The sequence below is a fragment of the Flavobacterium endophyticum genome (genome assembly GCF_003634455.1).
Lineage (GTDB): Bacteria > Bacteroidota > Bacteroidia > Flavobacteriales > Flavobacteriaceae > Flavobacterium > Flavobacterium endophyticum.
Genome location: NZ_RBLC01000001.1, coordinates 1,535,955 through 1,651,297 on the forward strand (window position 1 = coordinate 1,535,955; position 115,343 = coordinate 1,651,297).

Sequence of the window (115,343 nt, forward strand, 5' to 3'; positions counted from 1 at the left end):
TGAAGCTTATATTTTAGAAGCTTTAGAATGGCTTGGAATTGCTCCGGATGAAACAGTCGGAAAGAATGAAAAATTTGGTCCTTACCGCCAAAGCGAAAGAAAACATTTGTATAAAGAATATGCCGACCAATTGGTAAAATCGGGTTGGGCTTATTATGCTTTTGATAGTTCTGAAGATCTAGATCAATTGCGTAAAAATGAAGAAGAACAAGGAAAGACTTTTATATACAACCACGGAAATCGTGAACTGCTAGACAATTCGTTGACTAATTCTGCTGAAAAAACAGCGCAACGAATTGCAGATGGTGAAGAATATGTAATCCGTTTTAAAACTCCGGTAAATGAAATCTTGCACTTGAATGATATGATTCGCGGTGAAGTGAAATTTGATACCAATCTTTTAGACGATAAAGTGCTATTCAAGGGCGACGGAATGCCAACCTACCATTTAGCAAACATAGTAGATGATCATTTGATGGAAACATCACACGTAATTCGTGGGGAAGAATGGTTGCCTTCAATGCCGTTGCACGTTTTGTTATACAGAGCATTCAATTGGGAAGCTCCAGAATTTGCACATTTGCCATTGATATTAAAACCTGTCGGAAATGGAAAATTATCAAAAAGAGATGGCGACAAGCTTGGATTTCCTGTATTTCCTTTGGAGTGGAAAGATCCGAGCTCAGGCGAAATATCTTCAGGATATAGAGAAAAAGGATTCTTGCCAGAAGCTGTTATCAACTTTTTAGCATTATTAGGCTGGAGTTCTGGAACCGACCAAGAATTGTTTACACTTGACGAATTAGTAACTCTTTTCGACTTAGGACGCGTTCATAAAGCCGGAGCCAAATTCGATCCCGAGAAAAACAAATGGTTCAACCACCAGTATTTCCAAAGAGCGGACAATAAAGTCTTGGCACACCAGCTTTCCCATATATTGGTCGAAAAAGGAATTAACAAACCGATTGAGTTTGTAACGGAAGTGGTTCGTTTGGTAAAAGAACGTGCGACATTTGCTTCAGAACTTTGGGAGTTGTCAGAATTTTTCTTCGAAGCACCAACATCTTATGATGAAAAAGCGTCCAAAAACTGGAAACCAGAAACAGCGGAATTAATGGAAAAATTGATTGTTGTTTTAGAAAATACTTTAGACTTTTCAACAGAAAATGTCGAAAACACAGTTAAAGCCTGGATGACTGAAAATGAAATCGGAATGGGCAAAATCATGCAACCGCTTCGATTGAGTTTAGTGGGTTCTTTAAAAGGCCCTCACCTATTCGACATCATTAGTTTGATTGGAAAAGAAGAAACAATAAGACGAATCCAAAAAGCGATAGCAAGCTTGAAATAATAAATTAATTAAGCCTTTCAGAAATGAGAGGCTTTTTTTGTACCTTAACCCAATTAACTTTTAAACACTGTATTATGGACTTAAACATTCCTTTGTATGTATTTTTATTCTTCGCCTTATTTATCTTCTTCTCATCGTTTTTTACGGTAAAACAACAGACAGCAGCAATCATCGAACGTTTTGGAAAATACCAAAGCATTCGTCATTCTGGTTTGCAGTTAAAAATTCCAGTAGTAGATAAAATTGCAGGCAAGATCAATTTGAAAATCCAGCAACTTGACGTTATCATCGAAACAAAAACGAAAGAAAACGTATTTGTGAAAATGAAAGTCTCGGTACAGTTTAAAGTAATCCAAGATAAGGTATACGAAGCATTTTACAAGCTTGAATACCCACACGACCAGATTACATCTTATGTATTCGACGTAGTGCGTGCAGAAGTCCCTAAATTGAAATTAGACGATGTTTTCGAAAGAAAAGACGATATTGCCATCGCTGTAAAACGTGAATTGAACGAAGCCATGACGACGTATGGTTACGATATCATTAATACATTGATTACCGATATTGACCCTGATATCCAAGTAAAAAATGCAATGAACCGTATCAATGCGGCCGACAGAGAAAAATCTGCAGCAGAATACGAAGCAGAAGCAGGAAGAATCAGAATCGTGGCAAAAGCAAAAGCCGAAGCCGAAAGCAAAAGATTGCAAGGACAGGGTATCGCTGATCAGAGACGCGAAATTGCTCGTGGATTGGTAGAAAGTGTCGATGTTTTGAACAAAGTAGGAATCAACTCCCAAGAAGCTTCTGCTTTGATTGTTGTTACGCAGCATTATGATACGCTACAGGCAATTGGTGCTGATACTAATTCAAACTTGATCTTATTGCCTAATTCTCCTCAAGCGGGAAGCGATATGTTGAATAATATGGTTGCCTCATTTACTGCTTCAAATCAAGTTGGAGAAGCTATGAAACGTGGTGCTAGAAAAAGCAATGAAGTAAAAAGAAGTTCTATTTCTCCTCAAGACCATTCGCATAGGGACGAGCATAATACTCCAGATGACACAATTACTCCTGCAGAATAAATTAGAAATTAATACATAAAAAAAGAGGCCGTTTGGGCCTCTTTTTTATTATAAACGAAAAATCTTTTTCGTCAGATATGCTATCCCGACATTTTTAAGCGGCCCGGATAAACTTCCAATTATATTCAAGGCTATACCGGGTACAGTTCCTAAAATGTTTTTAGCCGTAAAACTATCTTTGGTCTCATGAAAACTTTTGTTCATTTTTTCATAAGCCAAATCTTTTTCTACTTTCAAAATCTGTAATTCCCTATTTATTTCCTCGTAAGAAGAATAATTTTTTACTTGCATAAGGCTTTCCATTTAGTATTTTTTGAAAAATAATTTCGAAAATGTTCTTAGAATTGGGCCTTCCACAATCTTATCTTGTGTGTAATATACCAACAAAGCAAGAACGAAATAGATGGCGCCAACAATTAAGAATCCATACGCAAAATTATCAAGACTATATCCAATCGCTAGTGCTAACGCAATTGAAAAAAATAGGGTTACAATCACCAACATAATGCTCAACATGAATAATTTGAGCATTAACGTGGTAGATTTCATTGCAAGTTTAAAACCCCAAAGTTTATAGTAAGCAATATTAGCATCTAAAAATTCTTTGGCGCGGTCTTGCAGGTCGTCGGTGTTTTCTTTTATTTTTTCAAATGCCATAGAGCAATTTTTTTATTTTTTGTTGGCTGCGGCAGCTTGTGCTTTTAAATCAGATAGTTTTTTTTCTAAAGCAGCAATTACATCTTCTTTGGTGTCTTGAGCGTTTGCAACTAATTCATCAAATCCAGATTCCAAATCAACTTTGGCTTTTGAAAATTTGCTTTTTACCTGATCAGACAATTGGTTGAATTTATTTTGCAATTCGTCTTTTTGGTTGTCAAATCCGTCTTTGATTTTTTTTCTTGTTTTTTCACCTTTGTCTGGCGCAAATAAAATTCCTACTGCTGCACCAATTGCAGCTCCTGCTAATATTCCGATAACTGTGTTTGATCTTGACATAACTTTTTTGATTTTTTAGGTTAATAATTTAAAGTTACATTTAATTTTAACATTTTGATGTTAATAACCAGTTAAAGTATCCTCAAGTTTTCTAAAACTTAAATAACTCGATTATAATAAAGTTTCTTAGTCGTGGTCATATATTTTCCTTCTCTTTTAAAAATAATGGCTTATATTTAATTTATGAAGGTTAATTTTGATTATTAAAAACTATATAATTTAAAATTTCAATAGAATATTACAATAATAGAAAAAGCTCCCAAATTTGGGAGCTTTTCATTTATAAAACTTATTATTTTAGAATTTCTAATTTTCAGAAAGCAAATTTAAAACCTGCTCATTTTTTTCTGAATTTTTCAACTCTAAAAGCTGAGAAGAAAATTCACTGAAATTGATTGTATCTTTTTTTAAATTTTTAATCACTTCCAATCTTACAAAAGGCGATTCGCTTTTTAAAGACATTGAATATAATTTATGCAAGATCTCTAATTCGATATCTGAAGTTTTCAGGTTGGAATATTTCAAAAGGAAATTAGAAAACAATAAAGAGCTTTTATTATTGTTGATGTTCTTCTTCAACGTATTTTGCAATAAACTGAAATTTGAAACATTTTTTAGCTCCTCTCCTATCGCTTTTTCAACTGAATTTCGCTCTTCATCTGTCGCAACTTTGAAATATTTGTTGATTTCTTTCAGCGAATTATTGATAATATTTTCTTCTTTTTTGCCCTTTTCTTCCCAAGTATCTTTTAAGGCAACTGTTCTATTGAAAACTAATTTTTCTGATGTAGAATCCTTATCTACAGTAAAATAGCCCAATCTTTGAAACTGAAATTTGTCTTCATTTTTAGCATCTTTCAAGCTTGGTTCCAAATAACCGGTAATTACTTGAAGCGAATTCGGATTCACAAATTCTAAGAAGTCTTTTCCTTTATGAGTATCTGGAGATTCGTCGGTAAAAAGTCGGTCATACAAACGTACTTCAGCTTCAATCGCATGTGCAATTGAAACCCAGTGCAAAGTTCCGGAAACTTTTCTTTGGCTCGCTTCTGTCCCACTGCCGCTTAAACTATCCGTATCATAAGTCACGTGAATTTCGGTAATGTTTCCAGCAGCATCTTTTACAACGCTTTCACCTTTAATGATATAGGCGTTTTTCAAACGGACTTCTTTTCCTAAAGTCAGACGGAAAAACTTACCGGTTGCTTCTTCTAAAAAGTCTTCTCTTTCTATATACAATTCTCTTGAAAAAGGGACTTTTCTGAATCCTGCGCTTTCATCTTCTTGGTTGTTTTCTGCGTCAAGCCACTCTTCTTTTCCTTCAGGATAATTCGTAATAACCAATTTTACAGGATCTAAAACGGCCATAACGCGAGGCGCTGTTTTATTCAAATCTTCACGTATGCAGAATTCTAAAACGGAAACATCAATCAAGTTATCACGTTTTGCAATACCAATTGTGTTGGCAAAATTGCGGATAGAAGCTGGCGTATACCCTCTTCTTCTTAATCCCGAAACGGTTGACATACGCGGGTCATCCCATCCGTTAACATGCTTGTCTTCTACTAATTTTAAAAGTTTTCTTTTGCTTACAACGGTATGCGAAAGGTTTCTTCTGGCAAATTCTCTTTGTTTCGGACGAACCTTTTTATCATCATAGATTTGGTCTAAAAACCAATCGTATAATTCTCTATGAGGCAAGAATTCTAGCGTACAGAAGGAGTGTGAAATCTCTTCAAGATAATCGCTTTCTCCATGAGCCCAGTCGTACATTGGATAGATTTTCCAATCGTTGCCTGTTCTATGGTGATGCTTGTGCAAAATACGGTACATGATCGGGTCACGCATCAACATATTTGTTGATTTCATGTCGATTTTTGCTCTCAAAATATGTGATCCTTCCGGAAATTCGCCGTTTTTCATTCTTTCGAATAGATCAAGGTTTTCTTCCACAGAACGATTTCTGTATGGACTATCAACTCCGGGAGTCGTAGGCGTCCCTTTTTGGATGGCCATTTCTTCAGAGGTCTGGCTATCTACATAGGCTTTTCCTTTTTTGATAAATTCAACTGCCCAATCGTATAATTGCTGGAAATAATCAGAAGCATAACATTCGTGCGCCCATTGATATCCTAGCCACTGTACGTCTCTTTTGATTGCATCTACAAATTCCTGCTCTTCTTTGGCAGGATTCGTATCGTCAAAACGAAGGTTTACAGGTGCTTGATAATCAATACCCAATCCAAAATTCAGAGCAATCGAACTTGCATGGCCGATATGCAGATAACCATTTGGTTCAGGCGGGAAACGAAAACGTAATTTCTGTTGAGACAAGCCATTTTTAATGTCTTCTTCAATGATTTGCTCAATAAAATTCAGTGCTTTTTCTTCTGATGCCATATTTATAAATTAAGAGCGCAAAGTTATTCATTTTGGCTCGAAAAAGCCTAATTTTTATTCTTTAATGCCTAATTTTGGTGTACGAAATTATCAAAAAAATAAATCCTTTCAGATTAAGGCTAACCTTCTGAAATCAAAAATCATAACTATATCATGGGAATCATCAAGCTCAAAAACATCAGAACTTATTCTTTTCACGGTTGCTTAGTAGAAGAAAGCAAAATTGGATCCGATTATTCCGTGGATTTGGAAATCAAAGCCGATATGCGAAAACCGATGGAAACTGATGAATTGGAAGACACTGTTGATTATGTGCATCTCAATAAAATAGTAATGGAAGAAATGGCTGTCCGTTCTAAGCTTTTAGAGCATGTAGCGCATAGAATCGTACAGCGTATTTTTAGAGAAATTGCTTCAGTTTCAAGAATAATCGTTTCGGTTTCAAAAATAAATCCCCCAATCGGTGGCGACGTTGAAGCCGTTACCATCCAGATTGAGGAATATAGAAGCTAATTTATTTTTTAACCTTGTATTTCTTTTCCTTGTAAAGATCTGAAGCCGCTGTAACATGAGCTAGGGCATCTTTTGCCAGTTCTTCGTCTAATTTCATTGGAGTCAGAACGGAATCATTTTCAATTTTAAATTGTAAAGGTTTTTTGTTCGGCTGCATGATAACGACTTGGTCTTCTACACGGAACGCATTGATATCGTGGAACTGCATGATTGCTCTTCCTTTTGTTTCAGGCTTGATATCATGGATGTTTCTTCCTGGCATTGGCGTCTGAACTTTCATTCCAATCATACTCAATAATGTTGGCGGAATATCAATCTGACTGCTTAATTTGGCATATTTTTCTCCTTTTGGAACTTGAGGACCAATAATCAAAGCCGGAATCCTAAACTTTTTAATCGGAACCAGATGTTTTCCGTAGGTTCTGGTATTGTGATCGGCAATTACAATAAAGACTGTATTCTTGAAATAGTCTTCTTTTTTAGCTAGTTCAAAGAATTTTCCGATTGAAAAATCAGCATATTTCATTGCATTGTTTACTGTATTTTTCTTTTTGTCGAATAGCTTGATTCTTCCATCAGGAAATTCAAAAGGCTCATGGTTCGACGTTGAAAACATCAATGAAAAGAAAGGCTTGTTTTTTTGAGATTTGAAATAATCATTTGCCTTTGTGGCTAGATCTTCGTCAGAATAGCCCCAAGTTCCTTTGAAGGCATATTTCTTTCCATCGTTGTCAAAATCCTGCTCATCAACGATATTTTCAAATCCATTACCGTTGAAAAAAGAAGCCATATTATCAAAATTAGCACTTCCTCCGTAGATAAAACTTGTGTCGTATCCTTTGTCTTTCAGTAATTCTGCAAGTGTAAAAAAGCCAGATTGAGAATTGCTTAATTTCACTACACTTTCAGAAGGAGAAGGCAAAAAGCCAGTAACTACAGCTTCGATACCACGAACGCTTCGAGTTCCGGTGCAATACAAATTTGTAAACAATAAGCCTTCATTTGCTAATTTGTCAAAATTAGGAGTTAATGGTTTTCCTCCAAGGCTTCCTACGTATTCAGCACCAAGGCTTTCTTGCAAAAAGATAACGAGATTGTATGGTTTTTCGCGTAAAGAATCCGGATTTTGGTTGTGTAGTAAAGGCAAAGCAGCATCTGTAAAATCTTGCGAGGAAGCAGTCATGTACTTTTTTACTCTATCATAGGCTTCATTCGCCTCCATCTTTCCATACATTTTGGCCGCATTGTCTTCATTTTTTAGGGAGTAAGCGGCAAAGGCAACCGTATAAAAAGAATTTAGTCCTACACAATTGGTCAGCTGATCGGTTGAAAAAACAGCGTTACTTGCGTTTATAGGACGTTTTGAAGTCAAACTGGAACGAGCCCCGAAAAACAATAAAAAAGCCACTAGAGGAAACAAAATCAGCTTGGTTTTATAATCTTGCGCTGAAGGATAGAATAATTTTTTTCCTTTCTTGTATCCAAAATAAACAGCAACACCTAAAAAAATTGTCGTGAATATCAAAGAAGGCAGGTAACTTTTCAATAAAGTACCCATCACTTCTTTTGGATAAATTAAATAATCTAGGAAAAGCCTGTTCGGTCTGGTATCGTATTGTGCCACAAAATCAGGCGTAGACAACTCCATCAAAAGGAATAGGAAAAGAAAAAACAGAAAATAAATATTCAGGAATTTTTTAATCTTTTGCAGGAATTTATCAGGCAGCAGACATATCAAAACTGCAGGAAGAAAAGAAATATAACATAAGATAATCAAGTCAAATCTTAATCCAATTGGAAAAATGTGCCAATAATTTTCAGTTTCATCTATCCTATCCCTATACAGGAAAAAAAGCACTATTCTACTTAATGTCATAATAATCAGACCAATAATCATAAAATTAAATATTGGTTTAAGGAAATTGAGCTTTTTTACCATTGTTTATACGATTTTGATTTTTGTCAAAATTAAAATTAATATTAAGAAATGATTAAAATTAAAAATTAATATTTACTAAAGATTTTCTTGCGTTACTGCAAATAATATGTAAATTTGCCATCCAATCAATTATGGCGTCGTGGCCGAGTGGCTAGGCTGGGCTCTGCAAAAGCTCCTACAGCGGTTCGAATCCGCTCGATGCCTCTTCAAAAGAGATACTTTTCAGTATCTCTTTTTTTATGTCCTTTTTGAAATAAAAAAACCAGCGGGGAGCTGGCTTTATTTTCTTTTTTCTATTTTTTCTAAGGCTGATTTTACAAGCTTTTGGTCGCTTGGAAACCATCCCTGGAGCATAATTGAAAATCCGAAGATTATTAAAAGTATGCTTGTTATTTTTTTTATCTTCAGAATATTAGACGAAGTCATCTTGCTTTTAAGTCTTTTGGCCAGAAACATTTTTGCGATATCAACCATCAAATAAGTTCCGATTACCGATGCAAAGAAAACAATCAATCTGGATGTTTTTAAATCGAGCTGAGGTCCAAAGGTAATGATAATCAATAGCCAGAATCCGAGAACTCCGACGTTTATAAAATTAAGCAGGAATCCTTTTATGAATAGGCTTCCGTAGTTTTTTTTAATGAGCTCTACTTCGGCATCGTCAGAAATATTTTTGCTGGCTTTATTAAGCTGGAGATACGAAATTATTCCATACGTAAGCATGATCAATCCTCCAAAAATAAAGAGTGCAGGTTCGTCTTTTAAGCTGTTTATAAGTCGGTAGCTACTGAAATAAGCAATGCAGATAAAAAGGATATCCGCTATAATTACTCCAAAATCAAAAACCAACGCAGCACGAATACCTTTGACAGCAGCGGTTTCAAGTAATATAAAAAAAACAGGCCCGATCATAAAGCATAGGAATAAACCTAAAGGAATGCCTGTTAAAATGTCTTGAATCATTAAAAAAGGATTGTAATTTTTGAAAGTTTGTCTATCAATATTCAATCAGCAATTTATGCAAATTAAAAATAGTAACACAAAGATAATTCAAAAATTACAATCCTTAACAGACTTATCGTTTGGATTCCGTAATGTTTCCTCCAGCAAAAGTCTTTTTGTTTATTTTTTTAGCACTTCCGTAAATGGTTATGTCTCCCCCTGCCCTAGTTTTTGCATCGACAAGTTCTGAAGCTTTTACATCGGCTTCACCTCCTGCATTTATGGCTACAGTTGTTTGTGATGTTTCTAAATCTTTAGCATCAACAATTCCGCCAGAGTTAATAACAATGTCTTGATTATTAGCACTTCCTTTTAATTTTACTATACCTCCAGAAGTGGCCTTAACTGCTAATTTTTGAGCATCAAGATTGATTTTTATTTCAGCGCCTTCTTTCGCATTTACGCTAAAATCAATCGCTTTGAAGGTAGCTTCGCTTGATACGTAAGAACCTTCGCTGGCTTCGATAGTTTCAATTTCATTTTTAAAATAAAGAATCGCTGTAATGTCTTCGCCTTTCAAAAGTTTTTTAAGCTTCATCCTGATTTTCAGGTCTCCATTTTTATTGACAATTTCTACATCGTCTCTTCGGTCTCCAGTAATTTCAATCTTGTTTTCATTTGCAGGAACCAATTGGACCGATATTCTATCAAAAACGCGAACTGCGTCAAAATCTCCTAGATTTTTGGTAAGTTTTTCTTGTGCAAAATTGATTTGCGTCAGCATTAAAAATGCTACTAAAAGTATCTTTTTCATTGTGTTAGTATTTATTGGTTGCTATTTTTATTCATTCTTTCTCAGGAAAGTAAAATCCAGCTGTTTTTTAACCAAGTCAGCGCTTTTTACTTTCACAAAAACTTCGTCTCCCAGCTGCAGGATATTCTTTGAAATTTCCCCAACTAATGCATATTGTTTTTCATCGAAAGTGTAATAATCATCACGAATTTCACGGATCCTACACATACCTTCACATTTGTTAGAAACAATTTCTACATAAATTCCCCATTCAGTTACACCAGAAATTACGCCTAAAAACTCTTCATCTTGATGGTCTTGCATATACTTGACCTGCATGTATTTGATGCTATCACGCTCTGCATTCGTTGCTAAAACTTCCATGTTGGAAGAATGCTGGCATTTTTCTTCGTAAGATTCTTCGTCTACTGATTTTCCTCCATCGAGATAATGCTGTAACAAACGATGTGCCATTACATCCGGATAACGTCTGATTGGCGAAGTAAAGTGTGAATAGTAATCAAATGCTAGTCCGTAATGCCCAATATTTTCAGTCGAATACTTTGCCTTGCTCATCGTCCTGATCGTCAAGGTATCAACCATATTTTGCTCTTTTTTTCCGTTCACATCTTCAAGCAATTTATTAAGCGACTGCGAAATATCTTTTTTAGACTTAAAATTGATCGAATATCCAAATTTTGAAATTACAGTCTGTAAACTAATTAGTTTATTTTCATCTGGTTCGTCGTGGATTCTATACACAAATGTTTTCTTTGGTCTTTGTTTTCCTATGAATTCGGCCACTTTTCTATTCGCCAAAAGCATGAATTCTTCAATCAAATGATTAGCATCTTTTGAAACTTTAAAATAAACTCCAACGGGTTCTGCAGCTTCGTTTAAGTTAAATTTCACTTCAACTTTATCAAACGAAATAGCGCCATCACGCATTCTTCTTTTACGAAGTGTTTTGGCCAGCTCGTCTAATTTTAAAGTCGCATTCTGAATTGCTTCAGGAACTTCGTATTCATTTCCAGTTAAAGAAATCTCTGCAGGAATTATATTTCCTTTTGTTTCAATAATATGCTGTGCTTCTTCATAAGCAAATCGCTGGTCGGAATAAATTACGGTTCTTCCAAACCATTGGTTGACAACCTGGGCGTTTTCTGTCAGTTCGAAAATAGCCGAAAAGGTATATTTTTCTTCATGAGGTCGTAACGAACAGGCAAAATTGGACAATACTTCTGGAAGCATTGGCACTACTCTATCTACTAAATACACTGAAGTAGCTCTTTGATACGCTTCATTATCTAAAATGGTTCCTTCTTCAAGATAGTAGGAAACATCGGCAATATGGACACCGATTTCATAATTTCCATTTTCTAATATTTGGAAAGACAAGGCATCATCAAAATCTTTAGCATCTTTCGGGTCGATCGTAAAAGTCAGCACATCGCGCATATCACGACGCTTGGCAATTTCGCTTTCTTGAATCGACGTATCTATTTTTTGAGCATAGGTTTCCACTTCTATCGGAAAGTCGTAAGGAAGTCCGTATTCTGCCAAAATCGCATGGATTTCGGTATTGTGCTCCCCTGGTTTTCCAAGGACTTTGATTACAGCTCCAAACGGACTGTCTGCTTTTTTAGGCCAATCTTCAATATGAACTAACACAACATCGCCGTTTTCTGCATCACCAATTTTCTCTTTTGGGATAAAAATATCAGTATACATTTTCGGATTAGCTGTCGATACAAAAGCAAAATTCTTTTGTATGTCAATGACGCCAACAAAATCGGTCTTTTTTCTTTCGATTATCTCGATAACTTCGCCTTCTGGCTTTTTGCCTCGCCTTCTGTTATACACATAAATCTTTACTTTATCTCCATCCAACGCTTTATTTAGGTTGTTGGTCGGTATAAAAATATCGTCTTCAAATTCTTCTGATACAAAATAAGCAGTCTTTCTGCTTGTCATATCAATCACTCCTTCATAATAATCTTGGCTTGTCGCAACGACTAAATATTTACCTGGCTCAATTTCAACAATCTTCTTTTGAGAAGCCAGAAGTTTTAAATCTCTGATAATTTCGTTTCTGCTTTTTGTATCATCTAATTCAAGCTTGGCTCCTATCTGCTTATAATTGAATGCCTTATTGGCATCTTGTGATAAAATCTTTAAAATTCTTGCTGTAAAGTCTTTGTCCTTTTTTACAGGCTTTCGTAGTTTCTTACTCATAATTCTTTTCTAATAATGCTGAAAATTACGAAATTGTTGACAGTTTCCTCTTAAATGTTAATTTTTTTAAACAAAATATAACTTTTGAAATAAAAGATGAAGAATATATTTCTTCCTATCTTTATGAAAACCAAATTCAAATGGAAAATTTTATCACGATCGCAGTCTTCAATTATCCTCACGAAATCACAATCTTAAAACACAGGCTCGATTTAGAGGAAATCCAATATTTTTTCGAGAATGAGACCATGATGAACATCGTTCCAATGTATTCGCAGGCTTTAGGCGGAATCAAACTCAGAGTACATCCCGAAGATGCAGAAGAAGCAAAAGAAATTCTGGATGAATTCAACCGAAATCAAAATTTGAAAATCGTCTAACTTTTCGAAGTTGTCAACATTTATTAAAAACAACAAAAAGAAAAAGGAAATTTAAATTAATTTTTTGGTGGTTATTATAGCGTGTTAATAGCTGCAATAAATTAATTTTTTAAGGCAACGATTTTAAGTTATAGTTTGTTATACCGACTTATCAACACAGCTAAATAGTTTTAAGTATTTCATTCTAAAGGTTTTTTAAGACTTTGTTAACAACAGTTGATAATCGTTTTTGAGATGAAAATGTAAATAACTTTACTTGTTAATTACTGTTAACAAAATAACTTTTGATGCTGATAACTTCTCCAAAAATTCACCAAACTAAATTTGCATTTTCAAATGTAATTTTGGATTACTGTTTTTAATCGAACAAACAAGAAATACTTCTAAAATTCTATCCGAAGTTATGAACAATCCATGTTAATTTATAATTAACTAAAAGTCAGTACATTGTAAATTACTGTTAACATTGCAATAATTTAACATTTACATTACAATTTAGGTAATGATTATCAGCTTTTTATAAAATGCGAAAAACCTAAACATTTGATAATCAAAAGATGCAACTTCATGACTATTTAGTTTGGTAAATGGAAACCGTTGCGGTAAATTTGCAGGACACAACTAATAAAGATATATATATGAAAATTTCAATAGGGAATGACCACGCTGGACCAGAATACAAAAAGGCAATTGTCGAAATGCTGAAAGCAAAAGGACATGAAGTAACAAATTATGGTACAGACAGCAGCGACAGCGTCGATTATCCAGATTTTGGACATCCGGTTGCTCTTGATGTTGAAAACGGCAAAGCTGATTTCGGAATCGTAATCTGCGGCAGCGGCAATGGAATCAACATGACGGTTAACAAGCACCAAGGAATACGCAGCGCACTATGCTGGACAAAAGAAATAGCTACTTTAGCGAGACAACATAATAATGCCAATATTATCAGCATACCAGCACGTTTTACGGCTATTCATCAAGTAGTTGAAATGGTGGAAGCTTTTTTAAGTACAGATTTTGAAGGCGGAAGACACCAAAATCGCGTTGATAAAATCGCTTGTCAATAAGCATAATTAAACTAAAATATATTTAAGGCATCTTTAAAACGTTACTAGTTTTTGAGATGCTTTTTTTTAAATTGGCAGCTGCAAAAAAATACTATCAAAATTATATTATGACCAACCTAGAATTCATCTCCAAGCAAGTTACCGCACCAACGAAAAACATTGAAAATACGCTACAGCTTTTAAACGAAGATTGTACGATTCCGTTTATTTCAAGATATAGAAAAGATAAGACAGGTAATTTGGATGAGGTTGTAATCGAGCAAATTGCCAAGCTGAGCAAAGAATTTGAAACGATCGTAAAAAGAAAAGAAGCCATTCTAAAATCGATTCAAGAGCAAGATTCATTGACACCAGAATTAGAAAAGAAAATCCAGTTGAGCTACGATTTAAACGACCTAGAGGATTTATACCTGCCGTATAAGAAAAAGAAAAAAACAAAAGCCGATGTTGCTCGTGAAAAAGGATTAGAGCCCTTGGCAAAAATTATCATGGCTCAAAATAATGACGATATCGATTTTGTAGCTTCAAAATACCTGAACGATAAAGTTCCGAACGAAGACGAAGCACTTCAAGGCGCCAGAGACATCATTGCCGAATGGATTAATGAAAACATATACATCCGAAAAAACCTCCGCCGACTTTACCAGAGAAAATCTTCAATTACGACGAAAGCCGTCAAGCTAAAGATTGAAGATACGCCAGAAGGCGAGCAGCTACGACAAAAAGCCAAAAAATTTGAGCAGTATTTTGACTGGTCGGAAAACCTCTTGAAAGCTCCTTCTCATAGGTTATTGGCAATGCTCCGTGCAGAAAACGAAGGATTGATCAAGCTGAAGATTGAGATAGAAAACGATGAAGCCATCGAAATTATGGAAGAAGCAGTCATAAAAAATAAAAAAGAAACAGCCGTCCATCTAAAAAAAGCAATTGAAGATAGTTATAAAAGATTGCTGGCGCCGGCTATTTCAAATGAAGCGCTTCAAGAAGCAAAAACAAAAGCAGATGCCACAGCCATCCAAGTTTTTGCTGGAAATCTAGGACAATTGCTTTTAGCGCCGCCATTAGGCGAAAAAAGAATTCTTGCCATTGATCCAGGTTTCAGAAGCGGTTGCAAGATTGTGTGCTTGGATGAAAAAGGTGATTTACTATATAACGAAACCATTTTTCCGCATGCGCCGCAAAATGAAACGGCAATTGCGATGAAAAAAATCCGCTCCATGGTAAATGCCTATAAGATCGATGCTATTTCAATTGGCAATGGAACGGCTTCCCGTGAAACGGAATTTTTTATCAAAAAGATAGCTTTCGATAAGCCGATCCAAGTATTTGTAGTGAGCGAAGCAGGAGCTTCTGTTTATTCCGCTTCAAAAATTGCAAGGGACGAATTTCCAAGTTATGACGTGACCGTGCGTGGTGCTGTTTCGATTGGACGAAGATTGTCCGACCCGTTGGCGGAACTGGTAAAAATTGAGCCAAAATCAATAGGAGTAGGACAATACCAGCATGATGTAGATCAGTCCAAATTAAAAGATGAATTGGATACAGTCGTAATGCGATGCGTGAATTCTGTCGGAATCAATATCAATACGGCCAGCAAATCATTGTTGAGCTATGTTTCTGGAATAGGAGAGAAGATGGCAGAAAATATTGTCGCTTACCGTTCAGAAAATGGTGCTTTCGAAGAAAGAAAACAGCTGAAAAAAGTACCGAGATTAGGCGAAAAAGCTTATCAACAGGCGGCGGCATTTATTAGAATTTCTAATGGAAAAAATCCGCTGGATAATTCAGCGGTGCATCCAGAAGCCTACGGAATAGTTGAAAAGATGGCAAAAGACTTGAAGATTTCCTTAAACGACCTGATTGCAAACAAAGAAAAAATTACTCAGATTCCTGTAGAAAAATACGTGACAGAAGATATCGGACTGCTTGGCCTGAAAGATATTGTCAAGGAATTAGAAAAACCTGGGCTAGATCCACGAAAGGCAGCCAAAGTTTTTGAATTCGATCCCAATGTTAAAACAATTGCCAATCTAAGAACCGGAATGGTACTTCCCGGCATTGTAAATAACATCACGAATTTTGGATGTTTTGTTGATATCGGAATCAAAGAAAGCGGTCTTGTCCATATATCGCAACTAAAAGAAGGCTTTGTCTCGGATGTAAACGAAGTCGTGAAGATGCACCAACAAGTACAAGTGAAAGTAGTTGAAATTGACGAAAACAGGAAGAGAATCCAGCTTACGATGATATTATAAAAATCTGAATATTTTATTTAGCTGAAAACGAATTCCAAGTACAAGATTAACAATTGTATATAAGATGATTTGCTATGTATTTGAAATCATTTTATATTTAATTAAAACGTTTTTGAATTCAAGTAAAATTAGAAACATTTCGAGCAAAAATAACAAGACATTTCAGGAAAATATTTCTTTATAAAAAGTCAATTTTTATTATATTTGAAACAGTAATTACCCCTAGACATAGAAATGTAACTTATATTTTATGCCAAATGATAAAACTAAATTTACAACCAATTTTTAAGATCAAGGGAATTACGAAACCAGTCAAATATCTTGTTGATCAAGGGCACTCCGGCAGCTATGCCAATGGAGTCGTGAATGATAAGCTCGTATCGATTCCTTTTTGGAAATTAGAAATGCTCTGCATCGATTTCAACTGTACGCCAAACGATTTGTTTGATTTTATACCAGACAAAGACCAGCAGCTTCCAGAGAATCATGCACTTTTTACAATTTCTAAAAGCGAAGCCATAGGAGAAATCCATAAATTATTAAATGACCTGCCAGTTTCAAAGATTCAGGAACTGTATGGGATTTTAAAGAGCGGAAAAGAATAAAAAAAGCTTCAAGAGATTTAGTTTCTTGAAGCTTTTTCTAATTTTCTTACCTTGATCTTAGCTAAACATCGGCTTGTACTTATTCCAATTATCACCAATCATCCAGATATTGATAAGGAAAAGTACTCCAGCTATTGCTATTCCTGGCCCTTCAGTCGTGAACACAAAATTGTGAAGTAAAATCCCAACAGTTATGGGAAGGATAACAATCGCTCCCAAAGCTCTTGTTTTTGGAAAGATAAAAAGCAAGCCACCTGCTAATTCAATAACAGCGACTAAAGGGATGAGCCACGAAAGCGTTCCCATAGCTTCATAAATTTTCATGTCTTCTGGTTTCATTTCCGGCATAGGCATATAATGGAAAAATTTATCGAGGCCAGCATTAACAAACATCAGCCCGAAAAGAACGCAAAGAATGGTTTTGATTATTTTCATATTCAATTACGATTTAAGTTATTTGTTAGTGCTAAGTTAAAAAATTAAGTGTTTGTATTGTAATATAATAAAAAAGAAGTAGAAAAATAGAAAGAGTAGTTTTCAACAATTCTGCTTATAACTTTCAATTTATGGCAAAATAAAAGCCTCAAGGATTTTAAAATCCTTGAGGCTTCAATGAACCGCTTGTTTTAAAAAGCAGTCTTAAATTTTTGTATCTTCTTCTTTTTTAGACGCGGCAGGCTGATCATCCTTAGCAGCATTCTTGAATTCTTTTATACCCGAACCCAATCCTTTCATCAATTCTGGAATTTTTTTACCTCCAAAAAGTAATAAGATAATCGCAACGATTACAAGTATTTCCGTTAAACCTAATTTTCCCATGATTAAAAAAATTACCGCTTTTTCAAGCATTATAAATATTCTGCAAATGTAAAAAGAAAAATCGTATCACTTCTTTATATAACAAATAATTATACGTTAAAATCATTTTTTCAGTTTACTATAACTACTTACGATAAAAGAAACATATCGGTTTTAAAAAGGCTGCAATTGATTTAACAGCTTAGTAATTGCAGAAAAGCGTTGGCAAGACTTCCAAATTATTATATTTGTAAAATACAAAAATGAAATGTCAGAAAAAAGGCTAAAAAGACAGATTTTAAAGAAAAAGCTTTTGACAAAAAACCGGTTGGTTATTTTGAATGAAGAAACTTTTGAAGAAATTTTCTCTCTCAAGCTCAATCTTATGAATGTCTTTGTTGTGCTGACAAGCGGTGCCATTTTCCTGATTGCGATTACAACTTACATTATCGCTTTTACCCCATTACGAGAATACATTCCAGGCTATGCTTCTACCAAATTAAAACGTGAAGCCACCGAATTGGCATTAAAATCAGATTCTTTGGAAAAAGCCATCAAGATGAATAATGCCTATATCGAATCGATCAAGAAAGTATTGGCTGGTGATGTGGAAGTCGCAAAATTAAGCAAGGATTCGATCATGGCGGCAGAACAGGCTGATATTTCGGAAATAGATTTCAAGCCATCGAAAGAAGATGCTGCTTTGAGGGAAAAAGTCGCCCAAGAAGACAAATACAACCTTTTCGACAAAGCACAGGCGAAAGTAAATTTGGTGCTTTTTCCACCAGTCACCGGACATATTACAGATAAATATGACCCAAAAACAAAACATTTTGCGGTTGATATCGCGTTGCCGAAAAACACGCCTATAAAATCAGTCGCGAATGGAACCGTTATTTTTGCCGATTGGACGCCATCTACGGGCTATGTGATCATCATCAGGCATGGTGAAGGAATAATGTCAGTGTATAAACATGCAGCATCGCTAACCAAAACGCAAGGAGATATAGTAAGGACGGGGGAAGTAATAGCTATGGCTGGTTCAACGGGCCAAGAATCAACCGGAGTCCATTTGCATTTCGAACTGTGGAAAGACGGTTTTGCGATCGATCCGACCAACTTTATAGAATTCGAATAGCTAGGAAGGGACTAAAATCTCCATTCCAAGCTGTTTTTTATGTAATCAGAAACCTTTAAAAATGTCAATAAAAGCTTTTTTTGCTAAACAATTTGCCAAAAAAATTTACGAGAAGACCCAGAAATGGGCCAATAATCCCATTGAAACGCAAGAACATGTTTTTAAAGATTTGATTCGGCAAGCCAAAGACACGCAATTCGGAAAAGATCATAATTTTAATAACATAAAATCATTTTCTGATTTTGCAAAAAACGTCCCGATTCGTGATTATGAAGGCTTAAAATCCTACGTTGAAAAAATAAAAAAAGGTGAGCCCGATGTTTTATGGAAAGGCAAGCCTATTTATTTTGCTAAAACTTCGGGAACGACTTCTGGCGCGAAATACATTCCGCTGACTAAAGAATCGATGCCTTTCCACATTCAAGCAGCGCGAAATGCGATTCTTCATTACATTCATGAAACCGGAAATTCTTCCTTTGTTTCCGGAAAGATGATTTTTCTGCAGGGAAGTCCAATTTTAGAAGAAAAAAACGGTATCAAGCTAGGGCGACTATCTGGAATTGTTGCCCATTTTGTTCCCAAATACCTTCAAAAAAATAGAATGCCGAGCTGGGAAACCAACTGTATTGAAGATTGGGAGACCAAAGTCGATGCAATCGTTGAAGAAACATTCAGCAAAGACATGACCATTATTTCTGGAATTCCGTCCTGGGTTCAAATGTATTTCGAAAAGCTGAAGCAGAAAGGAGGGAAGCCGGTCGGAGAAATCTTCAAGAATTTCAACCTGTTTATTTACGGAGGCGTAAATTTTGAGCCCTATCGGGCAAAATTTGAAAATCTTATCGGAAGAAAAGTCGACAGTATTGAGTTATTTCCGGCATCGGAAGGATTTTTCGCCTATCAAGATTCCCAAACACAAAAAGGAATGTTGCTGCTTTTGAATGCAGGAATCTTCTATGAATTTATAAAAGCAGATGAATTTTTCACGGAAAATCCGAAACGATATACGATTGGAGAAGTAGAGCTCGGTATCAACTATGTACTGATTATCTCGACCAATGCGGGCCTTTGGGGCTATAATATTGGCGATACGGTGCAGTTTACTTCCTTAAAACCCTATCGTGTAATCGTTTCAGGAAGAATCAAGCATTATATTTCTGCCTTTGGAGAACATGTCATCGGAAAAGAAGTAGAAGAAGCATTAAAAGAAGCAATGGAAGGCACCGAAATCCGTGTAAACGAATTTACGGTAGCACCGCAAATTACCCCAAAAGAAGGACTACCTTACCACGAATGGCTGATTGAATTTGAAAACGAACCCGAAAATCTAGAAGCTTTTTCGCTTAAGATAGATGATGCCATGAGAAAACAGAATGTCTATTATGATGATCTGATTGTGGGGAATGTACTGAGAAAGCTGATCATTACGAAAGTTTCCAAAAATGGTTTTCAGGATTATATGAAATCGATAGGAAAATTAGGTGGCCAGAATAAAATACCAAGATTGAGCAATGATCGAGATATTGCAGATAAATTAAGATAATTCAAATGAAGAAATTAGCAATATGCTTTTTGTTTTTTGCAGTAAATGTTGTTGCCCAGACTAAGGGAATCGTAAAAGATAGCCTGACTGGAAATCCAATTGCTTATGTAAGTATCTGGGTCGAGAACGAAAATATCGGCACCACTTCAGAAGAAAACGGAGAATTTACTATTGCTACGACAGATAAGAACAAGAACTTGATTTTTTCAGCTTTGGGCTATCGGAAAAAAATCTGCAAAGTTTCTGAATCGCAATCCGTAAGCCTATCGCCAGCTGCGTATGAATTGGATGAAATCGTAATCAATAACAGAAAAGAAAAAAGACAGCTCGAAATCGGAAAGACCAAGAATGCCATTGCCGAAGCTTTCGACAACGGACCTAGGATGGACGCGAAATATTTTCCCTATTCTCCAGACTATAAAAAAACACGTTGGATTAAAAAAGCAATCATTTTGACGGATAGCAGAATAGACGACGCAACTATAAAGCTTCATTTGTATGCAGTTGACGAAAATGGTTTTCCTGGCGAAGAATTATTGTCCAAAGATTATATAGTTACAATAAAAAAAGGCGTTACTAAGAGTGAAATTGACGTAACTGATTTTAATCTGGAAATGCCAAAGACAGGAGTTTTTGTGGTTTTTGAGAAATTACTAATCAAGAAAAATAAAGTAGAAAAGACTATAACCGATTTTAATACAAATATTACTAAAATCCAAACGACTTATTCCCCATTAGTTCTTTATAATGCAGTAGAAAGAGACTTTTTGTTTAGTTTTTCTGGCGGAAGATGGCTTAAGAAAACAAAAGAAGAGCTGAATCCATTTTCAGCTTCTAAAACGGTTTATGAGCCATCGGTAACTTTAATTCTTACTAATTAATGAAATCAATTATCTTCTTTTTACTTTTTATCAGTGTTCCTGTTTTGTCGCAAGTTAAGGGTATAGTAAAAGATGAATCTGGAAATCCAATTTCGTATGCGAGTATTTCAGTTGAAAATCAAAATATCGGAACAACTTCGGAAGAGAACGGAACTTTTTCCATCAAAGCAAAGGAAGATGAAAATCTGATTTTTTCAGCTTTGGGTTTTGAAGATAAAATTTTAAAATCCAATGAAGTACAGGAAGTCATATTAGTAAAAAAACTTTTCGAACTTGAGGAAATTTTGATTGAAAACAGTAAAAAAAATAAGAAAACAACTATCGGAAAATACTCCGGTCAAAAGCTAGAGTATACACTTGGAAATACAGGAAGAGATAATACTCATATTTCGGCTAAGTTTATTAGATATAGCGAAGAAATAAGACAGCATCCTTTTATCAGTACTATTGAATTCACTACATTTTCACATGTTAATAATGCTATTTTAAGAGTAAGGATTTTTAATGTGGACCATAAAGGTATTCCCACAAACGATGTAGTAAATGAGGATATTTTGGTTTATGTAAAAAAAGGAAATAAAAACAATACGGTTAATTTATCAGAATACCAGATAAAAATACCAGAAGAAGGTATCGTGATTGGTTTTGAATATTTAAAGTTGGAACAAAATAAATATTTTAATAATGTCGTTGGTCAAACAGAAGAACAGAGGCAAAAAAATTTCAGTTATGAACCAGGAATTAAATGTTTTTTAGGAAAAAATAAAGTAATTTTCTTGAATAAGGACGGAAGCATTCGAAATGAAAGTGACTTAAAAACGAATTTAGAAATAGGATTAAAAATTTCACTAACCAATTAATGAAAGTAATATTATTTTTCTTTTTACTCAGTTTTTGTAGCTTTTCGCAGACTAAAGGTGTCGTGAAAGACGAGGCCGGAAATCCAATTCCCTTTGTAAGTATTCTAGTAGAAAATGAAACCATAGGTGTTTCTTCAGAAGAAGACGGAAGTTTTTCTATTGCTGTCGATGCATCTAAAAATTTAGTTTTTTCAGCAGTAGGATATGAAACCAAAACAGTAAAAGTTACAGAAGCAAAAAATGTACAGTTGCCAAAAAAAGTATTTGAACTAGGAGAAGTTGTCATCAGTCCGGCAAAAAAACAAAAGACTGTCAAAATAGGCGATGATTATGGCAGAGGTGAAATACGTTACTATAGTCAACAAACAACAGCAAAACATTTTGCCTATACAGAGGAAGCAAAAAACCATCCTTTTTTAAAGGAAATCACGATATATACAAAGAGTAAAATTGATAACGCTAAAATCAATCTGCGGGTATTAATAGCAAATCAGGATGGCTCTCCAGGAGAAGATATTTTGGAAGAAAATTATATAATTCTGGTTAAAAATGGCGGTAAGAATACAACAGTAGATATGCAAGAGTTCCATATTGAAATCCCTGCCGAGGGAATATTTGTAGCGATAGAAGCTTTAAAAATTAATGAAAATAAATTTTATAAAAAAGGACCAAAATACAAAGACATAACAGGCAACATAAAAAGGATGGACACCTTTACATATGAGCCTTTTTTTGGATATTTACCTTCCAAAGAAAATACCTGCTGGTATTTTTCCGGAAATTGGATGCAAGGTGGTTTGCATAAAATGAAAAATCCCAAAAGCTATGAAAATCTGCTGATGAAGAAGTACCATGACCACTATTTAGAACTAGCAATGAGCATTACGCTTACCAACTAAAAAATAAAAAACCTACATTTGCAGGTTAGTAAATAAAAAGAAATGAAAGAAACAAAAAATATATCACGATCAAGAGCCCAAGAATCATCGGCGGCAATTGAAAAACTATACATCACTATGCGCCATTTGTTTAATAGAGGATTCTATAAGCCTATGGGTGTGTCTGGTGATACATTAAGAGAAGCATTATTGCAGTTAAGACCAGAAATCTATGGTACAATTGCAGAAGAAAAAGTAGAATTAAGCGGTTTATTATATGTTATCGAAAGGCTTCCTGTCGGAATAGAAGAATGCCGTTTTATTAATCTGACTTCAGATGAAGGCTATTCAAAATCGCATTTTACAGCAATAGTTCCTCCAAAAAGAAAGAGAAACTGCTATAGAATCGATAGCGAACAAATGAATGTTGAAATCACACGAGGACGTTCGGATATTTACGATATCCTGACGCATCTTACGTTTATTTTTATTGAATCGCATAAGATCAAAAATAGAGTCTTGCTGGATGAAAACACAAAAGAATTCACCCGCGATTGGGAAAAATTAGAACAAATCGTTGTCCAAAATAAAAAGCTTACGCTGATTGAAAAAGAAATTGCAATTTCGCATGCATCGATTATTTTGGGACGTTCTTTTGAAGAAATTCTTGATATCTATGAAGCTTTCGGAACAGCTGAAAAACCAGACCGTTTCCTACATGTAATCTATTGGCTTGGAAAATTGGCCATTGAAGAGGTAATCTTCAATAACAAAAGAACGATTACTTTTAGCCCGATCCTGAGAGAACGATTAGGACACCATATCCATGGAGAAATTTGGGCTAATAACATCAAGGAAGTATTAAAGCAGAATGAATTGCTGGACCGTCCGATTCATATCATCAGCGCTAACATGCACAGTGTTATGAATTCGATTTTTGCTACGCATACGCTGAAAACAAAATTCAAAGACAAGTCCGACTTTTTTATCTTTGAAGAACTGAGCAAACCAGGTGCCAACGATGTAAGAAGCAAAGTAGAAGAATTTGCGTTTAAATATGGAATGATTTCTTTACCAGACACATCCGGAACCAACATCGACGTCCAGATTTTTGACACGGCCAAGATTGACTGGTCTAAATCGGCCTTTCCAGCAGCAAAAATAGGAGCACATCCACCAGTAATTATCGTAATGGACTATGCCTTCGGAGAGCAAGCGTATGAAACCATAGATGAGCTTTTAAAGCCTTATAAAGACGGCAAGAATAAATATTTCCTAAATGTGGAATCGGTTTCTATAATGGGTAAAGCCGGTATTCTTGAAGGAGGAAAAGGCGATATTATGATTCCATCAGCACATATAAATGAAGGAACAGGCGATAACTATCCTTTTGAAAACCAATTAACAGCTGAAATGTTTGAAGGAAACGGAATTCCAGTGTATGCAGGACCTATGGTTTCTGTTTTAGGAACATCTCTCCAAAATAAAGACCTATTGAAATTCTTCCACGAATCGACATGGGGTGTTATCGGTCTTGAAATGGAAGGTGCCTACTACCAAAAAGCCATTCAGTCGGCTTCGAAAATCAGAAAAAGCATCAACCCTGACGTAAAAGTGAGATATGCCTATTATGCTTCGGATAATCCTTTAGAAACTGGAAGTACCCTAGCTTCTGGAGGTTTAGGAACAACAGGAGTGAAGCCAACTTATCTTATTACGATTAAAATATTAGAACAAATCTTTAACATAAAAACTAACTAACTTATGAGTTCAAACTCGCAAAACAACCCAGATAATCAAGAAATTGATTTGTCGCAAGTTTCTAGAAAATTAGGTCAAGCTTATGAGAATTTTTTGAGTTGGATATTTAGAGGATTTCTTTTTGTAAAGAGAAATATTATAACTTTTGTTGTTCTTTTTATTATCGGGGCTGGTTTGGGCTTTTATTTGGACCGCACAACTACAGTATATAATCATGAGATTATAATTGCTCCTAATTTTGGAAGTACAGAGTATGCTTATTCTAAAGTAAATCTTATCAATTCTAAGATAAAAGAAAACGATGTCAGATTTTTGAAATCTATAGGAATAACCGAGCCAAAGCTTATTTCAGAAATAGAAATAGAGCCGATTACAGATATCTATAATTTTGTTAATGGGAGAGAACAAAACTTTGAGATGATCAAACTGATGGCCGAAGATGGCGATATCAATAAGATTATTGCCGACGAGACCACGAGTATAAATTATACGAATCATAGATTGAAAATAACAACGACTAAGACCATTAATGAGAAACAAATAATTGATCCGATACTAAAGTATCTTAATGAAAGTAATTATTTTACGGATTTGCAGAAATCGGTACAAGAAAGTACTCGTCTAAAAATTAAAGCAAACGAGAGAACAATTGCTCAGATAGACAGTTTGCTTTCGAACTTTTCATCGATGTCAAAGGGAAATGGTAAAAGTGACAAACTCGTTTACTACAATGAGAACACTCAATTGAATGATATTTTACAAACCAAAAACGAACTGATTCTTGATCTTGCCAATAGAAAAATAGAATTAATCAATATTTCGGATATAATAAAAGATAACAGTATCGTTCTAAATGTGAAGAATAATAAGTCATTAAATGGTAAAATGAAGTTTGTAATACCATTTATTTTCATATCCATTTTCCTTGGGTTAGGAATACTTAGAGCATTTTACAGAAATCAAATGTTAAAATTAAAAGACAGGTAATATACCTGTCTTTTTTATTTATGAGTTTTATTTAAAGCTAAATATTTGGAGTAATTGATATAAGTCATCAGAATTAAACTAAAATAAAATAGTCCATAATGTCTGTAGAAATAATCTTCGGTTAGACAGACAAAGAAAACATTGATTACAGCAATCGATAATAAAAATCTATTGATACGTATCACTTTTTTTGCTACTGTAAAGCAATAAAAAAGGAATAATAAAAATCCGAATATTCCTGTGGATAGGAGTATGTAAGAAAAGTAATTATGCGTTAGATAATTATGATTTTCATAAAAAGAAGAATTATAATTGGATTTAAAGCATTCCGATAATGCCTCTTCAAGATTATCAAAACCTACTCCAAAAAGATAATTTTCTTTTGCAATTTCAACACTACATTTTGTAATAGACACTCTCACGTTTGTCGAATCATAGGCTAGACCCGTAGGAGGGTTATTATAGCTGTTATACATCTCTTTAAATCTGTTTTTGACACCAGGTGTCAATAAGGCTAAAGAAACGCCCAAAATCAAAAAAATGCTTAAGGCTGCTATCTTTTGTTTGAAAGTATACGGTGAGAAAAACAAAAGCATTGCGATGAGCATTATTCCAAGAAAGATAATGTTGATTTTTGAAAGCAGTAGTAGCGTAATGACGATAAAAACAAATACATAGATAAGTTCAGAATATTTTTTTTCATCCAGAACTTTTTTAAATGAAAAGGCTGTACAGAATAAAACTATTGAAGTGTAATAAGTAGGATGGATTTTAAAAAAAGGGATTTCGTAGTATACGAAATCCCTAAACTTTGGGACTCCATATTTGAAAACAAAAAAATCTTTAAAGTCATATTTAACCAAAAACGCAATAACAAAACCAAAAGCAATTATAAAACAGGAATTTTTTAGTATGGTAAAATAAAAATTTATTTTTTCTTTAGTAAAATACTCTTTCGGAAGCAAGGAAAAAATAATTGGGAATAATAGAAAAAATAAAGAATGATTTACATGTTTAAAACCTTCGGAAGATGCCCCTCGGATTAAAACAAATAACAAAATAACAAAGAATGGAATTGTATAGACAAGACTTTTTAAATCAAAATTTTTGTAAGATTTTTTATAAAAAGTGAATGCCAGTGTATTTACTGATAATAAAATAAAAAAGAAGGAAGAAATATTTTCTCGGAAGAGAGGAAATGTAAAAAGTAGGGGAATTAAAAACAAGAATAATTTTTCTGAAATATTTTTTAGCATAGTATAAATGAATTAAACTTTTATTAGTGCAGAACCTCCTGTATAACAGCTAATAGATAGTCTTATTTAATGATTCAAAAGTATAGTTTATTTATAAAAAATTAAGCGGCTAAAATTTTTTTATTTTATTTTAACATATTAAATTTTCTACTACATTTGCATAATTAAAATTAAAAAAAAATGAAAAAAATAGTTCTTGTAGCTTTGGCTAGTTTATCGCTTTTTTCTTGCGGAAAAGAAAAAAAGAGCGAAGAGGTTAAACAGCCTGAAAAAGTAAACAAATTTGTTGTAAAAATGAATGCAGTCTATCAAGAAGATGATAGCTTGTCTATTGTTTATAAAGTGGATACCTACTTTCAGTATGAAAAAGCTGTAAGCTTAAAAGTAAAAGGTTCTCCAGAGTTGCAAAACTTATCTGTAGATTTACCAGTTGGTGTAGCAGCAGAAAACCTTCAAATAACAATGAGTACGAATAAGAATCAAAAAAAATTAACGGTCAACAATATCCAGATTCTTAATGATAACAAAGAAGTTTTCAACGTAACAAACCAAGTTATCACGGATTATTTTGATTTTAATCCAGGTATCGTATTAGAAGCAGATAGAAGTTTTACCCTTAAATTTGGTGGAGAATATCCTCCAGGATTAACTGGAAACCAAAATCTTGAAGGAGAATTTTTAAAATAATACAAGAAACAAACAAAAAAGGGATGCTGTAATAGCGTCCTTTTTTGTTTTATAAAGAATTATAAAGCTCTTCCCACATTTTTCCTTTATTTTCCCAGCTATAATTTTGTATTACGAAATCCCGTAGAGAATTTCCTCTTTCTATGCGTTCTGAAGTTGACCATTTGGCCGCTTCATTCATGGCAGAAATTAAGTTTTCCGTTTTCGGTTGTATCATTATTCCTCCATTGTTGTTCCATTCTGGACTTATACCGGTGTTGTAGGAGGTTATTACAGGAGTTTTGCAGATAGCAGCTTCTAAATTTACCATTCCGATTGCTTCGGAATAAGAAGGGGCAATGAAAGCTCTTGCATTAGCAAATAATTTGAATTTTTCATCGCCAAATATGCTTCCTACAAATTCTATTCTATTTTCTATGCCTAAACTCTTAATTTGTTTTTTTAGCAAATCGGAGTAAGCATTTTGGGTTCCAACAATTTTCAGTTTAATTTTTTTATTCTCTATTTTACTCATGGATTCAATAAGAATATCCAATCCTTTACCCGGATGCAAGCGGCTCAAGAACAAAAAAAAGTCTTCTGAAGGGTCGTACTCGTTTGTTATATTGATTTTTGAATAATGTATGAAATTTGGTATCTCAACAATGTTTTTATGCCCGGTTAATTTGAAAATATTGGCCTTTTCCGAAGGAGTTATAGCATGAATGACGTTAGAATTCTTAAGCATCTTATTTAGAAAAAGCTCTAAATATATTTTCTTTTTGATTTGCTTTTGCTTGAGATACCATGGTTCAATCATCCCGTGAAGTGTCATTATATAAGGAATATTACTTTTAAGGGCTATTTTGCTGCTTGTATACTGCGTATGCATCCATGCGCCATGTAAATGCAAAAGACGCGCTTCATTTATGTTGCTGTTGAGGTGTTTTTTTAGTTCACTAGAATAATTCCAGACCGATATGTCCTTTGGCTTAAATTCTGAAAAAGCATCTTGTTCTTCTTTATGATTAGTAATTAGTACGGATGACAGATTATTACTAGTTTCATTAATGTAATTGTGAAGATTTACAACAGCAGTTCGTAGTCCACCACTTTCGAAAGAGACATCTTCAACTATATTAAATATTTTACTCACCTTTTTAACTATTAGTAACTACATCAAATTTCAAATTATGAAAGTCAATTACAGTTTGCTTATATCCCACAATACCATTGATTTGTCTGCATAACGGCCATTACTTTCTGTGCAATTTTCATTAATTATCAATAAAGGATCGGGAAAATTAAAAGGAGGTTGCATCAGATTCAATCTTCTCCAATCACCTGTTATGATATCTAAATTCGTATTGTGATTTGGATAGGTAGTTGTGAAAAGATATTTTGATCCCGACTTTTTCACACTTTCAATTGATTTAAAAATATGTTCATATGAAAGATGGACGAGACAATCTCTAATAATTATTAAATCCTTTTTTGGCAATTCATTATTGATGAGATCCAACACCATGAAATTTACATTTTCATAGTCTTTGAACTTTTCAATGTTAGATTCTACTAATTCGTTAACAATATCGGCGCCCGTATAATTTACGGTTGATAAGTTGACGTGCTGCATCCAATTAAAATCACCACAAGGAATATCTAATATGGAAGAAATATTTAAATTAACAATCAAGGAGTCCAGTTCTTTGATTAAAGTTTCAACTTGTTTAAGTTCTGAACCTTCGCCAGAAATGCTTTCAGAACTTTTCCATCGGTTGGTTTTGTATATTTCTGTAAAAACATCTTCTGCACTTCTATTTTTAAATTTGGAGACTTTTAAATCCCGGTACCATTTTAATATCCAAACAGGGACAATCTTCTCTATAGTTTCTTTCATATATTTTTATTGAATACCTTTTCAAATTTAGTTATTTGCCAAAGATAAGAGGTGAATATTTAAAATTTTAATTTATAAGATTATTTTTTGACTTCCCATAATCTTTTAACTCAAAATAAAGCAGCCATATAAAAAAGTACATTTCTGGCGGAAAATAATGGCCGTCCCTAAATAATTTTAGTAACAAATATATTACGACAGCCTGGGCAAAAATCAACTTATTATTTCTATAAGCTTTAGAAACATAAACTAGCACAACGACTATAAATAAAAACCCAATTATGCCCAAATCGGAACACATTCTTAGGAATAAGGAACAGGCATCTTTAGCGTTTATTTCTTTGCTATCATTAATTATGATGTAAGGCGGAATTCTTAAATCTTTAATATATTGCTGGGTGTGCATATAATAATGGCTTCCGATTCCACTGCCCAAAGGATGATCAGAAACGTTTTCTTTTGCAACAAAAGCATTGCTTAAGATGGCATACGTACTTAAGTTGGTATATTCTTCAAACTTTCCTGTGTTGAAAGCATTTAAAGATTTATAGGTATCATCGGCTCTTAGCTTAAAAAACTCATAGTTAGAGTATACATACACAAAAGCTCCAACTAAAATCGGAGTGATGATAAATAAGTATTTAATTCTTTTAAAAGTAATGTTAGGTAAAATAAACATCAATCCTATACCGAAGTAACCTATCGAGGAGCTTGATAAGATGATGGTGCCTAGAATGATTAGAAAAGGCCAATACCGTTTGGTTTTTAGAAAATAATAACAGGCCGGAAGAACCACAATAACATAGTGTGCGGGTTCTTTAAAGATACTTTGAAGACGGATGCCATCATTTACATTGATATTCAATAGCCACATCGGATAACCAATAGCGGCTACAATAAGGCTCAATTTTGTATAGACTTCAATAATCTCATTCCGATCATAAAGCGTAGTAAAATTATAATAATATGTTGCAATTATTGTTATGCCAATCAATTGCGAAAACATATAATTTATGGGGACTCCAATAATAATATTGGTTATCAAACCATGGATAAGAAGGCCTAAGATTATGAAAATAAAGTACTTGTTAAATCGTATTGTTTTTTGGATTCTGATAATCAAAAAATAATTTACGATTATGATAAGATATAACAGCTTCCAATCAATTATAAAATTAAAAAAGAAAGCTTCTGTGAAAATTGCAAAAACGGAAGAATAAAGAAGATATTTTTTTATTGAAACTTTCATTTGGCGGAAAAGACAATTTACAATTTAAGTTAGTGGAATAAAAATTATCTTATTTAGAGTTTGGACAAAAATATTAATTCCTATGCTATGAAGAGCATATATATGCTATTATTTCAAAATAATTAATTATTTATAAATCCAAAGATGTGTATGGAAAGGTGTTAAATTAGTATATCTTTTATTATTGTATAATAGATCCTTACTGTTGGTAGTCGAAATAATGATATCTATTTGCTCTGTTTCTTGAGGTATCTTTTTAGTAATATTCGGGACATTTATTCCTCTAAGCTCTATTTTATCATAATAATACGCATTAAATAAAGGATACTCCCAATCCGCCATAAACAATCCGACTTTTTTAGGGTTATTGTTATAAAGTATTGCTTCAATTCTGGAATACTCAGGATACAGTTGTAACTGATTGGCGAAATATTTTTTAAATCGAGTATCGCTTATTTTGATGTTTTTGGTATAGCTTGTATTGGTAATAATAGGCCTAATGTTATTATAAACAAAATTAAAACAAAAATTATAGTTCAAAGAAGGTATGCAATATAGTATTAAAATCATGAATAGCTTTAATCGACTTGCAGTTATGATAATTACTACTACAGAAAGCATAAATATGGGAATATGCAGTCGTGTATGCCAAGGCTGCCATTTTAGATAACCAACGAATAAAAGGATTTGCGCAAACAGCACAAAAAGCAGTAATAACTCTTTCTTATTATCTTTTATTTTAAAAATTCCAATAAAGAAAAGAACAAAAAATGAAAACATTATCAAAGGTAAATGAACCGCATTGGGCACTAAATCTTCAGCAGTTTCAAATTCTTTCGGACCATAATAGGGAGTGGCAAGAAAATTTGTGGCCGGATTATTAATATCTATGTTATTCTTTCTGTGTATTTTCTTTATCCAAGTATCATAATGGGTTTGTAATGGATAACCCACATGCAATCCGACATTTTTTAGAAAATTTGATGTTAGAAGCTTTGCATTCATCTCAGAATTGGGATAGGTCTCTGCTTCCCATTTATCAATATTTAGAACATTTTTATCTATTTTATAATTTCTATAAAAATGACCCACATTTAGGAGCAAGATTATTGCAATCATACCAATCCCATACTTCAGGATAGTAATATTCTTTACAAGTTTTATCGCCATAAAAATGGCAAATAGGAATAGTATAGGAGTTAAAAAAATATACGTAGTTCCTTTTGTCATCATGCCCAGACCAATAGCTAAGCCTAGAAAAATAAAGTTTTTTAATTTGATATCGTAGTAGCATTTTAGAGCAAAATAAAGTGAAGTAATGACAAAGAAGCCACAAACAATGTCATTTTTTGTTGTTGAAGACTGCAGCTCAACGGAAGGAATGGTTATGAGCAAAAAAGTGGCCAATAATTTATAAGACCAATTGATCTTAAAAAAGTCTAAAACAGCCCAAATAGAAACAATCGACAACATTAAAAATGTCCATTGAACACTATTCGAAAGATAATCATTTCCGTTTATCAAATTAACATTCATTATAAAATACTCGGCAAACGGAGGCTGATAAAGATGCCTTAAAATATGGGTAGGGAAATGAGAAACAGACTCATTACCAATCCAGTATATTATCCTGGACATATGATAGGTTAGAGAATCCCAGTTATTAGGAGGATAAACTATTCCCTGAAAAAGCAGGAGCAAAACAAAGACAATAATGACCCAAACTAATAATTTTTCATAATATTTAAATTTATGATAAATAGAAGAGATGGTGTTTTTTTGTTTACGAATGACGTCTAATGTCTTTCTCCTATCCTTTAGAAGAATGAAAAGGATTACCAATAAAAAAAGGAACCAAAATAAGATGACAGAAGTAGCGTTCAGTAATTTTAAAGCACTAATAGCTTCCGTAAAGAATGTCAATATACCGCAAAAACCTAATGTCGAGCAAATAATAGTCTCTTTAAGGCTACTTGAAAAATCTTTATTAAGTAGGACAATAACCAGTAAAAAGAGACATATAAATACGAGCATTGGACATAATAATTAAGTTCGCCGAATAAGAATTAAACGTATTAAGAAATATAAATTTATTTAATTTTTAACGCCCCATATTTTAAAATGCAATAGATGGCTCTAAAGCCGTCTTTCCATCCGATTTTTTTCCCTTCTTCATAAGTTCTTCCATAATAGGAAATCCCAACCTCATAAATGCGTATTTTATTTACCCTAGAAATTTTTGCAGTAATCTCAGGTTCGAATCCAAACCTATTTTCACGCAACGGAATGGATTGAATAATTTTTGTATTAAAAAGCTTATAGCAAGTTTCCATATCTGTTAAATTCAGATTGGTAAACATATTAGATAAAAAGGTTAGAAATTTATTTCCAATGGTATGCCAGAAAAATAAAATTCTGTGCGGATTGCCACCCATAAAACGACTTCCAAAAACAACATCTGCAAAACCATCTAAAACTGGTTTGAGTAAAAGGTTATATTCTTGAGGGTCATATTCTAAATCGGCATCTTGAATAATCAAATAATCGCCAGTCGCCTTTTGTATTCCGGTATGTAAGGCAGCTCCCTTGCCTTTGTTTACCTCATGTTTAAAATATTGAATATTCAGATCAGGATTGTTAGAAATATAAGTAAATATAGCTTCTTCTGTATTGTCTTTTGAGAAATCATTGATGATAATGATTTCTTTTTCAATATTATTTTCGAGTTGTACTTTTTGTAATTTATCAAGTATGAGATGGATGGTTGGCCCTTCGTTATAGGCAGGAATAATTATAGACAGTTTAGTTATCTGCATTTTTTAAGTTTGTTGATTATATAATAACATTCAAGAGGAATAAAAAGCACCCACAAGATTAGAATAATCATTGTCGAAATGGCAACGCTATTGATTCCAAATTCTAAGTAAATTAAAAAATAGGTTAGGGGTATTTTTAATAAAAGACTTAAAATTATGATGAATGTAAAATTATTTAATTTTCCTATACCATTTAAAAAATAAGAATAAAAAACTGTAAAAATTCTTAAAGCGGTTATGGCGGCAATATAAGAAACCAAATGATTTGGAATTTCAAGCTTTTCTTTTATCCAAAAAGAAATTATCATCGGACATAAAATAGCCAGAACTACAATAAACAGTAAGATACCTATAAAAAGCAGGTTAAATCGCTTAAAACTTCGCAATAAGTTTTGATGATTTTTTTCTACATAATCTTTCGCAAACATTGACCATAAAGGAGATAACGTTGCAAAAAGAATCATTACAGGCAGCTGAAATATTTTATTTACAGTGTCATAGGGAACAACATCTTTTGGACTAAAATTATTGGAAATAATGTAATTGTCAACAGTAAAGAAAAGCATCATTCCCAATTGGATTGCCATAAATTTCAGGCCGATTTTCAAGATCTCTTTTACAAAATCTTTTGGAGGCTTTTCTTTGGTGCTTAGGTTTAACTTTTCCAATTTAAAAAACCGGAAAGTGTAAACTACATTTACAATAAAACAGAATAAACCGTTTATGATTGATACTAAAAGGAGTTTATTTTCTGCATCAATATCTGGGAAAAGATAAATAATTAAAATGAGTAGGATTAAAAACCCGGTCTGATTTACTGCTAAAGATTCTTCTGCATATTTTCCTTTTAAATAAGCAACATATAATGATTTGTGAATTCCAGCTACAGAGTTGATACAAAAGAAAAAGATATTAAGTATAAAAAGCTTGTAAATAAAAGGCTTAGTGTGAAAATGAATGTTCAGGCCTTCCTTTACATCAATCACATAAATATAAATAATAAATAAGCAGAAAATACAAAAGGCTATATAAGAGGCATATTTGTAAGTGACTTTAATATAGCTTTTTATAAGATCAATTTGATTGTTATGGAATAGAATCGGGATTTTGGTTTTCAGCGTACTTTGAATGCCAAAATCCATAACCAAAATCCATTGGAAAACAGTAAATACCAAAACCCAGATACCATAATCATCATGATCAAGGTATTTTATAAGTAAAGGTATCGATGTAAATAGTGCTAGCCCAGAGATGCCTTTATAGAAACCGCTCATCAGAAGATGATTGTTTTTTAGTTTTGTTAAAAGCATAATAAGGCTTTCCGGATTATAAACTATTTAGGGTTTGATTCTATTTCTGATACTGAAGTTACCATCTCGTTTATCCAAGAAAAAGTTTTCACCATACCAGCTTTAAGGGGTTCAGAAACTTCCCAGCCAATTTTTTCTTTGTATAATTTGTTGTCTGAATTTCTTCCTCTAACGCCGGTTGGACATTTAAATCCATATTTATCAATGAATTCTTGTCCGTCAATATTTTTTATTTTTATGTCTTTTCCAGAAAGATCGATAGCCATTTGAGCTAGCTCATTGATAGAGACCATTTCTTCAGACCCAATATTTACAGGTCCTAGAAAATCAGACTTCATTAATCGGATTACTGCTTCGACACATTCGTCTACATATAAAAACGAACGTGTTTGTTGTCCGTCGCCCCAAACTTCAATTTCTGAACCTTCTTTAGCTTCTGCCGCCTTTCTGCACATAGCAGCTGGAGCTTTTTCTTTGCCACCTTTCCAAGTTCCTTGCGGACCAAAAATATTATGAAAACGGGCAATACGGACGTCTAAATTGTAGTTTCTGTTAAAGGCTAGAAATAAGCGTTCTGAAAATAATTTTTCCCAACCGTATTCAGAATCAGGATTTGCCGGATAAGCCGAACTCTCCTCACAATTTGGATTCAACGGATCTAATTGATTGTATTCTGGATACATACAGGCAGATGAGGAATAAAATACTTTTTTAACTCCTTTATGTACAGATTCTTTAGCAACGTTGAGATTTATCGCTGCAGAATTATGCATCACATTCGCATCGTTGTTTCCGGTAAAGATGTAACCAGCGCCACCCATGTCAGCTGCCAGTTGGTAGACTTCATCGATATTTTCGTCAATAACTTGGCTTACAATAACTGGATCTGTAAGATCTCCTTTAATAAATTCGTTGCAAATTTCATCGTGCACAAAGTATTCATGATCCTTTATATCACATATTCTTACAAAATTTCCTTCTTCTTTAAGTCTTTTTGCTAAATGACCGCCGATAAAACCGCCACCGCCTAAAACCACAATTTTTTTCATATTATAATTTATAAATTTTATCCAGAAAAGAATTCAAAATTTTATCTTTTGAAAAATTTTCAATCATATAAGTTCGGGCTTTTTTCCCTACCGTTTTTTGAAATTCTCGATCCTCTTTTATTTTTAAAATGTCTTCGAAAATCTGTTCTATTTCTTCATTATTATAAAAGCCCCAAGCTTGCGAAAGACGGATATGTTTGGCAACTTCTGAACTTTGATCCCCAGTAATAATTGAAGGTCTAGCACTACTCATCATGCCTAAAATTTTAGACGGCATAACCGAGTCAATAATATCCGATTTTTGAAATAAAACATGCAAATCTGCACTGCACAACAAATCGGAAAGGTCTTCGTAAGGAATTGGTTCATAATATTTTATGAATTCACCTAATCCTTCCTGCTCTATTATTTTTAATAAATCGTTTTTAAAAGCACCTTCGCCGACTAAAACAAACTCAATGTCCTTATAAAGGCTTAATTTTTTTGCTAATGTAATATAAACATTCCAATTTTGTTTCTGACCAATATTACCAGAATATAAAATTGTGAATTTATCTCTGGAAATGTGTGGATGGTGGGTGTAATTTTCCGGATTAATAAAATCTACGTCGACCCAATCAGGAAAAAAAACAGGATTAGTTTTTGGAGCTTTCTGCTTGATACGATCCACCATATTAAAACTTATAGAGCTTATGATATCTGATTTCGTAAAAAGGTAAGCTTCAATTTTATAGAGAATTTTTTTAAAGACTTTTGATGCGAAATTTTGTTTTAATAAACCAGAATCATAAGCGGCATCAAATTCAAAATCTTTAATCGATGTCCATAATTTTGCTTTTAATTTTCGCTTGAGATAAAGTCCTAACATGACATTTGTAGTGAAAGGAATGTTGCAAAAAATTAAATCAGCCTTTTTAATTTTCTTTAAATTGAACGCATTTCCATAGTTGAAAGACATTATATGCAAAATACGATGGAAAAAGTTTCGGTTTTTAGGAACATAAAATTTGTATCGATGAATTTGCACACCATTGATTTCTTCAGAAAAGTAGTTAGGTTTGTCCTTATAATTTTTAGGAATTTCCCACATTGGATAATAAGGGAATCCTGTGATTACAGATACATTATATCCTTTTGTCACTAAAAACTCTGCCAATTGAGATGTATATAGGCCTATAGCAGTATCTTCTGGTGCGTAATTAACAGTAATAAAAGTAATTTTTTTAATCATAAAATTTTTCTAATAGCAGTATTAAATATTTTAGTCCTATTTAAATGCTATAAAATATTATTGTTTAATTTGATCCAATCAATAAAAAAACTTTTTAGTTGATAAGAATCAATAGTATATTCCTAAGTTACAAATCAAATTAATTTTAGCAACCCCCCAAATGTTATATTTACAACTTAAGTTAAAATACTTTTTCAAAAAAAATTGAAATAATATTGCAAATATAAATCTATCAATCAAATTTTTTACTTTTTTTGCAATTGAATTCTAATATTTAGGAAAACATACAAACGAAATAAACATTTCATTCTTCTTATTTTTGATATAAGTTGGAAATAATTGCAAAACATCAGGCAAGATAAGCTTTACTTTTGTTATTTTGCGTTGAATTGAAAGTTGATTTCTGCCAAAAAAGGTAATATGAAAAGAATACTTATAACTGGCGCGGCTGGATTTTTAGGATCCCATCTATGTGACCGTTTTATAGCAGAAGGATATCATGTAATTGGAATGGATAATCTCATTACGGGTGATCTAAAAAATATCGAACACTTATTCAAGCTTGAGAATTTCGAATTCTACCATCACGATATTACCAAATTTGTTCATATTCCGGGCAAGTTAGACTATATATTACATTTTGCTTCCCCAGCAAGTCCTATAGATTACCTTAAAATTCCTATACAGACATTAAAGGTAGGGTCTTTAGGCACTCATAATCTTTTAGGATTGGCAAGAGTAAAAAAAGCAAGAATTTTGATTGCATCTACATCTGAAGTCTATGGAGACCCACTGGTTCATCCGCAGACAGAAGAATATTACGGAAACGTAAATACGATAGGGCCAAGAGGTGTTTATGATGAAGCAAAACGTTTCCAAGAATCTATTACAATGGCATATCACACTTTTCATGGTGTTGAAACCAGAATAGTCAGGATTTTCAACACTTATGGACCAAGAATGCGATTAAATGACGGTAGAGTGATTCCAGCATTTATCGGACAGGCTTTAAGAGGAGAAGATTTGACTATATTTGGCGACGGTATGCAGACCCGATCTTTCTGTTATGTAGACGATCAGGTAGAAGGAATTTATAGGCTGTTACATTCTGATTATTCGCTTCCAGTTAATATTGGAAACCCAGATGAAATAACGATCAAGGATTTCGCAGAAGAAATTATCAAGTTGACAGGTACTAACCAAAAAGTGGTATATCATCCGCTGCCGATAAACGATCCGCTGCAAAGACAGCCTGATATAACAAAAGCCAAAGAGCTGCTAGGCTGGGAAGCCAAAGTGTCAAGATCCGAGGGAATGAGAATTACCTATGAATATTTTAAATCTTTATCATCAGAAGAATTGTTGAAGGAAGAACATAAAGATTTTTCAAAATATATTTTTTAAGTGCGCAAAAAAACAGGAAGATATTCTGGCTACATCAGGCCATTTTCATATATGCTGGATTTGATTATTATCAATATCCTAGCAAACTTCCTATTGCCACAAACATTAAATTTATTAGGATATCACTTTTTTATATCAATCTCGTGGCTGGTGATTGCTTGGAATATTGGATTTTATGAAGTATATCGTTATACAAAAGTCATTGAAATCTTTAGCAGTATACTAAAGCAATATTTCTTCTTCTTACTTATAAATTTTGCCTTTATAGGATTTTATCTGAAATTTTCAGAGCCTTCAAAAATGATTCAATTTGTTTCATTTTCGCTCATTCTTGTAGGCCTTGCAAAATTTTTTATTTATTTTTCTTTAAGAAGGTTTAGGGTTGTTTTTGGAGGAAACTTTCGAAGAGTTGTTATTGTTGGTAATGGAAAAAGTGTAACTCAGCTAGAAGAGTTCTTTAATGAAAATCCAGATTATGGTTACAAACTGGAAAAAAAGTTTACTCTTGTCCCAAACAAAAGGGAACAAGTTGAAGAATGCTTCAATTTTGTCATGGAAAATAAAATTGATGAAATCTATTGCTCCCTTGCAGAATTATCAAATTCTGAGGTAAATAAATTTATTGATTTTACAGACAATAATTTAAAAATACTAAAATTTCTTCCGGACAATAAAGAAGTCTTGGCGAGAAATTTAATTTTTGATTATTATGATTACATTCCAATTATATCAATCAGAAACATACCGTTAGACGAAACGGCAAATAAAGTTATTAAAAGGGCATTTGATATTATCTTCTCTTTAGTTGTCATTATCGGTATTTTATCATGGCTAATACCGATTTTAGCCATATTGATAAGAATCGAATCAAAAGGCAGTGTTTTCTTTAAGCAAAAAAGAAACGGATTGAATTACAAAGAATTCTATTGCTATAAATTCCGTTCGATGAGACTAAATGAGATAGCAGATTTATATCAAGTTTCTAAAAATGACCCAAGAATAACAAGAGTAGGGAAATTCATTAGAAAAACCAGCATAGACGAATTACCTCAATTCTTTAATGTCTTATTAGGAGATATGTCGGTTGTTGGACCAAGACCGCACATGGTAAGCCACACGGAAATGTATGCCAGGAGAATCGACAAATTTATGGTGCGCCATTTTATCAAGCCAGGTATTACGGGACTTGCCCAGACTAAAGGCTTCCGTGGAGAAGTAGAGAGCGATAAGGATATTATTTATCGCGTAAAATTTGATATTTTTTATCTTGAAAACTGGTCTTTGCTTTTAGACATAAAAATTATCTTCCTTACAGTAGTCAACGCAATAAAAGGAGAAGAAAAAGCCTATTAGCAATGGAAGAACATCTCGTTTCCATTATTACTCCTTCTTTCAATTCAGAAAAATTTATTTCAGAGACTATCAAATCGGTTCAAAATCAGACCTACAAAAATTGGGAAATGATTATAGTCGATGATGGATCTGTTGATAAGACTATTTCCATTGTTGAAAGTCATCTTCATGATAAACGAATCCAGCTACATCAACAAAAGCAAAATTACGGAACCGGAATTGCTCGAAATAAAGCAGTTTCTCTAGCCAAGGGTAGATATATTGCCTTTCTTGATTCAGATGATTTATGGAAGCCCGAAAAGCTTCAGAAGCAGATAAAATTCATGGTTTCGGAAAACCAGCCTTTCACTTTTTCATTTTATGAATGTATGGATGAAAATGGTAATGCTTTAGGTAAAATAATCGAAGCACCAAAAATCCTTACTTATCACCAATTGTTCTGGAGCAATTTGATTGGAAATCTGACAGGTATTTACGATTCGGCCTTTTTAGGAAAAATAACAATTTCTTCCATTAGAAAGCGCCAAGATTGGATGATGTGGCTCACAATCTTGAAAAAAACAAAAACCGCAAAACCAGTTCCTGAAAACTTGGCAATTTATAGAATCAGAGAAAATTCTATTTCAGCTTCAAAGACAGCGTTATTGAGACATAATTATAATGTATATAGAAACTTCCATAAATTAAATGTTATCGTTTCAATAGGTTGCATGATCGGCTTCCTGTTCGTGCATTTTTTTATCAAGCCGAAATATGTGAAAAAACGTAAACTAAAGTAATGACTGAAACTGTTTGAGCTTTCCTCGATTAGTACGTGCCAGAGAAGTCTTTTGCACAAATACAAACCTCAGATTTGGCTCCAAGTATAAGGAAATAGCGTCCTCAATTTTAGAAATCTGTTCCAAAGACAATTCTTTTTCGCTTACATACTCTATCTCGAACGAATCAATTTTTGTCTGCTTTACGATAAATTCTTTTACATTTCCATCGTCTTCTATGATACTTTTCGTCACATAATAAAAAGTCAGTCCGGGTGATTTTTTTCCGCTTGGAAGGATGGCGATATCGTTTGTTCGACCAATCAATTGCTTGAGAATTGGCTTTTTAAAAGTACTTTCTATAGCTAAAATTCCAATATCTCCAATATCATATCGGATGAACGGATGGGCCTTATTATACAACGATGTGATTACAATACGACCTTCTTTTCCATTAGGAACCGGCTGATTGGCATCGTCCAAGATTTCAACAAACAAGGTTTCGGCATTGACCTGCCATTCTCCTTTGGAATTTTCAAAAGCAATCAGGTCCAGTTCTGAAGCACCATATTCATTGACAATAGGAATTCCAAATTGCTTTTCCATTAAGATTTTATCTTTCTCAAAAAGCATCTCAGAGGTCACTATACATACCTTTAGTGTCGGACATATCTCCTTTAGTAAGATATTTTTTCGTTCCAAATATTTGGCAAATAATACGATAGAACTCGTATATCCATTGATGTAATCGAATTTCTTATTGCGAAAATGATTTAAAAACTTTTCCAAAACAGCATCCGATAAATCAAAAATAGGAAAGCGAAACCGATGTCCCAGAAAGTCCTTCAAGCGTTCTTTTTTATTTCCGATAAAATCCAAAGGAATTCCATAAAACCGTGCTTGGAAAGAAGAGTTGAAGTCAATACCGTGCCATCCAAAACGATACATGTTTGAAGCCCAAGTCATCGCATGGCAGTATTTGTCTTTTGCAAAAATAAACGGATCTCCGCTAGATCCCGAAGTCTTATTGATAAATAATTTTTTATGATCAAAACTTTTGGAGAGCCTTTGTTGCAATGGTTGTTGTAAATCTTTTTTAGTAATTACAGGCAAACTATTCCAATTATCAGAAGTTTTTCCAGAAGCCAGTTGCTTATAAAAATGATTGTTATTCAAGTGAAAATCGACAATTTCTTTTCTTTTCCCAAGAATATAATGCTCATAGCTGGCTTCAGGAATATTAAGAATATTCTCAAATTCCAGCTGAGCCTCTTTTATCGGAAAGCCACTAATTTTCAAGGAAAAGTCAAATAGTTTAAACACAGTCGAAAGTTGATAGTTTTTAGTAAATTAATTATTTTTTATGTTCAAAAGCAATTAATTTTGGCACATATTAAACAAACTACACAACAATGACAATTTTATTATTAGGTTCTGGCGGAAGAGAGCATGCTTTGGCTTGGAAAATGCTGCAGAGCGATAAATGCTCAAAACTTTTTGTGGCACCTGGAAATGCTGGTACAGAAGCAATTGCAAAAAATATCAATATTAGTCCAACTGACTTTGAAGCGATAAAAAATTTCGTACTCCAAGAAAAAGTAGAAATGGTTGTTGTGGGTCCCGAAGATCCTTTAGTGGCTGGAATTTATGATTTTTTCAAAAATGATGAGGCACTACAGAATATTCCCGTTATAGGTCCGTCAAAAAAAGGCGCTCAATTAGAAGGAAGCAAAGAATTTGCAAAAGAATTTCTAGTAAAACATAATATTCCTACGGCAGCTTATGGCAGTTTTACCAAAGAAACTTTAGAAAAAGGACAAAAATTTTTAGAAACGTTGAGTCCTCCTTATGTTTTGAAAGCAGATGGATTGGCGGCAGGGAAAGGAGTTCTAATTATCCAAGATTTAGAAGAAGCAAAAGCAGAATTGAAGAATATGCTTGTTGATGAAAAATTTGGACAAGCGAGCTCAAAAGTGGTCATCGAAGAATTTTTAGACGGAATAGAACTTAGCTGTTTTGTTTTGACTGACGGTAAAAGCTACAAGATTCTGCCTACGGCAAAAGATTACAAAAGAATTGGTGAAGGCGATACCGGCTTGAATACAGGCGGTATGGGAGCAGTTTCCCCAGTTCCGTTTGCTGATGCTGTTTTGCTGGAAAAAATCGAAAATAGAATCGTAAAACCGACAATTGACGGTTTGCAAAAAGATGGAATCGAATACAAAGGTTTTGTATTTATCGGTTTGATCAATGTGAAGAATGAGCCGATGGTAATTGAATACAACGTCAGAATGGGCGATCCAGAAACAGAAGTTGTAATTCCGAGGCTTACATCTGACTTAGTAGAACTATTTTTGGCTGTGGCTGACGAAAAGCTGGATCAAGTTTCTTTAGAAGTCGATCCAAGGAGCGCTACGACTATCATGGTCGTTTCTGGTGGTTATCCGGAAGAGTATGAAAAAGGAAAAGCAATTTCTGGAATCGAAAATGTTACCGATTCTATTGTTTTCCATGCGGGAACTAAAACCGTTGATGGACAAGTAGTAACCAATGGTGGTAGGGTTTTGGCGGTAACATCTTACGGCGATAACTTTAAAGAAGCGATACAAAAATCCTATCAAAATATCGACAAGCTGAAATTTGAGAAGATGTATTTCCGAAAAGATATCGGGTTTGATTTATAATCCAATAAAAAATCCGAGAAGCAATAGTTATCGCTTCTCGGATTTTCATTATAATAAGTTCGGCTTATTTTAAGAAAGAATGAGCCGTAGTATCTTGAAATTCATCGTTATTAGCTTTGTGTAATTGCAGCTGTTTGATCCAGTAAACAATTGCTACTGCGCAAATAATCATAAAAATCCAGTTCAATGTGTTGGCAGCCCACCAGTTTTTTAGTTCTAAAGCTCTGAAAAAGTCAAGCGGTTTGAACAAAATGTCTACGAATAAATATTGTATTCCTTCAAAAAATGATTTCATATCGTTTCTTTATGTTGTTATTTTATGAATCTTCTAAAATTTTTGTACAGACTAACTTTATAATAGTTCATTTTAGAACAAGTAGTATCTTTACACTGCAAAAGTATAAAATATCCTTATGATAACAAGCGTTTTTAGCAAATCTCGACCGTTAAATTATATAATTATTTCAGCGCTTCTGGTTATATGCTATTTTTTATACCTTCAAAAAGCTCCAGAATTGGTTGATTCTGTTAATGGAATTATGACCAGAACTGGACTTCTGCTGCTTTTGATAGGTTCGCTTTTTATCATAAACTTCGTGACCAAAAAGAATGGATTGAGCAAAGACAATAGCTATACCTTTCTTTTCTTCTTTTCATTCCTGATTTTATTTCCGACAACATTAGTCAACACAAATCTCATTATTTCTAATTTTTTTATACTCTTGGCGTTGCGGAGATTGATTTCTTTGCAATCGCTGCTCACGCCTAAAGAAAAAATATTCGATGCTTCGCTTTGGATTTTTCTAGCGGCAATCTTTCACTTTTGGAGTATTTTGTTCATTTTGATTGTTTTTGTCTCCATCCTTTTTCATGTCTCGAGAGATTATAGAAACTGGGTACTGCCTTTTATTTCCTTTTTTGCTGTAGGAGTCATAGCATTGATGTATGCTTTAATTTTTGACCAAAGCTTGATAGAAACGATAGTTGACAGCGCTTTGATTGATTTCAATTTCAATTATTTTACGAATAATTATCAGAACTTTGCCCTTTCATTATACCTAGTTACTGCAACCTTCTTTTTTATTACGCAAGCCTTGACATTGCCTAATAAACCGTTGAATATGCAATCGTCCTACAAGAAAATTATTGTCGCATTTATTATCGGTGCGGTTGTTTTCCTGATTTCTTCGGACAAGAATAATAGTCTTTTGATCTATACGTTTGCTCCAGTGGCCATCATGGCGACCAACCATATTGAGTCCATGCAGGTCAATTGGCTGAAAGAAACTTTTGTTTATGTAATTGTCGGCTGTAGCGTACTGACTTTTTTCTCGCAATTATAACTTATTGCCATACGCCAAATCGCCTGCATCTCCTAAGCCTGGCACGATATAGTTTTTTTCGTTCAGCTTTTCGTCCAAAGTAGCGACCCACAGGTGGCAATAATCTGGGAGATGTTTTTGGAGATAAGAAATTCCTTCCGGAACAGCGATCACGACAGCAATATGCACTTCTTTTGGAGTTCCTTTTTCCATCAGTTTATTAAAAACAGCAACCATAGACTGGCCTGTCGCAAGCATTGGATCGATCAATAAAAGATTTTTGTTTTCGATGCTCGGAACAGCCTGGTATTCTACTTTTATGTCAAATGCATCGTCGTTATTATAATGATGGCGGTAAGCCGATACAAATCCGTTTTCCGCGCTGTCAAAATAATTCAGAAAACCAAGATGTAGAGGCAGTCCAGCTCTTAAAATAGAACATAATACTAAGTCATCCTGAATTTCGGTAGTCTTTTTGATGCCAAGCGGCGTCTGGATTTCTACATCTTTATAATGAAGGTTCTTGCTCAATTCATACGACATTATTTCGCCAATCCGCTCAATATTCCTGCGGAAACGCATGCTGTCTTTTTGGACATTGACATTTCTGATTTGGCCCAAGAAATGATTCAGTACGCTGTTGGCTTCTGATAAATAATGTACTTGCATAGTTTTATAAGTGTAAGGTTTGGAATTCAAGGCTCTGAAATCTGAAATTTTTACCAGCCATAAAGGTATAAAAAGTATATTTGTATTTTAATTGTAAATATATGTTTTCAAAATTAGCGTATTCAGTATTTGAGCAGAGCATCCAGGATTATCATAAATATGACAACGTGGACCAGCCTATCAGCAACCCTTATTCAAATGATACATTTGAACATCTATTATATCTGAAAAACTGGATTGATACTGTGCAATGGCATTTTGAAGATATAATCCGTGATCCAAATATTGATCCTGTTGAAGCTTTGAAATTAAAACGCAGAATCGATGCTTCAAACCAAGAGAGAACAGACATGGTTGAATTTATCGATAGCTTTTTCTTGAAAAAATATAGCGGTGTTAAAGTAAAAGACAATGCCAAGATTAATTCAGAAAGTCCTGCGTGGGCATTTGATAGACTGTCTATTCTAGCTTTGAAAATCTACCATATGCATGAAGAAGCAACACGAGCTGATGCTTCTCCAGAACACAGAAATGCATGTCAGACTAAACTAAATGTTCTTTTGGAACAGCGTTCGGATTTATCAACAGCAATCGACGATCTGCTTACAGATATTGAAAACGGAGACAAGTTCATGAAAGTTTACAAACAGATGAAGATGTACAATGACGATGATCTGAATCCGATTTTGTATCAGAATAAAAAATAAAGACGGATGGCAGAAAAGAATTTTATTAGTTCCGAGCCACTGTTTTTCAAGATTGTCTATGGCGTGACCTTCCTTGCATTTATATATGTACTATATGAAATGCTTTTTTTAGAAAGCCAGCACCAATCCCAACCTTTAAAATTAATCGTTCTCGCATTATTTGGCGTTTTCTTTATCAGGAAAGGCTTAAGCGGAATGAAGCAAAACAAATAAGACAAGAGACTTTTTTGAGACAAGCTGTTTCTTAAAAGTCTTTTTTATTTCTAAAAGATGCGAAAAATCAAGCATATAGTAGTTTTTAGACTTTCTGCCATGGGAGATGTTGCCATGACAGTTCCTGTATTGAGAGCTTTTGCCGCACAGTATCCTGATGTGAAGCTTACCGTAGTTTCTCGTCCTTTTTTTAAGCCTTTTTTTGACGGAATTCCTAACCTAGATTTTTTTGCAATCGATCTGAAAGAAAGACATAAAGGTTTTTTCGGACTGATACGATTGTATAAAGATTTGAAAAAATTAGGGGTTGACGCTGTTGCGGACTTACATAATGTTCTTCGTTCTAAAATAGTGAGGAGTCTTTTTGCATGGAGCGGCAAAAAAACAGCTTTTGTTGACAAAGGACGCGCAGAAAAGAAAGCGCTGACAAGAGTAGAAAATAAAATTTTCAAGCCGGTAAAATCGATGTTTGAAAGGCATAAGCAAGTTTTTAAAGAACTTGGCTTTGAAATACGTCTTGAAAATCCGATTTTTCCAAAAAAAGCTGATCTGACAGAAGAAATTCTAAATCTTACTGGAGAAAAGCACAAAAAGTGGATCGGAATCGCTCCTTTTGCCCAATATGATTCTAAGGTTTATCCGCAAGACTTGATGCAGCAAGTCATCGACAAACTTGCCGAAAATCAAGATTATAAAATATTTCTGTTTGGTGGAGGGAATAAAGAAATTGAAATATTAGATAAGCTCGCCGCTGGAAAAGAAAATGTGATTACTGTTGCTGGTAAATTAAAATTCGAGGAAGAACTAAAGATTATTTCGAACCTTGACGTAATGCTTTCAATGGATTCGGGCAATTCGCATATCGCGGCAATGCTAGGCATAAAGGTAATTACGCTTTGGGGCGCAACACACCCGTACGCCGGATTCTTGTCTTTTAACCAGACGATGGATACAGCGATAGTTTCCGATAGAGGAAAATATCCGCTGCTTCCGACTTCAATTTATGGCAATAAAAAAGTAGAGGGCTATGAAGATGCTATGCGAAGCATTCCTATAGAAAAAGTCGTGGCTGTAATCCAAGATCAGCTAAAATAACTAAGGATTAGCTTTTTCTTCTTCAATAAAGTCTAAATTATATTTTCAACGGAATGATAGCCTTTTATATTTCACAAAAAAAGCAGTAGTTTTTTTATTTACTGTAAAAAATATTCCTATTTTGGCTTCCTGCAAATCTATTTGTTTTTATGACTATTCAAGCTAGCCCACTGGGATTACATACATTACTAACCCTTCATGTGGAAGATTATAAAAAACTTATTGAAATCAGTCAGTTTATAGATTTTACTGAGACAATACTTAAAAAATATACTCTAGAAAAAGTGGGGATTGCCTCTCATGTTTTTGATAATGAAAGTTATACAGTCGCTTTTTGCTTGATGGAATCTCATATTTGTGTACATACCTGGCCTGAAAACCAGAATCTTGCCTTGGATATTTATTTGTGTAATTATTCACAAGACAATACTCAAAAAGTCAGAAATATTGCTCAAGATTATATTACTTTTTTTGGAGCCAAAATTTTAAAACAAATCGAAGTTAATAGATAGGGTATGCATATAACGTGTAAAAAATGTGGTACAGCTACTTCTATCGAAAGCAATTTTGAAATAAAATACTTTGGCTGTCCTAATTGCAGGAGTTTGTTTGAAATTAAAGAAGAATTAAACTTTGTAAAAGAATTTGATTATAAATCTATAAATCCTTTATTAGAAATAGGAAAGAAAGGTATTATTGATGGAGTTGAGTATGAAATTATCAGTATGCTCATCAAGAAATTCCATGCAATTCATTATTGGAGAGAATATACCTTAAAATCGAAGGATGATAACTATCTATATCTTTCTGAGTCGGAAGGACATTGGATTTTATTAGAAGAGATTCCTGAAAGATATGATGTTTCTCGAAGATATAAGACGCTAACATATAATGAAATATCGTATGATTTATACGAAAACACACATTGTAGGGTAGACTCCGCTTATGGTTTTTTTGATGATAAAGTACCAGATATCGAAATTAAGATTATAGAATATATCAAACCGCCCTATATGGTTTCAATCGAGAAGTTTGGAAATGTTGAAACCACTTACTTTGGAAGGCATTTTACTAAAAATGAAGTAAAAAAAGCATTCAATAATCCTAAATTACCAGGAAGATATGGTGTGGGATCTGTACAGCCTTTTCTTTTTAATTTTCATAATGGAATTTTAGTTTTCTGCTCTATTGCCATTCTGATTTTAGTTACGCAACTCATTGTAAATAAAAATAGGGTAGAGACCGAAGTGCTTTCACGGAATTTTTCATTCACGGAATATAACAATAAAGATTTTGTTTCGGAATCGTTTACTTTACAAGGAGCTTCAGCACCCTTAACAATCAGCATAAATTCCGAAGTAGACAATTCATGGGCAAATGCTCAAGTTGCATTAGTTAATGAAATTACCAATGAAGAAGAATATGCAAACCAGGATATTGAATATTATCATGGATATACAGATGGCGAAAGTTGGAGCGAAGGAGGAAGAAATGAAGAGTTTAACATTTGCGGGGTTGGTGAAGGGAAATACCATCTAGTCATTACTCCCCAAAAACAGCCAGATGACACATTAAATGATCGCATAACGGTAAAAGCAGTCTGGAAAAGTCCGTCATTATGGAATTTTTTTATTTCGATATTGATTATGGGAATCGCATTGGTTATTATCTTTTTTGCAAATAAAAATTTTGAAAGTAGACGGTGGGAAAACAGTGATTTTTCTCCATTTTAATTAAGAGAATTATGGATAGCAGCTCAATAAAGAATTTTATTATGAACAATAAATGGTCGGTTCTGATTGGACTTTTTGTTTATGGTTTGTTTTTATTTTTTACTTTTTCCGGAAATAGGATTTGCGATTGCGTATCGACAGAAAAATATAGCTCAAATAATAATGGCCGCGTCGGGATAACCCGCTTTTATCACAAATAAATCAACAAATTATGGAATATATACTAGTAAAAGGAATAATCAACTCGCTCATTTTTTCAGGAATCGGAATATTTGTTTTGGTTGTCAGTTATCTTCTTCTTGAAAAGATGACCCCAGAAAACACATGGAAAGAAATCGTAAATAACAAAAACACAGCCTTGGCTATTGTATTTGGAGCTTTCATTATTGGAATCTCAATAATTATTAGCGCAGCAATTCATGGCTAAAAACTTTTTGAAGTTTGAATACCTGCTACTTTTTGCAGTATTTATTATTGCTACATGCGGATTAATTTATGAGTTGGTTGCCGGAACGTTAGCAAGCTATCTTTTGGGCGATTCTGTCAAGCAGTTCTCGTTTATTATTGGAGTATACCTGTTCTCGATGGGTATTGGCTCTTTTTTTGCCAAATTCGTCAAAAAGAACCAACTGAATACTTTTGTAGAAATTGAGATTTTAGTGGGACTCATTGGAGGATTGAGCTCCGTTATTCTATTCATCTTGTTTGAAAAAGTCGATTATTTCCAATTTATATTATATCTGCTAGTTTTTGTAACAGGATGTCTGGTAGGTCTGGAAATTCCACTTTTGATGAATATCCTAAAAGAAAAAGTAAAATTCAGCGATCTGGTTTCAAATGTTTTTACATTTGATTATATAGGAGCTTTGTTGGCTTCTGTTTTATTTCCCTTGGTATTGGTGCCTAAATTTGGTGTTATGAAAACCTCGCTCTTCTTCGGCATGATAAATATTTCCGTAGCGATTGCATTATGTTTTTTGTTATCAAAAGATCTAAAACGCCCAATATTGCTGAAATTTAAAGCCATTTTTGCTTTTCTGGTTTTAATTTTTACATTCCTTTTTTCGGATCAGATACTATCTTATTCAGAACAAAAGCTGTATGGAGAAAATATTATTTTCACGAAAGCAACACCTTATCAAAGAATCGTTCTAACACATACAAAGAATGACTACAAATTATACCTAAACAATAATTTACAGTTCAGTTCTGCAGATGAATATCGTTATCACGAAGCCCTTGTCCATCCTGTTATGGCAACTGCAAAAAACATTGAAAATATTTTAGTTTTAGGCGGTGGTGATGGCCTTGCCGTCAGGGAGATTCTAAAATATAAGGATGTCAAAAACATTACGTTGGTAGATTTGGACGAAGGAATGACATCGCTTTTTGCCTCCAATACCATCTTAAAAAAATTCAATCATAATTCGTTGACAGATTCTAAAGTAAAAGTATTTAATAAAGATGCTTTTTTGTGGGCAAAAGAAGAGAAAAACAAATATGATGTGATTATTATTGATTTTCCTGATCCATCAAATTATAGCTTAGGTAAGTTATACTCCTTAAATTTTTACAAATCCTTAAAAAAAATTGCAACTCCAGAGACAGTAGTTGTAATTCAGACTACATCGCCTTATTTTGCGCCTAAATCATTTTGGTGCATTAATAACACAGTTAAGGAAATTTTTCCAAATGCAGATGCCTATCACGTTTATGTACCCTCTTTTGGGGAATGGGGTTATACCATCGCTTCCAATAATAGCAATACAGATTTTAGTAAAGTGAGTCGCAAAGTCGGCGGATTGAAATATTATGATTACCAATATAAGAAATTAAATTTCTTTCCTAAAGATATGATTGCTAAAGATATAGAAATTAATAGATTAGATAATCAAATTTTAGTGAGGTATTTTGATGAAGAATGGGGAAAATTATAATGTGAGAACACGAAGAACATTTCTGAAATCGATTTCTGCTGGAATAATTCTAGCATCAATTCCCACGTTTTTCAATGCTTGCAAAGAAAAAGTAATCACTTTTGCGATTCGGCTCTCTGGAACGAATCATATTTTAGGACATCGTCTCCGAACTAAAGATTTTCCGAAAATTTCCAAGACAATTGAAATTCCGTATCTTATAATCGGCGGTGGAATTTCTGGACTTTCTGCCGGAAGGCAGTTTAAAAAAAAAGGCATTGAAGATTTTTTGATTCTCGAACTAGAATCCAGTGCAGGCGGAAATTCTAGAAATGGAGAAAATAAATATTCAAAATATCCACTAGGGGCTCATTATCTGCCATTGCCAAATATCCATGATAAGGAATTAGTACAATTCTTAGAAGAATCCCAAATCATTACCGGTTATCAGGAAGGTTTTCCAATTTTTGATGAAGAGCAGCTAACATTTATGCCTCAGGAAAGATTATTTTTTAAGAACACTTGGCAGGAAAGCTTAGTGCCTAAATTTGGCATTACCAAAACAGCTGAGGCTGAATTCAATAGATTTTTTGAAAAGATGGCAGATTATAGAGAGAAAAGAGGAAAAGACGAAAAATATATTTTTGATATTCCTCTTGCTAGCTCCTCGCAGGATGGAAATTTTGATTTCTTAGATAAAATCTCAATGAAGGAATGGCTAATACATAATAAATTCATTTCTGAAGAATTATATCAGTATGTAAATTATTGTTGTCGTGACGATTTTGGATTGGGAATCGACTTTATTTCTTCTTGGGCTGGAATTCATTATTTTGCCTCTCGAAAGCACAATGCCACAAAAGAAAAGACAGAAAATGTATTGACCTGGCCAGAAGGAAACGCTAGATTAATGAATCATTTAAAAGAATATTCAAAAGATAAGATCTTTACTAATCATTTAGTCTATGAAACGAAGCTAGAAGGAGAAAATGTAATTGTTAAGGCCTACGATGATTTCAAAAAAGAGTCTGTGTCTATTAGAGCAAAAAAAGTAATTTTTGCAACACCACAATTTATCAATAGCTATTTGCTTCCTGATAGACTAAATATCACGAAAGATTTTCATTATGCACCTTGGTTATTGGCAACAATGACGGTTATTGATTTAGACGACAATAATAGCTATCCTCTGTGTTGGGACAATGTTATATATGGGGCAAAAGGATTGGGGTATATTTATAATCAGCACGAATCTTTAGGGCAGATTCAAGAGAAAAAAGTAATTACCTATTATTACAGTTTTTCAACAAATGATTTGAAAAGATCAAGAAAAGAATTGCTGACAAAACCAGAAGATTATTGGAAAGAATTAATTATTAATGACTTAAAAATAGCACATCCTGATATTGAGAATGTTATACAAGAAATAGATATTCAAAGAATAGGACATGGAATGATTAGCCCAGTTCCTGGTTTTTTATCTGGAAATTCAAGGGCTGAAGCTTCACGAGCCATTGAAAACAAAATCTTCTTTGCCCATAGCGATTTATCGGGAATCTCAATTTTTGAAGAAGCTTTTCACCAAGGAATTAATGCAGTAAATAAAATACTTGAATGAGACAGCCCTGGATCAATAAACCGAAAACGGATATTCCCTTAATTCTATTTCCGCAGTTTTTTGTGCTTGGCGTTGTGTTTTTGTTTCAAGGTTTTCTAAAAGAAGCGGAAGAAAACCATTCTTTTTTTACATGGTTGCTGTTGATTGTCTTTATTGACGTAGCACATGTTTATGCTACATTATTTAAAACCTATTTAGTAAAAGAAGAATTCGAAAAGAGAAAAAAACTATTACTTCTTCTCCCTATTCTCTGTTTTTTAATCGGTTTTGTATTGTTCTTGTTTGGCGCAAAGATATTTTGGTCGGTTTTGGCCTATATAGCCGTGTTTCATTTTATCCGACAGCAATATGGTTTCATGAGACTTTATTCACGGAAGGAAATCAAGACAAAATGGACTATTTTTCTAGACAACCTTTTCATTTATACCGCAACAGTTTATCCTATGATTTTTTGGTTCATGAGCCCGTCTAGAAAGTTTACCTGGTTTGTGGAAAATGAATTTATTTCATACCAGAATCCACTTTTGCTTCAATTTTTTACGTGGATGTATTATTCTATACTTGCCTTTTATGTGGTAAGGACATTTTATCTTTCTATAAAGACAGGTTATTTCAATATACCTAAAAATGTAATAATTATAGGAACAATTTTATCTTGGTATTTTGGAATAGTATATTTCAATAATGACTTGATATTTACATTACTCAATGTTGTTTCTCATGGAATACCCTATATGGCCCTGATTTATTTTAATCAAAACAACAACAAGCATTCTTTCCAGATACCTAAGCTATCTAGTCTTTTGGGAATCTTAACTTATATTGGAATTCTCCTTTTTCTAGCTTTTACAGAAGAATACCTTTGGGAAATTTTAGTATGGAACGAACATTTTAATTTCAATAACGGGATGGATTACCTAGTGCCTTGGCAGATAGTTTTGGTTCCCTTATTGACAGTTCCTCAATTTACACATTATATTTTGGATGGTTATATCTGGAAATCCAAGAAATAAAAAAGAGGCCTTTCGAGCCTCTTTCCATTTTATGTTTTTCGATTAAACATCATCAAAATCAATATAGATTTCTGCTGAAGTTGGATGTGCCTGGCAAGTTAAGGTCAATCCTTCGGCAATCTCGCGATCGGTCAAGATAGAATTCTTTTTCATTTCGGCAGTACCGGAAACAATTCTGGCGATACAGCTGCTGCAGATACCTCCTTGACAAGAGTAAGGAGCATCGATTCCTTGCTTTAAGGCGGCATCGAGAAGTGTCATTTTTTGCGACATGTCGAAAGTAGTTTCTTCATCGTCTACCAAAACGGTCACTTTGCTATGTCCTTCTAATGATTCTTCAATCTTATTTTCTTTAGTCGAAGCAGAAAACAATTCAAATTTAATGTCCTTTTCTTTGATGTTGTTTTCCCTCAAGACGTTATTTACGACATTGATCATTTCTTCCGGACCGCACAAATAAAACTTGTCAAATTCTACAGAAGCATGTTTGTTTTTCAATACAAAATTCACTGCGGATTTTTCGATTCTTCCAAATAAGGCATTTTCGGCTCTTGCCTGGCTGAATACATAATGTACGAACAGTCTTCCGGTATATTGGAGCTGCAGGCTGTGCAATTCTTGATGAAAAATAGTTTCGTCTGGAGTTTTATTGCCATAAATCAAAACAAAAGTGCTTTGTGGTTCTTTTTCTAAAACGCTTTTAAGTATCGACATTACTGGCGTTATTCCGCTTCCGGCAACAAAAGCAGCATAATTTTTTATCCTGTTGGAGTCTGGCTCAAAAATGAATTTTCCTTCTGGCGAACCTACTTCAATCGTATCTCCGGCTTTTAACTGCTTGTTTGAAAACTGAGAAAAGGCTCCGTTTGAAACAGCTTTGATTGCAATTCGTAACTCACCGCTGTCAGGCGAAGAGCAGATGGAATAGGCGCGACGGATTTCGTTTCCGTCAAGCGTCAACTTTAGATTTATATATTGTCCGGCGACGAAACTATAATGCGATCTTAATTCTTCTGGTACGTTGAACAACACAGAAACAGCATCTTTTGTTTCTCTCCTGACTTCTTTTATTGTTAGTTTATAAAATGTAGACATTCTGTATATTTTATGCAAAAGTAAGCATTCCCAAAACTTTTTTAAATAAGAAAACCTTAAAAAATAATACCTAACTATTTTATGTATAAGAAACTTATGTATATTTGCTTTCTAATGCTGAAAAATGAAAAACTCTCAATTGTATAAAGGAAGCCTTAATACCATAATAATGAAGTTATTAGGGGAAAATGGGCGAATGTATGGTTATGAAATCACGCAGAAAGTGAAAGAAATAACCAAAGGGGAATTGAATATCACTGAAGGCGCTCTTTATCCGGCATTGCACAAATTAGAAGCCGAAGGATTGCTAGATGTTGAGGTTGAAAAAGTAGATAATCGTCTTCGGAAATATTATAAGCTTACAGAAAGTGGCCAGACCGAAACGGTAAGCCGCCTGGCAGAACTAGAAGAATTTATAAAAAACATGCAAAGTATAGTAAATCCTAAACTAAGCTATTGATGAAATTAAAGGAACAGCAAATCGACCGATTATACCAATTCACGCGACAGCATTTTGTAGAGTGGTATGACCTGCAATCGGAATTGGTAGACCATTTGGCCAATTCAATCGAAGATAGGTGGAAAGAAAATCCGAAATTGACTTTTGAAGAAGCATTACAGTTAGAATTCAAGAAATTCGGGATTTTCGGATTTATGGATGTTGTCGAAGAACGCCAGAAATTCTTAGGAAAAAAATACGCAAGGATAATTTGGAAATACTATAAGGAGTTTTTCCGATTGCCTAAAATTCTCCTGACTTTGGGAGCCATGTATGCCTTATATATTCTTTCTGAAGCTTTGCAGGATACCCAAATTCTATATCTCTGCGTTTTGGGCGTTATTGGATTTGTGTCTAGCTTCGAAATTTATAAAGTCACCAAAGCCCAAAGATTACGAGAGAAAGCAACAGGAAAAAAATGGCTTTTTGAACAAACGGCCAGTATTTTTGATATCTATCCGATTACGTTCTTGCCGGTACAGATAGTCAATTTATCAGGCGCTTTTGGCGATGAGAATTGGAATAGAGGAACAGCGATTTTTGGTGCTGTAATTCTAGTGTTATTTGCACTTTTACTATATGTACAGTGGAAAGTCGTACATAAAAAAATGTCAGAAGAAATGGGCCGAATCTATCCTGAATATGAAATCTCAAAATAAAGTGTAACGTTTACATTTTTTATTCTACTAATCCACAAAACCAAACCAAACAAGATGTTCAAAAAATTCCTCATGCTCGAATGGAAATCTTTTTTCCGTTCGGCTTCCTTCAGGACCAACCTCGCTTTAAAAATACTGATGGTTTTTGGAGCGATTTATTTCACCTTGATTTTCCTTTTTATGGGAATCGGCGTGTTCTATCTGATTAAAGAAGAACTCAACCTGGATCCTATTCTTGTCGTGAACCGATATCTGATCTATTATATCCTTTTGGATCTGATGATACGGCTTTTTCTTCAGAAGATTCCAGTGATGAATATTCGTCCGCTATTGACATTGCCGATCAAAAAATCAACCATCGTAAACTTTGCTTTAGGAAAGACGATATTGTCGTTTTTTAACTTCGTGCATTGCTTTTTCTTCGTGCCGTTTTCAATAGTATTGGTCATAGAAGGATATGATATTGTCAGCATAATTCTTTGGCATATAGCTTTGATGGCGTTAGTCTATGCAAATAACTTCTTCAACATACTATTAAACAATAAAGACTATCTTTTCCTTATCTTTATTGGAGCCGTGTTGGCTTTGGGAACTTTGCAATACTACGGCCTGTTTGATATTACGAGCTATACGTCGGTTTTCTTTCAAGGATTGTTCGATACGAAATACCTTTTCCTTTTACCGATTGTTTTATTGATTTCTTTATACCTTATCACGTATACTTACTTCAAGAAAAACCTTCATTTAGATACGGGACTTTCTTCAAAACACAGTGTAGCCAAAACCGAACAATATACTTGGCTAAACCAATTTGGAACGATTGGTACATTCCTTAAAAATGACATCCGATTGATCAAGCGAAACAAGCGTTCAAAAACCACGATTTTTATGAGCGTCTTATTTCTTTTTTATGGATTGCTTTTCTTTTCTGGAGGAATTGAATCCTATAATAATCCGATGATGCACATGTTTGCAGGGATTTTTGTGACGGGCGGCTTTTTGTTCACTTTTGGCCAATTCGTGCCAAGCTGGGATAGCGCCTATTATCCGCTAATGATGACCCAGAACATTCCTTATAAAGGATATCTGAATTCAAAATGGTGGCTGATTGTTATTGCAACGGCAGTTTCGACAGTAATCGCTTCTTTTTATCTCTATTTTGGATTAGAAATCTATCTGATTATTATTGTTGGAGCGGTTTACAATATTGGCGTAAACTCTCATTTAGTATTGCTCGGCGGCGCATTCACTAAAACTCCGGTTGACTTAAATTCTGGCAAAGGAGCTTTTGGAGATAAAAAAGCGTTCAATGCAAAAACAATGCTCATCTCTTTGCCAAAATTATTGCTCCCGATGATTATCTATGCCTTAGGCTACTATTTGATTAATCCGACAATGGGACTGGTATTGGTGGCCTTGACAGGAGTTTTAGGATTTGCCCTAAGAAATAAGGTTTTTACAATGATTGAAAAAGTGTATAAAACCGAAAAATATAAAACAATAGATGCTTACAAGCAAAAAGGATAAATTCGAACACTAAAAATCTAACGATATAAAACATCGAAAAAATGATACAAGCAAAAAATCTTTCAAAAGCATATAACGGAACAACCGTATTAAAAATAGACCATCTTGAAATCCAAAAAGGCGAAAGCTTCGGATTGGTCGGAAATAATGGCGCTGGGAAAACTACATTTTTCAGCCTGTTGCTCGATTTGATTCAGCCAACGACAGGAGAAATCATCAATAGCGGTTTCAGAGTCGACCAAAGCGAAAACTGGAAAACCGTGACTGCTTCTTTCCTAGACGAAAGCTTCTTGATCGGTTATCTGACTCCAGAAGAATATTTCTATTTCATAGGCGATTTGCGCGGGCAAAATAAAGCCGATGTAGATGCTTTGTTGAAAAAACATGAAGAGTTTTTCAACGGCGAAATCCTGAACAGCAAAAAATACATCCGCGATTTCTCAAAAGGAAACCAAAAGAAAGTCGGAATCATTGCCACATTGATAGGCAATCCGGAAGTTATCATCCTTGACGAACCTTTCGCTAACCTTGATCCGACTACACAATTCAGGCTTAAAAAGATAATCAAAGAACTGGCCGACAATCCGGAAATTACGGTATTGGTCTCAAGCCATGACCTTCTCCATACTGTTGAGGTATCCAATAGAATCGTTGCCCTTCAAAAAGGCGAGATCGTAAAAGACATCCAGACATCAGCAGAAACGCTAGAAGAATTAGAGCGATTCTTTGCTGTCTAATTGAAATTACAAAAGGCCTCGATTACGAGGCTTTTTTTTTTGCACTAAACAGCCGTGTCAAGGATAAGAAAACATTACGAAGCGCAAAAAATCGCCTATTTTTTTCCCCATATCAAAAAGAAACGTATTTTTACCAGTCATTATACTAAAACTGACTTTTAAAAGTTAAAGAATAAAAAACGTTTGACATTGAAAACCAACATACTTAAATACGCCCTTCTGCTTGGATTTTTTGCTTTTTTGATAGCTTGTTCTACAAAAAAAGACACCTTCATTAACAGAAACATGCATGCTCTGAGCACAGAATACAATATTTTGTATAATGGCGAAATTGCGCTGCAGGCAGGGATTACCGAGCTGAAAACACAGTATAAAGATAATTTCTGGGAAATTCTTCCAGTAGAAAGGATGCAGGTAAATCAAGAAACCATGCTTCCGGGCGACAAAAAGAACCCGAATTTTGAGCGTGCGGAAACAAAAGCCATCAAGGCGATTCAAAAACATTCGATGTATATTGAAGGAGGCGAAAAAAACCCTCAAATGGACGAAGCGCATCTTTTGCTTGGAAAAGCACGTTATTATGACCAAAGATTTGTGCCAGCTTTAGAGGCCTTCAACTACATCCTATACAAATATCCAAACAGCGATAAGATTTACGAAGCAAAAATCTGGAGAGAAAAGACCAATATGCGAATGGAGAATGATGCGTTGGCCGTAAAAAATCTTCGTAAGCTTTTGGAAGAAATAAAATTTAAAGACCAGATTTTTGCAGATGCCAATGCAACTCTAGCACAAGCGTTCCTTAATATTGAAGAAAAAGACAGTGCCATTTCAAAATTAAAGCTGGCAGTAGAATATACTAAAGAAAGCGAAGAAAGAGCAAGATATTATTTTATTCTAGGACAGCTTTATGATTCACAGCATAAAAAAGACAGCGCTATTGCAGCCTATCAGTCAGTAATTGACATGAAAAGGAAATCGCCACGTCGTTATGTTATCCAGGCTCATGCAAAACAAGCACAATATTTTGACTATAAATCAGGCGATACTTTAGCCTTTGTCGAAAAATACAAAGACCTTTTAGAAGATAGAGAAAACAGGCCTTACCTTGATGTCATCAATCACCAGATGGGATTGTTTTATGACGCTCTTGAAAAAGATGAAGAAGCGAAAAAATACTACAATAAGTCCTTAAGAGCAAATTCTCAAGACAATTACCAGATTGCGTCAAACTATAGAAACTTGGCAGAAATCAATTTCAATGATGCGAAATATTCTGTAGCCGGACAATATTATGATAGTACGCTGGTGCGTATGGACCAAAGAACCCGTGAATATAAGGCAATCAAAAAGAAAAGAGAAAATCTTGTTGATGTAATCAAATACGAAGCAATTGCTAAAACAAATGACAGCATATTGCACATTGTTGCTTTATCAGATGATGGTAAAAAAAGCTTCTTTGATGAAGTCATTGCACGCTTGAAAAAAGAAGATGAAGAAAAGGCAAAAAAAGCATTATTAGTTAGCCAATCTCAACCGGCAGGTGTACAAAATTCTGACGCAACTGATGAAGAAGTCCTTAAAAGCGCTTCAAAAGCCATGTCAAACAAAAGCAAGCAGGCGGCATTGGCTGAAGAAATGAGCATGGCTCCTCCCGCAGTTGGTGGTTCTACCGCATCGAACTTCTATTTCTACAATCCGACCACAGTAGCTTACGGAAAAAACGAGTTTAGAAAAAATTGGGGCAACAGGACGCTGAAAGACAATTGGAGACTTTCTCAAGGGAAAAGCAAAATTGGTTTTGGCAATGATGATACAGGTAGCGAAGAGGTTGCTTCAAGTGAGGAAACTGATACCAAAGAAGAAAAAATTGATGTCCGTTATACTGTAGATTATTATTTGAAACAGCTTCCTACAGAACAAAAAGCAATCGACAGCTTGGCAAAAGAAAGAAACTTTGCCTATTATCAATTAGGACTTATATACAAAGATAAATTCAAGAGATACGAATTGGCCACAGGAAGACTTGAAAAACTATTGGAGAACAATCCAGAAGAAAGACTGATCTTGCCATCGATGTACAATCTGTATAAGATTTATGAGGTGACAAACAGAGAGAAAGCTGAAGCGATGAAACAAAGAATCATTTCACAATATCCAGAATCGCGCTATGCTACCATATTAAAAAGCTCACCGGCAGATTTGATCAAAGCCAACGATACGCCCGACGCAGCTTATAATAAACTGTTTAAGATATATGAATCAGGGCAATACCAAGCCGTCATAACAGAAAGCGAAGCGTTGATTGAGCTGTATGCAGGCGAAGATATTATACCAAAAATTGAATTGCTTAAGGCTAATACGATTGGTAAACTAAAAGGTTTGGATGAATACAAAGGCGCCTTAAATTATGTAGCTCTGAACTATCCAAACAGCAAAGAAGGTAAAGAAGCTGAAAGTCTTTTGGCAACCAATATTCCACAATTGGAAACAATTGCTTTTGACAAAGAAATCCCGATTAGCTGGAAAATACTGTACAAAGTTGGGCCAAATCCGGACGATAAAAACACAAAAATCCTTCAAGAAAAAATCAAGAAATTTGTTTCGGAAAGGACAATCGATAAGCTTTCCACCTCTTTTGATGTCTATACTGTAAATGAAAGTTTTGTTGCAATTCACGGAATCAAAACTGAAGAAAATGCAAAAGACATTGCATCCATATTAAAAGATTATAAAGATTACAAGATTGCTGACAACGCCATAATTATTTCAAACGAAAACTATAAAGTCGTTCAGATCAAGAAAAATCTTGTTGATTACTTAACAATCAAAAAGCCATAAAATGTTTGATAAGAATCCCAAATCCTATACAGACCTTTTAGGGAAAACCAACAGGATTGTTGAAGGAACCGTCATAAAAGGCGATATCATCTCTCAAGCTGATTTTAGGCTTGACGGAGAGCTCATCGGCAACTTTCAGTCCAAAGGCAAAATTGTAATAGGCCCAGCCGGGAAAGTCATCGGAGATATCATCTGCAGGAATGCCGACATAGAAGGGAAATTCGACGGCAAGATAGAAGTGATGGAAATCCTCAATGTAAAATCCAAAGCAAAAATCTACGGCGAAGTCATTGTTGGGAAACTATCGGTTGAACCTGGAGCAGAATTCAGTGCGTCCTGCGCAATGAAAGCCAATGTGAAAAACCTAAATCCAAATGATGGAAAACAACGACCAGAAGAAAAAATCGCTTAGCAAATGGGCTGCATTGATGAATATCCCTTTTCAGATGGGAATCATCATTTTCGCATTTACCTATTTGGGAATGTGGCTAGATGAAAAATATTCAAACGGTTCTTCTATTTGGACGATTGTATTGTCTCTGTTTTCGGTTTTTATAGCACTTTATAATGTAATCCGGCAGGTAAAAAATCTAAACAAAAAATAATGCACAAGTTATTCGCTTTTCTAAAATACTTTATCCCCTTTTCAGTAATCCTTTTTGTTGCGCAATTTTTTATCACAGAAAAGCTATTTGTAGGCACCGTTTTTTTCTATCAGACGTGGAGTATTTATGCGTTTCATATCATCGCAACGCTTCTGATTTATCTTTTTCTCCTTTTTGTAAATAAAAATTTCTTTGATAAGACGGGTTTTGCCTTCCTAGCAGGAAGCGTTCTCAAGATGATGGCGTCTGTAGTTTTTCTGGTTCCGCTGATTCAGTCTGACGTAAATGACCCTATAATTGATGTCGCGGCCTTTTTTATTCCTTATTTTTTATTCCTTTTTTTCGAAACAATTTTTGCAATTCGTTTAATAAACAATCGCTAATTGTCGTGAATATTAAAGAATTATTATTCAAATGCCAATTTACTAAAAATTATATTGATATATTTTCAAGTATGAATTAAATATGTACCTTTGCAAAAATTTTTGAAACGTAAAATTAGATACACAATTTAATAATGGTAATTTCAAATAAACCACTCCAATTCATTTTAGCTGCTTTTTTAGCGTGTGTTCCCTTGGCGAGCTTCGGTAATACAACGGTTGACAGTATTTATGTTAAAACTGAAGCGGCAAATCCAGTACACGGAAGCCACAAAGAATTAAATGCCCACGAAGAGGAAGAGTTTAATGCAAGCGAATTGATTAATTCGCACATTGGAGATTCTCATGATTTCCACATTGCAGATTGGAATGGCCATCCGATATCGTTCAGCCTTCCGGTAATCTTATGGACGGATAACGGATTGACGATTTTTTCTTCAAAAGAATTCCACCACGACAATACAGGTCACCACGTAGTTTCTGTAAACGGTCAAAATTTTGTTCGTTACAATGAAGTAATTTTTTACGCAGATAAATTTGAGACATTGACGCAAGATGAAAAAGGAGCTTTCAATTTTGAAGCAAGACCTTTGGATTTCTCAATCACTAAAAATGTCTTTTCAATGCTGATGTCGGCAATCGTACTTTTCTTGTTGTTCTCTGCTGTTGCACGTTCGTACAAGAAAAACAAATTGGCGCCTAAAGGATTAGCTGGTTTCTTGGAGCCGTTAGTTACTTTCGTTAGAGACGACATTGCAATTCCAAATATCGGTCACAAGAAATATGCGAAATACATGCCATACCTTTTGACGATATTCTTCTTCATCTGGATTAACAACTTGATTGGTTTGATTCCATTTTTCCCATTCAGCTCCAACTTGACAGGAAACATATTTTTTACTTTCGTAATGGCGTTGATTACTTTTATAGTAACAACTCTAAGCGGAAACAAATACTACTGGAAACACATCTTGCTTCCTCCAGTTCCAAAAGCATTATATCCGATCATGGTTCCGATTGAAATTATCGGTATGATCACGAAGCCTTTCGCATTGATGATTCGTTTATTTGCGAATATTACTGCAGGTCACATTATCATTTTAAGTTTAGTTTCTTTGATTTTCATCTTTAAGACAGTAGCGATTTCTCCAGTATCTGGTGCTTTTGTATTGTTCATGAGTGTCTTGGAAATGTTAGTTGCAGCATTGCAAGCCTATGTGTTTACATTGTTGACAGCGTTGTTTATCGGTCAAGCTGTAGAAGAGCACGATCATCATTAATTGAGTTTTATTAATTATTAACTATATAAATTTATTATTATGGTATTAGCTGGAATCGGTGCTGGATTAGCTGCAATTGGTGCAGGAATTGGTATTGGAAAAATTGGTGGATCTGCAATGGATGCTATTGCTCGTCAGCCAGAAGCTACTTCAAAAATTCAAACTGCTATGATTATCGCAGCTGCACTTATCGAAGGTGTTGCTCTTTTCGCAGTAGTTGTTGCATTAATTGCAAAGTAATTTAAAGTAAATAAAACTTCCTGAAACGGTTGGTTTCAGGAAGTTTTTTAAAAAAGACAAACAAATTAAATATATAAGTTTATGAATTTTACTGCACCAGAGAGTTTAGTTTTTTGGACAACAATTATCTTCATAGTTTTCTTTATTCTTTTAAGAAAATTTGCTTGGAAGCCTATTTTAGGAGCTGTAAAAGGACGTGAGGAATCAATCAATAATGCATTGGCATCTGCTGAAGCAGCGCGCAAAGAAATGCAAAATCTTACTGCAGACAACGAGCGTATCTTGCAAGAAGCTCGCATGGAGCGTGATGCTTTATTGAAAGAAGCTCGCGAAATGAAAGAGAAAATGATTGCAGATTCTAAACATGAAGCACAAATTCAAGGAGAAAGAATGATCGAGCAGGCAAAAACTGCTATCGAAGCTGAGAAAAATGCAGCTATGGCTGAATTGAAATCTCAAGTTTCATCGTTGTCTCTTGAAATTGCTGAAAAATTATTGAAAGACGAATTGTCTAACAAAGAAGCTCAAACCAAATTGGTTGAGAAAATGTTAGGTGACGTAAAATTAAACTAATATGTCAGGAACTAGAGCAGCGATTCGATACGCAAAAGCAATTTTAGATTTAGCGCTAACCAATGGAGCAGCGCAAGAGGTCTATAATGATATGACTTCGATTGCATCAACAGTAGCTGGTAATGAAGAATTGAATACGTTCATTCAAAACCCTACCATCGGAGTTGGTGTAAAAGAGGCAGCCCTGACAGAAGTTTTTTCAGGAGTAAATGGAGTGACTAAAGGTCTTTTCCACTTGCTTTTCGAAAACAAAAGATTTGAAATTCTTGCTGCTATTGCGTCACAGTACAAAATTCAGTTTGATGAAATGAACGGCCTTGAAGTAGCGAAAGTAACTACGGCAATTCCAATGGATTCTAGCTTAGAGGCTAAAGTTTCTGAGAAGATCAAAGAATTTTCAGATAAGAAGATTACCATCGAAAATATCGTAGATCCGTCCATCATCGGAGGATTTATCTTAAGAATAGGCGACAAGCAATACAATGCTTCAATTGCCAACAGATTACAAGTTTTAAAAAGAGAGTTTAGTAATTAGTTTTACCACACGATAAAGTGTATAAATTATAAAACAAAATGGCGGAAATTAAACCTGCTGAAATTTCAGCAATATTAAAAAAGCAATTATCAGGTTTTGAATCTGGTGCTACGCTGGAAGAAGTTGGAACAGTACTTCAAGTTGGAGATGGTATTGCTCGTGTTTACGGGCTTTCAAATGTTCAATACGGTGAGCTAGTAGAATTTGATAACGGTATGGAAGGTATCGTCTTGAACTTGGAAGAAGATAATGTGGGTGTCGTTCTTTTAGGACCATCAACAGGAATCAAAGAAGGTTCTACAGCAAAAAGAACACAGCGTATTGCTTCGCTTAAAGTTGGTGAAGAAATGGTAGGCCGTGTAGTAAACACGCTAGGACAACCAATCGATGGTAAAGGTCCTATCGGCGGAACACTATATGAGATGCCATTGGAAAGAAAAGCTCCAGGAGTTATCTTCCGTCAGCCAGTAACTGAACCATTACAGACAGGTGTAAAAGCTGTTGATGCGATGATCCCAGTTGGTCGTGGACAAAGAGAGCTTGTGATTGGTGACCGTCAAACTGGTAAATCAACAGTTTGTTTGGATACTATCCTAAACCAAAAAGAATTTTATGATGCAGGTCAGCCTGTATTCTGTATATATGTTGCAATTGGGCAAAAAGCTTCAACTGTAGCAGGAATTGCTAAAACATTAGAAGAAAAAGGTGCAATGGCGTATACGGTCATTGTTGCAGCTAACGCTTCTGATCCAGCTCCGATGCAAGTGTATGCTCCTTTTGCAGGTGCTGCAATTGGAGAATACTTCAGAGACTCTGGACGTCCAGCATTAATTGTTTATGATGATTTATCTAAACAAGCGGTAGCTTACCGTGAGGTTTCTCTTCTTTTGAGAAGACCACCAGGTCGTGAGGCTTACCCTGGAGACGTTTTCTACCTTCACTCAAGATTGTTAGAAAGAGCTTGTAAAGTGATCGCTAATGATGACATTGCTAAGAACATGAACGACTTGCCAGATTCGTTGAAACCAATCGTAAAAGGTGGTGGATCGTTGACTGCATTGCCAATCATTGAAACTCAAGCGGGTGACGTTTCTGCATATATCCCAACAAACGTAATCTCGATTACTGACGGACAAATTTTCTTGGAGTCTGACTTGTTCAACTCTGGAGTTCGTCCTGCGATCAACGTAGGTATCTCTGTATCTCGTGTTGGAGGTAATGCTCAGATCAAATCAATGAAAAAAGTAGCAGGTACTTTGAAACTAGATCAAGCACAATTCCGTGAATTGGAAGCGTTCGCTAAATTTGGTTCTGACTTGGATGCTGTTACCTTAAACGTAATTGAAAAAGGTAGAAGAAACGTGGAAATCTTGAAACAAGGTTTGAACGATCCATATACTGTTGAAGATCAAGTTGCGATTATCTACGCAGGTTCTAAAAACTTATTGAGAAACGTTCCTGTAAACAAAGTAAAAGAATTCGAGAAAGATTTCTTGGAGTTCTTGAACAACAAACATAGAGATACTCTTGATGCTTTGAAAGCTGGTAAACTAGATGACAAAATCACTGATGTTATCGAGAACGTAGCTAAAGAAGTTTCAGCGAAATATAACTAAATTAGTCAAACGTCTTAAAGACAAAAGTCTAAAGGTTCAGTACTTTTAATACACTTTTGTCTTCATGACTTATGACTTTAGACTAAAATAAAATGGCAAACTTAAAGGAAATCCGTAATAGAATTACTTCCGTTTCATCAACGATGCAGATTACATCGGCGATGAAAATGGTTTCTGCTGCAAAGCTTAAGAAAGCGCAAGATGCCATCACGGCCATGCGTCCTTATGCCGAAAAACTAACTGAATTGTTGCAAAACGTCAGTGCTTCTCTTGACGGAGAAAGCGGCGGTAAATATTCTGACCAAAGACCTGTAAACAAAATTCTTATCGTTGCAATTACTTCTAACAGAGGTTTGAGCGGTGCTTTCAACTCTAACGTGGTGAAAGAAACTAAGAATCTTGTGCAAAATTATGCAGGAAAAAAGGTTGATTTTATTACCATCGGTAAAAAAGGTAATGACATTATCAAAAAGACAAATAACGTAATTATTAATAATAACGGTGTATTTGACGATTTGACTTTCCACAATGTTGCCGAAATTGCAGAACAATTAATGAAGCTGTATGCAGACGGAAGCTATGACAAGATTGAATTAGTTTACAATCAGTTCAAGAATGCTGCTACGCAAATTATCATTACTGAGCAATTTTTGCCAATCGTTCCAGTGAAATCAGAAAGCAAAAATCAAGTAGATTACCTTTTTGAACCTTCAAAAGAACAAATCATTGAAGAGTTGATTCCTCGTTCATTAAAAACGCAATTGTACAAAGCTATCAGAGACTCTTTCGCTTCAGAGCACGGAGCTCGTATGACGGCAATGCACAAAGCAACTGATAACGCGACAGAATTGAGAAACCAATTGAAATTGACTTACAACAAAGCACGTCAGGCAGCAATTACCAATGAAATCCTAGAAATTGTTGGTGGAGCAGAAGCTTTGAAATCATAAAGAATATTTTTTCTAAAAGAAAAGCCGGCTTTTTGCTGGCTTTTTTTATTATTGAATTTCTGGTGTATCAAAACCAAAGAATTAGCTATTTTTGTTAAATAAATTTGACAAACCTATTTTGAGCTTATATAAAAATCTTTTCAAGCAGACAGCGATTTACGGACTTGCAACGGTTGTTCCAAGAATGTTCAGCTTTTTCTTAGTGCCACTGTATACCGAGCTGTTGCCAAAAGCCGAATATGGGCAGGTCAATATTATTTTTGCTTACTTGATTTTTTTCAACGTCATTTTAGCCTACGGAATGGAAACTTCTTTCTTTAGGTTTTACAATACAGAAGACGACAAAAAAACGGTTGTCGAAACCTCGACAGTTTCTATTTTTTGGACGACGCTGCTCTTTTTAGCCGTGGCGCTCCTGTTCAGAACTTCAGTGTCAGAATTCTTAGATATAGATGTGCAATATATCACATATGTCATCTGGATATTGGCGCTCGATGCATTAGTGATTATACCGTTTTCAAAGTTAAGAGCAAGACAAAAGCCGATGTTTTATGCCACAATCAAGATTGGAAATGTAGCTGTAAATCTTGGACTCAATCTCTTTTTCTTGATTTATCTTCCTGAAATAGCCAAGGAAAATCCAGATAGTTTTATTAGTTCTTTATACTTTGAAGATTTTCAGGTTGGATACATATTTGTCTCCAACATCGTTGCCAGTCTACTTACATTGTTGGTTCTCTTACCAAACTATCTCCACGTCAAATGGCACTTTGATTTTCAGCTTTGGAAAAAGATGATGCGTTATGGCTTTCCTATCATGATTGCCGGAATTGCCTTTGCCATCAACGATCAGTTTGATAAGATATTATTAAAATATTTGCTTCCACCCGCTACAGCAGAAGAACAGGTCGGAATTTATTCCGCTTGTTATAAGCTCGGGCTTTTTATGGTTTTGTTTAGGACGGCGTATACTTTAGGAATTGAGCCTTTCTTTTTCAGCCATGCTTCTAATGAAAACGCCTCGCAGACCTATGCTACCATCACGAAATACTTTGTGATATTTGGCTCTTTGATGACATTGGCTGTTATTGTTTTTGCAGATGTCCTGAAGCTGGTTATGATTCGCGACTCTTCTTTCTGGGATGCTATGGGTGTCGTGCCGCTTATTATATTGGCCAACTTTTTTCTCGGAATTTATACCAATCTTTCCGTTTGGTACAAGCTTACGAACCAGACGCACATTGGCGCTTATATTTCAATTGTTGGAGCCATCATAACATTAGCCTTAAACTACTTATTGATTCCTTCTATCGGCTACTATGGCTCTGCAATTGCCACAATCGCGGCCTATGGAAGCATGATGCTTATTTCATATACGTTAGGAAACAAATACTACCCGATTCCGTATGACAAGAAAAAAATTGGAGCCTATCTCGGTATTTCAATTCTCTTTTCATTTATCTATTTTTATGGATTCAGAGAAAATTACTGGGTAGGAATACCAATGCTAATCCTATTCATGTACTTTATCTATTTCAATGAAAAAGAAACCATACTCAGGATTATAAAAAGAAAAGCGTAAGTACTAAATTTATCCAAAACCTTTTACCTTTATACAGATGACCATTAAAATCATAAACAAATCCCAACATTCACTGCCGAATTATGAAACGTTAGCTTCCGCAGGAATGGACTTGAGAGCAAACCTTTCAGAATCGATTACATTAGCGCCGTTAGGAAGAGCTATCGTAAAAACCGGACTTTTTATTGAATTGCCTATCGGTTACGAAGCACAAGTTCGTCCACGCAGCGGTCTTGCGGCTAAAAAAGGAATAACAGTCCTAAATTCTCCAGGAACAGTTGATGCCGATTATAGAGGTGAAATTGGAGTGATTTTAGTAAATTTATCAAACGAAGCTTTTGTTGTTGAAAATGGCGAAAGAATCGCACAATTGATTATTGCAAAACATGAAAGAGCCCTCTGGCTGGAAGTAGAAGAATTATCTGAAACTTCTAGAGGAGAAGGCGGATTTGGCAGTACAGGAGTAAAGTAAGTATACCCTCTACGTATTTCAAAATTCAAGATTCCAAGTTGAAAATTCCAAATTTCTATTTTCAACTTTAAAATAAAACTAAAAGCCATGAAAAAATTTGATTTACACGAAAGACTAATCGATTTTGCAGTTCAAATTATAGCCATAACGGATAATCTAAAAATATCAAAAGCAGGAAATCATTTATCAGGACAAATTGTTCGATCCGGAACTTCACCGTCATTAAATTATAGTGAAGCTCAAAGTGCAGAATCTCGAAATGATTTTATACACAAAATGTCTGTTGTTTTAAAAGAACTCAGAGAGACTCATTCCTGTTTGAAAATTATTTATAAAGCAAAATTATATTTAAAAGAAGATTTAGATTTAACGGTTGCAATTAGAGAAAATGATGAGTTAATTTCAATATTTGTAAAAAGTTTAGAAACATCAAGAAGTAAAAACAAATAAATAAGTAAGGTTGAATTTCCAACTTGGAATATTCAATTTTGAAATAAAACACGAAAAATACATGAAAATAATAGTCCCAATGGCCGGACGCGGCTCACGTTTAAGACCACACACATTAACCGTTCCAAAACCTTTGATTCCAATAGCAGGCAAGCCAATCGTTCATAGGCTGGTTGAGGATATCGCTGGCGTAATCAATCAAGAAATAGAAGAAATAGCCTTTATCATTCACAAGGATTTCGGCAAGCAGGTAGAAGTTGAATTGATCGAGATTGCAGAAAAACTCGGAGCCAGAGGCGTAATTTATTACCAAGAACAACCTCTAGGAACTGCCCACGCGATCATGAGCGCCAAAGAATCAATGTCAGGACCAATTGTAGTGGCTTATGCTGATACACTTTTCCGTGCCGATTTTACTTTGGATACCGAAGCTGACAGCGTTATCTGGGTAAAGCAAGTTGAAGATCCTAGCGCTTTTGGCGTTGTCCAATTAAATGATAAAAACCAAATTGTTGATTTCGTAGAAAAACCAAAAGAGTTTGTTTCCGATTTGGCAATTATCGGAATTTATTATTTCAAGTCAGGCGAAACTTTAAGAAGCGAATTGCAATATTTATTAGATAATAATGTTGTAAAAGGAGGAGAATACCAGTTGACAGACGGTCTCGAAAACATGAAAGAAAAAGGATTAAAGTTTGTTCCTGGAAAGGTTGACGAATGGATGGACTGCGGTAATAAAAATGTTACAGTCGAGACTAATTCTAGAATGCTAGGATTTTTGCACAACGATGGCGAGCATTTGGTGGATTATGATGTGAAGTTGGAAAATTCAACGATTATCCCGCCATGTTATATCGGCAAAGATGTTATCTTGATCAATGCGACTGTAGGTCCAAATGTATCTTTAGGAAAAGGTAGCCATGTTGTAGACAGTACTATAAAAAACAGCTTGATCCAAAACCATTCGCATATTAAAAATGCCAAATTAGACAATGCAATGATTGGAAACCATGCGAGCTTTGATGGAAAGTTTACAAGCATAAGCATCGGCGATTATTCAGTTTTGGAATAAAATTTGATAAAAAAACCATTATGAAAATCAAGAATTATCTTTTATCGTTTCTTTTCTTTGGAATGCTCAGCTTTCCGGCGCAAGTTTTGGCTCAAGCCGAACCCGATGATATTGCCCTAGCAGAAGATGCTTTTCAAGATAATTTTTATGAATCGCTCAAGCAAAAAGGTATTGAAAATTATGACAAGGCAATTACAGCCTTAGAAAAATGCCTTAAAACCCAACCGCAGAATGCCACAATCTATTACGAATTAGGAAAGAATTATCTCAATCTTAAGGATTATAAAAAAGCCTATGATTTCTTTGTGCAAGCTTCGGTTTTAGATCCAAAAAACAAATGGTTTTATGTCGGAATGTACGATGTTTGCTATCAAACAAAAGATTATTCGCAAGCCATACTAGTCGTAAACAAATTAATCGAATTCGATGTAAAATATAAAGAAGACTTGACGTCGCTTTATATGTACACAGACCAATATGACAAAGCTTTAGCACTGATAAAAGACCTAGACGAAACCCTTGGAGAAACGCCTCAAAGAAATGCGTACAAGCAAGAAATCCTAAAAGATTCGAAATACAGGGTTGGAGAAAAAGACCAGCTTTTGGAAGCTATTAAGAAAAATCCGAAAGATGAGTCAAAATATATTGCTTTGATCTATCTCTATTCAGAAAGCAATCAAGAAGAAAAAGCCTATGAAGTGGCAAAAAAGCTAGAAAAAGAAATCCCTGATTCTGAATTTGCGCAGGTAGGGCTGTTCAAATTTCATCTCAACAATAATGATGGAGAAAAAGCAGTTCTTGCCATGAATAAGGTTCTCGAAAGCAAGAAAATAGATTCTACAGTAAAATTTAAAATCCTCAAAGAATTTCTAGTTTTCGTAAAAAATAATCCGCAATTCAATACCGATTTGGATAAGGCAATTGGCTATTTTGACAACGAAAATCAAGTAGCATTGACCAAAGAAATCGGCAAGATTTTTTATGCAAGGAAAAACTGGGAACGCGCAATCCATTATCTTGAAATCTACTCGAAAAACAATCCGCAAGAAATAGAATCAAATATCTTTTTACTTCAGGCCTATACAGAAAGCTCGCAATTTGATGTGCTGGCCAAAAAAGCTTCAAACCTGATTGACTTTTTTCCATTACAACCGGACTTTTATTATTATTCAGGATTGGCGAACAACCAACTGAAAAATTATAAAAAAGCAAAAGAGTTTTTAGAAATGGGGATGGATTACTTAGTGGATAATAAGAACTTGGAAATTAATTTTAATATCCAACTAGGAGAAGCCTACAATGGATTGGGAGATGCCAAGAAAAAAGAACAGTATTTCTTAAAAGCCGACCAATTATTAAAACAAAAAAAATAATGAAAAAATATATAATTATAGCATTAGGCATTTTCTTTTTTTCCTGTAATTCCAAAAAAGCAGTCATAGCAGAAGGCAACGCCAGCGAAGTAGTCGCTTCTGCAAAAGTCATAGAAAACCATTATAAGCTCAAGAGAAACTTTTCTACAGTCTATATCAAGTCCAGCGCTAAATATAAAGACGACAAGATGTCTCAAAGTGTTTCTGCCGAAATTCGAATCAAGAAAGACGAGCAGATTCTGGTAAGTATTAGATTTTTAGGGATTACAATGGCTAAGGCATTAATTACGCCTAAGGAGGTGAAATATTATGAAAAGATAGGCAACAAATTTTTCGAAGGCGATTATTCTACCCTGAGCAAATGGCTTGGCACCGAACTTGATTTCCAAAAAGTACAGAACATGCTGATTGGCGAAGCCATGGATGACTTAACCAAAGGAAAATATACAACGACGATTGATGAAAATCTTTATAAACTAGAAGATAACTCAAATAAAAATACGGCAAAATCGTTTTATTTTGAAGCCGCAAATTATCTGATAAAAAAGCAAGAAGTGGTCCAGGCAAAAGAAGACAGAAGATTGCAGATTAGCTATCCGAGCCATAAAGAATATCCTGAAACCGTTTTGCCAGCACAGCTTATAATCGATGCCATGCAAGGTGGAAAGAAAACAAATATCAACATCGATTATAATTCAGTTTCGTTCAATGAAAACTTAACTTTCCCATACAGCGTTCCTGATGGGTATGAAAGAATATATATTGATTAGATTTGCACAAACATATCCAAGTTATGCCAAAAACCATACTTACCTTCCTTCTTCTGCTGACAGCTTCCCTAGTTTGGAGCCAGAATGATACGCAGCGAAAATTGGAAGAACGTAAAGCACAGCTCCAAAAAGAAATCAGGGCGGCAGAAAATGCCTTGAAATCGGAGAAGAAAAAAGAAAAATCTGTCGTAACCCAGATTAGCCAACAAACGGTAAAAATTAAGCTACAAGAAAAACTGATTGCTACGACTGAAAAACAAGCGAAGCTTTTGAGCGATGACATTTATACAAATCAGCTAAAAATAAATTCCCTTAAAAAAGAACTGGAAGAGCTCAAGAAAGATTATGCAGCAATGATTGTAAAGTCGTATAAGAGCCGTTCAGAGCAGAGCAGAGCGATGTTTTTGCTGTCTTCAGAGAATTTCCTTCAAGCGTATAAAAGAGCGCAGTACATGAAGCAATACTCCAATTATAGGAAAAACCAAGGAGAAGAAATTAAGGTAAAGTCTAATGAGCTGACAGCTTATAATGAAAAGTTAGGATTCCAAAAAAAGGAAAAACAAAAACTGATTGTTGAAAACGAAAAAGAAAAGCAGGAATTAGAAAAAGAAAAGCAGGAGCAAGAAAAAATAATGAAGTCTATTAAAAAGGACGTCAAAAAATATACTGCTGAAATCAAGAAAAAACAACAAGAAACCAAAGAGATTGATCGTAAGATCGATAAATTAATTCGAGAAGCTATCGCAGAAGCCAACAGAAAAACGGCAGCAGCTAATAAAAAAGCCAATCCAAAAGCTACAGTTGCTGAAACAAAAGCAATCGAAAACTCTACTAAAATTGTCTTGACTCCAGAAGGAAAAATAATTTCAGATAATTTTAAAGCTAATAAAGGGAGATTACCTTGGCCGGTTGCAAAAGGATTTGTTTCATTACGATACGGTGATCAGCCTCATCCACTGCAAAAATCAATCACTGTCCACAGCAGCGGTGTTGAAATCAGCACGGATTCTGGATCTTCTGTACGATCCGTATTTGCGGGAGAAGTTACAAGAGTACAGCTGATATCGCCGAATAACATGGTGGTTTTTGTCCAACATGGAGATTTCTATACCGTATATCAAAACCTGAGTTCAGTAAGCGTTGCTAAAGGGAATAAGGTTACAGCCTTACAAAACATCGGAAAGATAACAACTAATGCCGCAGGAAAGACAGCCTTGAAATTTGTCATCATGCAAAATTCAACGACATTGAATCCGCAGACCTGGCTGGCTAATATGTAATAGAAAAAGGGAACCAATTTGGTTCCCTTTTTTATTTATTCCGTAAATAAAGCTTTTAATTCAGTCGCCTCATTCGGCTTCATTTTTCCTGCTAAGACAAGGCTGAGCTGCTTTCTTCTCAAAGCCGCATCAAAGCGTTGCTTTTCCAATTCCGTTTCAGGAAGGATGGCAGGAACTTCTACCGGACGTCCGGTCTCATCAACAGCAACAAAAGTATAGATAGCCTCATTGGCCTTATTTTTTATGCCTGATTCGCGATCTTCAATCCATACATCAATATAAATTTCCATTGATGTTTTGAACGTTCTGGAAACTTTCGCTTCAATAGTCACGACACTCCCTAAAGGAATCGCACGATTAAAAGCCACGTGGTTGACCGAAGCCGTAACGGTAATACGTCTGGAATGTCTTCGAGCCGCAATGCTTGCCGCTCTGTCCATTCGAGCCAGCAATTCGCCGCCAAAAAGATTATTCAAAGGATTTGTTTCGCCTGGCAAAACCAAATCGGTTAAAACCGCTATAGATTCAGAAGGAGTTTTCGCTTGCATCGTTTTTTTTTGCAAAGGTAACAGATATGCTAGTAAATCATATAGCTTCTGGAGCAATAAAATTTTTCAAAGCAAAAAAAAAATCCCGAACGAGTCGGGATTGATTTTTTATAATTCTTGAATCAGAAGCCAGGCTTCAGGATTTTCTGTTTTTTGAATTTTTGACATTGCTTTTTGAGCTTCTGCATAGTTTGAAAAACTTCCGTAAAGCACAGGATGAAGACCGTGTTTGTTCTGCGCTATTCTTCGTGCTTTGTAACCTTTAGCGCTTAGCTTTTCGAATATTTTTTGTGCATTTTCTTCATTTCTAAAAGCACCTGCAACAATATGGTAAGCCAGTTTTTCTTCTTTGATAGTAAGTTTTACAGCTGGTAGCGGACTTTCAATAAAGAAAGTAGCTTCTTGTATTTTATCTTGTACTTTTTTCTGAACGGCTTGCTGCACGATCAGGTTTTCAGAATTAATCTTTTCTTGGTAATAGTTGTTTCCAAAAAATCCAGCTGCTCCAAGTCCAAGGACAAAAATAGCAGCATATTTAAGATAGGAAGTATTACTTCTTCTTTCAGGAGTGAAAAGTATAGGAGCTTTTTCTTCTAGAGCTTCTACTTCTTCCTTATAAACCTCTCTTTGGATTTTTGGAGAAACGAATGTGCTTAATCCAAAAGAATCTGTCAAGTAGTTCAAATTATCTGAAGGCTCGAAAACAAGATTTTGTTCTGAATTTAACGACAGTTGTCCAATGTTTTTTAAGAGGATAGCTTGGCCTTGCTGCAAGGCAAATTTCCAACCAGCAACTGCTGCTTCGATGTTTTTTATAGCCTCTTCGTAAGAGATTTTTTCATATTGCGAGATGTGATTCGCAAGCAATCCGTCATTGTTTTTCAAATGAAAATTAAAAGAAACCAATTTCCTTGGCGGATAAAATGCCATAGCGCTTTCATTAAGCCTCGCCGATTGGATTTCGGTAAGAAAAGCACCAAAACCAGGAACAGCGACACATTGGTATCGATACAAAAGTTGGGAGATGTAAAATTCAATCTTCATAGAAACAAAGTTACTTATTCATTAGTCAGGTCAAAATTTTATCAACAAATTTTATTAACAATCTCAACAAAAAGTCTTTTCTTTGAAATTCAATTATTTGCCATGCACGAAGAAGAATTATTTTATCTATTAGCCCTACAAAAAGTAGAATTGGTCGGCGATGTTGTTGCCAAAAAACTGCTCACTCACTTTGGAAACGCCAAAGAAGTCTTCCAATCGAAGGCGTCAAAATTGGAATGTATTGACGGTATTGGAAGCGTTTTGATCAAAAATCTTAAAGATAAATCTGTTTTTAAAAAAGCAGAAGACGAACTGCGATTTCTTAAAGCCAATGCAATCGAGGTCCTTTACTTTCAAGATGAAGATTATCCCGAAAAGCTAAAACATTGCATTGATAGTCCAGTCTTGTTGTTCGCTTCAGGAAATTTCAATCTAAAAAATAGAAAGATAATCAGCATAGTCGGAACACGCCAAATTACTTCTTATGGAATTGAATCTTGTAGGAAACTAATTTCAGATTTAGCTCCGTTAGATCCTGTGATCGTAAGCGGTTTTGCCTATGGAGTTGATATTGTTGCACATCAAGCAGCAATGGAACATAATCTGCAGACTATAGGAATTGTTGCCCATGGATTAAACCAGATTTATCCTAAAATCCATAAAAAGTATGTAGCCAAGATGCAAGAAAATGGCGGTTTCATGACTGATTTTTGGAGTACTTCTAATCCTGACAAAGAAAATTTTGTGCGCCGTAATCGAATTGTAGCCGGCATGTCTGAAGCGACCATCGTCATCGAATCGGCAGAAAAAGGAGGCTCTTTGATAACTGCAAATATGGCAAATGATTATAATCGAGATGTTTTTGCCTTTTCCGGAAGAGCGACAGATAAATACAGCCAAGGCTGTAATAACTTGATCAAGGCCCAAAAAGCCCATTTGCTTACCTCCGCCGCAGACCTGATTTATATATTAAACTGGGATTTAGACCCTGAAAAGACAAATACTGTCCAAAAGAAATTATTTGTGGAATTGGATTATGAAGAGCAAATAATCTATAATTATCTGCAGGCAAGAGGTAAAGAATTGATGGACATCATTGCTTTGGAGTGCAATTTCCCAATTTATAAAATATCGTCTCTGCTTTTAAATATGGAATTAAAGGGAGTTGTTCGTCCTTTGCCAGGAAAATTATTTGAAGCTGTTTAAAAATAAAAACCCCGCTATTGCGGGGCTCTTAACTAATATCCTAATTTTTTTCGTACTCTTTCCAAAACTACATTGGCTACGGCCTTTGCTTTTTCAGCACCTTGAAATAACGCTTTGTCAACTTCTTCCAGATTATTCATGTAGTAATTGTATTTTTCTCTTTCGACTTTGAATCTTTCAAGAATCAATTCGAATAAAGCCTGCTTGGCATGGCCCCAACCGAAATCACGATTTACATTTTTATATTTTTCGGTCATTTCTGCTAACTGGCTTTCATTAGCAAGCAACTTATAAATAGCAAAAATCTTGCAGGTATCTGGATTTTTTGGTTCTTCCAAAGGCGTGCTGTCGGTTTCGATCGACATTACTTGTTTGCGAAGAGCCTTATCATCCAAAAATATATTGATGATATTGTTTGCCGATTTGCTCATTTTGCCGCCATTGGTTCCAGGAACATATTTCGTGTCTTCTTGAAGATACGATTCTGGCAAGACAAAAGTTTCTCCCATCTGATGGTTAAAACGGGAAGCCACATCACGCGTTATTTCGATATGCTGCAATTGGTCTTTCCCGACAGGAACGAATTCTGCATCATACAAAAGAATATCTGCGGCCATAAGCATCGGGTAGGTAAACAAACCTGCGTTTACATCATCTAATCTATCGGCTTTGTCTTTAAACGAATGCGCCAAAGTCAATCTTTGGTATGGAAAGAAACAGCTCAAATACCAAGACAGCTCTGCTGTTTGAGGAACATCCGATTGGCGGTAAAAGATCACTTTGTTTATATCGACTCCACAGGCAAGCCACGTTGCAGCTGTACTGTACGTGTTTTGGCGTAATGTTTCTCCATTTTTAATCTGCGTAACAGAATGCAAATCGGCAATAAAAAGAAAAGTTTCGTTTTCTGGCTTGTTTGATAATTCAATAGCCGGAATAATCGCTCCTAGCAAATTTCCTAGATGAGGCGTTCCCGTGCTTTGAATTCCTGTGAGTATTTTTGACATAATAACTTAATTTCTGCAAAGGTAAATGTTTTAGCAAAATGTAAGGTTTGAATTCTTACATTTGGAAAACAAAATTTAAGAATCAACTTCTGTCCTCTAAAGCAATCTTATGATACACATTCTGCATGCGTCTTTTTAAAATATTTTTTTGGGTCCTTTGGAGAATTTGGTTCTATTTTTTGATGGGACTTCCCATTATCATTATGCTTCCTTTTTTGCTAGTTTCTATCTTAAAAGAAAAATGGTATCCTTATTTCTTTGTCTTGGCTAGGATTTGGGCTAAAATCATTCTTTTCGGAATGGGCTTTTATTATAAAGTAGAGCGTGAGCAGGAACTTGAAGAAGGCAAAAGTTATATGCTTGTATCGAATCATACATCGATGACGGATATCATGCTGATGCTTGCACTCGTACGCAACCCATTTGTTTTTGTGGGAAAGAAAGAATTGGCCAAGATTCCGCTATTCGGATTTTTTTATAAAAGGACGTGCATCTTGGTAGATAGAAGCAGTTCTAAAAGCCGAATGGAAGTATTTAACCGTGCCCAAAAAAGATTGGAGCAAGGATTGAGCATCTGCATTTTTCCAGAAGGCGGTGTTCCTGATGACGAATCGGTGCTCTTGGATGAATTCAAAGACGGTGCGTTTAGATTAGCACTAGAACATCAGATTCCGATTGTTCCTATGACATTCGCAGATAACAAAAAAAGATTTTCATATACTTTTTTGAGCGGAAGCCCAGGTTTGATGAGAGCAAAAATCCATCATTTTATAGAAACAAAAGGGAAAGATGTGGGCGATAAAAAAGAAATCAAAGAACTTCGAGAAGTAGTGAGAGAGATTATTTATCAGCAACTCTTGAAATTTGGCCACAAAAAAAGCGCCTAACCACGACGCCTTTTTCTGTCATTAACGTATTAAGTAATGACGAACCTAACTAAACTATAAAACCAACTAATCTAAAAGTTAAAACTTATTCCGGAATACAAGCCTATAAAATAAGGCTTAAATCCTCCTGCATTTTCGCTGAATGTATTGATTTGGTATTTCAACTTTGGCTCAACATTCGCTTCAAATGATTTCCAAAATTTATATTTAAATCCAATTCCGATATTAGAGGTAAAAGAAACATCGTTCAAATTCGATGCCTTTCCTATACTAGTCGTCATACCAGGCGATACTACAGACAGGCTGTTTTCGTTTAAGAACAGCGTACTCATTCCCCCGATTAACTCTATTCCAAATTTGCTATCTATAAGTTTATACGAAAGTTCTACAGGAACTTCCACATAGCCCATCGTTTGGTTTAGATGTCCGGCTTTTTTTCCAGGAACATCATCAAATGAGACCAAGTTCGTGGCCGTATTGTCTTCTACAATTATAACTATGGCAGAAGAACTTTCTTGGATGTTGCTAGAAGCCATAATACCTCTAGAATTAACATCCGACAAGCCTGCATAATACACAATATCATTTGTATTATAACCCAAAGTTAATTTGTTGATTCCGCCACGGACAGACCATTTTTTGTTTAATGCATAATTAACGCCTACGCCAAAACTAAGGTTCTTGTCGTAGCTTTTATTATTATCTGCAAATTGCTGGGCGATAGGGGAACCGTTGGAAGCAGAGCTAAAATAAATAGGGGCTACGTTGGACGTAATTTGCCACCTATTTACTTTAGTTTCTGTAACCGCTTGTTGTTTTTTTTCTTTTTCTTTTAGCAATTCTTCCAGCGGATTAGGTTCGACAGTAGCAACAGCTGCCGAATCTTTTTTTTGTTTCTCGAAAGCGTCAGTATTAAAAGCAATTCGAGAAGTGTTATTTTGATTTTTATCGATCAGATTTTTGTTTTGTATGGTCTTGTCATTTTTCTGAACGTTGTCATTTTGTTTTTTTTCAACTGAAGCAAGCTGCTTTTCGTTTCCGTTCAGATTTTCTTGATTGGCTAAAGCTTTGTTTTTATTACTTGCATTCTCATTAAGTAGTTTTTCAGAACTATTTTCTTTATTTCCAGAATTTGCGATAGTGCTCGTATTATCACCTTGAGTATTCTTTTTATTAACAGTTTCTTGATTGGCAAGGCCTGTATTGTTGTCTTTTAAGGTCTGATTTTTAAAATTACTTATGCTTTTATTAGTCCTGTTTTTTATGATATTGTCCTTTTTTGCATTGTTGCTGTCGGTATTATCTTGGGTAGCAACTGCTTTGTTTTTTACATAGTTTCTTTCTAATGCATTAGACTTGTCAGGTCTGTTTTGTGTTGCATTTGTACCTTCTGATTCGTTTTTTGATGATGTATTTTTTTCTAAATCCGTATTTTCAGCCTCAGTAACAACTTCGTTGCTTTTTACAGGGCTTTTCATAGGAACTAATTCGTTTGTCCCGCCATTATTTGAATTGTTTTTTTCTTGATTTACAACTCCGTTATCAGTTTCCGAAGAATTGTTGATTAATCCATCTCCGATTACGAATCCGATAAGCAATATTGCGGCAACACCCGAAAGCCTAAACCATAATGGAATGACTCTTCTCTTCTTTTTCTTCCTAAGTTCGGCTTCTATATTGTCCCAGACTGCAGGCGAAGGTGTCGCTTCAAAGTCCTTGAACTTTTCTTGAAAAAGCCGTTCTAAATTTTTTTTCTCACTCATTTTGCTGCTGTATAATTTCCGTTTCGGGCCTGAGCTTCTATTTTTTCTTTTAAAATCATTTTTGCACGTGCAAGATTTGATTTTGTTGTTCCTGTTGTGATGTCAAGCATATCGGCAATTTCTTTATGCGAATAGCCGTCCATTACATACAAGTTAAAAACCAATCGGTACCGGTCGGGTAATTCTTGAATAATTTTCATTAAAAATTCAAGTGTCACATTTTCATCATCAATCTCAACTTCTGCTTCATCAGGAATAGTATCATTTACGATTTCAAAAACAGAACTGCCTCGATATTTTTGCAGGATATTGTTCACCATTACTCTTTTTGCCCAGCCTTCAAAAGAACCCTTGAAATTAAATTGTCCTATCTTGCTGAAGATAATCAGGAACCCATCCTGGAGATTATCTTCGGCTTCCACATAATTTCGCGAATACTTCAAGCAGACACTGAACAATTTAGGAGAGAGCAACTTATATAATTGTTCTTGAGCTTTTGTATCATTATCTCTGCAATCGTATATGAGTTGTTCTAAACCCAAAGTTTTCCTGTATAAATTAAAAATTATTGTTGAACTACTGGTACTTCATACTCCAAGAAACGGTTATTTCCATATTGATCTTTTCCTTGATAAAATTTGAAAACGTAAGAACCGGTGCTTGTTGGCAAGAAATCAAATGAAGCCTCAACAGGTTCTTCATCTAATTCAGTACAAGAATCACTGTGCATAACGCTTGTCTGTACCGCTATTGTTCTAACATTTGAATCTCTTTCATAATAAAAGCCTTCAAAAAAATGACAGCTTGTAGGTCTTTTATAATACACTTTTATGGTATACGTCTGTCCCAAGACAAAACTTTCAGGAAATACTGCGCTTTCTGTAGGAATCAGTTCAAAGTGGTAATTAACGTTGTCATCGTCGCCTAATTCGCAGGAACTAAAGACAGTGACAGCGATAATTGCCAGAAATAAAATTGAAATTAACTTTTTCATTTTTTTGTATTACTATTTATGCTTTATTGTGTAGATGAAGATTTATGCTAAAGGTTGCGTTTGGATATAAAAAAACCCGAAATTTTCGGGTTTTTATTTTTAACTATTATTTTCTTTAATCAGCGATTTGATTTTCAGCTCTAATTCTTCAGCCAATTCTGGATTGTCTTTGATTAAGGCTTTTACCGCATCTCGACCTTGGCCGAGTTTGGTGTCGCCATAGCTGAACCAAGAACCTGATTTTTTCACGACTTCAAATTCTACTGCCAGATCTAAAATTTCTCCAGTTTTAGAAACTCCTTCACCATACATAATGTCGAATTCTGCTGTCTTGAACGGCGGAGCCACTTTGTTTTTTACGACTTTTACTTTTGTTCTGTTTCCGATTACGTTTTCTCCATCTTTAATCTGCGAAGATCTTCTGATGTCTAAACGAACCGAAGCATAAAATTTCAAGGCATTACCACCTGTTGTCGTTTCTGGATTTCCGAACATTACACCGATTTTTTCACGAAGCTGGTTGATGAAGAAAACCGTACAATGCGTTTTGCTGATTGTTCCGGTTAATTTTCTCAAGGCTTGTGACATCAATCTAGCGTGAAGTCCCATTTTTGAATCTCCCATTTCGCCTTCAATTTCGCTTTTCGGCGTCAAAGCGGCAACAGAGTCAATTACAACAATATCAATTGCGCCAGAACGGATTAAGTTTTCTGCAATTTCTAAAGCTTGCTCTCCGTTGTCTGGTTGTGAAATGATAAGATTTTCTACATCTACGCCTAATTTTTCTGCATAACTTCTGTCAAAAGCATGTTCCGCATCAATAAAAGCAGCAATACCGCCAGCCTTTTGAGCTTCAGCAATCGCATGCAAAGTTAATGTGGTCTTACCCGAAGATTCAGGTCCGTAAATTTCAATAATTCTTCCTTTTGGATATCCATTCACTCCAAGAGCTAAATCCAATCCTAAAGATCCGGATGAAATCGTTTCTACTTCTTCAACAGCACGGTCACCCAGCTTCATTACGGTACCTTTACCGTAGGTCTTATCTAATTTATCAAGCGTTAGTTGCAACGCTTTCAATTTGGCTTCTTTCTCTGAACTCATTTTTTCTTTCATTTATAATTGGCACTTATTTTTCGTAAAAATAGTTCTTTTTTTCTACGTAGCAAGCGTTATTTTTTGATACAATTTTGCTATTTCTCAATTAAAATAAACAAAAATATAATTAGTACTTTTGCGGTGAATTATAATAACTATGGAGAAACTTATTTCATACCCAATTTCGGCAGTATACTATCTGTTTTTTGGATTGTTTTTAGTGATTTTTCATCCCATCCAGTGGATTTGTTTTAATGTGTTTGGGTATCAGGCGCATAAAAAAAGTGTCGATTACCTAAATTTATGCTTATTAAGGACAACGCATCTTCTGGGAACAACGTATAAAGTTGAAGGAAGAGAATTGGTTCCTAAAGGAGTTCCCGTAATTTTTGTCGCCAACCACCAAAGCATGTACGATATAGTTGCCATCATTTGGTTCTTCAGGAAATCGCATCCGAAATTTGTTAGCAAAAAAGAATTAGGCAAAGGAATTCCAAGCGTTTCTTACAATTTAAGACATGGAGGTTCCGTTTTAATAGATAGAAAAGATCCAAAACAAGCTGTACCAACAATCAAAGGCTTGGCGGAATATATTGAAAAACACAATCGTGCAGCAGTCATTTTTCCGGAAGGAACCCGAAGCAAAGACGGAAATCCTAAAGAATTCGCCCAGACGGGATTGAAAATTTTATGCAAGAATGCACCATCGGCAGTTGTAGTTCCGATAACCATAAACAATTCTTGGAAAATTGTTAAATATGGCTTTTTTCCTGTAGGTTTAGGAAATCGCCTTACCTTTACCGCTCATAAGCCAATTTCAGTGGCACAAGTTCCTTTTGATGAATTGATGAAAGAGACAGAAAAAGCTGTAGTTGAAGGAATAAAAAATTAAAATTATGTCTATAAAAAACATTCGTCTAGAAGTAATGCAGTTTCTAGAGAAAAATATTGATACGTTCGTTGATCAATATCTGATTCCTGTGGAGAAGATATGGCAGCCTTCTGACCTTTTGCCAGATTCTCAAAAAGAAACCTTTTTTGAAGACGTAAAAGAATTAAGAGAGATTGCAAAAGAATTGCCTTATGATTTCTGGGTAGTTTTAGTCGGCGATACAATTACTGAAGAAGCGCTTCCAACGTATGAGTCTTGGCTTATGGATGTGGAAGGTGTTAATCAAGTTGATGAGGGTGGAAATGGCTGGTCTAAATGGGTCAGAAATTGGACCGGAGAAGAAAATCGTCATGGAGACCTTTTGAACAAATACCTTTATCTCTCAGGTCGTGTGAATATGCGCGAGATTGAAATGACTACACAGCATCTGATTAATGACGGATTTGATATAGGAACAGGAAGAGACCCGTATAAAAACTTTGTCTATACGAGTTTCCAAGAATTAGCTACGTATGTTTCACACAACAGGGTTTCTCAAATTGCAAAGAAATTTGGAGACAACAAATTGTCAAAAATGTGCAAGCTGATTGCGGGTGACGAAATGCGTCACCATCATGCCTATTCTGAATTTGTAAATAGAATTTTTCAAGTAGACCCGAGCGAAATGATGCTGGCTTTCCAATATATGATGAAGCAGAAAATTGTGATGCCGGCTCATTTCTTGAGAGAATCGGGTGAAAAGATAAGTACTGCTTTCGAACAATTTTCAGATTCAGCACAAAGAATCGGAGTGTATACAGCTACCGATTATATTGAAATCATGCAGAAATTGATGGACAAATGGGAAATCGGTAAAATTTCAGGATTGACTGATGAAGCCGAAAAAGCCAGAGATTTCTTGATGAAACTTCCGGCAAGGATGGCCAAGATTTCAGAACGATTAGTAATTCCTGCAGAATCCCACATTTTTAAGTGGGTAGAACCTGCAACATTAAAATAATAATCGAATCCTTTCTTCACAGAGAGGATTTTTTTTCTCAAATAAATTATGGACAAGATACTAATAGAAAAGACGATTGCTTTCGTAAAAGAAAAACTTAAAGATGCCGAAGGCGGACACGACTGGTTTCACATCGAAAGAGTCTATAACAATGCGTTGAATATTGCTCAGTATGAAAATTGCGATAATACTATTGTTGCCTTAGGAGCTTTGCTGCACGATATTGCCGATAGCAAATTTCATGATGGAGATGAAACCGTTGGCCCGAAATTGGCTTGGGAGTTTCTTGAAAAGCAAAACGTTTCTGAAGATACAATCATCCACGTAGTAAACATCATCGAAAATATTTCTTTTAAGGGAGGAAATTTTGAACGCAAGTTTTCTTCCATTGAACTCGATGTCGTGCAAGATGCCGATCGTTTGGATGCGATTGGAGCGATTGGTATTGCCAGGACTTTTAATTATGGTGGATTTAAAAACAGGCCGCTTTACAATCCGGAAATTGCTCCTAACCTGAACATGAGCAAAGAGGAATATAAAAATTCCGTTTCACCAACAATCAATCATTTTTATGAGAAATTGCTGTTGCTGAAAGACAAGATGAATACCAAAACAGGAAAATCGATAGCAGAGGAAAGACATGCCTATATGGAGAAATTCCTAGAACAGTTTTTTGCAGAATGCGAAGGAAAGAGATAATAAAAAGCCAGAATTTATATTCTGGCTTTTTTGTTTTATTATTTTCCAGTAAAGACCGGCTTTCTTTTTTCTAAGAAAGCACCTGTTCCTTCTTTAAAATCTTCAGTTCCAAAAGCATCACCAAAGTTTTTGATTTCGACAGCATAGCCGTCGACACCGTCTTTGAAATTGGCATTGATTGCCTCGATTGCCATTCCGATAGCAACCGGAGAATTTTTCATGATTTTCTGCGCTAAAGTAGTTGCCAATTCTACTAATTCAGACTGTGGAACAACGTGATTCACTAATCCTGATGCTTTAGCTTCTTCGGCAGTTAACATTCCGGCAGTCATGATTAATTCCATTGCTTTTCCTTTTCCGACTAATTGAGGCAGTCGTTGTGTCCCGCCATACCCTGGAATAACACCAAGAGAAACTTCTGGCAAGCCCATTTTTGCATTATCAGAAGCAATCCTAAAATGACAGGCCATAGCCAATTCTAGGCCACCACCTAAAGCAAAACCATTAACAGCAGCAATGACTGGAGTTTTTAAATTTTCTACAAAATCAAATAAAGACGATTGTCCTTTTGCCGCTAATTCCGCTCCTTCCGAAACCGAAAAGTTGGCAAATTCAGAAATATCAGCTCCAGCAACAAAAGCCTTGTCGCCGCTTCCTGTCAATATAATTACACGTACACTATGATCTTTGTCTAAGGTGTCAAAAGCGGTATGCAGTTCTTCAATAGTTGCCTTGTTTAAAGCATTTAATTTTGTAGGCCTGTTGATTGTTATCGTGGCGATTCCGTTTTCAGAAGTCGCTAAAATATTTTCGTAATTCATATCTAAAGGTTGTTTTATTGTTCGTTTCGCAACATTACATTTTGATTATGGGAAGGAAAACACAAAAAACAGTTCCCTTTCCAGAAGCTGTTTCAAAAGTAATCGTTCCATTATAATTTTCAATGATATTTTTGATGATTCCCAATCCTAAGCCCATGCCGCTGTTTTTGGTCGTAAACTTGGGCTCGAAAATTCGGTTGAGGTTATCTGTTTCAATGCCTGTCCCGTTGTCTTGGACGCTGATCAGCACTTGATTTTCTTCTTTTTTCACAGAAACAACTACTGATTTTTCTACCTGATTTTCTGGAATAGCTTGGATTGCATTTTTCACCAGATTGGTTACGACACGAATCAATTGCGTACGGTCCATAATCGTGATGATTTCTTTTTCTTCACTTCGAAATTCGATATAATCTTCATTGAAAATATCCAAAGTAAGCTGTACGACATCTACGACATTTAATGTTTCATTCTGCTGCGCAGGCATCGAAGCAAAGTTTGAAAAGGCTGAGGCTACCGAACTCATCGTATCAATCTGCTGAATCAACGTATTAGAATAGTCCGTCATTTTTTGCTTGACATCAGGGTCGTTCGGGTCAAATTTTCTTTGAAAACTCTGAACCGTCAATCGCATTGGTGTCAACGGATTTTTGATTTCATGGGCAACTTGCTTAGCCATTTCGCGCCAGGCCTGTTCTCTTTCGCTTTGGGCTAATTTTGTGGCACTTTCATCCAATTCTTCCACCATCGAATTGTAGGCATGAACGAGCAAGGCAATTTCCTTGCTGCTTTCTTCGAGCTCAATCTTTTCGTTTTTTTGGTTGAATCGGGTTTCCGTAATCTTGTCGGTAATCGATTTTAGGAATTTGGTAATGTAGCTCGATAAGAAATACGCCAAGACAAAAGCCACAATCAACATGATGGAATATACTTGGCCCAAGCTGATTAAAAAGTTTCGCAATTCTCGCTCATAAAATCCGTCATCTGGAATGTACGGAAGATTCAAGATGCCCAAAGGCTTAAACTTTGTATCCTTGATCTGCGTATACGAAGAGCGAAATTTCATTCCATCGATGCTTTGTACGTCCACATACCTTTTGTCCATAGAAGATTGCACCAATTTCAAAATATAATTGGGAATCGGAGGTAAGATCGTATCAACAGTAAAAGAAGCCTTAGATGATTTTAGCAGTTTCCCATCTAAACTGTAAATATTGATAGCCAAGCTATGAATGTCGGCCAGTTTGTAAATTTCATCCTTGAAAATAAGAGGCAGGTTTTCTGAAGTCAGCGGATAAGTTGTCGTGCTCAGAATGTAATTGATGTGTTCTTTGACAGCAGTTTCACGACGTTCGAGACGTTCTTCGTGGTATTCTTTTGCCGCGGTCTTAAACTGATAAACCGAAAGAGAAGCCATCAGAATTGACGAAATCAAGGTCAGGAAAATCATCGAGAGGAAGATTCTGACACGAAGCGACAGGCGTTTTATTTTGATTGGTTTCAGCATTAAGACTGGTTTCTTTCCCGAATTCTTTTATAAAATTTAAAGCCCAACATGATGATTATGGAGAACAGCATGATTCCGATTACTCCAAAAATCCAGTTGACGGCATTTTTCAAAATTACCAAAAAAACTACTGCGAAAAGTATAATTGTCGCACCTTCATTCCAAAGGCGCATAAAATTTGAAGTATGTTTTACCTCGTCATTTTGCAATTGCTTGAATATCTGATGGCATTTTAAATGATACAAATACAAAGCAAAAACAAAGCCAAGCTTTACGTGCATCCAAGATTGCTGCAACCAAAAATTTCCTTGAGGCGTAAAAAACAACATCCAAAAAGCAAAAATACTAGCCAAGACTGCCGATGGCCATGTGATAATGTACCATAAGCGATACGTCATGATTTTGTATTGCTTCTGCAGGATTTCTTTCTCTGGAGATGCTTTTTGCGAAGCTTCAATTTGATAGACAAACAAGCGGACAATATAGAACAATCCTGCAAACCAAGTGATTACGAAAATCAAATGAAGGGATTTTAAATACTCATAATAATTTTCCATCTGTAGTTTCGATTAAATTCTCGTTCATTTCTTTCTTTAGGAAAAGTCCTGTTATGATTGTGGAAAGGATATCAGCAATTGGAAAAGCAACCCATACGCCAAAAATACCCAAAAATGTCGGCAAGATAAGCACCAGTGGAATTAAGAAAAAGCCTTGTTTGGTTAAAGTCAGGAATAATGCTTTCTTGGCTTTTCCGGCGGCTTGGAAATAGGCTGCCCCGATTAATTGTACGGCAATAATGGGTGAAGCCGCAAAAACCCATCGCAAAGCATTTGGAGTTTCTGCAATTACGTTAGTATCTGTCGTGAAAACAGCAACAATTGATTTAGCAAAGAATAAGATAATCACAAAAATCAAGATGGCCAAAAATCCAGCATATTTTATAGAAGTCAAAATGGTTTCTTTGACGCGATTGTAATTTTCAGCACCGTAATTATATCCTGCGATAGGCAAAAAAGCTTGCGTGATTCCCAAAACAGGAAATAAGGCAAACATCAGCATACGGCTGATGATTCCATAAACGGTTACAGAATGTTCGCCACCATAGGTATATAATGTATGGTTTAAGATGATAGCCAAAATACTGACGACTCCTTGTCTTGAAAAAGTCACGAAGCTCAAGGAAGTGATTTCTCGGATGATTTTTTTGTCAAATCTAAAATGATGAAAGTGCAGTTTCATTTCACTTTTGGAAACAAAAAACCATAACACAAACAAAAAACAGCTGGTATAGGAAATAAGAGTTGCCATGGCGGCACCAAAGATTCCCATATCTAAAAATTTAATAAAAAGAATATCGAGAAGTATGTTTACAAAGGCAGGAATAATCATCGATACCATGGCAAATTTTGGCTTTCCTTCGGCTCGAATGACATTATTTCCCATCATGCAGAGCGCTAAAAAAGGGACTCCAATTAATACAGGAAAAAAGAACTCTTTTGCTGGTTCCATGATGTTTCCGTTGGCTCCGAAAAGCAACAGCATTTCTTCACTGAAAAATAATCCGAGAAACACGAAAATAGAAGAAAGGCAGAAAGTCATCATGACCTGATTCGCAAAAACGGTAATGGCTTTTTCTTTATTGCCAGAACCCAATGCTCGCGAAAGCACCGAACCGCCGCCAACACCTATTGCCATTCCTAAAGAAGAAATCAAAAAGGTTATCGGAAGAACAACTGTCACAGCAGCAATCGCTAAAGAACCGACCCATTGGCCGACAAAAATGGTATCCACCAAAATATTGACCGACATAAACAAAATTCCGACCGAAGAAGGAATGGCTTGCTTGATCAGCAGTTTTTTGATGTCCTGCGTTCCTAATTCTTCTGAGGTGACGGCCATATCAGATGGCTAGTTTTTCGGCAAACGCCCATTCTTTAATCCAATTGGTCACGGTTTCGACCCAGCTATCGTTATCGTTTAAGCACGGAATTGCCAAAAATTCTTGGCCTCCATTTTCTACGAAATCTTCTTTAGCACGCATGGCGATTTCTTCTAAAGTTTCAAGGCAATCGGTTACAAAAGCAGGTGTTACTACGGCGATTTTTTTGATTCCTTTTGCCGGCATATTGTTGATTTCGATATCAGTATAAGGCTCCAGCCATTTGTCACCAGCAAGCCTAGATTGGAACGTCTGGCAGTATTTTTCTTTTGGAATGTTTAGTTGTTCGACCACAAGTCTTGTAGTTTCATAACATTGGTGGCGGTAGCAAAACGCATGCGCTGCCGATGGAGTCGAACAGCAAGAACCGTCTATTTTACAGTGTGATTTTGTTACATCTGTTTTTCTGATGTGACGCTCTGGTATTCCATGGTAGGAGAAAACGAGCTGATCATAATCAAATCCTTCCAAATGTTTTTTCATTAAGTCTGCTAGATTTTTGATATAGTCTGGTTTATTATAAAATGCTGGAACATCAGTAAATTTCATGTGAGGAAATTTCTTCTTCCTGATTTCTTCTGCCAAAACTAGAATTGTCAATGTTGAAGCCATCGCATATTGCGGATACAAAGGGAAAAGCAATACTTCGGTAACACCTTGTTCATGCAATTCTTGAAGTCCTTTTTCAATTGTCATTTCGCCATAACGCATCGCCAAAGCGACAGGAATTTCGGTTTTTGCTTGTACTTTTCTGTGCATCCTTTCAGAAAGAACCATTAAAGGAGAACCTTCCTTCCACCAGATTTTTTTATAAGCATGAGCCGATTCTTCAGGACGTTTTCTCAAGATAATGCCTCGAACTAATAAGGCTCTTAAAAGAAATGGTACGTCGATAACGTACTTGTCCATTAAAAATTCATCAAGATATGGTTTTACGTCTTTGGGCTCAGGACTTTTGGGAGAGCCAAGGTTTACTAATAATACGCCTTTCATCTAATTTGTTTTTTTTTCCTAACCCTGTCAGAGTTTCAAACTCTGGCAGGGTTACTATTTAAAATTTTATTTGTAAAAGTAATCTCCGTTATAAATTATACAGACTGGATTAACTATTTTTTATTGATTGTTTAATGTGCAAAATTGATTAGCTGGTTACTGCAATCGACATCAGGTATTTTTTCGGTGTTGTGCCAAATTTTTTCTTGAACGCCGCGATAAAGTGGCTGGCTGTGCTATAGCCTATTTTGAGCCCGACTTCATTGACATTATAAGAACCGCTGTCTAATAATTTTCTAGCAAATTCCATTTTGTAATCAAAAAGAAAACTATAAACACTGTCGCCATAAATCTGCTTGAAGCCCATTTTCAGTTTTTTCAGATTGATGCCCACTTGGTCGGCCAGTTCTTGCAATCCTGGAGGCTCGGCCATGTTGGCAATAACAATATCTTTAGCCTTTCTGATTTTGAGTACATTGTCTTCATCTACCAAAAACGGACATTGTTCTGCATTTGGATCTTCACTTCGATTGAAATAAAGGCTCAACAATTCATATGCTTTTCCTTTAAAATAAAGATTTTTAATCGACGGATGTAGGTTGAAATTGAAAAGCTGATTCAATACAATCGACATCGACGGACTAATCGGTTCGTCTTTATAATATTTTTTGTCTTTGTTTTCCTCACTCAAAAAAGGAATATAATCCGCTTCTGAAGAAAACAATCCGTGGAATTTTTTAATAGAAATCAATACAGAAATTACCCAAGAATGTGGCGCTATTTCCAAATGCACTGGAAGCTCTTTTTGCGGGTTATACAGAAAAAGAGAAAGGTCTTCTTTTAGGTCGAGAGCATAGCGTCCTTGGTTGAAAATAAACTTCGCCCGGCCTTTTATGCCAAAGTGAAACTGAATCAGATCCACGTTAACTTCGCGCTCAAAATGGGAAGTTTCATCGCTGTCATTTTGAAATCGGATGATGATAAAATCGTCTTCAATCTTGATCTCTTCGGGTGAACTCATAGCGGTATTTTTTTTCTCGTAAATTTGAAAAGCAGAAAGATTTTTATTTAGAATGGTTCTAAACAAAAAAGCTGTCAAATGCTGATTTCACTGCAAATTTAAAGTTTTTCTAATTTATAATGGCTAAAATTATCAAAATATCTCACAGCGACATAAATAGTACTTTCAGCGTTACTTTTATAAAATGTATAAGTATAATTTTGTGGTGTTCGAATGAAAATCCATTTTGTGATTTTTGCTTCGTTTCAAAAAGATATTTTAAGGTAACACTATGAATAAAAATAACTTGTCAAAGCATCACTACTTCTATGCGGTTGGATTGAGTTACAAGAAGGCGGATGCAGAGATTAGAGGGAAATTCAGTTTAGGAAATGAAGCTAAATCCGCAGTTTTGCAACAGGCAAAAGAAGATGGGATCGGCAGTTTGATTGTTACTTCCACATGCAACAGAACCGAAATCTATGGTTTTGCAGAGCATCCGTTTCAGTTGATCAAATTGCTTTGCAATAATAGCCAAGGAACGGTAGAAGAATTCCAAAATGTAGGCTTCGTATATAAAAATCAGGAAGCGATAAATCATATTTTCAGAGTAGGAACCGGATTGGACAGCCAAATTTTGGGTGATTTTGAAATCATCAGCCAGATAAAGACAAGTTTTTCTGAAGCAAAGTCACAAGGCTTGGCTAATGCTTTTATGGAAAGATTGGTGAATTCGGTCATCCAGACTAGCAAAAAAATCAAAAATGAAACCGAATTAAGCTCTGGAGCAACTTCTGTTTCCTTTGCTTCGGTTCAATATATAATGAATAATATTGCTGATATCAGCACTAAAAACATCCTGCTTTTCGGAACAGGAAAAATAGGGAGAAATACTTGCGAAAATTTAGTAAAACACACCAAAAACGACCATATCACTCTTATAAACAGGACAAAAGATAAGGCAGAAAAAATTGCTGGAAAATTCAACCTGATTGTAAAAGACTATGATTTGCTGCCGTTGGAAATTCCAAAAGCAGATGTGTTAGTGGTAGCAACAGGAGCAAGCAATCCTACGATTGATGAAGCCATTTTAGATATAAATAAGCCACTTTTGATTTTGGATTTGTCCATCCCAAAAAATGTCCATGACAATGTCAAAAGCATTCCAGGCGTAACAGTTGTTCATTTAGATGACTTGTCTAAGATTACGGATGTTACGTTAGAAAACAGGAAAAAACACATCCCTCAGGCCGAAGCGATTATTGAAGAAATGATGGAAGAATTTACGACATGGGTAAATGGCAGAAAATTTGCGCCTACGATTCATGCGCTAAAAGAAAAACTGAATTCTATTAAAGATACAGAATTGAGCTTCCAGCGAAAAAAAATCAGTAATTTTGATGAAGAACAAGCTGAAATCATCAGCAAAAGAATCATCCAAAAAATAACGACGCATTTTGCCAATCATCTAAAAGACAATGATACTATGGTAGATGAAAGCATCGAATGGATTGAAAAAGTTTTTCAGATTGAAGCTTCAAAAAATGAATAAAACGATCCGAATAGGAACCCGCGACAGCCAATTAGCACTTTGGCAAGCTCATACAGTTGAAAAAAAACTTAACGATTTAGGGTATAAAACAGAAATTGTTGCCGTGAAATCTACTGGCGATGTTATTCTTGACATCCCACTTTACGAATTCGGAATTACAGGAATTTTCACGAAAACCCTTGATATGGCCATGATTAAAGGCGAAGTAGATATTGCTGTGCATTCTTTAAAAGATGTCCCGACGGCTTTACCAAAAGGTATTGTCCAGACCGCAGTCTTAAAAAGAGCCAATCATCAAGATATTTTAGTACACAAAGGCAATTTAGATTTCCTGCATTCCAACGGAACTGTTGCTACAGGAAGCTTGCGTCGCCAGGCACAATGGCTGCACCGCTACCCAAACCATCAGGTGGTCGATTTGCGTGGTAATGTCAATACGAGGTTGCAGAAATTAAAAGATAATGACTGGAATGGAGCTGTTTTTGCCAAAGCCGGTTTAGAAAGAATCGAACTTTTGCCAGAAAATCATACCGTCCTTGATTGGATGATTCCTGCTCCAGCACAAGGCGCGATGGTTATCGTTGCGATGGACAATGATGATTTCTGCAAAGAAGCAACAGCAAAATTGAACCATTTCGAGAGCGAAATATGTACGCATATCGAGCGTCAGTTTTTGAAAACGCTGGAAGGCGGCTGTACGGCGCCAATTGGAGCTTATGCAGAAGTAATCGACAACAAAATCCGTTTTGAAGGCGTACTTTTTTCAATAGATGGAAAAGAAAAAATCGAAATAGAAAAAACAGTAGAAGTAACGCACTATAAAAACTTTGGACAAGAAGCAGCACTTGAAATTCTAGTGAATGGTGGTCAAGAACTGATGGAAATAATCAAGAGAGACCTAAAGAAATAGTCTTTTCTTTAAAACGTCAGTACGATGCCTGAACCAATTCGAATTTTATCCACTAAAAAATTACTTCCCAACCAGAAGCAGTTTTTGCTGAATGCCAATTTCTCTGTCATCGAAGCCGATTTTATTGAAATTGTAAGGAAAGATTTTGAACTGGAAGGTTCTTTTGAAAACATGATTTTTACGAGCCAAAATGCCGTAAAAAGTTTTCTAAAAAATGAAAAAGCAAAAGGCCTGAAAGATAAAAAAGTCTTTTGTGTCGGGATAAAAACCAGAACGTTATTAGAAGAAAACGGCTATAAAGTTGCAGTTTCAAGAGAATATGCTTCGGAATTATCAGAAGTCATCGTACATGATTTTCAAAAAGAAAGTTTTGTTTTTTTCTCTGGAAATCTAAGACGAGAAACATTGCCAGAAACCTTAAAGAAATCCGATATAGTTCTTCAAGAAATCGAAGTATATGAAACAAAATTGACGCCACAAAAAATAAATTCACCAGCAGACGCATTACTTTTTTTTAGCCCGTCAGGAGTCCAAAGCTATTTAAAAGACAATAAAATTGAAAACCAAAACTGCTTCTGTATCGGAACGACAACAGCAGCAGCTTTAGAAAAAATAACTGACAAAATAATAATCGCAAAACAGCAGACCGTTGAGAATGTGATTATTCAAGCCATAAATTATTATAACAAAAAGCTTTAGGCATTACGCCTTAAGCAAAATTTAAGTCATAAATGAAAGCTTAAAGCCTAGAGCTTATAGCCTAAAGTAAATAAAAATGATAAAAAACGACCTTTTCCTAAGAGCCCTAAATAAAGAAACTGTAGAACGTCCGCCAGTTTGGATGATGCGTCAGGCCGGAAGATATTTACCGGAATTTATTGCATTGCGTGATAAATATGATTTCTTTACGCGTTGCCAGACACCAGAATTAGCAGCAGAAATCACAGTACAGCCCATTCGAAGAATTGCACCTGATGCCGCGATTTTGTTTTCTGATATTTTGGTAGTGCCGCAGGCAATGGGAATCGAAGTCTTGATGAAAGAAAGTGTCGGTCCGTTTTTACCGAATCCGATTAGAACGCCTCAAGATGTAGAAAAAGTAATTGTCCCGAACATTCATGAAACCTTGGGTTATGTGATGGATGCTATTAAGCTGACGAAAGAAATGCTGAATGATGAGGTTCCGTTGATTGGATTCGCGGGTTCTCCATGGACGATTTTTTGTTATGCCGTGGAAGGAAAAGGATCTAAAAGTTTTGATACTGCCAAAGGATTTTGCTTCACGCATCCAGAAGCAGCTCATGTTTTATTGCAGAAAATTACCGATACGACCATTGCTTATCTGAAAGAAAAAGTAAAAGCAGGTGTGAATGCAGTTCAGGTTTTTGATAGTTGGGGAGGAATGCTTTCGCCAGTCGATTACCAAGAATTCTCATGGAAATACATCAATCAGATTGTAGAAGCATTGGCTCCAGAAACGCATGTTATCGTGTTCGGGAAAGGCTGTTGGTTTGCCCTAAATGAAATGGGAAAAAGCAAGGCATCGGCTTTAGGTGTAGATTGGACGTGTTCGCCAAGAAACGCCAGATATTTGTCAGGAGGAGACATTACGTTGCAAGGAAACTTTGACCCGTCAAGACTGCTTTCACCGATTCCGACCATCAAAAAAATGGTTACAGAAATGATCAATGAGTTTGGCAAGGACAAATTTATTGCCAATCTTGGCCATGGAATTTTACCAAATATTCCTGTCGACCATGCGAAAGCATTTGTAGATGCCGTGAAAGAATATAAATAGATTTCAGGTTGCAGATTTCAGGCCGAAATCAAAAATCAAAAATCTAAAAATCAAGATAAAATGCTGACCAAAGGATTACGAGACGAAGAAAATGAAAGAATCAACACAATTCTAAAACAGTTGATTTCCTTGACCTACATTCCCGAAAATTGGAATTTAGATGAATTGGATAATCAATTAAAGCACTTAGCACTGACTTTTGAAAGTATTTCAAGTTTTTCTTCTGACGAATTGATTCAGCATTTGGAAAAATTTCACTTTGATTGGATAAACGCAGAACAATTTGCAGATTTTTTGGTACTGCTTTCGGCAAAATCTGATGAATCAAAAATAGGATTAAAAGAAAAAGCAGTTGCTGTTTACGAATACATCCAAAAAGAAAGCAAGACGTTTTCTTTTGATATTTTCAATAAGATTACTGCCGCAAAAGCATAAATTATAATGAAAAACAAATTTTACGCTTACATACAAAATCTTCAAGATACAATAACTGCAGGACTTGAAAAAATGGACGGCCAAGCCAAATTCAAAGAAGATATTTGGGAACGTACAGAAGGCGGAGGAGGCAGGACTCGTGTTATTGAAAACGGAGCTGTTTTCGAAAAAGGAGGCGTCAATATTTCTGCTGTACATGGTCCGTTGCCAAAAGCAATGCAGGCTTATTTTAATGTGGGCGATGTTGATTTCTTCGCTTGCGGATTGAGTTTGGTCATCCATCCTAAAAATCCAAAAGTACCTACAGTTCATGCCAATTGGCGTTATTTTGAAATGTATGACAAAGAAGGAAATACGGTCAACCAATGGTTTGGCGGAGGTCAAGATTTGACGCCGTATTATTTGTTTGAAGAAGATGCTAAGCACTTTCACCAGACTTGTAAGACAGCTTGTGATAAGCACAATCCAGAATTTTATCCGAAGTTTAAAAAACAATGCGATGACTATTTTTGGAATGCACACAGAAATGAAGCTCGAGGAATAGGAGGCTTGTTTTTTGACCATTGCAAAGCTTCTGAGGAATTTACGTTAGAGAATTGGTACGATTTCGTAACAGAAGTTGGGAATAGCTTTCTTGAAGCCTATGTGCCGATTGTAGAAAAAAGAAAAAATCTAGAATATTCACAGGAAAACAGAAACTGGCAGGAAATCCGCCGCGGACGTTATGTAGAATTTAATCTGGTTCACGATAAAGGAACGCTCTTCGGATTAAAAACCAACGGAAGAATCGAAAGCATTCTGATGAGCTTGCCGCCACACGTGCAATGGGTTTACGACCATCATCCAGAAGCAGGAAGCGAAGAAGAAAAACTAATCAAAATATTAGAAAACCCAATAGATTGGTTATAAATAAACATCGATTTTAAATTTCGGTTTCAACCAAAATCCAAAATCCAAATCCAAAATAATTATGTTTCCATTACAAAGAAATCGCCGTTTAAGAACCAATGAATCCATCAGAAGCTTGGTTCGTGAAACTCATTTATCACCAAACGATTTTATGTTTCCGATGTTTGTGGCAGAAGGAAAAGACTATCAAATTGAAATTCCGTCAATGCCGGGAATCTACCGTCGTTCTTTAGATCTGACCGTAAAAGAAGTCAAAGTGCTTTGGGATTTGGGAATCAAGGCGGTCAATATCTATGTAAAAGTGGATGACAAATTAAAAGACAATACAGGAAAAGAAGCGTGGAATAAAAACGGATTGATGCAGGAAACGATTCGTGCGATCAAAGATGCCGTTCCCGGAATGATAGTAATGCCTGATGTTGCTTTAGACCCCTATTCAATTTATGGGCATGACGGAATTATCGAAAAAGGACAAATCATAAATGATGCGACAGTCGATGCCCTAACGTTGATGAGCTTGAGTCATGCAGAAGCAGGAGCCGATTTTGTAGCGCCAAGCGATATGATGGACGGCCGTGTTTTGGCAATCCGAAAAGCACTTGAAGAAAATGGACACCACAATGTAGGAATTATGAGTTATAGCGCTAAATATGCTTCCTCTTTTTACGGTCCGTTTAGGGAAGCTTTAGACAGTGCTCCTGTTGATGTGAACGAAGTTCCAAAAGATAAAAAAACATATCAGATGGATTATGCCAATAGAATTGAAGCCATTAAAGAAGCGCTTCATGACGTTGAAGAAGGAGCCGATATTGTGATGGTAAAACCAGGGATTGCCTATCTGGATATTGTAAGAGAAGTAAAAAACGCGGTAAACGTCCCTGTTTCTGTATATCAAGTTTCAGGAGAATATGCCATGGTTAAGGCAGCGGCAGAAAGAGGCTGGCTAGATCATGACAAGATTATGATAGAGCAGCTGCATTGTATCAAAAGAGCAGGAGCCGATATTATTTCTACTTATTTTGCGAAAGAAGCGGCTATCATTTTAAACAAATAATTAATTATCACCAACCCTGAAAGGGTTTCAAACCCTTTCAGGGTTTTTAATACTATGAAAAATCTATTTATTATCCTCTCAATCTTATTTCTTGCTTCTTGCCAAAAAGAAGAAAAAAAAGAATCGTTGTATCCAGAAACAACATTATCTGCTGAAGAAAAACAACTACAGCTGGGACAAGAAATATTTGACGGAAAAGGAATGTGCTATTCCTGCCATAAACCCGACCAGAAAGTTATTGGGCCAAGTATTATACAGATTGCAAAAATTTACAAAGAGAAAAATGGCGACATTAAATTGTTCCTGAAAGAGAAAAGCAAGCCGATTGTAGATCCGAGCCAATACTCTGTGATGAAAACAAATTTCGCGATTACTAAGACTTTTTCTGAAGAAGAATTAAAAGCATTAGAAGCCTATTTCTATAGTCACTTAAAAGATAAATAATAAGAAAAGCCATCTTTTTGAGATGGCTTTTCTTATTCTATAAATCGAGATTATGATTGTGGCTCGATAACTTTTCCTTTGATAGTCAAGATTTTTGGAGTCTCAGTATCGTTAGTTGTTACAGTAACTGATTTTGAGAATGGGCCAGGGCTTGCTGCATTATAAGTTGCAGTTACGCTAGCTGTTTCTCCTGGTTTGATAGGAGTTTTTGTATAATTTGTTGCTGTACAACCGCAAGATGCTTTTACGTTTGTAATCAAAATAGTTTGTTTTGTTGTGTTTTTGAAAGTAAAATCAAAAGAAGCTGGTTTTCCTTTTGCAATATCTCCAAAATCATGAACGTCAGATGTCCAAGTTACTAGAGATGGTTTTGATGCTGGTTTTGCAGTCGCTGCAGCTTGTGTTTTTGCTGGTGCTGCTGTTTGTGCGAATGAAGAAGCGCTTAATAATAAGGCTCCAGCTAAAGCGAAAAATGATAATTTTAATGTTTTCATAGATCAGAAATTTTAAATTAATTTTAGATTTAGTGATTGGTGTTCCAAATGGACAATACAAATGTATTTAGTTTTTTTAATAAAGATGTTAAGCATTTTGCAACTCTTGTTAATGACTTGTTAACGGGTTGCTTTGCACCCTAATTTATAGTAATATCGTACTCTAATTCATACTTCACATATTGAAATTCAACAAATTAAATATTATTATTTTCATTGGATTGTTTGCTATCGTGGGCGTCCTTTTTATGCAATTGCTCACTCTTTCGCAAGCGTATGCTTTTGAAAAAAAGGAATTCAGCGAAAAGATACATTTTGCATTGCAGGATGTGGTCACAAAAATCCATAAAGACAACAAGACTGAAATTCCGATAACCAGCCAGATAAAAAAAATTACAGATGATTATTATATTGTAAACGTCGATGATGTTTTTGATGCGACGGTGTTAGAATACTACCTCAAGACGGAATTCCAAAAAGTAAAACTGAATATCGATTACGAATACGCAATCTACAACTGCGGTTCAGACGAAATGATGTATGGAAAATATGTGTCCTCATCCGACAGAAAAGCGCCGCGATGTGAAAAATGCTTTACTAAAAAAGAAGGCTTGGTGTATTATTTCGCAATCCGTTTTCCGCAACTCAAATACAATTATATCACGTCGCTCCAGCAATATTGGGTCTATACGGGAGTGCTTATTTTAGTTTTGGTAATTTATGTTTATTCGGTATTGCTCTTAATCAAGCAAAAAAAATACACCGAGCTTCAGACCGATTTCATCAATAATATGACACATGAGTTTAAGACTCCGATTTCATCAATCCTTATCGCATCCAATTATGCCAGCAATCAGGAGGAAATTGTTAAAAATCCAAAACTCTCAAAATACGTTCAGATTATTATCGAACAGAGCAATAAGCTGAACCAGCATATCGAAAAAATCCTGCATATCGCCAAAAGCGATTCGCATATGATGCAGCTTGAAAAGACACAATTCAATTTATTGGATATCGTTGGCTTGGCCAAAGAAACCATACTTTTAAAATATGAAAAGGAAATTTCAATCGAAATACTAAGCGAAAAATCAGACTATCAAATTGTTGCAGATGAATTTCATTTCTCAAATGTCGTATACAATATCTTAGACAATGCTATAAAATACAATGACGCGTCGCCAAAAATCCAGATAAAAATTACAGAGAGTCCAAAAGAAATCAAGCTGGAGTTTGTCGATAACGGAATTGGTATTGAAACTCCCGAATTAAATGCTATTTTTGATAAATTCTACCGAATCTCAAGCGCAAAACGCAATGAAGTAGGCGGTTTCGGACTCGGATTGTTCTATGTCAAGAAAATCTGTATTTTGCACCAGTGGAAAATAACGATTAAAAACAATCAAGAAAGCACCGGTATTACTGTAACTATCAGTATTCCGAAATAGCAATCACTATGGAAAAAAGCAAAATTTTTTATGTCGAAGATGACGCTACCTTGGCGTTTTTGACTATAGATTATTTAGAGCAGTTTTACGACATTACGCATTTTTCAGATGGTGCTGAAGCCATAAAAAATTTCCATAAAAAAAACTACGACTTATGTATTTTGGATGTCATGCTTCCAAAAAAAGACGGCTTTGAAATTGCGCAAGAAATAAGAAACTCAAATGCTGAAATTCCGATTCTATTTCTTTCTGCGAAATCGTTAAAAGAAGACCGAATTAGAGGATTAAAATTAGGAGCCGATGATTTTTTAGTCAAGCCATTCAGCTTGGAAGAATTGAGCCTAAAGATTGAAGTTTTCCTAAAAAGAAGCTCTAAAGCACCTTTACAAGTACAAAAAAGCTATGAGATAGGAAGCTTTCAGTTTCATCCAAATGATTATTGCCTGACAAGAAATACAGACAAAATAAATCTGACCGAACGCGAATCTGCTTTGCTGAAATTATTTTTAGATAACAAGAATGAAATCTTGAAACGTGAAAAAATCCTCACTTCGCTATGGGGCGACGATGATTATTTTATGGGCAGAAGCCTAGATGTCTTTATATCGCGTCTTAGAAAGATTTTTAAAGACGAAGACAAAGTCAATATTGAAAATATTCCTAGGATCGGTTTCAAATTGGTCATGGAAAATTAAGAAGCTTTCGCGGCCTATTTTAAATCGGAAAGTTTTTTTTCATAACTTTAGATTTTAAACACTTTTCCATGTTACAAGCCTATATCAAAACACCACTCGGAATTGCTGAAATTTGCGGCGATGAAAACGGAATTTCCAGTATTACCGCATTTGATGAAGGAAAGCCACTGTCTGACAATATTCCTCACGAACTTCGAGAAGCCGTAACCCAGCTACAAGATTACTTTGACGGAAAAAGAAACGATTTTACATTCCAGCTAAATCCATCAGGAACTGATTTCCAAAAAAAAGTATGGAAAGGACTTCTTGAAATTCCATACGGGAAGACACTATCTTATCAAGAATTTTCCATTCGTCTTGGCGATGTCAAGGCCATTCGTGCCGTAGCTTCTGCTAATGGAAGAAATCCGCTTTGGATTGTAGTTCCTTGCCATCGTGTCATCGGTTCAGATGGTTCGCTCACAGGATATGCCGGAGGATTGTGGCGAAAAAAATGGCTTCTGGATCATGAAAATCCTGTCAAACAGCAAAGTTTATTCTAAATAAGATACGTATGAGATTTCTGAAAAAATTCCTTTTGTGGTTTCTGGTTGTTTTTGCCCTGCTGATTCTTCTGCTGTATATTTTTGATCTCAGTTATCTGATTCGCGCTGTGAGGATTACGTATCTGAACGGAGAAAAGACAGCCTTTCTTGAAGATTATGTAGAATTTCCAAACCGTGAAATACAGAAAGGAATCGGTCAGCCTTGGGCCATCAGCAAAGAATATAATAAGGCAAAACCAACGGATGAACTTGAAGAAACAAACAAGAAATTCAAGACGGTAGCTTTCATGATTATCAAAAATGACAGTATTTGGTACGAAAGCTATTACGACGGATATGATAAAGACACAAAATCAAATTCCTTCTCGATGGCTAAAAGTATCGTAACGGCTGCGTTGGGAAAAGCTATCATGCAAGGGAAAATTAAAAGCTTAGATCAAAAAGTGACGGATTTTTTTCCAGAATTTTCAGGAAAATTTGGCGATAAGATGACGGTTGGCGATTTGTCGTCAATGTCTTCTGGATTGGATTGGGACGAATCCTATTACAGTCCTTTTTCAATTACTACCAGAGCCTATTTTGATGATAACCTCACGGATGTTATTCTCGGCCTAAAAGTGGTCGAAGAACCGGGTAAAGAATTTAAATATTTGAGTGGCAATACACAATTGCTTTCCATGATAATTGAAAAAGCAACAGGCGAGCATTTGGCTGATTATGTTTCAGAACACTTTTGGAAGCCGCTTGGAGCTGAGAATGAAGCGCTTTGGCAGCTCGATAATCCAAACGGAATTGAGAAAGCTTATTGCTGTATCGCAAGCAATGCTAGAGATTTTGCTCGCTTCGGGAAATTATACAAACAGCACGGCAAATGGAACGGAAAACAAATTTTAGATTCGGCTTTTGTGCAACAATGCATAACTCCTAGATTCTCAGATGCACCAATGTACGGTTATGGTTGGTGGATCAGCGATCATCTCAATAAGCCGCTTTACTACATGCAAGGACATTTGGGACAATATGTAATTGTAATACCAGACGATGATTTAATTATTGTGAGACTGGGACGCGAGCGCGATGAAAGAGCAGACGGCAATTTCCACAGAAACGATTTTTATGTATATATAGAAGAAACTTATAAAATGATACGCCATGATAGACAAAATTAGCCTAGAAAACATTCTTTTTCTGGATATTGAAACTGTTCCAGAAGAAGAAGCCTTTAATGCCTTAGACGAGGAAAAAAAAGAATTATTTGACCAAAAGACGCAATACCAGCGAAAAGAACAATTTACCGCGGAAGAATTTTATGATAGAGCTGGAATTTGGGCCGAATTTGGTAAAATAGTATGCATTTCGGTCGGGTATTTTACTTTTAAAAGTGATATCCGTCATTTCAGAGTTACCTCCTTTTTTGGAGAAGAGAAGAAGATACTCCGAGATTTCAGCAACCTGCTGGATAATCACTTTGACAAGCCGCAGCATATCATGTGCGGGCATAATGCTAAAGAGTTTGACTTTCCTTTTATTGCAAGAAGAATGATTATCAATCAGATAAGAATTCCGAACAAGCTAAATCTTTTCGGAAAAAAGCCTTGGGAAGTTCCTCATCTAGACACTTTAGAAATGTGGAAGTTTGGCGATTTCAAGCATTATACTTCTTTAAAGCTACTGACTAACGTTTTAAATATTCCCTCGCCGAAAGACGATATCAGCGGAAGCGATGTCGGGCATGTGTATTATGTAGAAAAAGATATTGATCGGATTATTACGTATTGCGAAAAAGATGTCATTGCTGTAGCACAAATTTTACTGCGATTGAGACGCGAAGATTTGCTTATTGAAGAAGAAATAATACATATCTAAATAAAAAATGCCTTGAAATTTCAAGGCATTTTTCTTTTTCAAGCATTTTATTTTTTAGAAGGATTTGTCGCGTTCGTTTTATAATAATAGTTGTCATTACTATTGTTTCCATAATTACTGCTGCTTCCGTAGTAATAAGAACTTCCTGTGTTTCCTGCGTAAGCATTTCCTTTTACGCTTCCGACAGTATCTATTATTTGGCCATTACGACTGTAGATAAGCTGGAGGCCACCGACTTGAGACAAAGCATAACGATTATAAGTCATATATACAGAACCGATTCTTTTAATTCGATCTTGAGCGTCATAATTTATAAACACGTTTCCGATACGTCTGATCCTGCCTTGGCTGTCATGTTCTATTCGGATGCCTTGTGCTGGACGTATTACGCCTAGAGCACCATAAGTGTTATTTACATTGGCACTTGAGCTTCTTTTGCCGTTTTTATAATATAAGTCACCGTCGCCAACAGTTGGTTCTGTATTAAAATCGAATTGGCCATCAGGAAAAACATAAAAGGCAATTCCCCTTTCAATAAATGTTATTGGCTCATCGTTAAAATTTGTAATAAAACTTTTTTCGCCAAAAAGTTGAGTTACTTCTGCATTCGCTGTGTTTCCAAGTACTAAAATACTAGCCACTAAGAGAGTAATTCTTTTCATAATCAAGATAATTTGAGTTCCTGCCTACTCTTGCGATTTTCAGCTTTTTCGAACCTTAAAAAGTAAGGTTATTTAGCCTTATCCAATTTGCGTGCCAAAACTTTTTTAGAATAAAGAAGCTGGGCTGTTTAAAATAAAAATCCCGATTGCTTTTTTTGCAATCGGGACTAATTATCAGTGATTTACATTTGAAAATAAATTATCTGTTCAAGACAATTTTTTTAGTCGTTTTCAGACTTCCATTTTGGATAGAAAGGATGTAGACTCCATCCGATAAGTTTTCAATATTTAAAACTTCATCCGTATTGGCAGTTTCTTTCGTAAGAATTCTTCTTCCTTGGATGTCGTTCAAGTATAAAGTAGTTTTCTCAGAATTTTGAGGTAATCTTACATTCAAGATACCTTTTGTAGGATTCGGATATACAGAAACATTTAGCAATTCATTGTTACCAACGCTAAGATTAGAAACAACAACATTGCAGAAATTAAGGCTGAATGCTGTAATTGCACCTCCATCGCCTTCATAAGGATCAACCGCATACAATGTCCATACTCCGTCTGCAGGGAGGTTGTTGAAATTACTCAAAGCTTCAAAAGGCTGTACTGTTCCGATGATTGAAGGGGAAGTAGTACGGCATGAAAAAGCACTTCCGGCATCGCTTAAAGTGGCCGAAATGTTATCATTATCACCGCAAGGCTCTTGGAATAATTTTATAATAGGAGAGCCGATTGCTTCTGGTCCTTCCAGATAGATGGTCATATCTTCGATATACGTATGCGTGATATTGATAGTGGCTGTAAGGCTTCCAACAGTCATGCCTCCTGTTACGGTAATAGGTACGAAACCTTGAGAATCCTCAACATCTGCAATAGCAGCCTGAGAAAAATCAGTAGCAGTAAAAATATTATTGCACGTTAGGACTCCAGTCTTGAAATTGAATGCAGTGCTAGTAGCAGCTTGGCCGCATCTGTTTTTTTGCATTACTCTCCAAAAATACTCTGATTCTGTAGTAAGGTCGCTTAAAGCATAGAATGTGTCTGTAGTTTCTAAATTTAGGATCAGATTAGCGAAGTTGCTATCTGTTGCGACTTGTACGATATAAGATTCAGCATTAACAGATGCTTCCCACTTTAACTCAAACGCAGTAGCTAGACCAGCTTTGTTATTTGTTGGCGTTAAAAGCACCGTATTTTGGAAATTTGTATTGTAAACTCTTAAGACAACATATTTAGTTTCAGTTTCAGCCCCACGAGTACCTTTAAGTCCAATAGTATACTCACCAGGAGCAACATTTTGAAGATTAGAAATTACCATAGAAACATCTCCATTTACTGAAGAAGAAGAAGTGCTTAAGTTAGCAGTAGCTCCAGCAGGAAGATCCACTACTGAAAAAGCAGTGCTTTCGGCAGTCGTAGTAGTATATCTGAAATTATAGGTTGCTGTATTAGTACTGCATATTGTCTGGTCTTCCGAAAGGGAAGTCAACGCAAATGTTGAAGTTACTCCTGTTACAATAAGAGAGAAATTTTGAGGCCCTAATTGTAATGTTCCTTTGTGCGTTACAGTTATAGTATACGTTCCTGAAGCTCCAGAAACATTTACTTTTTCGACGTTATCAACATTGTTATCGCCATTGTTTACCGCATTTGCAGAAGGATCAGCTAGCAATTTCCATGGGAAATACGTTGAAGCTCCTTTTGTAATTCGGATATCTAAGTCATTTACAAGTGCTGGTGTTGGGTCGTTTGCAATTCCATTGTTGTTTGGCGTTCCAGGAACGTCAGTCCAAACAATAGTTGCCTGTAATGGATCTACACCGTTTGAATTTACGGTCATTGTAAATGTTTGCCCTTGTTGTAGTTTTTCTTCAGAAATTACACTGCCTAATCCGTTTGCTGTAATTGTTTCAGCCGCTTTTTTAGCATTCAGCAATCCCCATCCAAAAACAGCATCTGGACCTGGATTACCAGCGTCATCTGCCGTATGGCAAGCCAATGCTTTTAAGGTAGCCGCTCTCATGAAACGATTGTTCTTTATCCTATAATATTGCTGTAAAAGCAATAATGTTCCTGTAACGTTTGGAGAAGCCATAGAAGTTCCAGAAAGAGTTCCATAGGCCGAATCCGATGTTTCAAAAGTTGAAAATAAACCTGTACCGTTTCCAGTAATATCTGGTTTTATTCTAAAATCGTCAGTAGGACCTTGGCTGCTGCTAGAATTAATCGCAACGCTTGACAAATTCCCGGTTGCGGCAACAATAACAGCATCTTGTGCATTTGCAACGACAAGATTGTTTTTAGCTGTTTTATTCCCCGTTAGCTTGTCATATCCAAAAGCTAAAGCAAAAGGATTTTCATCATTTCCGTTATTTCCTGCCGAAGCAACCATTAAGTAGTAGGGAGCATTGTAAGCAATTTCATCCCAAGCTCTTGTGTCGGCCGTATAGCCTCCAATGTACCAATCCGGAGCGAACTCTCCACTATTCGGATTCACAATCGGAACTCCGTAAGAATGGTTAGAAAGAAGCATTCCTAATTGTATTTCTGCAAGAGCTTCGCTTTGGTCATTAGTCCAGTTGAAAGTCCTTACTTGTGCTTGAGTAGCCATTCCTTTTGCATTCGCACTGATTCCCGCAGCTGCAATCGTACCTGTAACGTGGGTAGCATGGAAATTATTTCCTGTTGCGCCAGCCATAGCATCTTCAACAGTAATCCTACCTTGAAATTCACGGTGCGAAGCTCTGACTTTTCCTCCGTCCCAAACACGGGCTGTCATTCCTTGTCCGTCCAAATTAAGGCCAAGAGCACCACCAGTATTTAAAAAGTTAGTTCTTGTCGATCTTGCCGCGGCAACATTGTTTAGCGAATAATAAATAGGAAATCCATCAGGCGTTACTTTCATCAATTCGTCGACCGTGCCATTTTCATTTTTAAAAAACTCAGGCCAGTTTTTTGATTTCGCAACCTTTAAGGCATGTTCTTTCTCAATTATCGCTTGTTCGCGGTACTTTTCTTCAAGCTCCTTAAGCTTTTTTAAGTCGTAATTTTTTGTAATCTGCTCAATGTCATGTTTATCTTGTGCAAAACCTATAGAGGAAATAGCAAATAAAAATAACAGAGCACCTATTTTAAAATAGGAAGTGGAATTTTTTATCACTTGGGGTGCGTTTTAAGGGTTTTTAAAATTTTTTCAAATATAGCGAATTGTCTCATATTCAATAATGTTTTGAAAATTTTATTTCAAATAGCACTGAAAACAAACATATTAAACGAAATATGTAAGAAATACCAATGTTTTATAAAAGAATCATAAAATATATACGTCCAAAAAGGAACGAAGGTTTTATTTTTATGTACAATCGTTTTTGCTATTTTTATACACATGAAAAAACAGCCATTGTTAAAAGTTAACAGCTTAGAAATTTTTTTTAAAAAAGAAGGAATCTTTAAGCCCATCATCAATTCTATAAGCTACGTTTTAGAAAGCAATGAGATTTTAGGAATTGTCGGAGAATCGGGCTCTGGGAAATCAGTTTCTTCTCTTGCCGTTATGGGACTGCTTCCTAAAAATATTTCTAAAATTTCTAATGGAGAGATACTTTTTCAAGGCAAAAACATAGCACAGCTCTCAAAAGAGAAACTGCGAAATTTGAGAGGCAAGGAGATTTCCATGATTTTTCAAGAACCAATGAGTTCGTTGAATCCTTCCTTAAAATGTGGCTTTCAAGTAGAAGAAATGCTGCTGCAGCATACCCGACTTTCTAAAAAGGAAATAAAAAAAGAAACGCTTGCGCTGTTCGAAAAGGTAAAGCTTCCCAACCCGGAGAAAATTTATGAAAGCTATCCGCACCAAATTTCTGGCGGACAGAAACAGCGCGTTATGATAGCGATGGCGATTGCCTGCAAGCCCAAAATCCTTATTGCGGATGAGCCTACAACGGCTTTAGACGTAACCGTACAGAAAGAAATTATCCAATTACTGAAAGATATCCAACAAGAAACAGGGATGAGCATTATGTTTATTTCGCACGATTTGGCGCTAGTTTCTGAAATTGCCAACCGGGTTTTGGTCATGTACAAAGGCGAAATCGTTGAGCAAGGCGATGCTTCGGATGTTTTTCATAACCCGCAGCATATCTATACAAAAGCTTTAGTGAGCTCAAGACCTTCTTTGAATGTTCGTTTGAAAAGGCTTCCAACCATAAAAGATTATCTGGAAAATTCCGTGAACCCAGAAATTATTACTGCCGACAAGCGAAAAAAGGAACATGAGAAATTATATAGCCAAATTCCGATTCTCGAAGTAAAAAATGTCGAAAAAGAATATTTTTCTACGGCAGGATTGTTTGGAAAAAGAACTGGTTTTAAAGCCGTGAATGATGTCAGTTTTAAGATTTATGAAGGCGAGACACTAGGACTTGTCGGCGAATCGGGATGCGGAAAATCGACTCTAGGAAATGCCATACTGCAATTAGATAAAGCAACGGCAGGCCAGATTTTTTATAGAGGTGTCGATATTATGAAACTTCCCAAAAAAGATATCCGGGCGCTGAGAAAGGAAATCCAGATTATCTTTCAAGATCCGTATTCGTCTTTAAATCCTAGAATTCCTGTTGGTAAAGCCATTATGGAACCTATGAAAGTCCATAAGTTGTATAAAAATGATGCGGAACGCAAACTAAAAACCATCGAGATTTTAGAAAGAGTAGGATTAGGCGAAGAGTATTTTGATCGGTATCCACATGAATTTTCTGGAGGACAGCGACAGCGAATTGGAATTGCCAGAACGATTGCCCTTCAGCCAAAATTAATTGTCTGTGACGAGTCAGTTTCTGCTTTAGACATTTCGGTTCAAGCGCAAGTGTTGAATCTTTTGAACGAGCTGAAAGAGAATTTCGGATTTACTTATATCTTTATTTCACATGACTTGGCTGTTGTAAAATACATGTCAGATCAGGTTTTGGTCATGAGCAAAGGCAAGATTGAAGAAATGGCCGATGCAGATGTCCTATATAAAAATCCACAGAAAGAATACACCAAAAAATTAATTGCAGCCATACCGAAAGGAAATTAAAAGACGAATTCTATGAAATACATCCTAATCTTGCTTTTTTTCGCATGCCTTTCCTGTTCTGATAAAAAAACAGAAACAGAAGAAATTGCTGTCCAGACAGAACCAGAAACTATTCCTATAACTGAAATTACTTCCTTGAAAAAAGATTCGTTGATGTTAGACGCTACAGGAAGCAATATCTCCGCAGACAAAGTTGTAATTACAGAATTGAAAAGAACTTATGATAAAGACAGTATCCGTACTGCTTTTTTTGCCATTGATTTTTTCAAGAATGCTAAGAAAGTTTATTCACACCCTGTCAGAATTGATTTTGGAAGAGAAGAAGGAGCCGAGTGGAGTATCAATCAAGAATTCATGACCGATTCAAAGCAAGCGAGTACTGATAAGCGATTTGTTCATTGCGATAATGGCATTGCGGCTTGCGGCTATACTCACACGCAATTTCTGTTCTTTTTAGGAGAAGATGGCATCCAGCTGGTTTCGCAATGGGATTCCATGTGGGACAGCGGTTATGGAGTTGATTCCGAGTTTACGCCTGATTTTAAAACTAATCCGATAACGTCTTTTGTGGTAAAAACCGTAGATGTTTCTCCTGACGAAACCGTCAAAGACACGATTGACAGATTGGTCGTTTCTTATTCGGATTCTACTTGTTATAATTTTGAAAACGGGAAGTGGAAAAAAAACCAGTTATCTGAAAAAGGAAAGGTGTATCGGACAGAGAAATTTACTTTTGACGAATATCATAAACAATAATAGAAAAAGCCGCAGTTTGATTTGCGGCTTTTTTGGTTTTATAAGAAAACTTAGTCAATAACCATTTCAGGGATAGTTCCTTCAATAATCAGATTTCCTTCTGTTGCTCTTTTGATGTCTTCAACCGAAACGCCTGGCGCTCTTTCTAAAAGCTTAAAACCTTCAGGGACGATTTCTAAAACCGCCAATTCGGTTACTACTTTTTTCACGCAGCCAACGCCTGTCAAAGGCAAAGAACATCTTTTTAAAAGTTTTGATTCTCCTGCTTTGTTCACGTGCATCATCGCTACGATAATGTTTTCAGCAGAGGCTACTAAATCCATAGCACCGCCCATTCCTTTGACCATTTTGCCTGGAATTTTCCAGTTGGCAATATCACCGTTTTCGGCAACTTCCATTGCTCCAAGAATTGTCAAGTCTACTTTTTGGCTACGAATCATTCCGAAGCTAAAGGCAGAGTCGAAAAAACTGGCGCCAGGAAGTGTCGTGATAGTTTGTTTTCCTGCGTTGATAACATCGGCATCTTCTTCGCCTTCAAACGGAAAAGGCCCCATGCCAAGCACTCCGTTTTCGCTTTGAAATTCTACGGAAATATCTTCTCTAACATAATTGGCAACCAAAGTTGGGATACCGATTCCAAGATTGACGAAATATTTGTCTTTTACTTCTTTGGCGATTCGTTTTGCAATATCTTCTTTACTAAGTGCCATAATTAGTTTTTTTGTCTTACGGTTCGTTGTTCAATTCTTTTCTCAAATTTTTCGCCTTGGAAGATGCGCTGCACCATGATTCCCGGAATGTGAATTTGGTTCGGATCAAGTACGCCAGCTGGAACTAATTCCTCTACTTCGGCGATTGTGATTTTTGCAGCTCCGGCCATGCAAGCATTAAAATTTCTTGCCGTTCCTTTAAAGATGAGGTTGCCAGCTTCATCGCCTTTCCAAGCTTTTACGATTGAAAAATCAGCTTTGAAGGCTTCTTCCATGATGTGCATTTTTCCGTTGAATTCACGCGCTTCTTTTCCTTCGGCTACTTCGGTTCCGTAACCAGCAGGCGTAAAAAAGGCTGGAATTCCAGCTTGTGCCGCGCGGCATTTTTCAGCTAAAGTTCCTTGCGGTGTCAATTCGACTTCAAGTTCTCCAGAAAGCATCTGGCGTTCGAATTCAGCATTTTCTCCTACATACGAAGAAATCATCTTTTTTATCTGGCGTTTTTGGAGTAATAATCCTAATCCAAAGTCATCGACTCCTGCATTGTTTGAGATACAGGTCAGATCCGTTATTTCAAGTTTTACTAATTCTGCGATGCTGTTTTCTGGGATGCCACAAAGTCCGAAACCGCCAAGCATAATAGTCTGCCCATTTTGAATATCTTTCAGTGCATCGGCAACAGATGCGACTTTTTTATTAATCATATAATGAATGTTTGTTTTGGACGATAAATATATAAAAAAACGCCTTAAAAAAGGCGTTTCTATTAAAAATCAAATTCGTCTGTATTTTGTTCTTCTTGGTCGACAGCTGTCGTATCTTTTACGGGTGGTTTCCAGCAATCTACTTTGATTGACAGGTTCGCTGGCCTTTCAAAAGGTTCTTTAGAAACGTTCAGTTCTTTGTCTGCGTAGCATTTTTTCATGAACAATCCCCAGATTGGTAAAGCCATTACGGCACCTTGTCCATAGGTGATGCTTTTGAAGTGGGCAGAACGGTCTTCATTTCCGACCCATACGCCTGTCGCTAAATTCGGAACCATTCCTACAAACCAACCGTCTGATTGGTTTTGGGTTGTTCCTGTTTTTCCTGCAATCGGGTTTCTTAATACATACGGATAGCCGGTCATCATTTCATAACCGAAACCACCGCCGTCTGTTCTCAAACGTCCTCCAGAACCGGATTCGGTAACACCTTCTAGAAGTTTGATTACTGCATAAGCAATGTCTTTGTTCAGTACATCGTGAGATTCTGGAACAGTTTCGTAAAGGATTACGCCATTCTTGTCTTCTATTCTTGTGATTACTTGAGGTTTTATGTAAACGCCTTGGTTGGCAAAAGTACTGTAGGCTGCTACCATATCTTCTACTGTAATTTCAACCGCTCCTAGAGCGATAGAAGGTTGTGAAGGTATGTTTGATTTCACACCTAATTTTTTCACCAAATCAATTACAGCATCAGGACCGACTTTGTCTATCAATTTAGCAGAAACGGTATTGATGGATTGCGCCAATGCATATTTCAGCGTTACCATTCCTTTGTAAGTTCCATTGGAATTCCTTGGCGTCCATGTTTCAGTTACGTTGTGTCTTCCTTTTGGAATAGTATAAGGAGCATCAATAATAGAATCGCATGGAGAATATCCTTGCTGTTCAATCGCTGCGGCATATACAAAAGGCTTAAATGTAGATCCGACTTGTCTTGCGCCTTGTCCAACGTGGTCGTATTGGAAATGTTTGTAGTTGATACCGCCAACCCAAGCTTTTACATGACCAGTTCTTGGCTCCATAGCCATAACTCCAGTCTGAAGAAAATGCTTATAGTATCGGATAGAATCGTTAGGCGTCATGATTGTATCTCTTTCACCTTTCCAGGTAAATACGGTCATGTCGGTCTTAACGCTGAACGATTTAAGGATTTCACTTTCGCTTTTTCCTTGGCTGCTCATCTGTCTCCATCTTTCGGAAGCTTTTCTAGCACGATCCATTAATTTTTCGGTTTCGGCATCGGACAGCTTGATGAATGGTGCGTTTTTGTTTGTTTTGGCTTGCTTGAAAAATTCTTTTTGAAGGTTTGCCAAATGAGCATCTACGGCTTCTTCAGCATACAATTGCATTCTCGAATCGATAGTCGTGTAGATTTTTAGTCCGTCGCGATAAATGTCATATTCAGTACCGTCCTTTTTTGGATTGTCTTTTGCCCAAGTTTTCATGAAATCACGAAGGTATTCTCTGAAATAGGTAGCAATTCCTTCGTTATGGCTTTCTGGGTGATAGTCAAGAACCAAAGGCTTTTTAGACAAAGATTCTTTTGCCGCTTCTTCTAGGAAGCCGTTTTTAACCATTTGTCCTAAAACCGTGTTTCTTCTTTTGAAGACAAGTTCTTTTCTTTTTTCTTTGATCGGATTGAAAAGAGAAGGGTTTTTTAGCATTCCTACCAAAACAGCACCTTCCTCAATTTTTAAATCGCGAGGTTCTTTTCCGAAGTATACTTTTGCAGCAGAACGTATTCCCACGGCATTATTGACAAAATCGGCCTTGTTAAAATACATGGCGATGATTTCCTGTTTGGTATATTGTCTTTCCAAGCGAGTTGCGATAATCCATTCTTTTACTTTTTGAACCATCCTGAATGGCAAGAATCGTGAGCCTTCACCGTGGAAAAGCAATTTTGCTAACTGCTGAGAAATTGTACTGGCCCCACCGCTTGTACCTAGGCTAGTGACAGCTCTTAGAGTTCCTCTGGCATCGATGCCAGAGTGGTCGTAGAAACGCTCATCTTCTGTAGCAACCAAGGCATCTACCAAGTGTTTTGGCAGGTCAGAATATTTTATCGCTGTTCTGTTTTCGTTGTAAAATTTACCGATGGTTTCTCCGTCAGAAGAAATAACTTCGGTTGCCAAGTTAGATTCTGGGTTTTCAAGTTCTTCAAAGGAAGGCATTGAGCCGAAAAGACCCCAAGAAGCAAAAAGAAAAAATAGGATTACTCCTCCAGTCCCATACAGAAATATCTTCCAGAATTTTCTGTTGTAGTATGCTATATCTTTAACTTGTGTGTTGTTATTTTTTTTAGTTGCCATAACTTTTTAATCTAATTTTTCTACTCTAAAGCCGACTTCTGTTACTCCTGCCAACTCTTGTACTCCTGCTACTTTTCCAGTCTGGCGTACCGCTTGCTGTATTCCAATCTTATAATCTCCAACGGATAGGAATTTATATTTTTCCTTAAAATAAAGCTTACTTTCTTTAATGTCAGAAAAGCCGCTGCCTAGCAAAGTACCATCTGGATTTGCCATCTGGTATTCAAGAGTGTCTACTTTTGTCAAGCCGCCCGGAGCTTCCATAGCCACAATCAAAAAGATATTGTTGAAAGGATAATCGTTATTGGAACGCAGGTTCACAAACAGATCATAGGCTTTAGTGGTGTCTTGATTGTTATAGGTAAAGTAAGCAATGCTGTCTTTATGCCATGTTTTTCCAAGCGATTTGTATTGGTCAAAGACTCTTTTTTTATCGCAGGAAACCAAAAGCAGTACTGTGAAAACAAAAAGAAGGCTATTTTTTAGGCTCATTTTTTTTGACAGGTGTTATTTTGTTATCCGGTTTTTTTTCGTTTGCAGGTCTAGGAGGCCTGTTTTTTTGATTGTTTCTGTTCGGGTTGTTATTTCTATTCTGATTTGCGTTTGGATTTTTATTTTCTCCAGCCGGTTTCTCAGTTGCTGTGTTTTCGCCTGCTGCCGCTGGTTTGCGTTTTTTGTTTGGCCTTTTCTTTTTCTTTGGCTGGTCAAAACGCGTCAAGCTTTCTTGACCCATCGCATTGTTGAAATCTTTTTCTGGTTCTTGTGTTACTTCAAGAGCATAATCTTCTAACGAAGAAACGCGCTTTTTCTGTTTATTTTCAGCAATAATTTCATTTACCTGGTCTACTTTCAGTACATGCCAATTGGCAAAATTATTGGTATAGGCGAACCACATCAGCCCTTTGAAAATGTCTTGTTTTTGGCAGATGGCATCTCCTTTTTCGGTCACCAATTTGGTGTCGAAATCAGGAAAATGTTGCAAGGCATCCATGTAAGTATCGAGCTCGTAATTCAAGCAACATTTCAATTTCCCGCACTGACCAGCTAGTTTTTGAGGATTCAATGATAGTTGCTGGTATCTTGCTGCTGATGTATTTACGCTTCTGAAATCAGTCAGCCAAGTGGAACAGCAAAGTTCTCTTCCGCACGATCCAATTCCTCCCAAACGGGCTGCTTCTTGACGGAAACCAACTTGTTTCATTTCGATTCTAGTGCTAAATTCTCTAGCAAAATCTTTGATTAATAGCCTGAAATCGACACGGTCGTTTGCTGTATAATAAAAAGTTGCTTTTGAACCGTCACCTTGAAATTCGATATCCGAAATTTTCATTTCCAGTTTTTGAGCGATAGCCAATTCGCGTGCGCGAACTTTCATAGGCTCTTCTTTTGCGCGGGCTTCAGACCAGATATCAATATCTTTTTGTGATGCTTTTCGGTAAATTTTCGGTATTTCATTGCTGGTATGGTTTACCGCTTTTTTCTTCATTTGGATTTTTACCAATTCTCCGGTCAATGTTACAATTCCCACATCGTGCCCAGGAGAAGCTTCAGTAGCGACAATATCTCCGATGCTTAGTGTAAGTTTTTCGGCATTTCGGTAAAA

General features: G+C 35.6%; 114 protein-coding genes and 1 tRNA gene (2 of these 115 cut by a window edge). 71 read left to right on the forward strand and 44 right to left on the reverse strand.

What is annotated here, in order from left to right:
* Both gltX and CLV94_RS07000 read left to right on the forward strand, forming a co-directional pair.
* Positions 1 to 1,351, forward strand: the 3' portion of a protein-coding gene (gene gltX, locus CLV94_RS06995; protein ID WP_121375695.1) for a glutamate--tRNA ligase. Its footprint begins 164 nt before the window's first position; 1,351 of the gene's 1,515 nt are visible here — the last part of the coding sequence; its start codon lies off the left edge, out of view; its stop codon occupies positions 1,349 to 1,351.
* Between the two features lie 74 nt (positions 1,352 to 1,425).
* On the forward strand, positions 1,426 to 2,439 hold the full coding sequence (locus CLV94_RS07000) for an SPFH domain-containing protein (protein WP_121375696.1): 1,014 nt from the start codon (positions 1,426 to 1,428) through the stop codon (positions 2,437 to 2,439).
* Between the two features lie 48 nt (positions 2,440 to 2,487).
* On the opposite strand, the gene CLV94_RS07005 is transcribed toward CLV94_RS07000, so the two are convergent.
* The 4 genes from CLV94_RS07005 to CLV94_RS07020 all read right to left on the reverse strand — a co-directional run bounded on the left by CLV94_RS07005 (position 2,488) and on the right by CLV94_RS07020 (position 5,835).
* Entirely contained in the window at positions 2,488 to 2,742 is a 255-nt protein-coding gene (locus CLV94_RS07005) for a DUF6327 family protein (RefSeq protein WP_121375697.1), read from the reverse strand.
* On the reverse strand, positions 2,743 to 3,096 hold the full coding sequence (locus CLV94_RS07010) for a competence protein (RefSeq protein WP_121375698.1): 354 nt from the start codon (positions 3,094 to 3,096) through the stop codon (positions 2,743 to 2,745).
* A 12-nt stretch (positions 3,097 to 3,108) separates the two neighbouring features.
* Positions 3,109 to 3,435, reverse strand: coding sequence for a YtxH domain-containing protein (locus CLV94_RS07015; RefSeq protein ID WP_121375699.1), 327 nt, complete (start codon positions 3,433 to 3,435; stop codon positions 3,109 to 3,111).
* A 306-nt stretch (positions 3,436 to 3,741) separates the two neighbouring features.
* On the reverse strand, positions 3,742 to 5,835 hold the full coding sequence (locus tag CLV94_RS07020) for a glutamine--tRNA ligase/YqeY domain fusion protein (protein WP_121375700.1): 2,094 nt from the start codon (positions 5,833 to 5,835) through the stop codon (positions 3,742 to 3,744).
* A 153-nt stretch (positions 5,836 to 5,988) separates the two neighbouring features.
* On the opposite strand from CLV94_RS07020, the gene folB reads away from it, so the two are divergent.
* Positions 5,989 to 6,348 carry a dihydroneopterin aldolase gene (gene folB, locus CLV94_RS07025; RefSeq protein WP_121375701.1) on the forward strand — a complete coding sequence of 120 codons (360 nt, stop codon included), beginning with the start codon at positions 5,989 to 5,991 and terminating at the stop codon, positions 6,346 to 6,348.
* 1 nt (position 6,349) lies between these two features.
* Here the strand turns inward: folB and CLV94_RS07030 are convergent, their stop codons facing one another.
* Complete coding sequence (locus CLV94_RS07030) at positions 6,350 to 7,996, reverse strand: LTA synthase family protein (RefSeq protein WP_245982477.1); 1,647 nt, start codon at positions 7,994 to 7,996, stop codon at positions 6,350 to 6,352.
* 424 nt (positions 7,997 to 8,420) lie between these two features.
* On the opposite strand from CLV94_RS07030, the gene CLV94_RS07035 reads away from it, so the two are divergent.
* Positions 8,421 to 8,491, forward strand: a tRNA-Cys gene (locus CLV94_RS07035).
* 75 nt (positions 8,492 to 8,566) lie between these two features.
* Here CLV94_RS07035 and CLV94_RS07040 read toward each other — a convergent pair.
* The 3 genes from CLV94_RS07040 to rnr form a co-directional block, all read right to left on the reverse strand.
* Positions 8,567 to 9,250: a LysE family translocator gene (locus CLV94_RS07040; RefSeq protein WP_121376254.1), complete on the reverse strand. Its 684-nt coding sequence runs from the start codon at positions 9,248 to 9,250 to the stop codon at positions 8,567 to 8,569.
* A 112-nt stretch (positions 9,251 to 9,362) separates the two neighbouring features.
* Positions 9,363 to 10,043 carry a head GIN domain-containing protein gene (locus CLV94_RS07045; RefSeq protein WP_121375703.1) on the reverse strand — a complete coding sequence of 227 codons (681 nt, stop codon included), beginning with the start codon at positions 10,041 to 10,043 and terminating at the stop codon, positions 9,363 to 9,365.
* 27 nt (positions 10,044 to 10,070) lie between these two features.
* Complete coding sequence (rnr, locus tag CLV94_RS07050) at positions 10,071 to 12,257, reverse strand: ribonuclease R (protein ID WP_121375704.1); 2,187 nt, start codon at positions 12,255 to 12,257, stop codon at positions 10,071 to 10,073.
* Positions 12,258 to 12,397: 140 nt separating this feature from the next.
* Here rnr and CLV94_RS07055 point away from each other — a divergent pair, with 140 nt between their 5' ends.
* The 4 genes from CLV94_RS07055 (at position 12,398) to CLV94_RS07070 (ending at position 16,567) form a co-directional block, all read left to right on the forward strand.
* Positions 12,398 to 12,637 (forward strand): putative signal transducing protein, encoded by a 240-nt coding sequence (locus CLV94_RS07055; protein WP_121375705.1) that lies wholly within the window; start codon positions 12,398 to 12,400, stop codon positions 12,635 to 12,637.
* Between the two features lie 638 nt (positions 12,638 to 13,275).
* On the forward strand, positions 13,276 to 13,707 hold the full coding sequence (rpiB, locus tag CLV94_RS07060) for a ribose 5-phosphate isomerase B (RefSeq protein ID WP_121376255.1): 432 nt from the start codon (positions 13,276 to 13,278) through the stop codon (positions 13,705 to 13,707).
* Positions 13,708 to 13,814: 107 nt separating this feature from the next.
* The gene (locus tag CLV94_RS07065; protein WP_121376256.1) at positions 13,815 to 15,962 is read left to right on the forward strand and encodes a Tex family protein; all 2,148 of its coding nucleotides are present in this window, start codon (positions 13,815 to 13,817) and stop codon (positions 15,960 to 15,962) included.
* A 257-nt stretch (positions 15,963 to 16,219) separates the two neighbouring features.
* Positions 16,220 to 16,567 carry a helix-turn-helix domain-containing protein gene (locus CLV94_RS07070; RefSeq protein WP_121375706.1) on the forward strand — a complete coding sequence of 116 codons (348 nt, stop codon included), beginning with the start codon at positions 16,220 to 16,222 and terminating at the stop codon, positions 16,565 to 16,567.
* Positions 16,568 to 16,624: 57 nt separating this feature from the next.
* Here CLV94_RS07070 and CLV94_RS07075 read toward each other — a convergent pair whose 3' ends face one another.
* A complete protein-coding gene (locus CLV94_RS07075) occupies positions 16,625 to 17,002 on the reverse strand; it encodes a DoxX family membrane protein (RefSeq protein WP_121375707.1) in 378 nt (125 codons plus the stop codon).
* 204 nt (positions 17,003 to 17,206) lie between these two features.
* Positions 17,207 to 17,386 (reverse strand): Sec-independent protein translocase subunit TatA/TatB, encoded by a 180-nt coding sequence (locus CLV94_RS07080; protein ID WP_056067112.1) that lies wholly within the window; start codon positions 17,384 to 17,386, stop codon positions 17,207 to 17,209.
* 247 nt (positions 17,387 to 17,633) lie between these two features.
* Here CLV94_RS07080 and CLV94_RS07085 point away from each other — a divergent pair, with 247 nt between their 5' ends.
* The 7 genes from CLV94_RS07085 to CLV94_RS07115 all read left to right on the forward strand — a co-directional run bounded on the left by CLV94_RS07085 (position 17,634) and on the right by CLV94_RS07115 (position 25,413).
* Entirely contained in the window at positions 17,634 to 18,503 is an 870-nt protein-coding gene (locus CLV94_RS07085; protein ID WP_121375708.1) for a M23 family metallopeptidase, read from the forward strand.
* A gap of 61 nt (positions 18,504 to 18,564) precedes the next feature.
* Complete coding sequence (locus CLV94_RS07090) at positions 18,565 to 20,046, forward strand: GH3 auxin-responsive promoter family protein (protein WP_121375709.1); 1,482 nt, start codon at positions 18,565 to 18,567, stop codon at positions 20,044 to 20,046.
* 5 nt (positions 20,047 to 20,051) lie between these two features.
* On the forward strand, positions 20,052 to 20,927 hold the full coding sequence (locus tag CLV94_RS07095; protein ID WP_121375710.1) for a carboxypeptidase-like regulatory domain-containing protein: 876 nt from the start codon (positions 20,052 to 20,054) through the stop codon (positions 20,925 to 20,927).
* Entirely contained in the window at positions 20,927 to 21,787 is an 861-nt protein-coding gene (locus CLV94_RS07100; RefSeq protein ID WP_121375711.1) for a carboxypeptidase-like regulatory domain-containing protein, read from the forward strand. The genes CLV94_RS07095 and CLV94_RS07100 overlap by 1 nt, the downstream gene beginning before the upstream one ends.
* Entirely contained in the window at positions 21,787 to 22,686 is a 900-nt protein-coding gene (locus CLV94_RS07105) for a carboxypeptidase-like regulatory domain-containing protein (RefSeq protein WP_121375712.1), read from the forward strand. Before CLV94_RS07100 ends, CLV94_RS07105 begins: the two co-directional genes overlap by 1 nt.
* A 42-nt stretch (positions 22,687 to 22,728) precedes the next feature.
* Complete coding sequence (locus CLV94_RS07110) at positions 22,729 to 24,426, forward strand: DUF6909 family protein (protein ID WP_121375713.1); 1,698 nt, start codon at positions 22,729 to 22,731, stop codon at positions 24,424 to 24,426.
* A gap of 3 nt (positions 24,427 to 24,429) precedes the next feature.
* Complete coding sequence (locus CLV94_RS07115) at positions 24,430 to 25,413, forward strand: hypothetical protein (protein ID WP_121375714.1); 984 nt, start codon at positions 24,430 to 24,432, stop codon at positions 25,411 to 25,413.
* A gap of 14 nt (positions 25,414 to 25,427) precedes the next feature.
* Here CLV94_RS07115 and CLV94_RS07120 read toward each other — a convergent pair whose 3' ends face one another.
* Entirely contained in the window at positions 25,428 to 26,669 is a 1,242-nt protein-coding gene (locus CLV94_RS07120) for an O-antigen ligase family protein (RefSeq protein WP_121375715.1), read from the reverse strand.
* 180 nt (positions 26,670 to 26,849) lie between these two features.
* On the opposite strand from CLV94_RS07120, the gene CLV94_RS07125 reads away from it, so the two are divergent.
* The gene (locus CLV94_RS07125) at positions 26,850 to 27,356 is read left to right on the forward strand and encodes a hypothetical protein (protein ID WP_121375716.1); all 507 of its coding nucleotides are present in this window, start codon (positions 26,850 to 26,852) and stop codon (positions 27,354 to 27,356) included.
* A gap of 49 nt (positions 27,357 to 27,405) precedes the next feature.
* Here CLV94_RS07125 and CLV94_RS07130 read toward each other — a convergent pair whose 3' ends face one another.
* The 8 genes from CLV94_RS07130 to CLV94_RS07165 all read right to left on the reverse strand — a co-directional run bounded on the left by CLV94_RS07130 (position 27,406) and on the right by CLV94_RS07165 (position 36,890).
* Entirely contained in the window at positions 27,406 to 28,491 is a 1,086-nt protein-coding gene (locus tag CLV94_RS07130) for a glycosyltransferase (protein WP_121375717.1), read from the reverse strand.
* 48 nt (positions 28,492 to 28,539) lie between these two features.
* Entirely contained in the window at positions 28,540 to 29,235 is a 696-nt protein-coding gene (locus CLV94_RS07135; RefSeq protein ID WP_121375718.1) for a class I SAM-dependent methyltransferase, read from the reverse strand.
* A gap of 67 nt (positions 29,236 to 29,302) precedes the next feature.
* Positions 29,303 to 30,241 (reverse strand): O-antigen ligase family protein, encoded by a 939-nt coding sequence (locus CLV94_RS07140; RefSeq protein WP_211331181.1) that lies wholly within the window; start codon positions 30,239 to 30,241, stop codon positions 29,303 to 29,305.
* A gap of 369 nt (positions 30,242 to 30,610) precedes the next feature.
* Positions 30,611 to 32,518 carry an ArnT family glycosyltransferase gene (locus CLV94_RS07145; protein WP_121375720.1) on the reverse strand — a complete coding sequence of 636 codons (1,908 nt, stop codon included), beginning with the start codon at positions 32,516 to 32,518 and terminating at the stop codon, positions 30,611 to 30,613.
* A 56-nt stretch (positions 32,519 to 32,574) separates the two neighbouring features.
* The gene (locus CLV94_RS07150; protein WP_121375721.1) at positions 32,575 to 33,300 is read right to left on the reverse strand and encodes a glycosyltransferase family 2 protein; all 726 of its coding nucleotides are present in this window, start codon (positions 33,298 to 33,300) and stop codon (positions 32,575 to 32,577) included.
* A complete protein-coding gene (locus CLV94_RS07155) occupies positions 33,291 to 34,574 on the reverse strand; it encodes a lipopolysaccharide biosynthesis protein (RefSeq protein WP_170148761.1) in 1,284 nt (427 codons plus the stop codon). The genes CLV94_RS07150 and CLV94_RS07155 overlap by 10 nt, the downstream gene beginning before the upstream one ends.
* A gap of 59 nt (positions 34,575 to 34,633) precedes the next feature.
* Complete coding sequence (locus CLV94_RS07160) at positions 34,634 to 35,659, reverse strand: NAD-dependent epimerase/dehydratase family protein (protein WP_121375723.1); 1,026 nt, start codon at positions 35,657 to 35,659, stop codon at positions 34,634 to 34,636.
* 1 nt (position 35,660) lies between these two features.
* Positions 35,661 to 36,890: a WcaI family glycosyltransferase gene (locus tag CLV94_RS07165; protein WP_121375724.1), complete on the reverse strand. Its 1,230-nt coding sequence runs from the start codon at positions 36,888 to 36,890 to the stop codon at positions 35,661 to 35,663.
* A 420-nt stretch (positions 36,891 to 37,310) separates the two neighbouring features.
* Between CLV94_RS07165 and CLV94_RS07170 the strand changes: the two genes are divergently transcribed.
* Genes CLV94_RS07170 through CLV94_RS07180 form a run of 3 tightly spaced genes read left to right on the forward strand, consistent with a single transcriptional unit; the run spans position 37,311 to position 40,426 of the window.
* Positions 37,311 to 38,294 (forward strand): UDP-glucuronic acid decarboxylase family protein, encoded by a 984-nt coding sequence (locus CLV94_RS07170; RefSeq protein ID WP_121376257.1) that lies wholly within the window; start codon positions 37,311 to 37,313, stop codon positions 38,292 to 38,294.
* Entirely contained in the window at positions 38,295 to 39,647 is a 1,353-nt protein-coding gene (locus CLV94_RS07175; RefSeq protein WP_121375725.1) for an exopolysaccharide biosynthesis polyprenyl glycosylphosphotransferase, read from the forward strand. It abuts the gene before it with no gap.
* A 2-nt stretch (positions 39,648 to 39,649) separates the two neighbouring features.
* Positions 39,650 to 40,426, forward strand: a complete 777-nt coding sequence (locus tag CLV94_RS07180; protein WP_121375726.1) for a glycosyltransferase family 2 protein — start codon at positions 39,650 to 39,652, stop codon at positions 40,424 to 40,426.
* Here the strand turns inward: CLV94_RS07180 and CLV94_RS07185 are convergent.
* On the reverse strand, positions 40,418 to 41,728 hold the full coding sequence (locus CLV94_RS07185; protein WP_121375727.1) for a phenylacetate--CoA ligase family protein: 1,311 nt from the start codon (positions 41,726 to 41,728) through the stop codon (positions 40,418 to 40,420). The two genes, CLV94_RS07180 and CLV94_RS07185, sit on opposite strands and share 9 nt — an antisense overlap.
* 89 nt (positions 41,729 to 41,817) lie before the next feature.
* Here CLV94_RS07185 and purD point away from each other — a divergent pair, with 89 nt between their 5' ends.
* Positions 41,818 to 43,089, forward strand: coding sequence for a phosphoribosylamine--glycine ligase (purD, locus tag CLV94_RS07190; protein WP_121375728.1), 1,272 nt, complete (start codon positions 41,818 to 41,820; stop codon positions 43,087 to 43,089).
* Positions 43,090 to 43,153: 64 nt separating this feature from the next.
* Here purD and CLV94_RS07195 read toward each other — a convergent pair whose 3' ends face one another.
* Positions 43,154 to 43,384 (reverse strand): DUF6341 family protein, encoded by a 231-nt coding sequence (locus CLV94_RS07195; RefSeq protein WP_121375729.1) that lies wholly within the window; start codon positions 43,382 to 43,384, stop codon positions 43,154 to 43,156.
* A 118-nt stretch (positions 43,385 to 43,502) separates the two neighbouring features.
* On the opposite strand from CLV94_RS07195, the gene CLV94_RS07200 reads away from it, so the two are divergent.
* Complete coding sequence (locus tag CLV94_RS07200) at positions 43,503 to 44,432, forward strand: DUF6427 family protein (protein WP_121375730.1); 930 nt, start codon at positions 43,503 to 43,505, stop codon at positions 44,430 to 44,432.
* Here CLV94_RS07200 and upp read toward each other — a convergent pair.
* Positions 44,427 to 45,080: a uracil phosphoribosyltransferase gene (gene upp, locus CLV94_RS07205; RefSeq protein ID WP_121375731.1), complete on the reverse strand. Its 654-nt coding sequence runs from the start codon at positions 45,078 to 45,080 to the stop codon at positions 44,427 to 44,429. The genes CLV94_RS07200 and upp overlap by 6 nt on opposite strands.
* A gap of 101 nt (positions 45,081 to 45,181) precedes the next feature.
* Between upp and CLV94_RS07210 the strand changes: the two genes are divergently transcribed.
* The 9 genes from CLV94_RS07210 to CLV94_RS07255 all read left to right on the forward strand — a co-directional run bounded on the left by CLV94_RS07210 (position 45,182) and on the right by CLV94_RS07255 (position 53,375).
* On the forward strand, positions 45,182 to 45,787 hold the full coding sequence (locus CLV94_RS07210) for a DUF4254 domain-containing protein (RefSeq protein ID WP_121375732.1): 606 nt from the start codon (positions 45,182 to 45,184) through the stop codon (positions 45,785 to 45,787).
* A gap of 6 nt (positions 45,788 to 45,793) precedes the next feature.
* Entirely contained in the window at positions 45,794 to 46,000 is a 207-nt protein-coding gene (locus tag CLV94_RS07215; protein WP_121375733.1) for a hypothetical protein, read from the forward strand.
* A gap of 57 nt (positions 46,001 to 46,057) precedes the next feature.
* Entirely contained in the window at positions 46,058 to 47,095 is a 1,038-nt protein-coding gene (locus tag CLV94_RS07220) for a glycosyltransferase family 9 protein (protein WP_245982480.1), read from the forward strand.
* Positions 47,096 to 47,244: 149 nt separating this feature from the next.
* Complete coding sequence (locus CLV94_RS07225; RefSeq protein ID WP_121375734.1) at positions 47,245 to 47,607, forward strand: S-adenosylmethionine decarboxylase family protein; 363 nt, start codon at positions 47,245 to 47,247, stop codon at positions 47,605 to 47,607.
* 93 nt (positions 47,608 to 47,700) lie between these two features.
* Positions 47,701 to 48,828, forward strand: a complete 1,128-nt coding sequence (locus CLV94_RS07230) for a DUF4178 domain-containing protein (RefSeq protein ID WP_170148762.1) — start codon at positions 47,701 to 47,703, stop codon at positions 48,826 to 48,828.
* Positions 48,829 to 49,039: 211 nt separating this feature from the next.
* A complete protein-coding gene (locus tag CLV94_RS07240) occupies positions 49,040 to 49,255 on the forward strand; it encodes a DUF350 domain-containing protein (protein WP_121375737.1) in 216 nt (71 codons plus the stop codon).
* The gene (locus CLV94_RS07245; protein ID WP_121375738.1) at positions 49,248 to 50,765 is read left to right on the forward strand and encodes a polyamine aminopropyltransferase; all 1,518 of its coding nucleotides are present in this window, start codon (positions 49,248 to 49,250) and stop codon (positions 50,763 to 50,765) included. The genes CLV94_RS07240 and CLV94_RS07245 overlap by 8 nt, the downstream gene beginning before the upstream one ends.
* Positions 50,743 to 52,362: a flavin monoamine oxidase family protein gene (locus CLV94_RS07250; RefSeq protein WP_121375739.1), complete on the forward strand. Its 1,620-nt coding sequence runs from the start codon at positions 50,743 to 50,745 to the stop codon at positions 52,360 to 52,362. The genes CLV94_RS07245 and CLV94_RS07250 overlap by 23 nt, the downstream gene beginning before the upstream one ends.
* Complete coding sequence (locus CLV94_RS07255; RefSeq protein WP_121375740.1) at positions 52,359 to 53,375, forward strand: hypothetical protein; 1,017 nt, start codon at positions 52,359 to 52,361, stop codon at positions 53,373 to 53,375. The genes CLV94_RS07250 and CLV94_RS07255 overlap by 4 nt, the downstream gene beginning before the upstream one ends.
* Positions 53,376 to 53,417: 42 nt before the next feature.
* Here CLV94_RS07255 and CLV94_RS07260 read toward each other — a convergent pair whose 3' ends face one another.
* Positions 53,418 to 54,470: a ferredoxin--NADP reductase gene (locus tag CLV94_RS07260; RefSeq protein WP_121375741.1), complete on the reverse strand. Its 1,053-nt coding sequence runs from the start codon at positions 54,468 to 54,470 to the stop codon at positions 53,418 to 53,420.
* A 124-nt stretch (positions 54,471 to 54,594) separates the two neighbouring features.
* On the opposite strand from CLV94_RS07260, the gene CLV94_RS07265 reads away from it, so the two are divergent.
* The 21 genes from CLV94_RS07265 to CLV94_RS07365 all read left to right on the forward strand — a co-directional run bounded on the left by CLV94_RS07265 (position 54,595) and on the right by CLV94_RS07365 (position 73,914).
* Positions 54,595 to 54,930: a PadR family transcriptional regulator gene (locus CLV94_RS07265; RefSeq protein WP_121375742.1), complete on the forward strand. Its 336-nt coding sequence runs from the start codon at positions 54,595 to 54,597 to the stop codon at positions 54,928 to 54,930.
* The gene (locus tag CLV94_RS07270) at positions 54,930 to 55,628 is read left to right on the forward strand and encodes a hypothetical protein (protein WP_121375743.1); all 699 of its coding nucleotides are present in this window, start codon (positions 54,930 to 54,932) and stop codon (positions 55,626 to 55,628) included. The genes CLV94_RS07265 and CLV94_RS07270 overlap by 1 nt, the downstream gene beginning before the upstream one ends.
* A gap of 54 nt (positions 55,629 to 55,682) precedes the next feature.
* Positions 55,683 to 57,155, forward strand: a complete 1,473-nt coding sequence (locus CLV94_RS07275) for a DUF5687 family protein (protein WP_121375744.1) — start codon at positions 55,683 to 55,685, stop codon at positions 57,153 to 57,155.
* A gap of 41 nt (positions 57,156 to 57,196) precedes the next feature.
* Entirely contained in the window at positions 57,197 to 57,892 is a 696-nt protein-coding gene (locus CLV94_RS07280) for an ABC transporter ATP-binding protein (RefSeq protein ID WP_121375745.1), read from the forward strand.
* 189 nt (positions 57,893 to 58,081) lie between these two features.
* Positions 58,082 to 60,733, forward strand: coding sequence for a type IX secretion system periplasmic lipoprotein PorW/SprE (porW, locus tag CLV94_RS07285; RefSeq protein ID WP_121375746.1), 2,652 nt, complete (start codon positions 58,082 to 58,084; stop codon positions 60,731 to 60,733).
* A 1-nt stretch (position 60,734) separates the two neighbouring features.
* Positions 60,735 to 61,145, forward strand: coding sequence for a bactofilin family protein (locus CLV94_RS07290; protein ID WP_121375747.1), 411 nt, complete (start codon positions 60,735 to 60,737; stop codon positions 61,143 to 61,145).
* Positions 61,108 to 61,338, forward strand: a complete 231-nt coding sequence (locus CLV94_RS07295) for an AtpZ/AtpI family protein (RefSeq protein WP_317125110.1) — start codon at positions 61,108 to 61,110, stop codon at positions 61,336 to 61,338. The genes CLV94_RS07290 and CLV94_RS07295 overlap by 38 nt, the downstream gene beginning before the upstream one ends.
* Positions 61,338 to 61,721, forward strand: coding sequence for a hypothetical protein (locus tag CLV94_RS07300; RefSeq protein WP_245982481.1), 384 nt, complete (start codon positions 61,338 to 61,340; stop codon positions 61,719 to 61,721). Before CLV94_RS07295 ends, CLV94_RS07300 begins: the two co-directional genes overlap by 1 nt.
* A 134-nt stretch (positions 61,722 to 61,855) precedes the next feature.
* On the forward strand, positions 61,856 to 63,001 hold the full coding sequence (gene atpB / locus CLV94_RS07305; RefSeq protein WP_121375749.1) for a F0F1 ATP synthase subunit A: 1,146 nt from the start codon (positions 61,856 to 61,858) through the stop codon (positions 62,999 to 63,001).
* Positions 63,002 to 63,040: 39 nt separating this feature from the next.
* Positions 63,041 to 63,241, forward strand: a complete 201-nt coding sequence (gene atpE / locus CLV94_RS07310; protein ID WP_044401428.1) for an ATP synthase F0 subunit C — start codon at positions 63,041 to 63,043, stop codon at positions 63,239 to 63,241.
* Between the two features lie 81 nt (positions 63,242 to 63,322).
* Positions 63,323 to 63,814, forward strand: coding sequence for a F0F1 ATP synthase subunit B (locus tag CLV94_RS07315; protein ID WP_121375750.1), 492 nt, complete (start codon positions 63,323 to 63,325; stop codon positions 63,812 to 63,814).
* 1 nt (position 63,815) lies between these two features.
* Positions 63,816 to 64,349 carry an ATP synthase F1 subunit delta gene (gene atpH, locus CLV94_RS07320; RefSeq protein ID WP_121375751.1) on the forward strand — a complete coding sequence of 178 codons (534 nt, stop codon included), beginning with the start codon at positions 63,816 to 63,818 and terminating at the stop codon, positions 64,347 to 64,349.
* Between the two features lie 38 nt (positions 64,350 to 64,387).
* Positions 64,388 to 65,965 carry a F0F1 ATP synthase subunit alpha gene (gene atpA, locus CLV94_RS07325; protein ID WP_121375752.1) on the forward strand — a complete coding sequence of 526 codons (1,578 nt, stop codon included), beginning with the start codon at positions 64,388 to 64,390 and terminating at the stop codon, positions 65,963 to 65,965.
* 92 nt (positions 65,966 to 66,057) lie between these two features.
* Complete coding sequence (atpG, locus tag CLV94_RS07330) at positions 66,058 to 66,915, forward strand: ATP synthase F1 subunit gamma (protein ID WP_121375753.1); 858 nt, start codon at positions 66,058 to 66,060, stop codon at positions 66,913 to 66,915.
* A gap of 118 nt (positions 66,916 to 67,033) precedes the next feature.
* Positions 67,034 to 68,497: a lipopolysaccharide biosynthesis protein gene (locus tag CLV94_RS07335; protein ID WP_121375754.1), complete on the forward strand. Its 1,464-nt coding sequence runs from the start codon at positions 67,034 to 67,036 to the stop codon at positions 68,495 to 68,497.
* A 37-nt stretch (positions 68,498 to 68,534) separates the two neighbouring features.
* Positions 68,535 to 68,969: a dUTP diphosphatase gene (dut, locus tag CLV94_RS07340; RefSeq protein WP_121375755.1), complete on the forward strand. Its 435-nt coding sequence runs from the start codon at positions 68,535 to 68,537 to the stop codon at positions 68,967 to 68,969.
* 87 nt (positions 68,970 to 69,056) lie between these two features.
* Positions 69,057 to 69,419 carry a four helix bundle protein gene (locus CLV94_RS07345; protein WP_121375756.1) on the forward strand — a complete coding sequence of 121 codons (363 nt, stop codon included), beginning with the start codon at positions 69,057 to 69,059 and terminating at the stop codon, positions 69,417 to 69,419.
* A 61-nt stretch (positions 69,420 to 69,480) separates the two neighbouring features.
* Positions 69,481 to 70,491, forward strand: a complete 1,011-nt coding sequence (locus tag CLV94_RS07350) for a sugar phosphate nucleotidyltransferase (protein ID WP_121375757.1) — start codon at positions 69,481 to 69,483, stop codon at positions 70,489 to 70,491.
* A 20-nt stretch (positions 70,492 to 70,511) separates the two neighbouring features.
* Complete coding sequence (locus tag CLV94_RS07355) at positions 70,512 to 71,864, forward strand: tetratricopeptide repeat protein (protein WP_121375758.1); 1,353 nt, start codon at positions 70,512 to 70,514, stop codon at positions 71,862 to 71,864.
* On the forward strand, positions 71,864 to 72,634 hold the full coding sequence (locus tag CLV94_RS07360; RefSeq protein WP_121375759.1) for a DUF4292 domain-containing protein: 771 nt from the start codon (positions 71,864 to 71,866) through the stop codon (positions 72,632 to 72,634). Before CLV94_RS07355 ends, CLV94_RS07360 begins: the two co-directional genes overlap by 1 nt.
* Positions 72,635 to 72,657: 23 nt before the next feature.
* Entirely contained in the window at positions 72,658 to 73,914 is a 1,257-nt protein-coding gene (locus tag CLV94_RS07365; RefSeq protein WP_121375760.1) for a murein hydrolase activator EnvC family protein, read from the forward strand.
* A gap of 35 nt (positions 73,915 to 73,949) precedes the next feature.
* On the opposite strand, the gene CLV94_RS07370 is transcribed toward CLV94_RS07365, so the two are convergent.
* Both CLV94_RS07370 and CLV94_RS07375 read right to left on the reverse strand, forming a co-directional pair.
* The gene (locus CLV94_RS07370; protein ID WP_121375761.1) at positions 73,950 to 74,462 is read right to left on the reverse strand and encodes an acyl-CoA thioesterase; all 513 of its coding nucleotides are present in this window, start codon (positions 74,460 to 74,462) and stop codon (positions 73,950 to 73,952) included.
* 108 nt (positions 74,463 to 74,570) lie between these two features.
* Positions 74,571 to 75,506: an HU domain-containing protein gene (locus CLV94_RS07375; RefSeq protein ID WP_121375762.1), complete on the reverse strand. Its 936-nt coding sequence runs from the start codon at positions 75,504 to 75,506 to the stop codon at positions 74,571 to 74,573.
* A gap of 102 nt (positions 75,507 to 75,608) precedes the next feature.
* On the opposite strand from CLV94_RS07375, the gene dprA reads away from it, so the two are divergent.
* Positions 75,609 to 76,712, forward strand: a complete 1,104-nt coding sequence (dprA, locus tag CLV94_RS07380; RefSeq protein ID WP_121375763.1) for a DNA-processing protein DprA — start codon at positions 75,609 to 75,611, stop codon at positions 76,710 to 76,712.
* Between the two features lie 32 nt (positions 76,713 to 76,744).
* Here the strand turns inward: dprA and trpS are convergent, their stop codons facing one another.
* Positions 76,745 to 77,719 (reverse strand): tryptophan--tRNA ligase, encoded by a 975-nt coding sequence (gene trpS, locus CLV94_RS07385; protein ID WP_121375764.1) that lies wholly within the window; start codon positions 77,717 to 77,719, stop codon positions 76,745 to 76,747.
* 125 nt (positions 77,720 to 77,844) lie between these two features.
* Here trpS and CLV94_RS07390 point away from each other — a divergent pair, with 125 nt between their 5' ends.
* Positions 77,845 to 78,606 carry a lysophospholipid acyltransferase family protein gene (locus CLV94_RS07390; protein ID WP_121375765.1) on the forward strand — a complete coding sequence of 254 codons (762 nt, stop codon included), beginning with the start codon at positions 77,845 to 77,847 and terminating at the stop codon, positions 78,604 to 78,606.
* A 71-nt stretch (positions 78,607 to 78,677) separates the two neighbouring features.
* Here CLV94_RS07390 and CLV94_RS07395 read toward each other — a convergent pair whose 3' ends face one another.
* From CLV94_RS07395 to recA, 4 genes are all read right to left on the reverse strand, one after another.
* Complete coding sequence (locus CLV94_RS07395) at positions 78,678 to 80,369, reverse strand: outer membrane beta-barrel protein (RefSeq protein ID WP_121375766.1); 1,692 nt, start codon at positions 80,367 to 80,369, stop codon at positions 78,678 to 78,680.
* On the reverse strand, positions 80,366 to 80,911 hold the full coding sequence (locus CLV94_RS07400) for an RNA polymerase sigma factor (RefSeq protein ID WP_121375767.1): 546 nt from the start codon (positions 80,909 to 80,911) through the stop codon (positions 80,366 to 80,368). The genes CLV94_RS07395 and CLV94_RS07400 overlap by 4 nt, the downstream gene beginning before the upstream one ends.
* Positions 80,912 to 80,934: 23 nt before the next feature.
* Positions 80,935 to 81,363, reverse strand: a complete 429-nt coding sequence (locus CLV94_RS07405; protein ID WP_121375768.1) for a hypothetical protein — start codon at positions 81,361 to 81,363, stop codon at positions 80,935 to 80,937.
* Positions 81,364 to 81,462: 99 nt separating this feature from the next.
* Positions 81,463 to 82,467 (reverse strand): recombinase RecA, encoded by a 1,005-nt coding sequence (gene recA / locus CLV94_RS07410; RefSeq protein WP_121376260.1) that lies wholly within the window; start codon positions 82,465 to 82,467, stop codon positions 81,463 to 81,465.
* Between the two features lie 151 nt (positions 82,468 to 82,618).
* On the opposite strand from recA, the gene CLV94_RS07415 reads away from it, so the two are divergent.
* The 3 genes from CLV94_RS07415 to CLV94_RS07425 are packed head-to-tail and all read left to right on the forward strand — an operon-like array spanning position 82,619 to position 85,052.
* Entirely contained in the window at positions 82,619 to 83,353 is a 735-nt protein-coding gene (locus CLV94_RS07415; RefSeq protein WP_121375769.1) for a lysophospholipid acyltransferase family protein, read from the forward strand.
* Positions 83,354 to 83,357: 4 nt separating this feature from the next.
* A complete protein-coding gene (locus CLV94_RS07420; protein WP_121375770.1) occupies positions 83,358 to 84,353 on the forward strand; it encodes an acyl-ACP desaturase in 996 nt (331 codons plus the stop codon).
* 48 nt (positions 84,354 to 84,401) lie between these two features.
* The gene (locus CLV94_RS07425) at positions 84,402 to 85,052 is read left to right on the forward strand and encodes an HD domain-containing protein (protein ID WP_121375771.1); all 651 of its coding nucleotides are present in this window, start codon (positions 84,402 to 84,404) and stop codon (positions 85,050 to 85,052) included.
* Between the two features lie 38 nt (positions 85,053 to 85,090).
* Here CLV94_RS07425 and CLV94_RS07430 read toward each other — a convergent pair whose 3' ends face one another.
* The 6 genes from CLV94_RS07430 to CLV94_RS07455 all read right to left on the reverse strand — a co-directional run bounded on the left by CLV94_RS07430 (position 85,091) and on the right by CLV94_RS07455 (position 91,333).
* Entirely contained in the window at positions 85,091 to 85,873 is a 783-nt protein-coding gene (locus CLV94_RS07430) for an enoyl-CoA hydratase/isomerase family protein (protein ID WP_121375772.1), read from the reverse strand.
* A 34-nt stretch (positions 85,874 to 85,907) separates the two neighbouring features.
* Positions 85,908 to 87,323, reverse strand: a complete 1,416-nt coding sequence (locus CLV94_RS07435) for a sensor histidine kinase (protein ID WP_121376261.1) — start codon at positions 87,321 to 87,323, stop codon at positions 85,908 to 85,910.
* A gap of 56 nt (positions 87,324 to 87,379) precedes the next feature.
* Positions 87,380 to 87,937: a CopD family protein gene (locus CLV94_RS07440; RefSeq protein ID WP_121375773.1), complete on the reverse strand. Its 558-nt coding sequence runs from the start codon at positions 87,935 to 87,937 to the stop codon at positions 87,380 to 87,382.
* Entirely contained in the window at positions 87,921 to 89,279 is a 1,359-nt protein-coding gene (locus CLV94_RS07445; protein WP_121375774.1) for an MATE family efflux transporter, read from the reverse strand. Before CLV94_RS07445 ends, CLV94_RS07440 begins: the two co-directional genes overlap by 17 nt.
* A gap of 1 nt (position 89,280) precedes the next feature.
* Complete coding sequence (gene hemH, locus CLV94_RS07450; RefSeq protein WP_121375775.1) at positions 89,281 to 90,312, reverse strand: ferrochelatase; 1,032 nt, start codon at positions 90,310 to 90,312, stop codon at positions 89,281 to 89,283.
* A gap of 148 nt (positions 90,313 to 90,460) precedes the next feature.
* Positions 90,461 to 91,333, reverse strand: coding sequence for an AraC family transcriptional regulator (locus CLV94_RS07455; protein WP_121376262.1), 873 nt, complete (start codon positions 91,331 to 91,333; stop codon positions 90,461 to 90,463).
* Positions 91,334 to 91,604: 271 nt separating this feature from the next.
* On the opposite strand from CLV94_RS07455, the gene hemA reads away from it, so the two are divergent.
* From hemA to CLV94_RS07495, 8 genes are all read left to right on the forward strand, one after another.
* The gene (hemA, locus tag CLV94_RS07460; RefSeq protein ID WP_121375776.1) at positions 91,605 to 92,864 is read left to right on the forward strand and encodes a glutamyl-tRNA reductase; all 1,260 of its coding nucleotides are present in this window, start codon (positions 91,605 to 91,607) and stop codon (positions 92,862 to 92,864) included.
* Entirely contained in the window at positions 92,857 to 93,774 is a 918-nt protein-coding gene (gene hemC / locus CLV94_RS07465; RefSeq protein WP_121376263.1) for a hydroxymethylbilane synthase, read from the forward strand. Before hemA ends, hemC begins: the two co-directional genes overlap by 8 nt.
* A 24-nt stretch (positions 93,775 to 93,798) precedes the next feature.
* Positions 93,799 to 94,473: a uroporphyrinogen-III synthase gene (locus tag CLV94_RS07470; RefSeq protein ID WP_121375777.1), complete on the forward strand. Its 675-nt coding sequence runs from the start codon at positions 93,799 to 93,801 to the stop codon at positions 94,471 to 94,473.
* Between the two features lie 76 nt (positions 94,474 to 94,549).
* Positions 94,550 to 95,572 carry a uroporphyrinogen decarboxylase gene (gene hemE, locus CLV94_RS07475; RefSeq protein ID WP_121375778.1) on the forward strand — a complete coding sequence of 341 codons (1,023 nt, stop codon included), beginning with the start codon at positions 94,550 to 94,552 and terminating at the stop codon, positions 95,570 to 95,572.
* Between the two features lie 60 nt (positions 95,573 to 95,632).
* On the forward strand, positions 95,633 to 96,007 hold the full coding sequence (locus CLV94_RS07480; RefSeq protein ID WP_121375779.1) for a hypothetical protein: 375 nt from the start codon (positions 95,633 to 95,635) through the stop codon (positions 96,005 to 96,007).
* A 6-nt stretch (positions 96,008 to 96,013) separates the two neighbouring features.
* On the forward strand, positions 96,014 to 96,916 hold the full coding sequence (gene hemF, locus CLV94_RS07485; protein ID WP_121375780.1) for an oxygen-dependent coproporphyrinogen oxidase: 903 nt from the start codon (positions 96,014 to 96,016) through the stop codon (positions 96,914 to 96,916).
* 61 nt (positions 96,917 to 96,977) lie between these two features.
* Positions 96,978 to 97,970 carry a porphobilinogen synthase gene (gene hemB, locus CLV94_RS07490; protein WP_121375781.1) on the forward strand — a complete coding sequence of 331 codons (993 nt, stop codon included), beginning with the start codon at positions 96,978 to 96,980 and terminating at the stop codon, positions 97,968 to 97,970.
* Positions 97,971 to 98,024: 54 nt separating this feature from the next.
* Complete coding sequence (locus CLV94_RS07495) at positions 98,025 to 98,414, forward strand: c-type cytochrome (RefSeq protein WP_121375782.1); 390 nt, start codon at positions 98,025 to 98,027, stop codon at positions 98,412 to 98,414.
* A 50-nt stretch (positions 98,415 to 98,464) separates the two neighbouring features.
* Here CLV94_RS07495 and CLV94_RS07500 read toward each other — a convergent pair whose 3' ends face one another.
* Positions 98,465 to 98,908, reverse strand: coding sequence for a DUF1573 domain-containing protein (locus tag CLV94_RS07500; protein WP_121375783.1), 444 nt, complete (start codon positions 98,906 to 98,908; stop codon positions 98,465 to 98,467).
* A gap of 182 nt (positions 98,909 to 99,090) precedes the next feature.
* On the opposite strand from CLV94_RS07500, the gene CLV94_RS07505 reads away from it, so the two are divergent.
* The 5 genes from CLV94_RS07505 to CLV94_RS07525 all read left to right on the forward strand — a co-directional run bounded on the left by CLV94_RS07505 (position 99,091) and on the right by CLV94_RS07525 (position 103,459).
* Positions 99,091 to 100,353 (forward strand): sensor histidine kinase, encoded by a 1,263-nt coding sequence (locus CLV94_RS07505; RefSeq protein ID WP_121375784.1) that lies wholly within the window; start codon positions 99,091 to 99,093, stop codon positions 100,351 to 100,353.
* 8 nt (positions 100,354 to 100,361) lie between these two features.
* Positions 100,362 to 101,048, forward strand: coding sequence for a response regulator transcription factor (locus CLV94_RS07510; protein ID WP_121375785.1), 687 nt, complete (start codon positions 100,362 to 100,364; stop codon positions 101,046 to 101,048).
* A gap of 68 nt (positions 101,049 to 101,116) precedes the next feature.
* Positions 101,117 to 101,590, forward strand: coding sequence for a methylated-DNA--[protein]-cysteine S-methyltransferase (locus CLV94_RS07515; protein WP_121375786.1), 474 nt, complete (start codon positions 101,117 to 101,119; stop codon positions 101,588 to 101,590).
* A gap of 11 nt (positions 101,591 to 101,601) precedes the next feature.
* Positions 101,602 to 102,762: a serine hydrolase domain-containing protein gene (locus CLV94_RS07520; RefSeq protein WP_121375787.1), complete on the forward strand. Its 1,161-nt coding sequence runs from the start codon at positions 101,602 to 101,604 to the stop codon at positions 102,760 to 102,762.
* The gene (locus CLV94_RS07525) at positions 102,746 to 103,459 is read left to right on the forward strand and encodes a 3'-5' exonuclease (protein WP_121375788.1); all 714 of its coding nucleotides are present in this window, start codon (positions 102,746 to 102,748) and stop codon (positions 103,457 to 103,459) included. The genes CLV94_RS07520 and CLV94_RS07525 overlap by 17 nt, the downstream gene beginning before the upstream one ends.
* Before the next feature lie 47 nt (positions 103,460 to 103,506).
* Here CLV94_RS07525 and CLV94_RS07530 read toward each other — a convergent pair whose 3' ends face one another.
* Both CLV94_RS07530 and CLV94_RS07535 read right to left on the reverse strand, forming a co-directional pair.
* Positions 103,507 to 104,121: a hypothetical protein gene (locus tag CLV94_RS07530; protein WP_121375789.1), complete on the reverse strand. Its 615-nt coding sequence runs from the start codon at positions 104,119 to 104,121 to the stop codon at positions 103,507 to 103,509.
* 199 nt (positions 104,122 to 104,320) lie between these two features.
* Positions 104,321 to 107,278 carry a S8 family serine peptidase gene (locus CLV94_RS07535; RefSeq protein ID WP_121375790.1) on the reverse strand — a complete coding sequence of 986 codons (2,958 nt, stop codon included), beginning with the start codon at positions 107,276 to 107,278 and terminating at the stop codon, positions 104,321 to 104,323.
* Between the two features lie 225 nt (positions 107,279 to 107,503).
* Between CLV94_RS07535 and CLV94_RS07540 the strand changes: the two genes are divergently transcribed.
* A complete protein-coding gene (locus tag CLV94_RS07540) occupies positions 107,504 to 109,195 on the forward strand; it encodes an ABC transporter ATP-binding protein (protein ID WP_121375791.1) in 1,692 nt (563 codons plus the stop codon).
* Positions 109,196 to 109,207: 12 nt separating this feature from the next.
* Complete coding sequence (locus tag CLV94_RS07545; RefSeq protein WP_121375792.1) at positions 109,208 to 109,951, forward strand: hypothetical protein; 744 nt, start codon at positions 109,208 to 109,210, stop codon at positions 109,949 to 109,951.
* 50 nt (positions 109,952 to 110,001) lie between these two features.
* Here CLV94_RS07545 and CLV94_RS07550 read toward each other — a convergent pair whose 3' ends face one another.
* From CLV94_RS07550 to CLV94_RS07570, 5 genes are all read right to left on the reverse strand, one after another.
* Positions 110,002 to 110,661 (reverse strand): 3-oxoacid CoA-transferase subunit B, encoded by a 660-nt coding sequence (locus CLV94_RS07550; protein ID WP_121375793.1) that lies wholly within the window; start codon positions 110,659 to 110,661, stop codon positions 110,002 to 110,004.
* Positions 110,662 to 110,663: 2 nt separating this feature from the next.
* Complete coding sequence (locus CLV94_RS07555; protein ID WP_121375794.1) at positions 110,664 to 111,365, reverse strand: CoA transferase subunit A; 702 nt, start codon at positions 111,363 to 111,365, stop codon at positions 110,664 to 110,666.
* Between the two features lie 62 nt (positions 111,366 to 111,427).
* A complete protein-coding gene (locus tag CLV94_RS07560) occupies positions 111,428 to 113,740 on the reverse strand; it encodes a penicillin-binding protein 1A (RefSeq protein WP_121375795.1) in 2,313 nt (770 codons plus the stop codon).
* 6 nt (positions 113,741 to 113,746) lie between these two features.
* Positions 113,747 to 114,232 (reverse strand): gliding motility lipoprotein GldH, encoded by a 486-nt coding sequence (locus tag CLV94_RS07565; RefSeq protein ID WP_121375796.1) that lies wholly within the window; start codon positions 114,230 to 114,232, stop codon positions 113,747 to 113,749.
* Positions 114,216 to 115,343: the 3' portion of a PSP1 domain-containing protein gene (locus CLV94_RS07570; protein ID WP_121375797.1), read on the reverse strand. Its footprint extends 186 nt past the window's final position; 1,128 of the gene's 1,314 nt are visible here — the last part of the coding sequence; its start codon lies beyond the right edge, outside the window — the gene reads right to left on this strand; it ends in the stop codon at positions 114,216 to 114,218. The genes CLV94_RS07565 and CLV94_RS07570 overlap by 17 nt, the downstream gene beginning before the upstream one ends.

Excerpts from the sequence above, each read along its gene's own strand:
- CLV94_RS07100 (WP_121375711.1), top strand. The coding sequence starts at position 20,927 with ATGAAATCAATTATCTTCTTTTTACTTTTTATCAGTGTTCCTGTTTTG.
- CLV94_RS07045 (WP_121375703.1), bottom strand. The coding sequence starts at position 10,043 with ATGAAAAAGATACTTTTAGTAGCATTTTTAATGCTGACGCAAATCAAT.
- atpG (WP_121375753.1), top strand. The coding sequence starts at position 66,058 with ATGGCAAACTTAAAGGAAATCCGTAATAGAATTACTTCCGTTTCATCA.
- CLV94_RS07425 (WP_121375771.1), top strand. The coding sequence starts at position 84,402 with ATGGACAAGATACTAATAGAAAAGACGATTGCTTTCGTAAAAGAAAAA.
- CLV94_RS07375 (WP_121375762.1), bottom strand. The coding sequence starts at position 75,506 with ATGAAGATTGAATTTTACATCTCCCAACTTTTGTATCGATACCAATGT.
- CLV94_RS07555 (WP_121375794.1), bottom strand. The coding sequence starts at position 111,365 with ATGATTAATAAAAAAGTCGCATCTGTTGCCGATGCACTGAAAGATATT.
- CLV94_RS07360 (WP_121375759.1), top strand. The coding sequence starts at position 71,864 with ATGAAAAAATATATAATTATAGCATTAGGCATTTTCTTTTTTTCCTGT.
- CLV94_RS07345 (WP_121375756.1), top strand. The coding sequence starts at position 69,057 with ATGAAAAAATTTGATTTACACGAAAGACTAATCGATTTTGCAGTTCAA.
- rpiB (WP_121376255.1), top strand. The coding sequence starts at position 13,276 with ATGAAAATTTCAATAGGGAATGACCACGCTGGACCAGAATACAAAAAG.
- CLV94_RS07530 (WP_121375789.1), bottom strand. The coding sequence starts at position 104,121 with ATGAAAAGAATTACTCTCTTAGTGGCTAGTATTTTAGTACTTGGAAAC.
- CLV94_RS07170 (WP_121376257.1), top strand. The coding sequence starts at position 37,311 with ATGAAAAGAATACTTATAACTGGCGCGGCTGGATTTTTAGGATCCCAT.
- hemF (WP_121375780.1), top strand. The coding sequence starts at position 96,014 with ATGAAAAACAAATTTTACGCTTACATACAAAATCTTCAAGATACAATA.
- CLV94_RS07415 (WP_121375769.1), top strand. The coding sequence starts at position 82,619 with ATGGAGAAACTTATTTCATACCCAATTTCGGCAGTATACTATCTGTTT.
- CLV94_RS07250 (WP_121375739.1), top strand. The coding sequence starts at position 50,743 with ATGAAGAATGGGGAAAATTATAATGTGAGAACACGAAGAACATTTCTG.
- CLV94_RS07365 (WP_121375760.1), top strand. The coding sequence starts at position 72,658 with ATGCCAAAAACCATACTTACCTTCCTTCTTCTGCTGACAGCTTCCCTA.
- CLV94_RS07565 (WP_121375796.1), bottom strand. The coding sequence starts at position 114,232 with ATGAGCCTAAAAAATAGCCTTCTTTTTGTTTTCACAGTACTGCTTTTG.
- CLV94_RS07265 (WP_121375742.1), top strand. The coding sequence starts at position 54,595 with ATGAAAAACTCTCAATTGTATAAAGGAAGCCTTAATACCATAATAATG.
- CLV94_RS07545 (WP_121375792.1), top strand. The coding sequence starts at position 109,208 with ATGAAATACATCCTAATCTTGCTTTTTTTCGCATGCCTTTCCTGTTCT.
- hemC (WP_121376263.1), top strand. The coding sequence starts at position 92,857 with ATGAATAAAACGATCCGAATAGGAACCCGCGACAGCCAATTAGCACTT.
- CLV94_RS07195 (WP_121375729.1), bottom strand. The coding sequence starts at position 43,384 with ATGAAATCATTTTTTGAAGGAATACAATATTTATTCGTAGACATTTTG.
- CLV94_RS07075 (WP_121375707.1), bottom strand. The coding sequence starts at position 17,002 with ATGAAAATAATCAAAACCATTCTTTGCGTTCTTTTCGGGCTGATGTTT.
- CLV94_RS07245 (WP_121375738.1), top strand. The coding sequence starts at position 49,248 with ATGGCTAAAAACTTTTTGAAGTTTGAATACCTGCTACTTTTTGCAGTA.
- CLV94_RS07215 (WP_121375733.1), top strand. The coding sequence starts at position 45,794 with ATGGCAGAAAAGAATTTTATTAGTTCCGAGCCACTGTTTTTCAAGATT.
- CLV94_RS07220 (WP_245982480.1), top strand. The coding sequence starts at position 46,058 with ATGCGAAAAATCAAGCATATAGTAGTTTTTAGACTTTCTGCCATGGGA.
- CLV94_RS07405 (WP_121375768.1), bottom strand. The coding sequence starts at position 81,363 with ATGAAAAAGTTAATTTCAATTTTATTTCTGGCAATTATCGCTGTCACT.
- CLV94_RS07470 (WP_121375777.1), top strand. The coding sequence starts at position 93,799 with ATGCCTGAACCAATTCGAATTTTATCCACTAAAAAATTACTTCCCAAC.
- CLV94_RS07020 (WP_121375700.1), bottom strand. The coding sequence starts at position 5,835 with ATGGCATCAGAAGAAAAAGCACTGAATTTTATTGAGCAAATCATTGAA.
- CLV94_RS07525 (WP_121375788.1), top strand. The coding sequence starts at position 102,746 with ATGATAGACAAAATTAGCCTAGAAAACATTCTTTTTCTGGATATTGAA.
- CLV94_RS07540 (WP_121375791.1), top strand. The coding sequence starts at position 107,504 with ATGAAAAAACAGCCATTGTTAAAAGTTAACAGCTTAGAAATTTTTTTT.
- CLV94_RS07315 (WP_121375750.1), top strand. The coding sequence starts at position 63,323 with ATGAATTTTACTGCACCAGAGAGTTTAGTTTTTTGGACAACAATTATC.
- CLV94_RS07510 (WP_121375785.1), top strand. The coding sequence starts at position 100,362 with ATGGAAAAAAGCAAAATTTTTTATGTCGAAGATGACGCTACCTTGGCG.
- CLV94_RS07015 (WP_121375699.1), bottom strand. The coding sequence starts at position 3,435 with ATGTCAAGATCAAACACAGTTATCGGAATATTAGCAGGAGCTGCAATT.
- CLV94_RS07240 (WP_121375737.1), top strand. The coding sequence starts at position 49,040 with ATGGAATATATACTAGTAAAAGGAATAATCAACTCGCTCATTTTTTCA.
- CLV94_RS07390 (WP_121375765.1), top strand. The coding sequence starts at position 77,845 with ATGCGTCTTTTTAAAATATTTTTTTGGGTCCTTTGGAGAATTTGGTTC.
- CLV94_RS07480 (WP_121375779.1), top strand. The coding sequence starts at position 95,633 with ATGCTGACCAAAGGATTACGAGACGAAGAAAATGAAAGAATCAACACA.
- dprA (WP_121375763.1), top strand. The coding sequence starts at position 75,609 with ATGCACGAAGAAGAATTATTTTATCTATTAGCCCTACAAAAAGTAGAA.
- CLV94_RS07180 (WP_121375726.1), top strand. The coding sequence starts at position 39,650 with ATGGAAGAACATCTCGTTTCCATTATTACTCCTTCTTTCAATTCAGAA.
- CLV94_RS07520 (WP_121375787.1), top strand. The coding sequence starts at position 101,602 with ATGAGATTTCTGAAAAAATTCCTTTTGTGGTTTCTGGTTGTTTTTGCC.
- CLV94_RS07135 (WP_121375718.1), bottom strand. The coding sequence starts at position 29,235 with ATGAAAGAAACTATAGAGAAGATTGTCCCTGTTTGGATATTAAAATGG.
- CLV94_RS07200 (WP_121375730.1), top strand. The coding sequence starts at position 43,503 with ATGATAACAAGCGTTTTTAGCAAATCTCGACCGTTAAATTATATAATT.
- CLV94_RS07515 (WP_121375786.1), top strand. The coding sequence starts at position 101,117 with ATGTTACAAGCCTATATCAAAACACCACTCGGAATTGCTGAAATTTGC.
- CLV94_RS07500 (WP_121375783.1), bottom strand. The coding sequence starts at position 98,908 with ATGAAAACATTAAAATTATCATTTTTCGCTTTAGCTGGAGCCTTATTA.
- CLV94_RS07150 (WP_121375721.1), bottom strand. The coding sequence starts at position 33,300 with ATGCAGATAACTAAACTGTCTATAATTATTCCTGCCTATAACGAAGGG.
- CLV94_RS07560 (WP_121375795.1), bottom strand. The coding sequence starts at position 113,740 with ATGGCAACTAAAAAAAATAACAACACACAAGTTAAAGATATAGCATAC.
- CLV94_RS07070 (WP_121375706.1), top strand. The coding sequence starts at position 16,220 with ATGATAAAACTAAATTTACAACCAATTTTTAAGATCAAGGGAATTACG.
- atpE (WP_044401428.1), top strand. The coding sequence starts at position 63,041 with ATGGTATTAGCTGGAATCGGTGCTGGATTAGCTGCAATTGGTGCAGGA.
- CLV94_RS07275 (WP_121375744.1), top strand. The coding sequence starts at position 55,683 with ATGTTCAAAAAATTCCTCATGCTCGAATGGAAATCTTTTTTCCGTTCG.
- CLV94_RS07125 (WP_121375716.1), top strand. The coding sequence starts at position 26,850 with ATGAAAAAAATAGTTCTTGTAGCTTTGGCTAGTTTATCGCTTTTTTCT.
- CLV94_RS07355 (WP_121375758.1), top strand. The coding sequence starts at position 70,512 with ATGAAAATCAAGAATTATCTTTTATCGTTTCTTTTCTTTGGAATGCTC.
- hemH (WP_121375775.1), bottom strand. The coding sequence starts at position 90,312 with ATGAAAGGCGTATTATTAGTAAACCTTGGCTCTCCCAAAAGTCCTGAG.
- purD (WP_121375728.1), top strand. The coding sequence starts at position 41,818 with ATGACAATTTTATTATTAGGTTCTGGCGGAAGAGAGCATGCTTTGGCT.
- CLV94_RS07165 (WP_121375724.1), bottom strand. The coding sequence starts at position 36,890 with ATGATTAAAAAAATTACTTTTATTACTGTTAATTACGCACCAGAAGAT.
- CLV94_RS07550 (WP_121375793.1), bottom strand. The coding sequence starts at position 110,661 with ATGGCACTTAGTAAAGAAGATATTGCAAAACGAATCGCCAAAGAAGTA.
- CLV94_RS07455 (WP_121376262.1), bottom strand. The coding sequence starts at position 91,333 with ATGAGTTCACCCGAAGAGATCAAGATTGAAGACGATTTTATCATCATC.
- CLV94_RS07255 (WP_121375740.1), top strand. The coding sequence starts at position 52,359 with ATGAGACAGCCCTGGATCAATAAACCGAAAACGGATATTCCCTTAATT.
- CLV94_RS07080 (WP_056067112.1), bottom strand. The coding sequence starts at position 17,386 with ATGGGAAAATTAGGTTTAACGGAAATACTTGTAATCGTTGCGATTATC.
- CLV94_RS07270 (WP_121375743.1), top strand. The coding sequence starts at position 54,930 with ATGAAATTAAAGGAACAGCAAATCGACCGATTATACCAATTCACGCGA.
- hemA (WP_121375776.1), top strand. The coding sequence starts at position 91,605 with ATGAATAAAAATAACTTGTCAAAGCATCACTACTTCTATGCGGTTGGA.
- CLV94_RS07445 (WP_121375774.1), bottom strand. The coding sequence starts at position 89,279 with ATGGCCGTCACCTCAGAAGAATTAGGAACGCAGGACATCAAAAAACTG.
- dut (WP_121375755.1), top strand. The coding sequence starts at position 68,535 with ATGACCATTAAAATCATAAACAAATCCCAACATTCACTGCCGAATTAT.
- CLV94_RS07055 (WP_121375705.1), top strand. The coding sequence starts at position 12,398 with ATGGAAAATTTTATCACGATCGCAGTCTTCAATTATCCTCACGAAATC.
- CLV94_RS07040 (WP_121376254.1), bottom strand. The coding sequence starts at position 9,250 with ATGATTCAAGACATTTTAACAGGCATTCCTTTAGGTTTATTCCTATGC.
- CLV94_RS07010 (WP_121375698.1), bottom strand. The coding sequence starts at position 3,096 with ATGGCATTTGAAAAAATAAAAGAAAACACCGACGACCTGCAAGACCGC.
- CLV94_RS07435 (WP_121376261.1), bottom strand. The coding sequence starts at position 87,323 with ATGATTTTCCTGACCTTGATTTCGTCAATTCTGATGGCTTCTCTTTCG.
- CLV94_RS07210 (WP_121375732.1), top strand. The coding sequence starts at position 45,182 with ATGTTTTCAAAATTAGCGTATTCAGTATTTGAGCAGAGCATCCAGGAT.
- CLV94_RS07295 (WP_317125110.1), top strand. The coding sequence starts at position 61,108 with ATGATGGAAAACAACGACCAGAAGAAAAAATCGCTTAGCAAATGGGCT.
- CLV94_RS07120 (WP_121375715.1), bottom strand. The coding sequence starts at position 26,669 with ATGCTAAAAAATATTTCAGAAAAATTATTCTTGTTTTTAATTCCCCTA.
- recA (WP_121376260.1), bottom strand. The coding sequence starts at position 82,467 with ATGAGTTCAGAGAAAGAAGCCAAATTGAAAGCGTTGCAACTAACGCTT.
- CLV94_RS07420 (WP_121375770.1), top strand. The coding sequence starts at position 83,358 with ATGTCTATAAAAAACATTCGTCTAGAAGTAATGCAGTTTCTAGAGAAA.
- CLV94_RS07115 (WP_121375714.1), top strand. The coding sequence starts at position 24,430 with ATGAGTTCAAACTCGCAAAACAACCCAGATAATCAAGAAATTGATTTG.
- CLV94_RS07110 (WP_121375713.1), top strand. The coding sequence starts at position 22,729 with ATGAAAGAAACAAAAAATATATCACGATCAAGAGCCCAAGAATCATCG.
- CLV94_RS07155 (WP_170148761.1), bottom strand. The coding sequence starts at position 34,574 with ATGAGCGGTTTCTATAAAGGCATCTCTGGGCTAGCACTATTTACATCG.
- CLV94_RS07280 (WP_121375745.1), top strand. The coding sequence starts at position 57,197 with ATGATACAAGCAAAAAATCTTTCAAAAGCATATAACGGAACAACCGTA.
- CLV94_RS07430 (WP_121375772.1), bottom strand. The coding sequence starts at position 85,873 with ATGAATTACGAAAATATTTTAGCGACTTCTGAAAACGGAATCGCCACG.
- atpB (WP_121375749.1), top strand. The coding sequence starts at position 61,856 with ATGGTAATTTCAAATAAACCACTCCAATTCATTTTAGCTGCTTTTTTA.
- CLV94_RS07085 (WP_121375708.1), top strand. The coding sequence starts at position 17,634 with ATGTCAGAAAAAAGGCTAAAAAGACAGATTTTAAAGAAAAAGCTTTTG.
- CLV94_RS07495 (WP_121375782.1), top strand. The coding sequence starts at position 98,025 with ATGAAAAATCTATTTATTATCCTCTCAATCTTATTTCTTGCTTCTTGC.
- CLV94_RS07260 (WP_121375741.1), bottom strand. The coding sequence starts at position 54,470 with ATGTCTACATTTTATAAACTAACAATAAAAGAAGTCAGGAGAGAAACA.
- CLV94_RS07395 (WP_121375766.1), bottom strand. The coding sequence starts at position 80,369 with ATGAGTGAGAAAAAAAATTTAGAACGGCTTTTTCAAGAAAAGTTCAAG.
- CLV94_RS07160 (WP_121375723.1), bottom strand. The coding sequence starts at position 35,659 with ATGAAAAAAATTGTGGTTTTAGGCGGTGGCGGTTTTATCGGCGGTCAT.
- trpS (WP_121375764.1), bottom strand. The coding sequence starts at position 77,719 with ATGTCAAAAATACTCACAGGAATTCAAAGCACGGGAACGCCTCATCTA.
- CLV94_RS07090 (WP_121375709.1), top strand. The coding sequence starts at position 18,565 with ATGTCAATAAAAGCTTTTTTTGCTAAACAATTTGCCAAAAAAATTTAC.
- atpA (WP_121375752.1), top strand. The coding sequence starts at position 64,388 with ATGGCGGAAATTAAACCTGCTGAAATTTCAGCAATATTAAAAAAGCAA.
- CLV94_RS07225 (WP_121375734.1), top strand. The coding sequence starts at position 47,245 with ATGACTATTCAAGCTAGCCCACTGGGATTACATACATTACTAACCCTT.
- upp (WP_121375731.1), bottom strand. The coding sequence starts at position 45,080 with ATGCAAGTACATTATTTATCAGAAGCCAACAGCGTACTGAATCATTTC.
- CLV94_RS07145 (WP_121375720.1), bottom strand. The coding sequence starts at position 32,518 with ATGCTCGTATTTATATGTCTCTTTTTACTGGTTATTGTCCTACTTAAT.
- CLV94_RS07300 (WP_245982481.1), top strand. The coding sequence starts at position 61,338 with ATGCACAAGTTATTCGCTTTTCTAAAATACTTTATCCCCTTTTCAGTA.
- CLV94_RS07005 (WP_121375697.1), bottom strand. The coding sequence starts at position 2,742 with ATGGAAAGCCTTATGCAAGTAAAAAATTATTCTTCTTACGAGGAAATA.
- CLV94_RS07140 (WP_211331181.1), bottom strand. The coding sequence starts at position 30,241 with ATGTTTTCGCAATTGATTGGCATAACAATAATTGCAACATATTATTAT.
- CLV94_RS07065 (WP_121376256.1), top strand. The coding sequence starts at position 13,815 with ATGACCAACCTAGAATTCATCTCCAAGCAAGTTACCGCACCAACGAAA.
- CLV94_RS07290 (WP_121375747.1), top strand. The coding sequence starts at position 60,735 with ATGTTTGATAAGAATCCCAAATCCTATACAGACCTTTTAGGGAAAACC.
- rnr (WP_121375704.1), bottom strand. The coding sequence starts at position 12,257 with ATGAGTAAGAAACTACGAAAGCCTGTAAAAAAGGACAAAGACTTTACA.
- CLV94_RS07095 (WP_121375710.1), top strand. The coding sequence starts at position 20,052 with ATGAAGAAATTAGCAATATGCTTTTTGTTTTTTGCAGTAAATGTTGTT.
- CLV94_RS07350 (WP_121375757.1), top strand. The coding sequence starts at position 69,481 with ATGAAAATAATAGTCCCAATGGCCGGACGCGGCTCACGTTTAAGACCA.
- hemE (WP_121375778.1), top strand. The coding sequence starts at position 94,550 with ATGATAAAAAACGACCTTTTCCTAAGAGCCCTAAATAAAGAAACTGTA.
- atpH (WP_121375751.1), top strand. The coding sequence starts at position 63,816 with ATGTCAGGAACTAGAGCAGCGATTCGATACGCAAAAGCAATTTTAGAT.
- CLV94_RS07105 (WP_121375712.1), top strand. The coding sequence starts at position 21,787 with ATGAAAGTAATATTATTTTTCTTTTTACTCAGTTTTTGTAGCTTTTCG.
- folB (WP_121375701.1), top strand. The coding sequence starts at position 5,989 with ATGGGAATCATCAAGCTCAAAAACATCAGAACTTATTCTTTTCACGGT.
- CLV94_RS07370 (WP_121375761.1), bottom strand. The coding sequence starts at position 74,462 with ATGCAAGCGAAAACTCCTTCTGAATCTATAGCGGTTTTAACCGATTTG.
- CLV94_RS07030 (WP_245982477.1), bottom strand. The coding sequence starts at position 7,996 with ATGGAGTTGTCTACGCCTGATTTTGTGGCACAATACGATACCAGACCG.
- CLV94_RS07440 (WP_121375773.1), bottom strand. The coding sequence starts at position 87,937 with ATGGAAAATTATTATGAGTATTTAAAATCCCTTCATTTGATTTTCGTA.
- hemB (WP_121375781.1), top strand. The coding sequence starts at position 96,978 with ATGTTTCCATTACAAAGAAATCGCCGTTTAAGAACCAATGAATCCATC.
- CLV94_RS07000 (WP_121375696.1), top strand. The coding sequence starts at position 1,426 with ATGGACTTAAACATTCCTTTGTATGTATTTTTATTCTTCGCCTTATTT.